A 92,392-nucleotide genomic window follows, 5' to 3' on the forward strand; every position below is an offset into this window, starting at 1 on the left:
TTCTGGCAAAAAGACCGACTATCAGACCAATAAACAGAAAAAGACAAACGCCTCTTAAGTGTTTGTCTTCAGTCTGAGACTTGCTTCTGGCAAGTCTATTGTTGTCTTTAGTTCTTCTGATAAAACTTGTTATGCTGGTAGATAGGGTCAAAGGTTAGATTGATGCCTAATTTACGAAGGACACTCTTGTCTTCATCGGATAGGATAACGGTTGAGTGGGCTTCGCTACCATTTAATTGGCCCAATTCTTTCATTGCTTGTGTAGCGACAGGGCTGTCTTGTGCAGTGATGGCAAGGGCGTTAAGAATCTCACTTGCATCGAGTCGTGTATTGGTTTTATCCAGATAATCTGCCTTCAATTCTTGGATTGGTCGGATGTAGTTTGGTTCGATGAGAAGGGTTTCGTCATCGATTTTAGCAATTTGCTTGATGGCATTGAGAAGGACAGTTGCAGTTGGCTTGAGGAGGTCAGATGTCTTACCTGTTACCATCTCACCATTTGGCAACTGAATGGCTAGGGCAGGGCTAGTTGTCAGCTCTGCTTTTTCGCGCGCAGCGATAACAACCTTACGATCTGCTGGTGTCACACCGACTTCATTCATGAGGAGTTCAATCTTTTTAACTGCTTGCTCACCAACCCGCTCTGCCTTGAAATCAACCAAGGTTTGGTAGTAGCGACGGATGATTTCTTGCTTGGATGCTTCGATCGCAGCCTCTTCGTCCACGATGGAATAGCCCACCATGTTAACGCCCATGTCTGTCGGTGAGGCGTATGGTGATTTGTTCAAAATACGTTCAAAGGTACGGTTGAGGACAGGGAAGACCTCGATATCACGGTTGTAGTTGACCGCAGTTTTGCCGTAGGTTTGCAGGTGGAAGGGGTCAATCATGTTGAGGTCGTCCAGGTCGGCAGTTGCTGCTTCATAGGCCAAGTTAACGGGATGGTGGAGTGGTAAGTTCCACACTGGGAAGGTTTCAAACTTGGCATAGCCTGATGTTACTCCATGCAATTGGTCGTGGTAAAGTTGGGAGATACAGGTCGCCAATTTACCTGAACCAGGTCCAGGTGCGGTGACAACGACGAGATTGCGACTGGTTTCAATGTAGTCATTTTTGCCCATCCCCTCTGGAGAAATGATGTGGTCGATATCAGAAGGATAGCCCTTGATTGGGTAGTGGAGATAGGACTTGATACCATGTTTTTCCAACTGTTTGCGGAAGGCGTCTGCGGCTGGTTGGTTGCGGTACTGGGTAATGACCACAGAACCAACATAAATATCAATATCATTGAAGGTGTCAATCAAGCGGAAGACTTCTTGGTCATAGGAAATACCCAAGTCACCACGTGCCTTAGAATGCTCGATATTGCTGGCATTGATGGCGATGACAATTTCTACTTGGTCTTTTAACTCTTGGAGGAGTTTGATTTTGTTATCTGGTTCATAGCCAGGCAAAACACGGGCTGCGTGGAAATCTTCCAACATTTTCCCACCAAATTCCATATAGAGCTTGCCTTCAAACTGAGCAATTCGTTCTAAAATATGGTCACGTTGCAAATTCAAGTATTTAGTTGAATCAAATGCGATTTTTTTCATAAATATGTCCTCCAAATGTGTATTAATCTCTGGGAAAACAAAAAATAGCTCCCTAAAACTAGGGAGCCTTTTCTCCGACCTCTCAAAAGAGGTGCCCGAACAATACTATAACAAACTGTGCTAATCTTGTCAAGAAAAAGCCAGATAGAATGAAATTAAATAAGTGTTTAAAAAAACTTTAACTTTTATGAAATTAAGTGTTGACTTTATTAAAATAAAGTATAAAATATTATTAAACAAGTGTTTAATTTTGATTTAAGGAGATGTTTATGAAAAAGCTGTTCAACAATAAATTGTTCTTATCAAGCTATCTGGCAGATGTTATTTCCAACTTTGGAGACACGCTTTACTATCTAGCTCTGATGAACTATGTCCTGTTTCTACCAGATACCAAGTTTGCTCTGGCTATGATTACGGTTTCTGAAACTCTGCCAATCTTGTCGGGACTTTTTATGGGAATCTGGGCTGATCGGACAAAAAACAAATTGGATACCATTCTAGCAACCTTAGTTGTCCGTTTCGGTTTATATGCACTTGTTGGCTTCCTAATGGGATTTACACCAGCACTCTGGATTGTAGCAGTCGTTTGTATGGTGAATTTCCTGTCTGACTTGGCTGGCCAATATGAAAATGGTCTTTATATGCCACTTAGCCTGCGGGTTGTAGCGGCAGAGGACCGTGAAACAGCCATGGCTTTTAAGAACACCGTGGGCGGCATCTTGATGATTGTCTTTCGATCCAGCGGTGCCATTCTCATCGGTTATATGTCTTACCAGCATCTTGCCTTTTTCAATGCTGGAACCTTCTTGGTCAGCCTTGCGATTTTGGTAGGTTTGCGTCCAGCTTTTGCCAAGTTGTTGAAAGAAAATCCTATCCAAGAAGTTGAACAAACCGAAACAGAAGCAGGACTTATCAAAGGAATCGGTCAGAGCCTCAAAGAATCTTATCAAGCCATTCAAAACATCCCTGTACTAAAGACTTCTATTCTGACCATTGCGGGTATCAATACGGTTGGCAGTGCCGTACCTCCCTTGGTTATCCTGGCTATGAAGGAGTTTTCAGACTTCATGATTGTCAATTCTGGCATAACTCTTGCCTTGGTCTTTAATCTCTTTTCTGTCGGCTACATCCTTGGCTCTAGTTTAGGCATGGCTTTCTTCAAACATGTCAGCTTATCCAACCTGCTCAAATTTTGTACAGGTTTGTCGGTTCTCCTATTTATTGGTTTCTATCTTCATAATATTTACATTGTAATGGCCGTTATTTTACTCAATACCATGACGGCTGGTATTATCAATCCAAAATTGTATGCCTTGATAATGAATGAACTACCAGAGGATAAATTGGCGACTATCAATGCAGGAATGGGGACCATATTTAATATTGGGATGCTTGCAGGTCAAGCCTTGGTAGCTCTGATGGTGACACTTTTGTCTGTCACAAGCATCTCCCTTATCTTCCTCTTGCTTTCTGTGGGACTCTTGGGCTATACTGTTATTAAACCAAAAAAGAGTTCGTTCAAGTTTAGAAAGAAGCAATATGAAATTAGATTACCGAGATTATAGAAGCGAGATTGTTGAAAAGTTCTTTATTCCTTTAATTGTCACGGAACGTGAGGAACCGATTGAGGCGGATTTGTCACAGAAAGAAAGAGACATTCTCAAAGATGCCTTGGATATTCGTGATGAGATGGAAGAAAAGTTGGCAGATTTTCGTCAGGAAGTCAACGAGGTCTTTGTTTGGGGTCATATCTTTAACATTTTGCATAGTCTTTATTTCTATCTCTTGAATGATGGGCAGGATCCAAAGACAGTCGAGGAAGCTTGTCAGTTGATTTTAAAGCTGTCTCAAGAAGAAGTAGAAGAGACTATGCGGACCATGTTGGCATCAGAAAATGAAGGTCATCGCGAGAAGGACCTCAGCCTCATGGAACTCTTGGAGAATACGGGCAAAAAACCAGCTGATAAATGGTACTGGTCGCTGGCAATCCGCAATCCACTAGAAACTGTTGAGCGGTCTGTCCATCTCTTGGATAAGATGCTTCCAATCTATCAACCCTATTTTGAGCAGGCAAGAGCGGAGCGGGAAGAATTTGCTCAGGAATTTGACATTGAAAAACTTTATCGAGACTCCAAACAGTTGTCCATGACTGGCTTGGATACTTTAGGAGTGGAAACTGCCCAATTCTTCGTTCTCAGTCCTTGGAATTATTGGTTTGCTTATTATGGCAACGAAGAATTTGACTATATGAAAGTCGCTCTTTTAGCTTCCTGTCGAATTGACCAGATTATGCTCTCAAATGACGAGCTGGATCTGGATGATTTGACAACGGCTCTTAAAGTCATCAGTGATAGCACGCGTTATCAGGTCTTGGTGGAGTTGACCAAGCCCCATGCCAAGAGCAAGGATATTGCAGAACGTCTGGCTATTACAGGGGCAGCGGTATCTTTCCACACCCAAAAGCTGATTAACGGCGACCTCCTCCTCTTTAATACCAAGGACAGTGATGTCAAATACAGTGTCAATCGGGATTTACTCCAACAGGTGATTGATAAGTTGAAAGAGGATTTTGATTTGTAAAAAAGCCTTGTAAGTTAAGTCTTACAAGGTTCTTTTGTGCTTATACTCTTCGAAAATCGAAATCAGACGTTGTTGACTTGATTTGAAGAACTTCAGTTCTATCCGCATCTGCGTCGCCTAGTCTGTTTTTGATTTTCATTGAGTATTAATGATTAACCAGCTGAGCAGTTGGCAAGTGATGATGGTGATAAGGAAGACTAACCAACCTTGATGTATTTTGGTCAGGGAACTAGTTTCTAGGAAGAAAAAGCTGATTTCGACTGGGATAACATGGATAAAATAATAATAGCTGGCGTATTCTTTTAGAAATTGGAATTTTTTCTCGCGGAAGAGGTCTGTGGTTAGGGTCCAGGCGACTAGATAGGCTGTGAATGGAATCAGGCTAAATAGAAAGTTCTTGTCGTAGCCCTGATTGAGATAGATGATAGTGGTTTCAAAGGCTAAAAGGGCTGTGCAGACAAGTAGTTTGTTTTTTTGTCGGTATTGGAAAATGGGGTGATTGAATTTGTCGGCTAGATAAAAGCCTGTCAGGACAAAAATCGGTGCGTAGAAGAGGCCGTTGCGGCTGGTGAAAAAGAAGGTTTTGTAGCTGTCAAATGCGGTCAGGAAAATCGATTCTGCCAGGTAGGAGGAGTAGGTTTCGACTGAGCCTAGAAGATAGAGAAGGCAGGCTAGACAAGCTGTGATGCGCCAGCTCCATTTCCTTAAAGAATAGTGGACGAGGACAAGACCTAGCAGGAAGGCGGGCATGTACCAGAGTTGGTAGCTGGTGCCGGTGTAGGTCAGTCCGACTAGGAGTGCGAGGGGATAGTAGGGGAAGGGGATTTCTTGGAGTGTTAGGTAGATGAGGTAGAAGGGCAGGTAGAGGGCGGACCAGGTCAAGTATTGTTTGCTGTAGCGGATGAGGTATTGTTTGGAGAGGCTGGGGTAGTTGCGTCGGAGGAAGAAGCTGGCTGTGACCATGAAGTAGGGAACGACCATGCGACTAAAGATTGATTTTTGGATGAAGTGGAGCTGGTCTGCTTCAAATAACCTGCGGCAATGGAGGGCGATAACGAGAATGGCTCCGATGAACTGGATGAGGGAGAGCAGTGATGTATTGAGTGGTTTCGTCTTATTTTGCATACTAACGTTTTTCTTTTTTTCTTCCATTTTATCGAAATCTGATGAATATGTAAATGTTTGCAAAAAGATGTGGAGAGGTGCTGGCTGAAACTTAGTTGACAAGAGAAGTCCAGTGGAAAATATGGTATAATGTTAGGACGGAGTAAATGTAAACCATCTATTTCGTTTAAGTTAGAAAGGAGCATATAGATGAAAGATTTACATGCAAAATTATTGGCTGATTTTGGGATTGATTTTTCGGATTTGAATTTATTAGAAACGGCTTTTACCCATACTTCTTATGCCAATGAGCATCGCCTTCTAAAAATTTCACATAATGAGCGCTTGGAATTTTTAGGAGACGCTGTTCTCCAGTTGATGATTTCCAAATATCTCTATCAAAAATATCCTGATAGACCCGAAGGTGAGATGTCCAAGTTGCGTTCGACCTTTGTACGTGAGGAGTCTTTAGCTGGTTTTTCACGTGCTTGTGGTTTTGATCGGTTTCTTCGTCTTGGTAAGGGGGAAGAGAAGTCTGGAGGGCGAAATCGCGATACTATTTTAGGAGATGCTTTCGAGGCGTTCTTAGGAGCTCTGCTATTGGACAAAGGGGAAAAGACCGTGGAGGAATTTATCCATAAGGTCATGATTCCTCGTTTAGAAAAAGGGAATTTTGAGCGCGTGACCGACTATAAGACTGCTTTGCAGGAAATTTTGCAGGTCAATGGTGAGATTGCTATTTCGTATCAAGTAATAGCTGAGTCTGGACCTGCCCATGATAAGACCTTTGAAGTGGAGGTATCTGCTGATCAGCGTGTGATTGGTCGTGGTCGTGGTCGCTCTAAGAAATTAGCTGAACAAGCCGCCGCCAAAAATGCTGTGGAGGCTAGAGGATAGGTATGTATCTTAAATCGATTGAAATGCAGGGCTTTAAGTCCTTTGCGGATAAGACTAAGGTAGTCTTTGATCGTGGAGTGACTGCTGTTGTAGGGCCGAATGGTTCTGGCAAGTCTAATATTACAGAAAGTCTACGTTGGGCCTTGGGAGAGTCGTCTGCTAAAAGCCTACGCGGTGGCAAGATGCCGGATGTCATCTTTGCAGGGACGGAAAATCGGAAGCCGCTCAATTACGCATCGGTGACGGTGACACTGGATAATTCTTCTGGCTTTATTGCTGGGAAGGAAAAAGAAATCAAGGTGGAGCGCCAGATTTATCGGTCGGGCGACAGCGAGTATCTGATTGACGGGAAAAAAGTTCGCCTGCGGGATGTGCATGACCTTTTCATGGATACTGGTCTGGGACGGGATTCATTTTCTATTATTTCCCAAGGTCGGGTTGAGGCGATTTTTAATTCCAAGCCGGAAGAACGCAGAGCTATTTTTGAGGAGGCGGCTGGTGTCCTCAAGTACAAGACCAGAAAGAAAGAAACCGAGAGCAAGTTAGCCCAGGCTCAGGGAAATTTGGATCGTTTGGACGATATTATCTATGAGTTGGACAATCAGGTCAAGCCTTTGGAAAAACAAGCGCAGACGGCCAAGAAATTTTTGGAATTGGATGCAGAGCGCAAGGAGCTCTATTTGGATGTCTTGGTGGCCCAGCTCAAAGGGAGCAAGGAAAGATTAACAGCTAAGGAAGCAGAATTGGATCAGGTCAAGGCGGATTTGACCACCTATTACCAACAGCGTGACCAGCTGGAAGAGGAAAATCAGCACCTGAAATCACATCGTCATGCTTTGACCCAGCAAATGGAGCGGGAACAGGCTGTCCTCTTGGACTTGACCAAGTTAATCAGTGACTTGGAACGAAAAATCGAAGTCCATAAGTTGGAGTCCAGCCAGAATGAAACCAGTCGCCAAGAGGCAGAAGTCCGCCTGCAAAGCATGCAGGACAAATTGGCTACGGTAAGAGAAGAAGTGGCGAAAAAGACCGCGGCCATGATAGAGTTGGAAGAAAAATTGTCTGCCTTAAAGGCAGAGATTGCGGTCGTGGACAAGGAAATTTCTTATTTTTCAGAAGATCCAGACCAAGTCTTGGACCATCTGCGGGAGCAATATGTAGCCCTTATGCAGGCGGAGGCGGAGGCGTCCAACCACTTGACTAAATTGCAGCAGGACATTGCCAATCAAATCAGCCTATCAGAAAGCAAGTCGGAGGAATTGACCCGCTTGCAGGCTGAAAAAGAGACAGCAGAGAAAGAGCAGGCAGCCGGTCAGACCAGATTAGCCGAGACCGAACAGCATTTGCGAGACCTCTTGACCGATTACCGTCAGGCAGAAATGCAGGTGAGCCAAGCGGAGCAAGCTTACAAGGAGCAACAGTCGGCTATGTTCGACCTCTTGGATGCGATTAAGTCTAAGCAGGCGCGCCAGTCAAGTTTAGAGGCCATTTTAAAAAATCATTCAAACTTTTATGCAGGTGTCAAGGCGGTCTTGCAGGCAGCACCGACTATCGGTGGCATTATTGGTGCGGTCAGCGAGCAATTGACCTTTGATACACGCTATCAGATGGCACTGGAAATCGCCTTGGGTGGTGCCGGCCAGAACGTCATTGTAGCGGATGAGTCGACTGCCAAGCGGGCAATCGCTTATCTGAAAGACAAGCGTCAGGGTCGGGCGACCTTCCTGCCCTTGACGACCATTAAACCTCGTAGTTTGGCGAATCAGCAGCTGGCAATTTTGCAGGCGACACCCGGTTTTTTGGGCATGGCCAGTGATTTGGTGACCTACCAAGCACATTTGGAAAATATTTTCCAAAATCTACTGGGCACCATTGCCATTTTTGAGACCATTGATCAAGCCAATCAAGCGGCGCGAGCGACAAAGTTTCAGGTGCGGATAGTCACTATGGATGGTTCTGAAATCCGTCCCGGTGGTGCCTTTGCCGGGGGTAGCAACCGCAACAACAATACGACCTTTATCAAGCCGGAATTGGATGCCCTTGTGGGCGAAATAGCAGAGCTGTCTCGTAAGCAGAAGGAGCAGGAAAGCCTTGTTGCCAGCCGAAAAGAAGATTTGGACCAGACAAGATCTACACTTGAAGAAATTAAATCTCAAGGTGAGGAGGCGCGTCTGGCCCAACAATCTGCTCAGATCCATCTGGAACAAGCCGAGCAACACTTGGGTCAGGTAAGAGCGCGCTATGACTTGCAAATCAGCCAAGTCAGTCCAGAAATCCTCTCAGAATTGCAAGAGCAGGCGGACAAGGAAATTACACTGGTTGATAGTTTAAACCAGAAAAAAGCACAATTAGAAGAGCAAATCCAACAGGTGCGGGACGATCGCGACAGCATCCAAGAAAGTTTGGAGCGCCTGCGCAATCAGAAGGGTCAGTTGACCTTGGAACAGACGGAATGGACCAGTCAACTGCGCTTTGAACAGACGGATCTCCGCCGTTTGCAGGACGAACAAGTGGCGATTGAAAAGGAAATCCTGATGTTGCAGGATGTCATTGACCAAAAATTGGTTGCCCTGGAAGATACCAGTCTGGATGTTCTGGTGGAACAATTGCAGGCCGCGACGACCAAGCAGACTGATACCAATCAGATTCTCATCCGCCTCAAGTTTGAATTAGAAGATATTGAGGGGCAATTTGAGGATTTGGAAGGGCATTTGCAACAGGCGCGTACCAAGAATGACGACCTCATTCGCAAGCAGGCCAAGTTGGAGGCCGATGTGGAGCAGGTCGGTGACAGACTGCGTCATTTATTGACCAATCTGACCGAGCAATTCAAACTGACCTTTGAGGCGGCCCAGTCTCAGGCAAGACTTGTTGAGGATTTGCCACTGGCTGAGCAGGCGCTCAAGGATTTGGAACGAGCTATTCGAGCGCTAGGACCTATCAATCTGGATGCTATTGAGCAGTACGATGAAGTCAACAATCGCTTGATTTTCCTTAATGAGCAACGGGCAGATATTTTGTCGGCGCGTGATTTACTGCTGGAGACCATTCATGAGATGGATGACGAGGTCAAGGAACGCTTTAAGGCTACCTTTGAGGCCATTCGCGGTAGTTTCAAGCAGACTTTCAGACAGATGTTTGGCGGAGGTTCTGCGGATTTGATACTGACGGACAATGATATTTTGACTGCGGGGGTGGAAATTTCTGTCCAGCCTCCGGGGAAGAAAATCCAGTCACTCAACCTTATGTCTGGTGGCGAAAAGGCCCTCTCGGCTCTCGCTCTGCTATTTTCCATTATCCGTGTCAAGACCATCCCGTTTGTTATTCTGGACGAGGTGGAGGCGGCTTTGGATGAGGCCAATGTCAAGCGTTTCGGGGATTATCTCAATCGTTTTGATAAGGAGAGCCAGTTTATCGTCGTGACCCACCGTAAGGGGACCATGGCGGCGGCAGATGCCATGTATGGTGTGACCATGCAGGAGTCGGGCGTGTCCAAGATTGTGTCTGTCAAATTGAAAGATGTGGAGAAACTATGATAAAGAAAGTATTTGCCAGTGATATGGATGGGACTTTTTTGCGAGAGGACCATGGCTTTGATAAGGAGCGGTTTGGCCGGCTGTTGGATGTTTTTGAGGATAGGGATTATCTTTTTGTGGCTGCCAGCGGTCGGTCCTACCCCAGCTTGAAGCAAGTTTTTACAGGATTTGAACATCGTATTGCCTTTGTGGCGGAAAATGGGGCGGTTGTGTCCTATCAGGATGAGCTGATTTTTATGGACAATCCCATTCCGAAATCGGTTTATTTGAGGCTGATTGAGGAGCTGGTGGCCAGTGGCATTGTGGAAGCTCACCATGTCACCCTGTCTAGTTTGTCGGGTTCTTATATGCTGGAAGCTGTTGAGGACGATCTTTTGCGTGATTTGTCGGGCTATTATCAAGATATTCGTCTGATAGCTTCTTTTGAACAGGTGACGGAGGAGGTCATCAAGCTCAACGTCTATGTTGCGGAGGAAAAACGCCAGCAGGCCCAGGATTGGATCAACCAGCATTTTGGCAATCTTTCAGCGGTAACGACAGGATTTACCTCTATTGACATTATCCTATCAGGTGTGCATAAGGCGGTCGGTCTCGGTCATCTTTGTCAGCATCTTAGATTGACGGCAGAGGATGTAACAGCTTTCGGGGACAATCAAAATGACCTGGAAATGCTGGAATTTGCTGGCCTGGCCATTGCGACGGAGAATGCTCGCCCTGAAGTCAAGGCAGTCGCAGATAAGATTATCGGTCACTGCAATGACGATGCAGTTTTGACCTATTTGGAGGAGGTAGTATATGGCAATTAAGTTAGTTGCACTCGATTTAGACGGAACCTTGTTGACGTCTGATAAGAGGATTTCAGAGGTAAATAAAAAAGCCCTGCGAGCAGCGCGTGACAAGGGTGTGTACGTCGTTCTGACAACAGGGCGCCCCCTGCAAGCCATAGGAACGTTTTTGGAGGAGTTGGATTTGCTGGGCGAAGGTCAGTACTCCATTACCTTCAACGGTGGTTTGGTACAGGAAAATACAGGCCGCATTTTGGATAAAACAGGCTTTAGCATCGACGATGTTCGTGCCATTCGTCAGGTGACAAATCAGTTGGACCTGCCTTTGGATGTTCTCTATGGTGGGGATGTCTATTCTCTTCCGGCAGCCAATGAATCTCTCTATCTGACTGCCAATCCCTTGCTCAATAAGATTGAAACGACCGATGCGGACTTGCCAACTGATTTGACCTACAACAAGGCGGTTTCAGCAGTGGCGGCGGATTTCTTGGATGAACAGATTCCGAAAATCCCTGCGGAATTGTATGAGCGATTCGAGATTTTCAAATCGCGGGATATTCTCTTAGAATGGAGCCCCAAAGGCGTTCACAAGGCTAATGGGTTAGCAAAATTGATTGGGCATCTGGGCATTGACCAGTCAGAAGTCATGGCCTGTGGTGATGAAGGTAATGACTTGTCTATGATCGCATGGGCAGGTTTGGGTGTTGCCATGGCCAACGGAACTGATGAAATCAAGTCGGCAGCCAAGCTTGTTCTGCCAAAAACCAACGATGAGGATGGGATTGCCTGGGCAATCGAACATTATGTATTAAACGAGGATTAGTATGGGATTATTTGATCGATTATTTGGAAAAGAAAAACTAGAAGAGCAAGTCTCTCCTGTTGAGGAAGTGGAGACGGAACAGTTAGATTCTAGTGAAGATACAGAAGTATCTGAAACTGAATCAGTTGCTCAAGAAACTGCCGTTGCAGAGGAGCCTGAGGAGAATGCAGACCTCACAGCAGAGCAAGAAGCTCAAAAACAACGGACTTTGGATATAATGGCCCAGTATTATGCTGCCAAGGAGGCTGCTGCGGCCCGTGTCAAAGAAGCACAGGAGTTGGGGCTTGACCCAGCTATTCAAACCAAGGCCAAAGAAGAGCCTGTTGAGGAAGTTGCTCCAGTAGAGCAGGAGAGCGAGCAGGACAAGTATCAGCGGACTTTGAAAAAGACCCGCACAGGCTTTGGGGCAAGGCTCAATGAATTCTTTGCCAATTTCCGTTTAGTAGACGAAGAATTTTTCGAAGAGTTAGAAGAAATGCTGATTTTGTCAGACGTAGGGGTGCAAGTTGCCTCTACACTGACAGAGGAGCTTCGATATGAGGCCAAGCTACAGAAGGCCAAAAAGACCGAGGAACTCCGTCGTGTGATCATCGAAAAGTTAGTGGATATCTACGAAAAAGATGGCGAGTTCAGCGAGCAGATCAACTTCCAAGATGATTTGACTGTCATGCTCTTTGTCGGTGTCAACGGTGTTGGGAAGACGACGTCTATCGGTAAGTTAGCCTACAAGTACAAGCAAGCTGGTAAGAAGGTTATGCTGGTTGCGGCGGACACCTTCCGTGCAGGTGCGGTAGCCCAGCTGGTCGAGTGGGGTCGTCGTGTCGATGTGCCAGTGGTCACTGGTCCTGAAAAGTCAGACCCAGCCAGCGTGGTCTTTGATGGGGTAAAACGTGCCGTGGCAGAAGGCGTGGATATTCTCATGATTGACACAGCAGGTCGCTTGCAAAATAAAGAAAACCTCATGGCAGAGCTGGAAAAAATCGGTCGCATCATCAAGCGGACTCTGCCTGATGCACCGCATGAAACCCTCTTAGCGCTAGATGCCTCGACAGGACAAAACGCCCTTAGTCAAGCCAAGGAATTTGCGAAAATTACTCCATTGACAGGTCTTGTTTTGACCAAGCTAGACGGTACTGCAAAAGGTGGCGTCGTTCTGGCTATTCGTCAGGAGTTGGATATTCCTGTTAAACTGATAGGTTTCGGTGAGAAAATCGATGACATTGGAGAATTTAAATCCGAAGAGTTCATGCGTGGACTTTTAGAGGGATTGGTGTAATATTGAAAAAAAGTCGTTAGTTGAAAAACTAGCGACTTTTCTTATCTGTATGCAGTAGGGAGTAAATGGCAATATCCACAAGACCACGATTGTTTCGAGCGGCTTGTCGGAGAGTACCTTCGTAGGTCATGCCGACTTTTTCCATGACGCGACCAGAAGGACGATTTTCACTATCGTGAACAGCCGTAATCCGTAAACAGCCCACTTCCTCCAATAAATAGTGATTAACAGCTTCAAGCGCTTCGGGCATATAATTTTGTCCCCACCATTTACTGCCTAACACCCAGCCCAATTCAGCAGCTTGGACTCTTTCATCAAGGCTGACAACGGAAATATCTCCAATGGGTTGCTGATTTTCTTTGAGCTCAATTACCCACCTGTACGCTTTTTCTTGTGAATAGGATTGAAGACAGAACTGGACATAGTCTTCAGTATCTTGGAGTGTCTGATGAGTTGGCCAGGTCAGATAGGTGGTAACCTTTTCATCTGAAGTCCAGTTTTGGAAAACAGGCTCAACATCGCTTGCTTGAAAAGGGCGTAAGACTAGGCGTTGGGTTTCTAATACTTGAGTTCCTTTATGTTGCATTTTATTTTCTCCTTAATAATGCCTCAATCCAGTCGGGTGCATAGGCAGAAGTACAGCCCTTTGGCACCTTCATATCAGCGTAAACCGCCAGTTCCTTACCAATCGCCAAGCCCTGCTCCAAGTAATCTGGGTAGGTCACAGCAATGTCCACCAAACATTGATTCATGGTCCATTGGACAAGCTCAGGTGCAGTTTGCAAATGCAATTTGATATACTCCAATGTTCCTTCGATTTCAGCTTTTTCAGCCGACTTACTTGCAAAATATTTGGCCCGTAAAAACCAGCCTAGACGTTGAAAAACAGGCTCTTCCTTGTTCAACAATAATTCTTCCCATACCTCGCTGTCTTTCCGTTTGCTCAAGATAATAGAGGCCAATTTATCCAGTACATTGACAGAAACAGCTGCATCCAAACAGGTTTCAAGCTCTGCTGTTTCCAATTGATTTGGCTTAGTCTTGGCAATCTGAATGGCTAAATATTGGGCTTCCAAAACCTTTGTCTGCCAGAGGGGAGTAAAGAGTTCGAGCTGATTTTTGTAATTCTTGGCAATACCAGAAATGGCTCCCATCGGAACGCCGTAATAGGGCTGGATTTCCTGAGTTTTAGCATAGCGCTTGAGGGTCCCAGCGTGACTAGCGTCTTCTAACTTTTCTAAAATTTCTTGAATGATTGTGTTCATAATATCTCCTAAAAAAACTGGATTGCTCCAGTTTTTCTTATCTTACAACAAACCACGCTCACGATACCAAACATCCGGTGTCCAAACCCATTTTCTGCTGTAGCTGTCGAGCAAGTCGAAAGCGGCATCAGGTCCCATAGAACCGGCAGGGTAGGTGTGAAGGGGGACTTGGTTGGTTTTCCAAAGTTCGACCACACGGTCAATCAAAGTCCAGCTGGCCTTGACTTCTTTCCAGTGGCTGAAGTTGGTCGAATCGCCATTCAAGACATCAAAGAAGAGTTTTTCGTAGGCCTCTGGCGAATTGCCAAGTGCTGTCGCATTGTGGCGGAAATTGAGTTTGGCAGGTGTAAGCGCAAAGCTTGAGCCAACTTCCTTACCATTGATGGTCAAGGCAAATCCTTCGGTCGGCTGGATGTAGATGGTCAATACATTGGCCTCAGATGGCTCGCCGAAAATATCTTCCGTATGTTTGAAGGTAATGGTCACACGGGTGCCTTTTTCAGTCAGGCGCTTCCCTGTGCGGAAGAAGAATGGCACGTCGCGGAAACGGTCTGTATCAACAAAGAACACACCGCCTGCAAAGGTTTCAGTTTGCGAGTTTTCAGCAATATTTGGCTCGTCGAGATAAGAAATGTAGTCCTTACCGTCGATGCTACCCGCAGCATATTGTCCGCGAATGAAGTTGCGTTTGAGTTCTTCGTCCGTTTGCTGACGCAAGTTCTGGAAAACCTTGATTTTCTCAGCACGAACGTCTTGTTCCTTAAAACTAGCGGGCTTGTCCATTGCTAGCAAGGAAAGAACTTGAAGAACATGGTTTTGAACCATATCTTTCAAGGCACCTGAATGGTCGTAGTAGCCCCCACGGTCTTCAACGCCGATAGATTCTGCAAAAGTAATCTGCACATTGTCAATATATCGGCGGTTCCATACATGCTCAAAAATAATATTGGCAAAGCGCACGGCAAAGATATTTTGCACCATTTCCTTGCCTAGATAGTGGTCGATACGGTAGATTTGGTCTTCCTCGAAGGCAGCAGCCAATTCATCATTGAGTTTGCTTGCAGTTGCAAGGCTTGTTCCAAAAGGTTTTTCGATAATCAAACGCTCAAAACCTTGTCCGTCAACGATTTTCTCAGACTTGAGGTGTTTGGCAATGGTTCCGAAGAATTCAGGGGCCATGGATAAGAAGAAGACCTTGTTGTGTTGGGTATCGTACTTTTCACGCAAGTCATCTTGTAATTTTCGAAGAGCTACATAATGCTCCGTATCGTTGACATCATGGCTTTGATAGTAGAAATGGTTGGCAAATTCGTGAGCTTGACGTGGTGTATCTGGTAAATCTTCCAAGGATTCGATGACAATCGATTCAAAATATTCCTTGGTCCAAGGACGGCGAGCAGTTCCGATAACGGCGAAATTTTCAGCCAAGTGTCCAGCCTTGTAGAGGCGGAAAAGTGATGGATAGAGTTTGCGTTTGGCGAGGTCGCCACTTGCACCAAAAATAGTAAATAATACGTGTGATGACATAGACAATTTCCAATCTGTTCAGTATAAAGTACATTATAGCATAAATTGTCAGAAAATTCACTTTTTCTTATTATTTTCTTCTTTGGAATCAATTTCTGGCTCTGGAAATTCGACTTTTTCCAGCTGATCAAAGGATGCAAATTCTTCCAGCATCTTATCCAAATCATCTTGTCGTTTGTATGTTATGGCCATACGGCACCTCCATCTTTTTGTCGCTCATTTTATCTTCTTTTGCGTCGTTAAGTCATCTTGCCGTATTCTGTGAATAATACATGCTGTCGCAAGTCTTATTTCAAACCTTGCTCAGCTCACAGGACTATTGAAGCAAATACTAAAAGCAAACTGAATGACTTTGTCCTCATTATACTTTTTTTACCAAAAAATATCAAAATAATGAAAAGTCATCCTGATTCAGAGCTTGCTTTAATGACTGGTAAAGGTCTGTATTTCGGCAATAAATGTGGTAGGTGACGCCCGCCTCGTCGTCAGTAAGAGGAATGACCACCCGTTCCTTATCGGTCTTCACCAGGTTGGTCGTGAAGTGGGGTAGGGAAGAATTGGCGACAAGCTCCTGAAAGGCAAAGTCATTTTCCTGGACTAAAAATTTAGACTGGGGCATCTTGTCATAGCAAAGTTGTCTCCAAAAGCCCAGATTGGTCTTGAGCAGGAAATTGTAGCCGTTTATCTCTACGAAAGTTACAGCTGACCGCTTGGCTAGTTCATGGCCTTTTGGTACAGCTATGGCTAGCTCCTCTCTGGAAAACGGCAGAGTAGGCAAGTTAGAGAGGGACTGGTCAAAAATATCAAAAATCAGTTGCTTAGGTCATTCTTCGATGGCTATTTCAAAGAGGAATTGCCTCAAACTGCAAGTATGTCAAAAAAGAACGCATGGCAGAAAACTTCGCCATTTTCGATTTTGCCTTGACAGAAGACGACATAGCATCCATTCAGGAAATGGACACTGACACCAGTTTATTCATGGATCACAGAACTGTTGAGGCGGTAAAATTGTTCAAAGACTTTGTCGAAAGCAGAGGGATATAAATAGTACTTGAGGTCGGTTTAAATCGGCCTTTTTTCTACAATGTAAATCCTAGTTCATGGTATAATAGGTCTTATGAAGACAAGAATGACAGAATTAGTGGGCCTACTCAATCAGTATGCCAAAGAATATTATCAACTTGACAAACCAAGCGTGTCCGATGCTGAATATGACAAGCTTTATCGTGAATTGGTGGAATTAGAAAGTTCCCACCCAGAACTGGTTTTGCCAGACAGTCCGACCCACCGTGTCGGCGGAAAAATCTTGGACGGTTTTGAAAAATACAGCCACGTTTATCCCCTTTTTAGCTTGCAGGATGCCTTTTCTCGTGAGGAGTTGGACGCCTTTGACCAGCGTGTCCGCAAGGAATTTCCAGGTGCCAGCTATATTTGTGAGTTGAAAATTGATGGTCTATCCATTTCCCTGACCTACGAGGCTGGCCAGCTGGTGGTCGGTGCTACCCGTGGAGACGGCAGTGTCGGTGAAAATATCACGGAAAACCTCAAGCGTGTGGCGGATATTCCGCTGACCCTGGCAGAGCCTATCGACATGACTGTTCGGGGAGAGTGCTACATGCCTAAAACTTCCTTTGAACGGGTCAATGCCCAGAGGCAGGAGGCTGGTGAGGCTGAGTTTGCCAATCCTCGCAATGCTGCTGCAGGAACTCTCCGCCAGCTGGATACAGGTGTCGTTGCCCAGCGTGGACTCGCGACCTTCCTCTACCAGGAGGCCAGCCCGACAGAGGCGACCAGCCAGTCGGAGGTCCTTAACAAGCTGGACAGACTTGGCTTTGTGACCAACCACAACTATCAGTTGGCGGCTGATATGGACGCTATTTGGGCTTTTATTGAAAAAATGGCAGAGCAGCGAGACAGTTTGCCCTATGAGATAGACGGTATTGTTATCAAAGTTAATGACCTAGCTGTCCAGGAAGAATTGGGCTTCACTGTCAAAGCGCCCCGATGGGCGGTGGCTTATAAGTTCCCAGCAGAGGAAAAAGAGGCGGAAATCCTGTCTGTCGACTGGACAGTCGGCCGGACTGGTGTGGTAACACCGACAGCCAACCTCAGCCCAGTTCAATTGGCAGGAACCACTGTTAGCCGCGCCACACTCCACAATGTCGACTATATTGCTGAAAAAGATATCAGAATCGGCGATACGGTTATCGTCTACAAGGCTGGTGACATCATTCCAGCTGTCCTCAAAGTCGTGGACAAATACCGAAATGACCAAGAACCGATGCCAATACCAACTGCTTGTCCAAGCTGTTCAGGTGACCTGCAGCATTATGAGGACGAGGTGGCCCTACGCTGTATCAATCCCCTTTGCCCAAGCCAGCTCATGAGCAAGCTAGAGCATTTTGCCAGCCGAGATGCCATGAATATTGCCGGCTTGGGGACTTCGATTGTAGAAAAACTCTACCAGTCTGGTCTGGTCCATGATGTGGCAGACATCTACAAGCTGACAGTTGAAGATTTGCTGACCTTGGAAGGTTTCAAGGAAAAATCAGCTGAAAAACTCTATCAGGCTATTCAGGCATCGAAAGACAATTCAGCGGAGCGCTTGCTGTTCGGCTTGGGTATTCGCCACGTTGGTAGCAAGGCTAGTAAGATTTTGCTGACGGCCTTGGGTGATTTGGAAAATCTGGCACAGGCTGACTTAGAAACTATTTCTGGCCTAGAAGGTTTGGGACAGGTCATCGCCCAATCGCTGGTAACTTATTTCTCTAGCGAAGGTGCGCAGAAATTGCTGAGCGAACTGAAAGAAGCCGGTGTCAATCTAGCCTATTTAGGTCAACAAGTAGCGACGGATGCAGCTTTATCTGGCATGACGGTTGTCTTGACAGGTAAGTTGGTGCGGATGAAACGCAGTGAGGCAAAGGCCAAACTGGAGGCTTTGGGTGCTAATGTAGCTGGCTCTGTTTCCAAGAGAACCAATCTAGTCGTCGCTGGCGCAGATGCTGGAAGTAAGTTGGCCAAGGCCCAAGAATTAGGAATTGAAATAAGAGACGAGGTCTGGTTAGAGAGCCTCTAAGGAAATCATGGAAGAACAAAAACGTGCAAGATTGATTTATAACCCGACCTCGGGACAAGAAATCATGAAGAAAAATGTAGCAGAAGTGCTGAATGTTTTGGAAGGATTTGGTTATGAAACCTCTGCCTTTCAGACTACTCCAGAAAAAGATTCAGCTAAAAACGAGGCTAGACGGGCAGCCCTGGCTGGATTTGACTTGGTCATTGCTGCTGGTGGTGACGGCACTATTAACGAAGTAGTCAATGGCATTGCTCCGCTTGAAAAACGACCTCGTATGGCGATTATTCCAACGGGAACGACCAATGACTATGCCCGTGCCCTAAAGGTTCCACGGGGGAATCCAGTTGAGGCAGCCAAGTTGATTGGAAAAAATCAGACCATTTTAATGGATATTGGTCTGGCTAAGAACGTGAAGAACGGCTATTCCCAGGAGCATTACTTTATCAATATTGCTGCCCTGGGCACCTTGACTGAATTGACTTACAGTGTGCCTAGCCAGCTCAAGACCATGTTTGGCTACCTGGCCTATGTGGTCAAGGGGGCAGAGCTATTGCCGCAGGTCCAGTTTACACCGGTGCGTGTCCAACATGACAAGGGGATTTTTGAAGGGTCTGTCTCCATGATTTTTGTGGCCCTGACCAATTCTATCGGAGGCTTTGAGCAAATTGTACCGGATGCCAAGCTGGATGACGGCAATTTTACCTTACTCATGGTGAAAACAGGCAATCTCTTTGAAATTCTACATCTGATTCGTCAGGTCTTGGACGGTGGCAAGCATGTAGATAGCAATTTGGTCGAGTATATCAAGACCAGGAGCTTATCTATCAAGCACTTGGACAATTCCAGTCGCCTCTTGCTCAACCTAGATGGAGAGTTTGGTGGAGATGCTCCGGTCCATTTATACAATCTGGCCAATCATATCGAATTCTTTGCGGATACGGACTTGGTTTCAGACCATGCTATTACCCTGGATACTGAACAAATCAATCGTGAAAAAATGGCACAGCGATTTATTGAGGAAACAAATCATTTTGAAGTGTCAATTAAATAGGAAGAAAGGACAAAAGTGTCTTTTCTTTTTGATTAATTAAAGCGAATTAAACGCTTCCAATGACGGTATTTTCTTGACAAATAGATGTTTTAGGAGTATCCTTACATGGTATTAAAATTTTAAAAGGAGAATTCGTTATGAATTTAGGCGCATTGGCTTTAGGTTTAGCCTGTCTTGGTGTAAGTATTGGTGAGGGACTGTTGGTAGCTTCTTACCTTAGTTCGACTGCACGTCAACCAGAAATGCAAAGCAAGTTAATGGCTGGTGTATTCTTGGGTGTTGCCTTTATCGAGGGAACGTTCTTCGTAACCTTGGCTATGATGTTTGTCTTGAAATAGTAGAAAATAGAGAAATAGAAAAGGGGGGAACCTCCATTGGAAGAACATTTAAGTCCAACCCTTACCCTTGGTCCCATAACCTTTGACCTGACCATGGTATTGGTTTCTATTATAACCATTTCCGTTATTTTCTTACTTGTTTTTTGGGCCAGTCGTCGAATGGAACTGAAGCCAAAAGGAAAACAGAATGTTTTGGAGTACGTGTATGAACTAGTTATCAATTTTACTAAGGGAAATTTGGGTGATGAAAATGCAAAACGCTATGCACTTTTCTTCTTTACAGCCTTCACATTTCTTTTGGTTGCCAATAACCTTGGTTTGATGACAAAGATTGAAACCGCTCAAGGACAGAATCTATGGACCTCTCCAACAGCCAATATGGCCTACGACTTTGGTCTTGCTACCGTTGCAACGGTATTTTGTCATGTCGAAGGTATTCGTCGTCGCGGATTTAAGGAGTATTTGAAAGCATTTGTAACGCCATGGGCCATGACTCCAATGAATATTTTGGAAGAAGTGACTAATCTGGCTTCTCTTGCACTCCGTTTATATGGGAATATCTATGCGGGGGAAGTATTGGTTTCTCTCCTCTTGCAATTATCTCAAAAAGGCGCCTTCGTTTATCCTATCGCATTTGGCTTAAACGTCATTTGGACTGCTTTTTCTGTGTTCATCTCCTGCTTGCAATCCTATGTATTTGTCATGCTGGTGTCTATGTATTTGAACAAGAAAATTAGTAGTGTGGCAGAGTAAGAAAGGGAATATGAAAAGATGGTAACACTTATTGCAATGCAATCAAGTACAGTTTTGGGGAACTTTATTCTGGTAACAGCATCTTTTGCTGTTCTGCTCGTCTTAATTCGCCTATTTGCGTGGGACAAGATTACTGGAATTTTTGAAGAACGTGCTGCTAAGATTGCCAATGATATTGATAGTGCGGAAGAAAAATTAACGCAGGCTTCTAACCTTGTACAACAGAGAGAAGATGAGTTGGTTCAAGGCCGTATCGAAGGTCAAAAAATCATTCAAGATGCTGTTGAACGTGCAAAATTAGAGAAGAAGCGCATGTTGGAACAAGCTGATGTTGAAATTCAAGGTTTGAAACAAAAGGCTCAGCTTGAAATCGAGGCAGAAAGACGCGAAGCTCAAGAAAACCTGCATGTACAGGTAGCGGAGTTGGCAGTTGATTTGGCTGGAAAGATTATCTTGGAAGATTTGGACCAGCAGGCCCATAGTCAATTGATTGATCGTTATTTGGATAAACTAGGAGACAAGTAGATGAACGCTAGAGAAAATGCCCTGGTGCAAAAGTATGCTCTATCATTTGCTGAAAAAGTTAGTGATCATGAAGAGATTTGGGAAATGTATGACCAAATTTCAGCCTTGATTTCCATTATTCATGATAGTAAGCTCAATCGTCTCTTGTTGTCAGCGACTGTTTCTAAAGAAGAGAAGGCTGAATTCGTTCGGACTGTGCGTCAGTCCAGTTTTTGGCAAATCAATGACCTTATCGAAGATGTGATTCGAGATGGGCATGCTGATTTGCTCTTGGAAACACTGGAACGTGCTCAGCTACAAATTAGTAAGTTTAAAAATGAATTTGAGGCCCATGTGGTTTCAGTTTATCCGCTGACAGAAGAACAAAAAGAGCGTCTTCGTCGACTGATAGAAACACGTTTTTCTCTTCGTGTTCGTAGTATTGTTGAAGAGCTGAATAGGACTTTGATGGGGGGCTTTATTGTGACGGTCAACCACAAGGTCATTGATGCCAGTGTACGCAGTCAGTTGAATGACGTTAAGAAAAAACTTTAGAAAATAGAAAGTGGTGTTCTTTTGGTGATTAATGCACAAGAAATTAGCGCTTTACTAAAACAACAAATAGAGGGCTTTCAGCCTGATTTTGACTATACTGAGACAGGTGTAGTGACCTATATCGGTGACGGAATTGCTCGTGCTCAGGGTCTAGATAATGCCATGAGTGGCGAGCTTCTGATTTTTGAAAACGATACTATTGGTATGGCTCAAAACTTGGAGACCAATGACGTTGGTATCATCATTCTCGGAGATTTTACAGACATCCGTGAAGGCTCAGTGGTCCGTCGGACTGGTAAAATCATGGAAGTACCAGTTGGTTCAGGCTTGATTGGTCGGGTTATCAATCCGCTCGGTCAACCAGTTGATGGCTTAGGAGAAATCCGTACGACAAAGACACGTCCAGTTGAATACCCAGCTCCCGGTGTTATGCAACGTAAATCTGTTACAGAGCCTTTGCAAACAGGTTTGAAAGCCATTGATGCCTTGGTACCAATCGGTCGTGGCCAGCGGGAGTTGATTATCGGTGACCGCCAGACGGGTAAAACGTCTGTAGCCATTGACGCCATTCTCAACCAAAAAGGCCAAGATATGGTTTGTATCTACGTGGCCATTGGTCAGAAGGAATCAACGGTTCGTACACAGGTAGAAACCCTTCGTCAGTACGGTGCTTTGGACTACACAATTGTTGTAACAGCCTCTGCATCGCAACCTTCTCCGCTCTTGTTCTTGGCCCCTTATGCAGGTGTTGCTATGGCGGAAGAATTTATGTACGAAGGCAAGCACGTTTTGATTGTCTATGATGATTTGTCAAAACAAGCGGTAGCCTACCGTGAATTGTCTCTCTTGCTCCGTCGTCCTCCAGGTCGTGAGGCCTATCCAGGGGATGTATTCTACTTGCACAGTCGCTTACTAGAGCGCTCGGCTAAGGTATCTGATGAGTTGGGTGGAGGCTCGATTACAGCTCTGCCATTTATCGAGACACAGGCGGGAGACATTTCAGCCTATATCGCAACCAACGTGATTTCTATTACCGACGGACAAATTTTCCTCAAGGATGACTTGTTCAACTCAGGTATTCGTCCGGCCATTGATGCAGGTTCTTCTGTATCGCGTGTCGGCGGTTCGGCTCAAATCAAGGCGATGAAGAAGGTGGCTGGTACTCTCCGTATCGACCTTGCTTCTTACCGTGAATTAGAGGCCTTTACGCAATTTGGTTCAGATTTGGATGCGGCTACGCAGGCTAAACTCAACCGTGGTCGTCGTACAGTCGAGGTTCTCAAACAACCATTGCACAAACCATTACCTGTTGAAAAACAAGTCTTGATTTTGTACGCCTTGACTAATGGTTATTTGGATTCAGTGCCGATTGATGATATTTTGACCTTTGAAGAAGAATTGTATGCTTATTTTGATTTGCATTACGATAACCTCTTGGAAGTTATTCGGTCAACCAAGGATCTTCCAGATACAGATGAGTTGAATGCGGCCATTCAAGCCTTCAAAGACCAGTCTGTCTTTAAGTAAAGGAGTGAAATATGGCAGGTTCTCTCAATGAAATCAAGTCAAAAATTACATCAACTAAGAAAACCAGTCAAATCACAGGTGCCATGCAGATGGTTTCGGCCTCAAAATTAGCTAAGTCAGAGCAACTAGCCCAATCCTTCCAGATTTACGCTAGCAAGGTTCGTCAGATTACAACGGACTTGTTGCATGGTGAATTGGTTGCATCTGATACTAGCCACCCTATGTTGCTCCGCCGTCCGATTCAAAAATCAGGCTATATCGTCATTACATCCGATAGCGGCCTCAAAGGATCTTATAATTCTAGTATCCTGAAGGCTGTTATGGGCATGATTGACCAAGACCATGACTCACCGGATGAGTATGCCATTATTGCTATCGGCAGTATGGGTGCGGATTTTTTCCGTGCGCGTGGCATCAATCCTGTCTTTGAATTGCGGGGAATTGCTGATAATCCTAGTTTTGAAGAAGTTCAAAAAATCATTTCCAAGTCTGTTGAAATGTACAAAAATGAACTGTTTGATGAATTGTATGTTTGTTACAACCACCATGTCAATAGCTTGACTAGTCAGGTTCGTGTGCAGCAGATGTTGCCAGTAGAAGATTTGGATTATCATGAAACAGATGGTTACACAGCTACCTTTGAATTAGAGCCAAATCGTGAAGTGATTTTGGAACAGCTCCTGACCCAGTATGCAGAATCAACCATTTATGGTGCTATTTTGGATGCTAAGACGGCTGAGAATGCGGCTGGTATGACAGCCATGCAAACTGCGACAGATAATGCAAAAAATGTCATCAATGATTTGACCATTCAATACAACAGGGCTCGTCAGGCTGCAATCACGCAAGAAATTACAGAGATTGTAGCAGGCGCATCAGCCCTTTAGTAGTTTTACTCGGACAAATCAAATTTCAGTAGACGACTAGATAGGAACCTAGTTTGAGTTTGATTGATTTGGGTAAAGAATAGAAATAGAGGAAATAAGATGAGTTCAGGCAAAATTACTCAGGTTGTCGGACCCGTTGTAGACGTTGCGTTTGCAGCTGAGGACAAACTCCCTGAGATTAACAACGCACTGGTTGTATATAAAAATGATGACTCCAAACAGAAAGTTGTGCTTGAAGTTGCTTTGGAGTTGGGCGATGGTGTTGTTCGGACTATCGCTATGGAGTCGACAGATGGTTTGACTCGTGGTATGGAAGTCTTGGACACTGGTCGTCCCATTTCTGTGCCAGTTGGTAAGGAAACCTTGGGTCGTGTTTTCAACGTTCTTGGTGATACCATTGATTTGGATGAGCCTTTTGCAGAAGATGCAGAACGTGAACCGATTCATAAGAAGGCACCAACCTTTGATGAATTGTCTACTTCCAATGAAATCTTGGAGACAGGTATCAAGGTTATTGACCTCTTGGCTCCTTATTTGAAAGGTGGTAAGGTCGGTCTCTTCGGTGGTGCCGGGGTTGGTAAGACAGTTCTTATCCAAGAATTGATCCACAACATCGCCCAGGAACACGGTGGTATCTCTGTATTTACCGGAGTTGGCGAACGGACCCGTGAGGGAAATGACCTTTACTGGGAAATGAAAGAGTCTGGCGTTATTGAAAAAACAGCCATGGTTTTTGGTCAGATGAATGAGCCACCTGGTGCGCGGATGCGTGTCGCTCTGACTGGTTTGACCATTGCGGAATACTTCCGTGATGTTGAAGGTCAGGATGTTCTCTTGTTCATCGACAACATTTTCCGTTTCACGCAGGCAGGTTCAGAAGTTTCGGCCCTTCTCGGTCGGATGCCGTCTGCCGTTGGTTACCAACCAACTTTGGCGACAGAAATGGGTCAATTGCAGGAACGGATTACGTCAACGAAGAAAGGTTCGGTTACTTCTATCCAGGCGATTTACGTACCAGCTGATGACTATACGGATCCGGCTCCAGCAACAGCCTTTGCCCACTTGGATTCGACAACTAACTTGGAGCGTAAATTGACCCAATTGGGTATCTATCCAGCCGTTGATCCGTTGGCATCGTCATCTCGTGCCCTGGCTCCTGAAGTTGTAGGAGAAGAGCACTATCAGGTAGCAATGGAAGTCAAACGTGTCCTACAACGCTACCAGGAACTGCAAGATATCATTGCCATTCTCGGTATGGATGAATTGTCAGATGAGGAGAAGACCTTGGTTGGTCGCGCTCGTCGTATCCAATTCTTCCTATCACAAAACTTCAACGTTGCCGAGCAGTTTACTGGTATGCCAGGTTCTTATGTACCGGTTGAGGAGACTGTCAAGGGCTTCAAGGAAATCTTGGATGGTAAACATGACCATTTGCCAGAAGACGCCTTCCGAAATGTTGGTTCCATTGAAGATGTCGTTGCCAAGGCTGCTAAAATGAGATTTTAGAGGTGGCTTATGGAACAAATGACTGTTCAAATCGTGACACCTGATGGTATCAAGTATGACCACCATGCAGCTTTTATTCTGGTTAAAACTCCTGAAGGAGAAATGGGTATCTACCCTGGCCACGAAGAACTGATTGCTGTACTGGAAATTGATGAAATCAAGGTTCGTCGTATTGACGATGAAAACCACGTTGACTGGATTGCTGTCAACGGTGGTATTATCGAGGTAAATAAAAACCAGATTACGGTCGTTTCGGATTCTGCTGAGCGGGAGCGGGACATTGATATTAGTCGGGCTGAACGGGCTAAATTGCGGGCCGAGCGTGAATTGCAAGAAGCGCAGACGACCCAAAATGCTGACTTGGAGAAACGGGCGACCGTTGCCCTCCAACGGGCTATCAACCGTATCCGTGTAGGGAAACACTAATAATAACTAGGAGACTGGACTTAAGTTCGGTCTCTTTCCTTTTTTCGTGGTATAATGGAAACATGGTGACATCAATTTTACAATTATTAAGTCATATACTTTTTATCTATTTGGCCCATCATCTTCTGGTGACAACCGTTGATTGGGCACGTTGGCTCAAGGTGACAGGAGACAATCAGCCAAAAATTAACTTGCTGATTTTATTTCTTGCAATTGCCCTGGGCTACCTGGTATCGACCTTCTTCCTGGAGTTAGTAATCATAGGTCGGTCTTTCAGTACGAATTTTGCATAAAGTAGAGGAATTTCATGGATAAAATTATTGTTCGAGGTCAGAAAGCTGCTCTCAAGGGTCAGGTTGAAATCGAAGGGGCTAAAAATGCAGTCTTGCCACTCTTGGCTGCTACTGTTTTAGCAAAAAATGGTCAATCTCGTTTTACCCAGGTACCGATTTTGTCTGATGTTTATACCATGAATAATGTGGTTCGTGGTCTCGGTGTTCGTGTTAAGTTTGATGAGGAGACTAAGACGGTCGATATTGATGCGACCGGTAAGTTGAGCTCAGAAACCCCTTACAAATACGTCAGTCAGATGCGGGCTTCGATTGTTATTTTGGGCCCAATTTTAGCGCGAAATGGCTATGCCAAGGTGTCTATGCCTGGTGGCTGCACCATTGGTAGCCGGCCGATTGACTTGCATCTCAAGGGTTTGCAGGCCATGGGCGCAAAAATCAAGCAACGAGCTGGTTATATCGAGGCGACAGCTGAGCGTTTGCAGGGGACAACGATTTACCTTGATTTCCCAAGTGTCGGCGCTACTCAAAACCTGATGATGGCTGCTACTCTAGCCAATGGAACGACTGTCTTGGAAAATGCTGCGAGAGAGCCAGAAATCGTTGACTTGGCTAACTTCCTCAATAAGATGGGGGCTAAGGTCAAGGGAGCTGGTACGGAAACGGTGACCATTCACGGTGTGGAGGAATTGACTGGTGCAGAGCATCCTGTTGTTCAGGACCGTATTGAGGCAGGTACCTTTATGGTGGCTGCTGCTATGACTGGTGGTGATGTCCTGGTCAAAGACGCCGTCTGGGAGCACAATCGACCCCTTATTTCTAAAATGCTTGAAATGGGTGTGGAAGTGACAGAAGAGGATGCAGGTATTCGTGTGCGTTCGCAGATTGAACAACTCAAGCCTGTGACGGTCAAAACCATGCCACATCCAGGATTTCCTACGGACATGCAGGCTCAATTTACGGCTTTGATGGCCGTTGCCAAAGGTGAGTCAACCATGATTGAGACTGTTTTTGAAAATCGTTTCCAGCACCTGGAAGAAATGCGCCGGATGGACGTTGTTTCAGAAATCTTGCGAGATACAGCGATTATCACTGGTGGTCAGCCAATTCAAGGTGCTGAAGTTATGTCGACTGATTTGCGGGCCAGTGCTGCTCTGATTCTAGCTGGACTTGTTGCTGAAGGTGAAACTATTGTTGGCCGTCTCAGTCATCTGGACAGGGGCTACTATCGTTTCCATGAGAAATTAGCTAGATTGGGAGCAGATATTGAGCGCGTGAGTGGAGAAGTAGAAAATGGATAAAGAACAGTTTGGGTATATCAAAAAACAATTATTGATTGTCTTGCTGGTCATCTTGGCCATGTTCCTTCTGTTTGCAGTGGGCTTGATGATTGGCTATGGCGTCATTGGTGATGGTGACAATATTTGGTCTGTCCTTTCGCCTGAAAAATGGCAGGAATTGATTAATAAATTTACAGGGAAGTAGGGTAGCCTACTTTCTTTTTGGAGAAATGATGAATAATAAAACGAAAAAACAGGCGACTAGTTTGCTGAGCCTGCTGGTGACTATTTTGGTGGTCGGCGGAGGTTACTTTTTTAATCAGCCGTCATCTACAAGTCAGGATTTGTCCTACTATGTCAATCAGTCCAGTGCAAGTCAATCAACACCCGACAAGGAGTTGGCGTCCAGTGTATTGACGGATGAGGCCAAGAAACAACTGGGTGGCTCGATCCAATGGAATGGGGCCGGTGCCTTCATTATCAATAATAATAAAACCAACTTGGATGCGTCAGTTTCCAGTATGCCTTATGCGGATAATAAGACCAAGCGGGTGCAGGGCGAGGAGATTCCAACTGTCGCTAATGCCCTCATGGCTAAATCTACGCGTCAGTACAAGGACCGTGATCAGACAGGCCAAGGGCGAACCTCCTGGACGCCGGCTGGTTGGCATCAGGTTCATGATTTGCCAGGAGAATACGACCATGCGGTGGACCGTGGGCACTTGCTTGGCTATGCCTTGATTGGTGGCTTAGACGGATTTGACGCCTCAACCAGTAATCCCAAGAATATTGCCACTCAAACGGCCTGGTCCAATCAGGCCTATGAGGATTATTCTACTGGGCAAAACTACTATGAAACAAAAGTCCGCCGGGCCTTGGACAAGAACAAACGTGTCCGCTACCGTGTCACACTGATCTATGCGGATGATGATGACCTGATTGCTCTAGGAAGTCACCTGGAGGCTAAATCGTCAGACGGTAGCCTGGAATTCAACGTCTTTGTGCCAAATGTTCAGAGTGGACTCAGTATCAACTACCACAGTGGGGAAATTACTGTTAACGAATAGAATATTATTTGCAAAAATACTGAATCTTTGGTAGAATGAATAGTAATTGAATAGAAGTCTGTGAGACTAGTACACCTATGGAAACTGCCCAGGGAGTTGAGCCGTGACTGCAAGCTCAATCAGTGAAAGTTGGTCGAATTCACTCACGCAAGGACTTAGAATGAAGGTCTGCAGAGGCAGATGAAAACGGATGGTACCGCGTGACAACGCTCCGATGTGGGTGGTGTCATGCTTTTTTTATTGGAGGAAAGATGTCAAATACGATTGAACAACAGCTGGTGGAACTCCGCCAATCTACACTTGAAAAGTTAAAGGCTATTAGCCATGAAAATGAAAAGGCCTTGCAGGATTTGAAGGTCGAAGTTTTGGGTAAAAAAGGTTCTCTGACAGACCTTTTGAAGGGGCTGAAAGACTTGTCTAACGACATGAAACCAATCGTTGGTAAGCAGGTCAATGAAGTACGTGATGTGCTGACAGCTGCCTTTGAAGAGACAGCTCAAAAGGTTGTAGCGGCAAAAATCCAACAACAATTAGCATCAGAAACCATTGATGTGACCCTGCCAGGTCGTCAGGTCAAGGTCGGAAAACGTCATGTCTTGACCCAAACTTCGGAAGAAATCGAAGATATTTTCTTGGGTATGGGCTTCCAAATCGTTGACGGATTTGAAGTGGAAAAAGACTACTACAACTTTGAGCGCATGAATTTGCCAAAAGACCACCCAGCGCGTGATATGCAGGATACTTTCTATATTACCGAAGAAATTCTTATGCGGACTCACACTTCGCCAGTCCAAGCTCGGACCATGGACCAGCATGATTTTTCAAAGGGAGCGCTGAAAATGATTTCTCCGGGGCGTGTATTCCGTCGTGATACGGACGATGCGACCCACAGCCACCAGTTCCACCAGATTGAAGGATTAGTTGTCGGTGAAAATGTATCCATGGGTGACCTCAAGGGTACGCTTGAAATGATCATCAAGAAAATGTTTGGTGAAGAGCGTCAGATTCGCCTACGTCCATCATACTTCCCATTCACTGAGCCTTCTGTTGAGGTGGATGTTTCCTGCTTCAAGTGCGGTGGTGACGGCTGTAATGTATGTAAGAAAACAGGATGGATTGAAATTCTCGGTTCCGGCATGGTCCACCCACAAGTATTGGAAATGAGTGGCATTGACTCAAGCAAGTACTCTGGATTTGCCTTCGGTCTTGGTCAGGAACGCATTGCCATGCTCCGCTACGGAATCAACGATATCCGTGGATTCTATCAAGGCGATGTACGCTTTAGTGAACAATTTTGATTCGGTACTCCTTATTGCTGACGTAGTCAGCTATTAAGGAGACGGGAATCGCTATAATGCGACTTCCCTAGCTTCCTCACTAGTTTTTCAAGCGGAAAGTGTCGTTCCGCTTGAAAGTCGTCGTAATTTAGGTAGTTTGTTAGGTGTTCAGTACGAGAAATGGTAGCTGTTCTAGCGGTTTACCTAGTCCACTTAGATAATGAAAGGCATTGAGATGCAGATAGATTCGATACGTTTGGAAGAGGTTTCCGTTTTGCAGGAGTTGGCCAAGCAGACCTTTGCTGAAACCTTTGCTCATGACAATGATCCAGAGGAGTTGGAAGCATTCTTCGAGGAAGCCTACTCCTTGGAGGTCTTGACTAGTGAGTTATCGGATCCCAATTGCCAGCATTATTTTCTAAGGATTGATGATCAGGTGGCTGGTTATCTCAAGCTCAACCAAGGTCCTGCCCAGACGGAGCAGGAGTTGGAAAATGCCTTTGAAATCCAGCGTATCTATCTCTTGCAGGCCTATCAGGGCCGCGGTCTTGGGAAGGTCTTGTTTGAATTTGCTTTGGAAAAAGCAGAGCAGTCTAGTTGTGACTGGGTCTGGCTGGGAGTCTGGGAACATAATTACAAGGCTCAGAAATTCTATGCAAAATACGGATTTGAAAAATTTGGCCAGCATGAATTTGCGGTCGGTGATAAGATTGATGTGGATTGGCTACTGAAACGGCCTTTGCACGAGAAAGGATAATATGTTAGTAAGTTACAAATGGTTAAAAGAACTCGTTGACTTTGATGCGACAAGCCATGACTTGTCTGAAAAAATGTCAACAACAGGAATTGAAGTAGAAGGGGTTGAGAAAAAGAGTGCTGGCCTTTCTAAGTTGGTTGTCGGTCAGGTTGTGTCTGCTGAGCCAATTCCAGATACCCACCTCAATATCTGCCAGGTCAATGTCGGTGAGGAAATCACGCAAATCGTTTGCGGTGCTCCAAATGTCAAGCCAGGCATCAAGGTGATCGTCGCACTGCCAGGTGCGCGTATCGCTGGCAACTACAAGATCAAGAAAGGAAAAATCCGCGGGGTTGAGTCTTTGGGTATGCTCTGCTCATTGAGCGAAATCGGCGTGTCCGACTCAGTTGTGCCAAAAGTCTATGCGGACGGTATCTACCACCTGCCAGAAGATGCAGTCGTGGGTGAGCCGGTCTTTTCGTACTTGGACCTGGACGACGAGATTATCGAGCTGTCCATCACACCAAACCGTGCTGACGCTCTTTCCATGCGTGGCGTGGCTCACGAAGTCGCAGCCATTTACGACAGCAAGGTCAACTTCAAGCCTGTTGTCTTGGAAGAAAGCGATAAAAAAGCCAGCGATGTGATTGAAGTGGCCATTGAGTCAGAAAAGGTGACTGCCTACACGGCTCGTGTCATTGAAAATGTGACCATCGCACCAAGCCCACAGTGGTTGCAAAACCTGCTCATGAACGCAGGTATTCGCCCGCTCAACAATGTGGTTGACATTACCAACTACATCTTGCTCTACTTCGGTCAGCCAATGCACGCTTTTGACTTTGACAAGTTTGACGGTAAGCAAATCGTGGCTCGCCAGGCAAAAGACGGTGAGAACTTGGTAACTCTTGACGGCGAAGAGCGTGACTTGATTGCCGATGACATCGTCATTTCCGTTGCGGACAAGGCAGTTGCCCTCGGTGGTGTCATGGGTGGTGCTAATACAGAGATTGACAATAGCTCTCAGACCGTTGTGCTGGAAGCTGCCCTCTTTGACGGCAAGTCTATCCGCAAGACCTCAGGTCGCCTCAACCTTCGCTCTGAGTCCTCTTCTCGCTTCGAAAAAGGCATCAACGTAGCAACTTTGACGGAGGCTATGGACACAGCCGCTGCTATGATTGCGGAACTGGCTGGCGGTCAGGTCTTGTCTGGTATTGTTGCTGCGGGTAGCGTGGACACTTCGGACATCCCAGTCACTGCAACTATTGATTACGTTAACCGCTCGCTCGGGACCAATCTTGACTATGCTCAGATCGCAGATATTTTCCGTCGTTTAGGTATGGAAACAACTGGCGATGCAAGTCAGTTCACTGTAGCAGTACCGCGTCGCCGTTGGGACATTCGCATTCCTGCAGACTTGGTAGAGGAAATCGCACGTATCTATGGCTATAATAATCTGCCGACCACTCTTCCGAAAGAGGACGGAACAGCAGGTGAGCTAACCCTGACTCAGAACATCCGTCGCCAAGTACGTAGCCTGGCAGAAGGTGCAGGCCTGACAGAAATCATTTCCTACGCCTTGACAACACCTGAAAAGGCTGTGGAGTTTGCAGCACGTCCAACCACAGTCACCGAACTCATGTGGCCAATGACTGTTGACCGCTCTGCCCTTCGTCAGAACATGGTGTCTGGTATGCTGGAAACAGTGGCCTACAACGTGGCTCGTAAGAACAAGAACTTGGCTCTCTACGAAATCGGTAAAATCTTTGAACAGTCTGGCAATCCAAAAGAAGACCTGCCGCAAGAAATTAATAAGTTTGCCCTTGTTTTGACTGGTTTGGTGGTTGAGAAAGACTTCCAGACACCAGCTGTACCAGTTGATTTCTTCCATGCTAAAGGTATCTTGGAAGCTATCTTTGCTCATTACAAGGTGGCTGTTGACTTTGTGGCGACTAGTGAGATTGCTGCTCTGCATCCAGGTCGTACAGCTGAAATCCATTTGAATGGGGCGGTTATCGGCTTTGTCGGTCAGGTACACCCTCAAACGGCTAAGGACTACGGTATTCCTGAAACCTATGTGGCTGAAATCAATCTGGATGCGATTGAAGAAGCTCTCCAGCCAGCTCAGCCATTTACCGAAATCTCCAAATTCCCAGCGGTTAGCCGTGATATTGCCCTGCTCTTGAGCAGTGATGTCAAACATCAGGATGTCCTGGATGCCATTGCGGCTGCGGGCGTGAAACGCTTGACCAAGGTGACCCTCTTTGACGTCTATGCTGGCAGCAATATTGAGGCTGGTAAGAAGTCTATGGCTTATAACCTGACCTTCCAGAATCCTGCGGATAGCCTGACAGATGAGGAAGTGGCTAAGTATATGGAGAAAATTAGTAAGTCGCTCGAAGCGCTTGGTGCTGAAATTCGTTAACATGTAAATCTTGTGAAATCCTAGTCAGCGGGCTAGGATTTTTTGGAGGGAAGTATGAACACTCAAGATATTCAAGAAAAATTTTTCCGAGATGGAAAGTTGCTTGTCATTCCGAAGAAATTAAAAAGTAAGCAGGTCTTGTTTGCCTACTTGCAGGAGGAATTGGCTAAGAAGGGCTCGACATTTACAGAAAAAGATGTCAATGCCTTTCTAGCTGAGATCTATGACGATTATGCTATTTTAAGACGTTACTTGGTAGATTATGGCTACCTATCGCGTGATCAGTATGGTTTGGAATACAGAATAGAAGAAAAGAGATGATTGCGGTCATCTCTTTTGTCTTACAAAATAAAGGGTTCAATCTTCAATTCGACTACATCACCATACTTGGCTAGCAAATCATCTGCTAGGGGATGATAGAGTGTTCGTAGTTGTTCAATCTTGTCAGGGAATTGTTTGCCGATGTAGTCAAACTTGCATTCGATTGTTAAGAAAAGTTGGTGGAAGAGTTCGTTAATCTCATTCAAGCGGGCAATCATTTCTTCATCCTCTTTGAGAAAATCAGGGATTTTTGAGCGGTTGTCGACAAAACCATCAATCAATTTTACAGGGAAGGACCCGTATTCTAAGACAAATTCGTACATAGTTGTTCTCCTTGAGTTTTCCATATTTTAGCATAATCCTCACAAAATGGGTAGAAAGTTGATTGTTGATATAGTAAGTATTTGCAAGAAAGGATTTTTTCCCGTAAAATGGAGAAAAAAACACGAGGAGTAAACATGGATAAATATCATATTCCACCGGTTTTGGTGTTTGAAAATTATGAGTTGGTTGAGGTCTCAAATGGTCGAGTGGTCATTGAGACAAGAGTAGTTGAGTCTTCTTTGAATATTTATGGCATGACCCACGGAGGTTATCTGTTTACCTTTTGTGATAATGTTGCTGGACTGGCTGTTTTCTCTCAGGGATACAAGTGTGTGACCCTCCAGTCCAATGTTCATTTTACAAGGGCGGGCCATCTGGGAGACAAGTTGACTATCACGGCAGAAATTGTTCACGATGGTCGTTCAACCAAGTTGGTAGAAGCAGTTGTTACCAATGAAAAAGGTCAAAAATTAGTCAGAGCTAGCTTCACCATGTTTGTGACGGGAACCTTTGAAGAAGAATCTTAAAATTTTTGTGATTTTATGAGCATTATTTTTGAAATCGGTAACAGTCATGTGTATAATGGATAGTGTAAAAAAATATATTTTCGAAAGTGAGATTTTCCATTATGGCTAAAATCGTCGTTGTGGGTACAAACCACGCTGGTACTGCATGTATCAAAACAATGTTGTCAAACTACGGTGCTGAAAATGAAATCGTAACATTTGACCAAAACTCAAACATTTCTTTCTTGGGTTGTGGTATGGCACTTTGGATCGGTGAACAAATCGATGGTCCAGAAGGTCTTTTCTACTCAGATAAAGAGCAATTGGAAAGCATGGGCGCAACCGTTCACATGCAATCACCAGTTGTAGACATTGACTTCGAGAAAAAAGAAGTGACTGCAATTGTTGACGGTAAAGAGCACGTAGAATCATACGAAAAATTGATTCTTGCGACTGGTTCACAACCAATCATCCCACCAATCAAAGGTGTGGAAATCAAAGAAGGTTCAACTGACTTTGAAGCAACTCTTGAAAACCTTCAATTTGTTAAATTGTACCAAAACGCTGAAGACGTAATCAACAAGCTTGAAAAGCCAGACATCAACCGCGTAGCTGTTGTTGGTGGTGGTTACATCGGTGTTGAGCTTGCAGAAAGCTTCAAACGTAAAGGTAAAGAAGTTGTTCTTGTTGATATCGCTCCAACAGTTATGGGTGCATACTATGACCGCGACTTTACTGAAATGATGAACAAAAATCTTGAAGAAAACGGTGTGAAATTAGCTCTTGGTCAAGCTGTTCAAGCTGTTGAAGGTGACGGTAAAGTTGAGCGTCTTGTGACTGATAAAGAAACATTTGACGTTGACATGGTTATCATGTGTGTAGGCTTCCGTCCTAACACAGGTCTTGCTAAAGGTCAATTGGAAACCTTCCGTAACGGTGCATGGATCGTTGACAAGAAACAAGAAACAAGCATGAAAGACGTTTATGCAATCGGTGACTGTGCAACTATCTACGACAACGCTCGTCAAGATACAAGCTACATCGCTCTTGCTTCAAACGCTGTTCGTACAGGTATCGTAGCAGCACACAACGCAACTGGTCATGAGTTGGAAGGTGTTGGTGTTCAAGGTTCAAATGGTATCTCAATCTTCGGTCTTAACATGGTTTCAACTGGTTTGACAGAAGAGCGCGCGAAAGATGCTGGTTTCAACGCAGCAGTAGCGTCATTCACAGACCTTCAAAAACCTGAATTTATTAAACATAATAACCACGAAGTAGCAATCAAGATTGTCTTTGACAAAGATACACGTGTTGTTCTTGGTTGCCAAATGGTATCACGCGAAGATATGTCAATGGGTATCCACATGTTCTCACTTGCTATCATGAAACAAGTGACAATCGAAGAGTTGGCATTGATGGATCTCTTCTTCTTGCCACACTTCAACAAGCCATACAACTACATAACAATGGCAGCACTTGGTGCGGAATAAGCTTAATTGATAAAATAAGGTCCAGAGTTTTCTCTGGGCTTTTTTACTGGTCTGACATTTCGTAAATGAAGTATATTTTGGTATAATGGAGAGTAATTACATTTTGAGAAAGTATGAGAATATGAACCCTTTATTAAATGGAATGAACGATAGACAGGCGGAGGCTGTTCAGACAACGGAAGGTCCGCTCTTAATTATGGCAGGTGCGGGCTCAGGCAAGACTCGTGTTCTAACCCACCGCATTGCTTATCTGATTGATGAAAAAATGGTTAATCCTTGGAATATTTTGGCCATTACCTTTACCAATAAGGCTGCGCGGGAGATGAAGGAGCGGGCCTATGCGCTCAATCCTGCTACACAAGACTGCTTGATTGCCACTTTCCACTCCATGTGTGTACGGATTTTACGTCGGGATGCGGATCACATTGGCTATAACCGTAACTTTACCATCGTAGATCCGGGTGAGCAACGCACGCTGATGAAACGGATTTTGAAAGCTCTAAATCTGGACCCGAAAAAGTGGAGTGAGCGGACTATTTTGGCAACCATTTCCAATGCCAAGAATGATTTGATTGATGATGTGGCTTATGAGGTGCAGGCAGGCGATCTCTATACGCAGATTGTTGCCAAATGCTACAAGGCTTATCAGAAAGAACTCCGTCAGTCAGAGGCAGTCGATTTTGATGACCTAATCATGTTGACGCTCCGCCTATTTGACCAAAATCCTGACGTCCTGACCTACTACCAGCAGAAATTTCAATATATCCATGTCGATGAGTACCAAGATACCAACCACGCCCAGTATCAGCTGGTCAAACTCTTAGCGTCACGCTTTAAGAATATCTGTGTGGTCGGTGATGCGGACCAGTCCATCTATGGCTGGCGTGGGGCGGATATGCAAAATATCTTGGATTTTGAGAAGGATTATCCAGAAAGCAAGGTGGTTTTGCTGGAGGAAAATTACCGCTCGACCAAGACAGTCCTTCAGGCAGCCAATGAGGTTATTGAGAACAATCGCAACCGCCGTCCGAAGAAGTTGTGGACGCAAAATGCTCAGGGAGATTTGATTACCTACTATCGTGCGCGCGATGAGGGCGATGAGGCGATTTATGTTGCCAGTCAAATTGACCAACACCATCGTGAAGGCAAGCCTTATAAGGACTTCGCCGTTCTTTACCGGACCAATGCCCAGTCTCGTACCATTGAGGAGGCCCTGCTCAAGGCCAATATTCCTTACACTATGGTGGGCGGGACCAAGTTCTATAGCCGTAAGGAAATCCGTGATGTGATTTCCTATCTGAATATTATTGCCAACCCTGCAGACAATATTTCTTACGAGCGCATTGTCAATGAACCCAAACGCGGAGTAGGACCGGGAACAGTCGATAAGATTAGGGACTTTGCGACGACGCATGCCATGTCCTTGCTTGAAGCATCACAGGATATTATGCTGTCTGGTGTCAAGGGTAAGGCTGCTCAAGCCGTTTTTGACCTTGCAACCCTGCTATACAATCTCCGCAATCGACTGGATGAGATGACAGTGACCGAATTGGCCGAGGTGGTCTTAGATAAGACTGGCTACCTCAATGCCTTGGCTGTACAAGGAACGATTGAGGCCAATGCCCGCATTGAAAACATTCAGGAATTTCTTTCGGTGACCAAAAATTTCGATGATAAAGAGGTAGAGGAAGAAGAGACAGGGCTGGATAGGCTCAGCCGATTCTTGCTGGATTTGGCCCTGATTGCTGATACAGACGACGGAGACAAGGAAACGTCGGAAGTCACGCTCATGACCCTTCATGCGGCCAAGGGCTTGGAATTTCCAGTGGTCTTTCTCATTGGTATGGAGGAAAATGTCTTTCCTCTCAGTCGTGCAGCGGAAGAAGAAGCTGAGTTAGAAGAAGAGCGCCGTCTGGCTTACGTTGGCATCACCCGTGCCGAGCATATTCTTTATTTGACCAATGCCAATTCCCGCCTCTTGTTCGGTCGGAGCAATTACAACCAGCCTAGTCGTTTTATTCGTGAGATTTCAAGTGATCTCTTGGATTATCAAGGTCTGGCCCGTCCATCTAATACCAGCTTTAAGGCTTCTTATGTCAATGGCAAAGCGACCCAGTTTGGACAAGGGATGAGTTTGCAGCAGGCTCTCCAAAGTCGGAAATCTTCTGTGCAACAGTCCACTCGATTTGGGGGGACCATGCCTTTTGCTAGCTCCAATCAATCTAGTTCAGCCACAACATGGTCCGTTGGTGACATTGCTGTCCATCGAAAATGGGGTCGCGGTACTGTACTTGAAGTTTCAGGATCGGGCAGCAACCAAGAACTCAAAATCAATTTTCCAGAGATGGGTCTGAAAAAAGTTTTGGCCAGCCTAGCTCCGATTAGCAAGGAGGACTAGTGTGGAGCCGACTATTTGTTTGGATTGTACTGGCTGTTACCATAGTTTTATTAAGTCTATCCCCCATTCTCATCTATGTATTTTACTACCTTAGCAAGCGGAAAAAAGAACTCTGTACTGCAAAGGTGACAGGCTGTGTTGAAGACTACTCATTCATGTCCTACAATGGCCTTAGCCTGCCTGTCGTGGGCTACTGGGTGAGACAAAGCTATTATTGGGCTGTTGGTCCACATTTCCAATCCTGTCGATACGTCACGGTTTTAACACCCTTATCATGCTTGGTAACGGGACAGCATTATAATTTGCTAGATAGAAAACATTTACCAGATTCTTTAATTATCTATCGAAATAAGAATAGTCTGTTCAGTCTAACGTCCAGTTCCTTGCTGGACTTTTTCCATTGGTTCTAGCGTCGATGTTTACTACAATCCACTTAAGCCAAAGCAGTCCTACGTCCAGCGACATATTACGATTTTGTCCAAAGGTTTAGTGTATTTGCTGATAGGATTGCATTGTCTATATATGGTGGTCTGTTTGGGTCTGTGACTGGCGCTGGTCTAGGTTTGACAAATAGGAGGAGGTGACAAGGGTGACAAATCTCAAGTACTTTCAGAAGAGATGGCAAGAGAGAAATATCTGGTCATGGCTCACTCTCAGCATCACTATAATGCCTTGCGTCAGCTTTTTAAGGGAAATGTTTGGTCAGTTGACAAAGGACTTGAATTTGAACGTATGCTAGCGGAGGCTTTAGCTCACAATCCTAGTATAAAGACATTTCGCACTGCCTCTCAGCATATTTGGGGTTATTTTAAAAAGTGTGCAAGTGATGAAGAAAGGGAACGCTTCAAGGAATTGGACCTGTTTCTGGAGAGCCAAGCCCAGGAAATGCACGAGTTTTTGAAGTGTATGACTGACAAGTACCGGCCGCCCTACCTGCTCCAGAGTCGGATAATGCAAGTGGACAAAATACAATAAGGCAGTCATGACTTGTTTTGGGTCATTTCTGTCTTTTTTGAATGGTGATAAGCACAAGTCGAAATCGTATGACAATTTACTCAGTCTAGTGTGAAATTTTCAGCAGATTGATTGTAAATTTAGCACATTCCAGCTTTTCATTCAGGAAATTTGTGGTATAATTATGAAATAACAAATTTTTAGAAAATTTTGAAGAATTAACCTAAAGGAGATTTCTATGGCTTATGTAGTAGCTGTTGTTGGTGCAACTGGTGCAGTTGGTGCCCAAATGATAAAAATGTTGGAAGAGTCAACACTTCCAATCGAGAAAGTGCGTTTCCTTGCTTCTGCCCGTTCAGCAGGCAAGACCTTGCAGTTTAAGGGACAGGACATTGTCATTGAAGAAACAACAGAAACAGCCTTTGAAGGAGTGGATATTGCCCTCTTCTCAGCTGGTGGTTCTACATCTGCCAAGTACGCTCCTTACGCAGTAAAAGCAGGAGCTGTAGTGGTTGACAATACCTCTTACTTCCGTCAAAATCCAGATGTACCGTTGGTTGTTCCTGAAGTTAATGCACACGCGCTTGATGCCCACAATGGTATCATTGCTTGTCCAAACTGCTCAACTATTCAGATGATGGTTGCATTGGAGCCTATTCGTCAGAAATGGGGCTTGGAGCGGATCATCGTATCTACTTATCAGGCAGTTTCTGGTGCTGGTATGGGAGCTATCTTAGAAACTCAGGCTCAGCTTCGTTCTGTCCTGAATGACGGTGTAGAGCCAAAAGCGGTAGAAGCAAACATTCTTCCTTCAGGTGGCGATAAGAAGCATTACCCAATCGGTTTCAATGCGATTCCGCAAATCGACCTCTTCACAGACAATGACTACACTTACGAAGAGATGAAGATGACCAAAGAAACCAAGAAAATCATGGAAGATGACAGCATTGCTGTTTCTGCAACCTGCGTCCGTATTCCAGTCTTGTCAGCTCACTCTGAGTCTGTTTACATTGAAACCAAAGAAATTGCACCGATTGATGAAGTGAAAGCGGCTATCGCAGCCTTCCCAGGTGCTGTTTTAGAAGATGATGTAGCCAACCAAATTTATCCGCAAGCAGTCAATGCAGTTGGTAGCCGTGATACCTTTGTAGGTCGTATCCGTAAGGACTTGGACAAGGAAAACGGTATTCACATGTGGGTTGTCTCTGACAACTTGCTCAAAGGTGCTGCATGGAACTCTGTTCAAATCGCTGAAACCCTTCATGAGCGTGGTCTAGTTCGTCCAACCACAGACTTGAAATTTGAATTGAAATAAAATCATCTATTACCTCTTATCCAACTTACAAGTTTGTCAAATCAAACAGCTGGATTCTTGCTATTATAGAAAGTAGATATTAACAATTGAAACTTAAAATTATTAAAGGTAATTTTTCAGTTTGTAAACTCGAAGATTATACAAAGATTAACTTGACTAGTTCTTATATTTTTATCGGTAAAACGGATGAAGAAAACTCACTGGTTTGTCTGAGTCAAGAAGTTCCTGATAATGTTATAGAAGAGGACAAAGATTGGATAGCTTTTCGTGTTGTAGGGGTACTTGATTTTTCATTAGTAGGTATCCTTTCACAGATTAGTCAAATATTAGCAGAAGCAAAAATCAGTATCTTTGCAGTATCTACTTTCAATACTGATTACATACTTACTAAAGCTAATAATTTCCCAGCAGCTATTGAAGTTCTTCAGAAAGCTGGATACGAATTTATTGATTAGGAGGTTCTATGTCTATTCAAGATTTACGAGATGTAAAAATCATTACGGCTATGATTACGCCCTTTAAAGAAGATGGTGCCATTAACTATGATGTATTGCCAGAATTGGTCGAACATTTGTTGGCTCATCATACGGAAGGGATTTTGTTGGCAGGAACAACTGCCGAAAGTCCAACTCTAACACACGCTGAGGAGTTAGAATTATTTGCGGCAGTACAAAAGATTGTCGATGGACGCGTGCCATTGATTGCAGGTATCGGTACCAATGATACCCGTGACTCCATCGAGTTTGCCAAGGAAGTTGCGGCCTTTGGTGGCTTTGCGGCAGGTCTTGCCATCGTACCTTATTACAACAAGCCTTCTCAAGAAGGTATGTACCAGCACTTCAAGGCTATTGCGGATGCTTCTGATTTGCCAATCATTATCTACAATATCCCAGGTCGTGTTGTCGTTGAAATGACGCCAGAAACCATGTTGCGTTTGGCGGAGCATCCAAATATCATTGGTGTAAAAGAGTGTACCAGCCTTGCCAACATGGCTTACTTGATTGAGAATAAGCCAGAGGATTTCTTGATTTATACTGGTGAAGATGGCGATGCCTTCCATGCTATGAACTTGGGTGCAGATGGTGTGATTTCGGTCGCATCTCATACCAATGGTGATGAGATGCATGAGATGTTTACTGCCATTGAGCAGCAAGATATCCGAACAGCCGCAGCCATTCAACGCAAGTTTATTCCGAAAGTTAATGCTCTATTCTCTTATCCTAGTCCTGCACCAGTCAAGGCAGTTCTCAATTACATGGGATTTGAAGTTGGACCACTCCGCTTACCATTGGTACCTTGTCCAGAAGAAGACGCCAAACGCATTATCAAAGTCGTCGTTGACGGCGACTACGAAGCAACCAAAGCAACTGTGACTGGTGTGGTTAGACCGGATTATTAAAAATGTCCGGGGGATATTTTTAACCCGAGCAAAGATAATTAGGGCATCAACTGCCATTTTCGACCTTTTATTTAAATTTATTCAAGCACATCATAAAATAGGTGTGCTTTTTTGTTTGGATGTGTAAACCTTTTCAATAAGAATTTGCCTTGTCAATGCTATAATGGAGGAGAAGGGAGGAAGCGGGATGAATATTTTGATCATTGGTGCTTCATTCGCTGGTTTGACAGCTGCAATGGAATGCCAGAAACGCTATCCACAAGCGATTATTTATGTGATTGACAAGGAAGAAAGTACAGGCTACTTTCCCAATGCACTCAATTGGAAAGTAAAAGGGGAAATTTCAAGCTGGGAAGAAGCGAGGGTTGGCTATTTTGAAGGGCTAGAGCAGTCGGCCGTTCATTTCTTACTTGGATGGGAATGCATTTCTATAGAAGCTGTATCTAAAAGAATAAGGCTAAAAAAAGAAGAAAGCATACGGGAATTATCCTACGACTATCTCATTTTAGCTATGGGTGCTCAACAAGTTTGGGGACACCAGTCGGTTGATCTATCGGAAAAGATTTTGACAAGTAAATCTATTGGAGAAGCTAAAAAGAGTTTCGAAAAGATTGAAGGGGCCGGAAGGGTAACAGTCATAGGAGCTGGTCAAATTGGTCTTGAAAGTTTGGAGGCTCTCAGTCGTTCATCCATTAAGATCAGGTTGATTGAATCACAAGAATGGCCCTTAGCCAAATATTTCGATCAAGAAATGGTCGATTTTATCTGGGGAGAGTTTGACCGAATTGGACTCGACTATCATTTTTCGGAAACAGTTAATGAAGTTAACTTGGATGAGATAGGTCAAGTCCAGTTACGCAGTTTGCAGGGAACATATCATTCGGACTTGGTGCTTTTGGGTACCAACTTTAGACCCCATACAGATTTGGTGGAAGGACTAGTGGACCTGCATACAGATGGTAGTATTCTGGTGGATGAGTATCTTGAAACCAGCCAAGCTGGAATTTTTGCGGTAGGGGATTTAATTCGGATGCCTGTTACCATGTTTGGGCAGGCCTACCTGCCCATGATCAACCACGCTATGTTGACAGGGCGTCTGGTTGCTGAAAATCTACTGGTTAAGCAGAAGAGCTTAAAGCCTGTTCAACGCATTGTCTCCACCCATGTGTTTGGCTATAATCTGACTAGCGTAGGACTGACAGAAAGGGAAGCAAACCTGTGGTTAGACACAGACACTGTTCGCATCCGTCATCCATTCAGTCAATGGGATAAACATGAAATAGACTTCAAAATGGTGGTCAGTCGAGGGGATGGACGTATTCTTGGTGGTCAATTGGTATCTTCCTCTGACCACATGGCACAGATGAATGTATTGGCACTAGCTATTTCAAAAAATATGACAGTTGAGGACTTGTTACAAGAATCCTGGCTTTGTTTGCCTGGTAGAACCGATCTGCAACCATTCATTATGGAAGCAGCCAATCAGTATTTGTGGCAAAAAACTGACCAAGAATAGGTGGTGATTGTGTGCATATTCTAGATTTATTAGAAAAACGTGAGCGCGCTATTTACCAGCTCTTTCTTCTCTTGCGCAAGTCCGTTACACCTATTGGAATAAAGGAAGTTGCCCAGGAGCTCCATCTGTCTAAATCTACCTTGTTACGCTATATAGAAAGTTTCTCTGAAGAGGTTGAAGAGGGCCAGTTTGGTCTAGTTTTTCAAATTAGAGAAGAAGAAATTGTCTTACAACGCGGAGCTAATTTATCCAGACAAGACCTGTTTGCCTATCTCTTTAGAACTAGTATCAAGTACCAGATTTTACTTTATTTTTTTGATAAAAATGAATGCTCCATCCCCATGCTAGCTCAAGATTTATTGCTGAGTGAAGCTACTTTGAACAGACACCTTTCGACATTAAACAAAGTCCTGAAAGAGTTTCAGGTGAGCATACGGAACGGTCGTTTGCGGGGTAGTGAGTTGCAAATTCGCTATTTTTATTATCAATTATTCTGGCTGACCAGGCCTTTCAAGGAATTAGAACAAGATCGGGTCTTTAGGGAGCAACTTGCTCATCTGCCGATTTTTGAACGCTTTTATCAATCCCAGTTTAATCCTCGACAGGCCCATCAGTTGGCTCTCTGGTTGATGATTGTCCAGAAAAGAATGCGATTGAAGGATTTGGATTTCCAGACAGTTTATCAATTAATGGCTCCCTATGAGCAACATAAATTTTACCGTCACCTCCGTCAGATCTTTTTAACCTTACGCCAGCAAGCATCTGCTTCCTTTCAAGAGGGTGACACAATGTCCGTTTTTGCCTTCTTGTTTAGTCAAGGGATAGTGGCAGCCCATCAACTAGAACAGGTCTTAGGATTCGGAGGCCCCATTATGGAAGCGACTAGTTGGGCCTTTCAACGTGTAAAAATACTCTTGAAGACAGATTTGACAGTGGAAGAAGGAGAACTCTATCATCTCAATCAGGTCTTTAGTCAGCTCTATTTTTTTACTTCCTGCATCGATAGTGGCTTGGATGAGTTGGCTGACTATGATCCCTTCATGCAAGAGGCTGCTTCTAGTATCTTGCACCATGTATCTGAGGAGATTTTTGGGAGAAGGCAAGCCCCAGCCACCAGTCATTTGCTATCTTTGACGCAATTATTTTCATATTTTATGCAGGTGGAGCCAACCATGGTGAAAATTGGGTGGGCATCCAGTTATCCATCTGTCATCAGTTCTCCCATTTTACATGTCTTATGTCAGTCCTTAGAACGCAATCGGTCAATTCAAATCGAGCCTGTCCAATCAGACCAATCCTATGATCTGGTTATTTGCCATGATTATCCTTGGCAGCAAGATCCATCTTATCATATCTATGGATTGCCAACTGATCAGGAGTTGAAGGATGTAAAGAGCCTTATCCAGACCATTCAACAGCGCAAGTTGGAGCAGTCTAAACGGTTGGTCGAACGAAAGCAGTTTCGGATTGAACGTCGGTGATAAACTTTCTAGTTCCCTAGGAAGTTTTTCTTTTGTCGCAAAAAGACAACTTTATCAGATTTTTTTGAAATTATAAAAAAATTGATAAGATTATTTTCGAAAAATAGATTACAATAAAATCACAAGGGAGTCGGAAACGCTTTCAAAAGTAATGATAAATCTACAAGGAGGACAGGAAATGTCAACTGAAAAATACATTATGGCCATCGACCAAGGCACAACAAGCTCACGCGCCATCATCTTTAACAAAAAAGGTGAAAAAGTTGGTAGCTACCAAAAAGAATTTACACAAATTTTCCCTAAACCGGGTTGGGTAGAACATAATGCCAATGAAATCTGGAATTCCGTTCAGTCTGTTATTGCGGGATCCTTTATTGAAAGTGGTGTTCGTCCAGACCAGATTGAAGGGATTGGTATCACTAACCAACGTGAAACGACAGTTGTTTGGGACAAAGAAACAGGACTTCCAATCTACAATGCCATTGTCTGGCAATCTCGTCAAACATCACATATTGCTGATCAGTTAAAAGCGGATGGACATGCGGATTTGATTCATAAAAAGACTGGTCTTGTAGTAGATGCCTATTTCTCAGCAACAAAAGTTCGGTGGATTTTGGACCAAGTTCCAGGTGCACAAGAACGTGCTGAAAAAGGTGAAATTCTCTTTGGAACTATCGATACTTGGTTGGTTTGGAAATTGACCAATGGTAAGTGCCATGTAACAGATTACTCAAACGCTGCCCGCACCATGCTTTACAATATCAAGGAACTCAAGTGGGATGATGAAATCCTTGAGCTCCTCAATATTCCAAAAGCTATGTTGCCAGAAGTTCGTTCCAATTCAGAAATCTACGGAACAACAGCGCCATTCCACTTCTACGGTGCAGAAGTTCCTATTTCTGGTATGGCAGGTGACCAACAAGCAGCCCTATTTGGACAATTGGCATTTGAGCCAGGTATGGTGAAAAATACCTATGGAACAGGTTCCTTCATCGTTATGAACACTGGTGAGGAAATGCAGCTATCTGAGAATAGTCTTCTCACCACTATCGGTTATGGCATTAACGGAAAAGTTTACTATGCACTAGAAGGTTCAATCTTTATCGCTGGTTCTGCAGTTCAATGGCTGCGTGATAGTATGCGAATGGTGGAAACATCGCCTGAGTCTGAAGAACTTGCTCGTAAGTCTACTAGCAACGATGAGGTCTATGTTGTACCAGCCTTTACGGGACTAGGAGCTCCATATTGGAATTCAGATGCGCGTGGATCTGTCTTTGGCTTAACTCGTGGTACAAGCAAGGAAGATTTTGTGAAAGCTACTCTACAATCTATTGCCTATCAAGTTCGTGATGTTATTGATACCATGCAATTGGATACAGGAATTGATATTTCTGTCTTGAAAGTAGACGGTGGTGCTGCCATGAACAGCCTTCTCATGCAATTCCAGGCAGATATCCTTGGTATTGAGATTGCCCGTGCGAAAAACTTGGAAACAACTGCACTTGGTGCAGCCTTCTTAGCAGGTTTAGCAGTTGGTTTCTGGAAGGACTTGGATGAATTGAAGGAATTGAATGCAGTTGGTCAATCCTTCAAGCCAGCAATGAATGAAGCACGCAAAGAACAGCTCTATAAAGGCTGGAAAAAAGCAGTTGCTGCAACGCAGTTATTTGCACAATTGGATGAAGAGTAAAAAGTTAGAAAGTGTGAAAACATGGAATTTTCAAAAGAAACACGTCGCTTAGCGATTGAAAAAATGCAAGATAGACAGTTGGATCTCTTGATTATTGGTGGTGGTATTACGGGGGCGGGTGTTGCCCTCCAAGCCGCTGCTAGTGGTATGGAAACTGGCTTGATTGAAATGCAGGACTTTGCCGAAGGGACATCCAGTCGTTCAACCAAGTTGGTTCACGGTGGGCTTCGTTACCTCAAACAGTTTGATGTAGAAGTAGTATCTGATACAGTTTCAGAACGTGCAGTAGTGCAAAATATTGCACCTCACATTCCCAAACCAGACCCAATGTTGCTTCCAGTTTACGATGAAGAAGGATCTACCTTTAGCCTCTTCCGCTTGAAAGTGGCCATGGATCTCTATGATTTGTTGGCTGGCGTCAACAATACTGACCTTGCCAATAAGGTGTTGACAAGAGAAGAAGTGCTGGAACGAGCACCGCATTTGAAAAAAGAAGGCTTGCTTGGTGGTGGAGTTTATCTGGACTTCCGTAATAACGATGCCCGCTTGGTAATTGAAAATATCAAACGTGCTGCCAAAGACGGAGCCTTGATTGCCAGCCGTGTCAAAGCGGAAAAATTCATCAAGGATGAGTCTGGAAAAGTTGTCGGTATCGTCGCTCGTGATTTGCTGACAGACAGCACCTTTGAAATCCGTGCTCGTTTGGTCATCAATACAACAGGACCTTGGAGTGACGAAGTGCGTAATCTTGGTGGAGAAGGTTCAGGCGTCCTTCAAATGCGTCCAACCAAGGGTGTGCACCTAGTTGTCGATAGTTCTCGCTTGTCTGTGCCACAACCAACTTACTTTGACACTGGACACGCTGACGGCCGTATGGTCTTTGTCCTTCCGCGTGAAAACAAAACCTATTTTGGTACGACAGATACGGACTATACAGGTGATTTGGCGAATCCAACGATTACACAAGAAGATGTCGATTATCTATTGGATATTGTTAACAATCGTTTCCCAGAAGCAAACTTGACCTTGGATGATATTGAAAGTGGCTGGGCTGGTCTTCGTCCACTCTTGTCAGGAAATGGAGCTTCTGACTACAATGGTGGCAATAATGGAAAACTCAGCGACGATAGTTTCAACAGCTTGATTGAAACCGTCAAAGGTTATTTGAACAATGAAAAGACTCGTGATGATGTGGAACACGATTTGACTCATCTGGAAGGTAGTGTTTCTGAAAAACACTTGGATCCGTCTGCTGTATCGCGTGGTTCTGCCCTTGACCGTGATGACAATGGTTTGCTCACACTTGCCGGTGGTAAAATCACTGACTTCCGTAAGATGGCAGAAGGTGCACTTGAAAAAGTGGCAAGTATTCTCAAAGAAGAACATGGGCGTAGCTTTAAACTCATCAATTCTAAGACCTATCCTGTTTCTGGTGGAGAATTGAACCCTGCAAACGTAGCAGAAGAAATTGAACACTTGGCACAATTAGGGGTGAAAAAAGGTTTGGACTACGAGGATGCCCTCTACCTTGCTAACTTGTACGGTTCAAATGCACCTAAAGTTTTTGCCTTGAACCATAAAGTAGAGGCTGTGTCTGACCTTAATCAACGGGATTTGCTTTCTCTTCATTATGCCATGAAAGAAGAAATGGCTTTGACAGTAGTGGATTATCTACTTCGTAGAACAAACTATATGCTCTTCATGAGGGAACAATTGGATGCAGTAGCACCTGAAATCATCAAGGAAATGACAGCATACTATAGTTGGACAGCAGATGAAGTTGCACAGCAAGAAGCTTTGCTTATAGCTACTCTTAATAAGAATGATTTGACCTATCTAAAGAAGGTGTAATACAATTTATGAAAAGGCTTACCAAGCTGAACAATATAAAAGAACCCAAGGAGGCTTTATGAAATTTTTACGTTCTACCATCGGCTATATGATTGCCGGTATGCTTGTTATGAGTGTCTGGGGGGCATTTGCGGATGCCTACGGCATTATTGGAGGCTACTTTGCTGCCTTTATTATCATCGGTCCAATGTGGTTTATGAACCATTATCTGGGGCTAATCAAACACGATGATGACTCAGCTTTTGTCGATATGGGGCTGGGAATCGGTCTGTGTGGTATTTTCCGTGATGCCTTTATAAATGGATTTGGTACTGTGGTTGAATCACTTCCGACCATCGTCTTGGTTGTCATCGGCGCAACCATCGCTGGACTGGTTGCAGCCAAGATTGAAGAAGATATGGAAAAAGATTAAGGAGGGTATCACATGACAGTTCAACAAGCAATTGCTACTTTGGTTGGTGCGTTTCTCTTCCCCTTCATCATTCGGATGGCCTGGGGACAGATGGTTGAAAAATTTGGTCCGATTGGTGGTTGGATCGCTGCGTCAATGATTGTCGGGACGGCCTGGACCATTAACCACGGTGTGGGGCTTATCACCCAATCAGGGTCTGCCTGGGTTGATATGGGACTTGCTGCGGGTATCGGTGTATTTGTCGCATCAGTTGCGCGTGGTGGTAAGGCTGGCAAAGCCAAAACCAATCTCCTAGCAGCCCTGGTCGGAGGAATTTTAGGCGGTCTAATCCTATCATTTATCCTTTAAAAGCAAAGTTTCAAGTCGGGATGAAATGTCCCGACTTTTTATGATAGTGAATGAACCCCAGCAAGTCCTAGGCTTAACCAAGTACAGAGTCTTTTCAAAGTGAATGATGCTTGTCGTGACAATATGATCTTTCAAGAATATGAGCAAAATGTTTTACATTATCACTAATTATTGATAAAATAATACCAAATCAGAAACGAGGTAGTTTACATGAACAATACAGGTATTCATCACATTTCGACTTTGGTGGGCAACATCCACCAGGCTTATCATTTTTATCACCATATTCTTGGCTTGAAATTGACCCTGAAGACAGTGAATCAGGATGATTCGTCCATGTATCACCTCTTTTTCGGGGATGAAGATGGCCGGTTCGGTACAGAATTCACGATTTTTGACATGCCAAACTTCCAGATGGAACGCAAGGGAACCAATCGCCTAGAAAGAACGATTTTTCTAGTCAAGGATAAGTCAGCTCTGGAGTTCTGGGCACAACGTTTGACGGATTTTGAGGTCGAACATGGTGGAGTAGAAGTGATGGGAGACAGACATATTCTCAATTTCCAAGATGAGGATGGTCAAGATTTGGCCTTGACCTATCATGATACTATTGGTCCTATGTACCCAATGGAGACTGCCGAGATTCCTGAATCGGTTGCGATTTTAGGAATTGCTGGGATTCAGATGCGGGTGCTGGAGGAGAAAGTCCTGCTGGACATGCTGACAGAGAGATTTGGTTTTGAAGAGGAAAGCCGTTTTGATTATCAGGGACAGCAAGTCATTTCGCTCAAATTCGACAATGACTTCCAGCATCGCGTGCAGGTTATCGTCGATCAGGTTTCAAAAATATCCGTCATTGGGGTTGGTGCCATTCACCACGTAGCCTTTGGTGTCTTGGATACATTAGATTTAGAGGATATGGTTCATACACTTGACCTGCTCAACCGTCCGCACTCAGGCATTATCAATCGGGACTTTATGCACTCCCTCTATTTCCGCGCGCCGAACTACCTTATGTTTGAAGTGGCGACAATGGAAGGTCAGCACGAGGCCAAGAAAGCTGAGCAACATGATAAACTCGATGATGTTGAACTCTTCTTGCCAACCTTCTTTGAGGAGGACCGGGCTGAGATTGAAGAAGTTCTGAGAAATCGTTATTAGGAGACAGTCATGAACTATCATTTTGTGGAGGGGACTGCGCCCTGTCTCCTGGTCTTTTTTCACGGAACAGGTGGCGATGAGCAGTCCATGCTCTTTCTGAGGGAAAAATTGGATCCTGAAGCAGCTGTACTATCTTTTCGGGGCAATGTTGGTCAGGGGAAATCCCGTCGCTTTTTTGCTCCGCTGGTTGACGGGCAGCTGGATTTGCTTGATTTTGAGCAACGTTTGACCGATTTTATAGACCAGTGGCCACAAATTGCAGTAGCAGATTACCAGCAAATTACCTTTGTCGGCTTTTCAAACGGGGCTAATTTTATAGCAGGGCTCCTGACCAAGCGGGCTGATTTGGCTGACTGCTATCTCTTGCTCCATCCATCAGCTCTTGATTTTTCAGTGCCTTTGGAAAATAGCAGAGCGGACATTCTTGTGACGGCTGGCTTGCAGGACCAGTTGGTTGACCCAGTCGCAGTTCAAGAACTCTACCAAAATTGGCAGGAAACTGCCTTTCCCAAACTTCAATTAGCCATTTTTGACCAGGGCCACTTTTTAACGACTGATGAAATTGACCGCATCATCAACTGGTATCAGACAAAATAAAGACCTGAACTCTTGTGTGAACCGCACCCCAAAAGTTAGAGAGAAAAATCTAGCTTTTGGGGTGCTATTTTTATGAAATTGAGCTATGAAGACAAAATCAAAATCTATGAACTACGTCAAAGTGGTCAGTCTATCAAGAACTTATCAAAACAGTTTACTATTGCAGAATCTGTTATCCAATATATGCTTCGACTGATCGATAGGTATGGCATAAACATTGTCAAGAAAGGTAAGAACACCTATTATCCTCCAGAACTCAAGCAGGAAATGATTGATAAAGTACTTCTTGATAAGCAGTCAGTCCTCTCCGTCTCGCTTGATTACGCCCTGCCAAATCGTGGAACTCTTCCAAACTGGATAGCACAATACAAGAAAAACGGGTATACTATTGTTGAGAAAACAAGAGGGAGGCCACCAAAGATGGGGCGTAAACCAAAGAAAACCTGGGAAGAGATGACGGAGCTAGAGCGATTGCAGGAAGAAAATGAGCGTCTTAGAACGGAGAATGTCTACCTAAAAAAGTTGAGAGAGCTTCGTTTAAGGGACGAAGCCAGAGAGCAAGAAAGGCTCAAACAGTTAGAGAGATGGTCACAGAAGGATTCAGACTAAATATACTGCTGATTATTTCCCAATTAGTTCCTTCTACCTATTACTATCAAGTCAAACGATTGAATAAACCAGATAGAGATAAGGACTTAAAAGTTGAAATTCAAGCCATTTATGATGAACATAAGGGAAACTATGGCTACCGTCGCATTCACCTTGAGCTAAGAAATCGTGGATTTTCTGTCAACCACAAGAAAGTACAACGGCTGATGAAAGAGTTAGGTTTGACTGCTCGTATTCGTCGACGCAAGAGATACAAGTCTTACAAGGGTGATGTGGGCAAGAAAGCTCCTAATCTCATTGAGAGAGCCTTTGAAGGGGTTAAGCCTTTTGAGAAGTGCTATACAGATGTGACTGAGTTCGCTCTGCCAAATTGTGCTGAAAAACTCTATCTTTCTCCTGTTCTGGATGGCTATAATAGCGAAATTATTGATTTTACCTTATCCCGCTCTCCAAACCTCATACAAGTCAAGACCCTGCTTGAGAAGGTCTTCCCTGAGGAAACTTACCCAAATACCATTCTCCATAGTGACCAAGGTTGGCAATACCAACATGAAGTCTATCACAGTTTTCTTGCAAGTAAAGGCATATGTCCTTCCATGTCTCGCAAGGGAACCAGCACAGATAATGGCATGATGGAGTCTTTCTTTGGCATCTTGAAAACAGAAATGTTTTACGGATTTGAGAAAAATTTCAAGTCTCTGGATCAACTGGAGCAAGCTATTACCGAGTATATTTTTTACTACAACAATAAACGCATTAAAACAAAACTAAAAGGACTTAGTCCTGTTCAGTATAGAACTAAATCCTTTCAATAATATTTTTGGTCTAACTTTTTGGGGTCAGTACATGTGTTCAAGTCTTTTTTGCTATTAGACCAATGTTTCCAACTTGTCGACCAAGGAACCAACGTAAGCGATTGTTTCTTTAAGTGGTTGGTCTGTTGATACATCAACGCCTGCGTGTTTAGCCAGGTCTTGGGCAGAAAGACTTGCACCGAGTGACAAGGTTTCCAACCATTTTTCAACAACTTCTTCAGGATTTTCTTCCAATTGCTTAGCCATAGCCGTACCGATGGTCAAGCCAGCTGAGTAAGTGTATGGATAGAGGCCAATGTAGTAGTGAGGCTGGCGCATCCAGATAAGACCAGCATCGTCGCCGATTTCAAAGTCCTCACCCCAGAATTCTTTGATGACATCCAGCTTGATTTGGCAGAGAATGTCGCCGTTGAGGTATTCGTCATTGTCCAGACGAGTGTAAACCTCACGCTGGAAGGCTGCCTCAAGCAGGTGAGTGACCATGTTGTGGAAGTAAGTACGACTGATTAACTCACTAATCAGGTAAGCCTGGAAACCAGGGTCTTGGTTGTTTTTCAAGAGAGTATTACAAGTCAAAACTTCGTTGGCAGTTGATGGTGCCTCGATAAAATAGAGCGATGGGTCATAGCTGAGAATGCTTTGTTTCTTAGCCAATTGGAAATGCCCTGCATGCCCCAGTTCGTGAGCCAATACCAGGACTTCATTCATGAGACCAGTCCAAGAAAGCAGGATATAAGACGGTCCGTCATAGAGAGTCGCACAGAAACCACCAGTCGCCTTGCCCTCATTTTGCGCAAAGTCAATCCAGCGCTCATCGAAGGAACGTTCAATCATCTTGACATAATCGTCGCCAAGGATGCCCAAACAGTCAATCAAGAATTGTTTAGACTCTTCTGGCGTAATGCGTTGGTTAAATTCGGACGGTAGGCTGATTTTCAGGTCGGCGTGGGTAATTTTCTCCAAGCCATGAGCCTTAGCAACCAGCTTGACATAGCGACGCATGTGCGGTGCCAATTCTTTCATGATGACGTCAATCTGACGGTCGAAGAGGTCGCGGGAAACATTTTGGCGGTGAAGAAGGTAGTCAATGGTCGTGTCAAAACCGCGGAGGCGCGCCTCAATCTGCTCATTCTTAATGTGCGATAGATAGGTTGCAGCTGTTGTGTTCTTGTATTTTTTCAAGGTATTGTAGAAACCAGCAGCGGAATTACGACGAATTTCCGTGTCGTGGCTGATTTCGTAGTCATTTTCAAACAAAACATAACTGTTTCCGTAGGTTTGGCCATTTGCTTCAAAGCTGTCAAAGGTCATATCCTCAAACTTGGTAACCCCGTAGTTGTTGTAGGGTTGGCCAAAGGTTGGTGCAAAATTGGCCAAGAGTTCTTCTTGAAGAGGGTGGAGTTGGTGAGGTTTTTGGCGAATAATTGCCTCGAAAAACGCCTTCCATTGTGGCTGTTCAGCAATCAAGTCGTTCAAGACTGCCTCGTCAAGTAAGCCCAGTTCGGTGTCCAGGAAGGACAATTTTGGAATGGCAAAGGCACGCACTAATTCGTATTCATTGGCGAGGCTGGCCAATTCTGTATTCATCTTGTCGACTTCAAGTGGCAAGAAGGCATAGTGGTCCAGCTTGCCGAGGAGGATAGACAGGTCTTCGTATTCTTTCAGTGCAGCGACAATACTTGCTTTTTCGGTCAATTGACCTTTATAGGTTTTCTCAAATTTCTCAACTTGTTCCTTGTAGCTTGCAAGGGCATCCTTGTAGGCCTGGTTGTCTGGGAAAATCAGGTTGGTATCCCAGGTGAGTTGCACGTCAATTTCATGGCGTTTTGGCATTGCTTGTGACATAGAATTCTCCTTTATTTTCAGAATTTTAAGTATATTATATCATAGAATGAAAATTATAACTTGACAAAACCGTGAAAAACCTAGATAATAGAAGTATGAAAGGGTTTACTGAAAACCAGAAAGGAGCTTAATATGCAAGTCATTAAACGTAGTGGAGAGATTGTTGAATTTGACCCAGAAAAGATTTATCAAGCCATTTTAAAGGCTGCGCAGACAGTTTATGTGATTGATGATACCTGGCGGAAAAACCTTGCCCAGGTGACTAAGAAGGTCGTACTTGACTTGGAAGAGGCTCATACAGAACGCCCAACCATCAGCATGGTACAATCCCAGGTGGAGCACCGTTTGCTGGATGCCGGCTATATCTCAATCGCAGAGCATTATATTTCTTATCGCCTGCAGCGTGATTTGGAACGCAATGGCTACGCGGATAAGATTGTCGTTCATCTGCGATTTGAGCAAGTACGTTAAAAGTAGTTATAGTTTATAGCTATAGGTTCATGTAACTAAAAACTATTGGTAATTTATGACATAATATGCTAGAATAAATGAAATCCATCCTTTTTGATAATCTGGATTTTATAACTAGTCATTCCCTAAGTTCGTGCCTTAGGGATTTTTTATTTCCTCTTATCTTTTTTGAAAATCCAGCCTAAAATTTTATTTTTAAATCGGTTTTAGCTGGACGAATTCTCCAAAATATTTTATTATAATAATAGATAGAAAACTGAGAGGAGGTAAGGTAGAGAGGTTGGGAAGCTGACTCTATCCTATATCAAAATCGGAGGTTATCAAATGAATAGAGAATTTAAGGCTATGGTTGTTGAGCAAGCAGGCGACGAGATTGTATTTGCTCCAAAAACCATTACAGTGGATGATTTGCATGAAGGTCAAGTCCTTATCAAAGTTGCCTACAGTTCGGTCAACTACAAGGACATGCTGGCTGTGCAGAAAAATTCCGGTGTCATCCGGAATTATCCCATGATTCCAGGTATAGACTTGGCTGGTACTGTAGTTTCGTCGGAGACAGATGAATTTACTCTTGGTCAGGAAGTGCTGGTGACCGGCTATGAAATGGGCATGTCCCATACAGGCGGATTCTCTGAATATGCCCGCGTTCCCAAAGATTGGGTTGTGCCATTGCCAGAAGGGTTGACAATGAAAGATGCCATGATCCTTGGCACGGCGGGACTCACAGCTGGTTTGTCTGTCCTGGCGCTTGAGAAAGCTGGAATGACAGTGGACAAGCAACCACAGATTCTCGTGACAGGTGCTAGTGGTGGCGTAGGCTCGGTTGGGCTTGCCATTCTCAAATCTCAGGGCTATGAGCATATTAGCGCTCTGACCCGAAAGAACAATCAGGATGAGCTGGTTTGCCGGCTGGGTGCTAGCAAGATTATCAAGCCAGATCAAGTCTTTATCAAGGAGAATCCACTCCTGCTCAAAGGGATTTACAATTATGTGCTGGACACAGTAGGTGGTGATGTGGTCGCTCATCTGATTCCACAGATTGACTATGACGGTGCTGTTTCGCTTTGTGGAAATGCCGGAGGTGTCAAGATGTTGACCAATGTTCTGCCATTTATTCTCCGTGGTGTACAGGCTTTGGGAATTGATTCTGTCCAAATTAGCCATGAAAAACGGACAGCAGTCTGGGAAAAATTCGCCAAGGAATGGAAGATTGTAGACCAGCTGGCTTATGATGAAATCAGCTTGGAAGAACTGCCTGAGACCATGACTCTTTTGAAAGAAGGGCGGCATTTGGGTAGAACCATTGTCAAAATTGGATAAACTGGACTGCTGAGATTTGATGTACAATAAAATCTATCAGTGGCGGAAGTCTGTTGCACACCAAAGGACCAACAAACGATAAGATAATTTTGAATAGTATGAAACGGCTAGGGATTACTTTAGTCGTTTCTTTGGTATAATGATAAGTATGAATCTGATTGTGACAACGAGTTTGAGGATGGATAGTCAGCTAGTTTCCCTTGCAGAGTCCATTGCCAAAGAACTACCTGCTATTTATCTGCCGCGTAATAAGCAAGCCCCTCTCGGTTTTTCTTGGACAACCTTCTTCTTCACGATGTGGGTAGCTGTTTTCCGCCAGGACTGGAAGTGGGCAGGTATTATGTTTGCAGCCAATGCCCTTATCGGTACCTTGGCTAACCAGTTTGACCTAGGTTACTTGGTCTTTGCGATCAATATCGTTATGGGATTTCTCTATAACAAATTACACCTTAAAGAACTACTTGCAAAAGGTTGGAAACCGGCGACTGACTCAGATGCAGAGCTCATTCGTACCAAAGGTCAAATCTAATAGACAAAAGATGACTTCGCAAGAGGTCGTCTTTTTGATATAATAGATTGGTAATTATAATTATTAGAATCGGCAAGGTAAATAAGGGAATAAAATGAAAATAGAAAAAATGACAGTAGAAGAGTTCTTACAACTGAAGAAGGATGCTCAGATTTCCTTGATTTTACTGATTATTTTTGGACTTGTCTTGTTTTCAAGTATGTTTTATATTACAGCGATTGGTGCAAGAACACAAATGTACAATTCTATAGGGATTACAGTGTTTTTATCTGTGGCCATGACAGCTTTTAGACCCTATTTTTTACCCAAAAATATCTTAGAGCAAAAACAACCTGAGCTGAAGCAGTATTCGACAGAGGGCTACTCAGTTTCTAGTGACTTTCTAAAAAGGGCTTTTCTAGTCTATTCGGTTGCGATTATTGTGGTTGTTTTCGGTTTTGCCTCTGCCTACGCAACTCGGGTTGAGACCATCCTTCCCGATGATACCTTACCAAGTCTGGAACAAAAGTCAATTATCGAGCAAGAGCTTGAGAACATCAGTGATGAGTAAAATTGTTTGAGATGGTTAAGTGACAAAAGGTTGGATCTTAGTAAGGGGGATATTTAGAGTGTCTGAGAAACAAAACTCCTCTCTAACATTGGAGGAATATTTACAACTTCGTAATGAATCAAGGTTTGCGACGATATTATTTGGAATTTACACTATTTTATTTGCAGCAGGTGGGTTTTATTTGGTTTCACAAGATGGCCGTGCTTATCTTTATATCTCGATAGGAATGACTATTTACCTGGCATTGGGAATGAGAGTGTTTATTCCTCCTTTCCATAAAAAAGCCTATCTTGAGTTGGCACAGCCACAATTAAAGACCTACCCATCTCAAAAATGTTTGATCTCCTCTCGTTTTATCTTTAGCCAATTAGGAGCTTACGGACTGGGCTGTATCGTCCTTCTAATTTTACTGGTGCAATCCTTATCTGCGATTCAACCGAAGGTGGAGATGATTGATTTACCGAGTATAGAAACCTCAACAACTGAATCAAGTACTACCCCTCCAAGCTTGAAGATCGATAATGAATAAGGTGATATTCACTTTCAAATAAGGTAAGAAGTGAAGATATGACCCACAGTCCAACTCAACGCTCGTCAGGGTCAGGATTTTGTGGACATACAAACGGTCGAGTTTGGTAAAATCGCCAGCAAGGTCGAGAATAACATCACGATCAAGATGACGGTTGATGGCGTGGAGCAGAAAATCCGAGTGGATGCGATTGGCTTTGATGAGGCAGGAAATATCCGCATTCAGGAATACACAACTGCCCAGAATGGTCTGAAAATCAGCCGTCAGAACCTCTTGGAAGACCTGTCCAAGTACGGCGGCACCATTGTCGGAGCAGGCAAGGGTGACTTTGTCGGCGGTGTTGAGATACCTAAGGGCACACGGATTGATGTCGTGTCGCAGTGGACTTCAAACTATAGCTTAGATGGGAATGGCAATAAATTTGAGGTAATCACCTTAGAAAATGGGGAAACTGCCTATCTGTCTAAATCAACAGACTTTAACGGGAACTCCGTTCCTGTTAGGTCGCTGGATTATTTGAAAGCAGACGGAACCATTAATTGGCCAAATGAGGATGGATTTGTACTTAAAGCCGATGGCAGTGCTGATAAGACAGAAGCCGTTTTAAGGGCGGGTGAGGTAATTGACCGCTTTGGTAGTCCATATGGCGCATTTACTAGTCCTGTGAAGGATGGAGTCGTTCTTGAGTACGATACTAGGGGATTGCCTTATCCTGAAAGTTATCAGGAATACCACCAATATGAAATTACAACAGATATTACAATGGAAAATATACAGAAAGCGTATGATAATCTACCTGGTTCTAGTAAAATAGAGTTTGATACTCAACTTGCTAGAAGAAGAAAGGAATTGTCCAATCTTGCGAGTAACTACATCGGGACTATTGATACAGTATTTGGAACAGGTGGAGGAACTCAGATTCAATTCGGGGGAGCCTTGCAATTTTACATTGATTTAGGTCTTGTGAGGGAGATATTGCCATGATAGATAAATTTTCAGCAGAAAAAGCTGCAATACAAAAAATTATTGACGAAAGAGGCTGGGAAACAATTCGTGTGGTTCTCTTTGATACAACTAATCGTGTTCCGTTTGCGATACATCTATTTGAAAAAGATGGTAAGTTTTTGATTCAGACTAGTGGGGAGCGAGGTAGTCTTGATGGAAATCCGGGGGTATTTGATAATTTCGAGTTAGCTAAAGAAGAATTTATTAAACAAATAGAGTTAGAAATTCGAGCTTCAAGACATGATGTAGAGCAACGAGGATTTTCTTACTACCCGTCTCCCCTTTGGGATAAGTACGCTATCCAATTGGTTACCGATACTATCGATGCAATAGGAGTTGTGGATGGTGCTTTAGAGTTGCTTCTTGCAGATCCTAATCATTGGTTTGTCAAAGATGAACAAGACCATCTTCTCAAACTCCAAGAAAAGTTGAACAACTACATTCACTTCATCGAAAGCAAGCAGTATGTGGACAGCTACGGGGATGACTTTACAGAAAAAGTTATCAATCTTACTTTCCAGTATGCTCCGTCAGATAACGGTCTTGCTTTCCTTGTGCAAGTTCAAAAAGTACTACAGCCAACAGATATTCGTTTGAAGGTTGTTGTGCCAGAGTAGAGTTTCTGAGTCCAGACAGGATTACCTTGTCTGGATTTTTTGGTATAATGGGAGGGTAGAAATATTCTTCATTGATACATAAGAAGCTAGGCTAGACTTGGTTTAAAGCGGAGCCTAGGAGTGGGAATGAAATTGGAGTTGTTATCTCTCGCATCCATTTTGAAACAAGTTGAGTAGCTCTGCTATTAACCACCCCGCAGACCGACCAACTAACGGATAAACAAATCAAAGAGTTGGAGTCAAAGAGTGATGCGGAGGTGGTTCAGGAGTTCTATCCGACTCTGGAGTCGGACTATAGTCAAATCAAAAATAGCACTTGGCAGGAGGAGAACAAGGAAGCCTTAGGCTTGGTTGATACTGGTCTCAAAATTTTGGCGGCCGTTGCCCTAGCAGCAGGAACGGTTATGACAGGAGGTGCTGCCCTTCTTTTTATTGACTCGCCATGGAATATTGAGGGGGTTGAAGTTTTGGATTCATGGTATATCAATCCATAGTATTCTCAAGGTTTAATGTATTAAGAGGTACAAATTTTATGATAGAAGAAGTAATTGATGCAATTAATGGACTTATTTATTTAATTGAAAAGTTTAAAATAAATGGTTTACAAGTTCAAGTAGATTATTTAAAACATCTAGAGCAGGAATTAAGAGAAAATTCTGTTCCTAAGCTGACTACAAGACAAAGAATGACTATCTATAATCAATTGTTTCCGCCAAGAGGAGGTCTTTCTGATATAAATTATTGGACAAATGATTTTGAGTCAAGAAAACAGATTAATGAACAACTTAATACTTTGAAAACGGTGATTTCGGACTATCTACTATTGGATTAGTATCAAATAATAACTTAGGGCTTGATGTCGCAAAAGATATTGCTAAAAGTCGAGGTGGTCTTACACTGGAGTCAACAATTGAAGATACCAATATAATTATGAAAGATTGGAATATAGAAGATACATCTACCATTGTTGCTTGGGAAAGAGCATCAGATGTTTATGCAGAGCAAGTAACTGGGGAAGTTAGAGCCGTTGTGGGTAGTGAGTTACGAGAAGGAAATATTTGGGAAATATTGAGTTGCCAAGATTAAAAAACAATCCAAAGGTAACTAAAATTACAACAATTGATCCTAAGACTGGTTTAGAAACAGTAATATTTGAAAGAGGTCAATAAAAATGGAAATTACAGGAACAAATTCAAAAATTAAATTTGTATTAGATGATGGGATGATAGTTACTGCTGATGGAGAATTATTAACAGGTAGGAAATTCTATGTTTATACCTCTACAATGGTTTATGAGAGTAATAATCAAAAACTCACCAATGTCGAGAAAAGAAAGATTATTGTTGAAGCCCAACAAAGAACGTCGGAATCAGCTATGACGCTTGTGTTTGATGAAATCATACCCGAAAAAAAATAATTTCTATGATTTGAATACAGCAACCATCGACTCTATCGGTGTTGTGGACGGCCATCTGGAACTATTATTGGCAGATGGGAACGAGTGGCTCCCTGACACTGAGCAAGACCACTTGCTCAAACTCCAAGAAAAGCTGAACAACTACATTCACTTTATCGAAAGCAAGCAGTATGTGGACAGCTACGGGGATGACTTTACAGAAAAAGTTATCAACCTGACTTTCCAGTATGCCCCATCAGATAATGGTCTTGCTTTCCTTGTGCAAGTTCAAAAAGTACTACAGCCGACAGATATTCGTTTGAAGGTTGTTGTGCCAGAGTAGAGTCATTTCTACAAAATGAAGACTACATTTTCAGTATTTCTGGTACAATAGACTTATGAAAACAATCGTCACAACAAGTCTTCGGATGAATCAGACCTTGGTTTTAAGGGCTCAGAAAATAGCAACGCTTCTAAGTTTAGACTATCAAGACCGTCGTAAGAGGTCAGTCCAGTCCATCCTAGCAAAAACAGAAGCTGACGCGGTGCTTGTGGTATATCAGGGTCATCTAGTTTTGGAAGAAATAAATGGACAACGCTTCTTTTTCCACCCTGACACAGCTATCTTGCGTATCAAATCTGGAAGAGATCCGCTTTTGGAATTGCTCGGACCTAATAAACAAACCGTCCTGGACTGTACCATGGGGCTGGCTTCTGATAGTATTGTCCTAGCTAGTGCGGGACATCAGGTGACAGCCTTGGAGAGTTCTCTGCTTATTCATTTTATGGTGAGCCGAGGTCTGAAAGAGTTTGATAGTGGCAATGAAGCGGTTAATCAAGCCATGCGGTCTATTCAGACGATTTGGACGGACAGTTTGACTTATTTGAAAGATCTGGCCGATCTATCAGTTGATGTCATTTACCTGGACCCCATGTTTTCGCAGGAGATTACGGAATCGGATAATCTTGATGGACTAAAACCCTTTGCCAATTACTCAGCTCTTTCTGAAGAAATTTTGGTCGAAGCCAAACGAGTGGCTAGAAGAAAAATTATTATTAAGGCACATTTTAGAGATCAGTCATTTGAAAAATTAGGTTTTAGACGCCATATCAGATCCAATCAAAAATTTCACTACGGAGAAATTATTTTGGAGGAGATTGAATGAAAATATTAGTAACAGGCTTTGATCCATTTGGAGGTGAGTCTATCAATCCTGCACTGGAGGTCATTAAATCTTTACCAAAGCAGATTGCAGGCGCAGAGATTCTTCTTGAGGAGATTCCAACTGTTTTTTATCAAGCTGCAAGTGTTCTTGAAGAAGCTATGGCTAAGTATGCACCAGATATTGTGCTATGTATTGGACAGGCTGGTGGAAGGACGGAATTAACACCAGAGCGTGTTGCCATTAATCAAGACGATGCTCGCATTCCAGATAATTTAGGACAACAACCAATTGACACTATGATTCGTGAAGATGGGCAACCTGCTTATTTTTCAACCTTACCCATCAAAGCAATGGTTGAAGCCATTCGTGCAGCAGGACTTCCAGCCTCTGTTTCTAATACCGCAGGGACCTTTGTCTGCAACCATCTCATGTACCAAGCTCTCTACTTAGCTGATAAACAATTTCCAAAGACTAAGGCTGGTTTTCTTCATATTCCGTTTCTACCGGAACAGGTTCTTGACAAACCAGGCTTTGCCTCTATGTCTCTAGCCGATATTGTTAGAGGAGTTGAAGCAGCCATTGGAGCAATAGTTGCATTTAAAGACAAAGAGGATGTGAAGAACGTTGGAGGTACGACACATTGATGGAGGATTGTATGGAAGCTAGGAAACGTGTCGAGGAGATGGAAAAAATATTTAATATGCATCTGGAGATGAACAAGTCCCTTGCTGATAGTGTTACCCAACTCAATCAGGCACAATCAAGTTATTTACGGTTGCTAGATTATTATCAAAGCCAGACCTATATGGAAGATCTTGATTTATCCAATAAGGGTTATTTTGATGGTATTCCTTGTGGTGTATTGAGTGAAGATGGAGTCTATAATTTGCTTTTTGACCGCTCGAATTTAGCAAGTCAACTGAGAGAACTAGCAGATCTGCTTGAGCAATAAAAATGGCAATAAAATTTTTAAAAAGTGTCAAGTTTTTTTCTTGACACCAGATGAAAGTGTGTTATAATAGAACATGTGCTAAATAGCTCTGCTATTTCACCAACCAAAAAACATATAAGAAAAGAGAAGATAAAAAATGGCAGTAAAAATCCGTTTGACTCGTATGGGTTCTAAAAAGAAACCTTTCTACCGTATTAACGTTGCAGACTCACGCGCTCCACGCGATGGTCGTTTCATCGAAACAGTTGGTACTTACAACCCACTTGTGGCTGAAAACTCAGTAACTCTTAAAGAAGAGCGTGTACTTGAGTGGTTGGCAAAAGGTGCACAACCATCTGACACAGTTCGTGCCCTTCTTTCTAACGCTGGCGTTATGAAGAAATTCCACGAATCAAAATTCTCTAAATAAGAACAGTAAGCGAGACTACTTATGGACATGATTGAAAATCTCATTATTGCGATTGTGAAACCCTTGATTTCACAGCCTGACAGCTTGACGATTAAAATCGTTGATACACCTGAATTTTTGGAATATCATTTGGATTTGGAACAATCGGATATTGGCCGTGTTATCGGTAGAAAAGGACGAACGATTTCTGCAATTCGTACGATTGTCTATTCTGTCCCAACAAGTGGTAAAAAAGTTCGTTTAGTGATTGACGAGAAAGAATAAGAAGGTCACCATTTGGTGGCTTTTTACTTACTTCAAGATAAAAAACTAGAAAGGGAATTATGAAACTTATTTGGAACTATCTGAAACACTATCCAAAATGGTTGATATTAGACCTGTTTGCCGGAATTTTGTTCGTAGCGGTCAACCTTGGTTTGCCAACCTTCTTGGCTCGGATGATTGACCAGGGGCTCACGCAAAATAATCCTGACCAAGTCTATTTCTGGGCTTGGATGATGTTGATAATCGTTGTGTTGGGTATTGTCGGTCGTGTCCTTTTGGCCTATGCTGCTGGACAGTTGACGACCAATATTGTCAAGGATATCCGCAATGATTTGTATGAAAAAATCCAAGATTATTCCCATCATGAATACGAGCAGATTGGTGTTTCTTCGCTTGTGACACGGATTACCAATGATGCCTTTGTCCTCATGCAGTTTGCGGAGCAGGTTCTGCGACTGGGTGTTATCACGCCTATGATGATGATTGCCTCGGTCATCATGACCCTGGTGACCAGTCCTGGACTGGCTTGGACAGTAGCAGTGGCTATGCCTTTCTTGGTCTGGGTCGTCTATTATGTGGCCATCAAGACCCGTCCTTTGTCTGAAATGCAGCAGCAAAAGTTGGATACGATTAACCAGTACGTCCGTGAAAATCTCATGGGGTTGCGGGTCATCCGGGCTTTTGCGCGCGAAGAATTTCAAGAAGAACGATTTGAGCAGGTCAACGAGGATTACACCGGCATTTCTAAGAAACTCTTCATTTTGACAGGTTTGACGGAGCCACTTTTTGTACAAATCATTATTGCCATGATTGTGGCCATTGTCTGGTTTGCCCTCGCTCCGCTCAAAGAAGGTAGCTTGCAAATCGGTGACCTGGTTGCCTTTATTGAGTATGGTTTTCATGCCCTTTTCTCCTTCTTGCTCTTTGCCAATCTCTTTACCATGTATCCCCGGACAGCAGTTTCAGCCAAGCGGATTCAGGAAGTTCTGGACATGCCGATTTCGATTTCTAAAAATGAAGACGGGATTACAGAGACAGAAACCCGCGGTTACCTGGAATTTGCCAATGTGACCTTTGCCTATCCAGGTGAGACCGAGTCGCCTGTTCTCCACAATATCTCCTTTAAGGCAGAACCTGGTCAGACCATTGCCTTTATTGGCTCAACGGGTTCTGGTAAGTCTACTCTGGTCCAGCTCATTCCGCGATTTTTCGATGTGACCCTGGGCCGGATCTTGGTAGATGGTGTGGATGTTAGACGCTACAATTTGAAAGCCCTCCGCAGCAAGATTGGCTTTATTCCGCAGAAAGCTCTGCTATTTACCGGAACAATCGCCGAAAACCTCAAGTATGGAAAGCTGGATGCCAGCATGACGGAGCTGGATGCGGCGGCTGATGTGGCTCAGGCCAAGGATTTTATCGAAAGCAAGGAAGACCGGTTTGAGACCCATTTGGCAGAAGGCGGTAGCAATCTGTCTGGCGGGCAAAAACAGCGACTGTCTATCGCACGTGCCATTGTCAAGGAACCAGAAATCTATATCTTTGATGATTCCTTCTCTGCCTTGGACTATCGGACAGATGCGATTTTACGCAAGCGCCTCAAGGAAGTGACGGAAAATGCGACTGTCCTTATCGTTGCCCAGCGTGTGGGAACCATTATGGATGCGGACCAGATTATTGTCCTCAACGAAGGGGAAATTGTCGGTCGTGGTAAGCACGATGAGTTAATGGAAAGCAATGAATTCTACCGTGAAATTGCCAATTCTCAACTCAATCGTCAGTCCTTGACAGAAGAAGAATAGGAGGGTGATATGAAGAATACAAATGTTTTTAAGCGTGTTTGGACCTATTTGCGGACCTACAAAAGCTCTATCATTATTGCTATCCTTATGAAGATTCTCAGTGCCATTATGAATACCTTAGAGCCCCTGGTGCTGGGTATGGTTATCACCGAACTAACAGCAAACTTATTGGATATGGCCAAGGGTGTTGAAGGAGCCGGTATCAACGTGCCTTATGTCGCAACCCTCCTAGCAATTTACGCCTTCCGTGCCCTCATGTACGAAGTTGGAGCTTATTTTTCTAACTATTTCATGACCAAGGGTGTTCAACATGCTGTCCGTGATATGCGCCAGGACTTGAGTCAAAAAATCAATCGAATCCCGGTTTCCTATTTTGACAAGGAGCAGTATGGTGACCTCCTGAGCCGCTTTACCAATGACGTTGAGACGGTTTCCAATGCCCTACAGCAGAGTTTCCTGCAAATTGTCAATGCGGCCTTGATTTTGACCTTTGCGATTGGCATGACCTTCTACCTCAATGTTTCCCTGGCCTTGGTCGTTCTGCTCTTGGTACCCCTGACTTACTTTAGTTCCAGCTATATCATCAAGCGCTCCCAGCCTTATTTCAAGGAACAGGCTGCTATCCTGGGTCGCCTCAATGGCTTTATCCAGGAAAATCTGACCGGTTTCCATGTTTTGAAACTCTACGGACGGGAAGAGCAGTCTAAACTTGAATTTCGCCAAATTACTACGGACCTGCAGGAGGTTGGTTTCAAGGCTAGCTTTACCTCTGGCATGATGATGCCGGTGGTTCAGGGCTTGTCAAACCTGACCTATGTTATCATTGCCCTCTTGGCTGGTCTCCAGGTTTTGGCGGGGCGTCTGACAGTTGGTAATTTGCAGGCCTTCGTCCAATATGTCTTCCAAATTTCTCAGCCGGTGCAAACCCTGACCCAGCTAGCTCCCCAGTTGCAGTCTGCTAAATCTTCCCTGGAGCGCATTTTTTCAGTCCTAGATGAGGTGGATGAGGTCAACGCCAATGAGCAAGCCTTAACAGACAATCTGACCGGCCAAGTCAGCTTTGAAAATGTTGAATTTGGCTATTCTGAGGACAAGCCTCTCATTCGCAATTTCAATCTGGAAGTCAAGCCAGGTGAAATGGTGGCCATCGTTGGACCAACGGGTGCCGGAAAAACTACACTCATTAACCTGCTGATGCGATTTTACGATGTAACATCTGGAACCATTAAGGTCGACGGTCACGATATTCGTCAATTATCACGCCAGTCCTACCGTAGTCAATTTGGTATGGTTCTGCAGGATGCCTGGCTTTATGAAGGAACTATCAAGGAAAACCTTCGTTTTGGTCGTCTAGATGCCACTGATGAGGAAATTGTTGAGGCAGCCAAGATTGCCAATGTGGACCACTTTATCCGTACCCTACCTGGCGGTTATAATATGGAGATGAACCAGGAATCCAGCAATATTTCGCAGGGGCAGAAACAGCTTTTGACCATTGCGCGTGCCTTGCTAGCTGATCCCTCCATTCTCATTCTTGATGAGGCGACCTCATCCGTTGATACCCGCTTGGAATTGCTGATTCAGAAGGCTATGAAACGGCTCATGCAGGGCAGAACCAGTTTTGTCATCGCCCATCGACTGTCAACCATTCAAGAGGCGGATAAGATTCTGGTCCTCAAAGACGGCCAAATCATTGAACAGGGCAATCATGAAAGCTTGCTAGCCCAGGAAGGATTCTACTATAATCTCTATCAAAGCCAGTTTAGCAGCAGTCAGTAAGGTTTTCACAGTGATATTTTCCGAAATTGGCTAGATTTGTTATGCTAATACTAGAAATAACAGGGAGTATGAGTACATGAATTAATCTCAACTGGTTTTAACAATCCTATCGCTCATCATCCTGGCTGTCTATCTGGGCTTTCGAAAGACAAGCATCGACCTTTCAGAGGCGGACAGAATTGTTATCCGAAACGAAGACTGTCAGCAAATTGCTGTTCTAGAAGGAAAGGACGTTGCGCGTCTTCATTCAGATGTGACATATATTCGCCCCTATTTCTTTGATAATCCTAGCAAGCAGGACGCCCCCGCAGGTAGATAAGTTCTACTTTTTGGAATTTTTGCCCAGCGGTAAAAACGCCTACCTCTACAAATCCAAAGGAGCAACCTACCTGGAATTACCCTATGAAAAATGGTCAAAACCAAGAAAGATATTGAGGAGATTCTCCCAAGATAAGTCGGCGCTAGCCGGCTTTTTCAATCCCTTGAGAAATCTCTGCTCCCATGTTAAAATAGATGAATAGAAAAACAAACGGAGAACACATGAATTATTTTAACGTAGGAAAAATTGTCAATACCCAAGGCTTGCAAGGAGAAATGCGAGTCCTGTCTGTGACGGACTTCGCTGAGGAACGTTTTAAAAAAGGCGCAGTCTTGGCGCTTTTTGATGACAAGGATCAGTTTGTCATGGAAGCGGAAATTGCCTCCCACCGCAAGGCCAAGAACTTCGATATTATCAAGTTCAGAGGGCTCTATCATATCAACGACATTGAGAAATACAAGGGCTTTAGCCTCAAGATTGCGGAGGAAAATCTGACAGACTTGGACGAAGGCGAGTTTTACTACCATGAAATCATCGGGCTGGATGTCTATGAAAATGACCAGTTCATTGGACAAATCAAGGAAATCCTGCAACCGGGTGCCAATGATGTTTGGGTGGTCAAACGAAAAGGCAAGAAAGATTTGCTTTTGCCTTATATTCCGCCAGTTGTTCTTAATATTGACATTGACAACAAGCGCGTCGATGTAGAATTGCTCGAGGGGCTGGATGATGAAGATTGATATTTTGACTCTCTTTCCAGAAATGTTTGCACCACTGGAACATTCTATTGTCGGCAAGGCGCGGGACAAGGGGTTGCTTGAAATCAATTATCATAATTTCCGTGAAAAGGCAGAGAAGTCACGCCATGTGGATGATGAGCCCTACGGTGGTGGTCAAGGTATGCTCTTGCGGGCTCAACCGATTTTTGACACTATGGATGCCATTCACCAAACCAATCCGCGCGTGATTTTGCTGGACCCAGCCGGTCGGACTTTTAATCAAGCTTACGCTGAGGAATTGGCTCAGGAGGAGCAGTTGATTTTCATCTGTGGTCACTATGAAGGCTACGATGAGCGGATTAAGACCTTGGTGACAGACGAGATTTCTCTTGGTGATTATGTATTGACTGGTGGCGAGCTGGCTGCCATGACCATGATTGATGCGACGGTGCGCTTGATTCCAGAGGTGATTGGCAAGGAAGCTAGCCACACGGATGACAGTTTTTCATCTGGTTTGTTGGAATACCCCCAGTACACGCGCCCTTATGAATACCGTGGCATGGTCGTCCCAGATGTGCTTATGAGTGGTCACCATGAAAATATCCGGAAATGGCGCTTGGAGCAAAGCCTACGCAAGACTTATGAGCGTCGTCCTGACTTGTTAGAGAAATATGACATGACGGCAGAAGAGGAAGATATTTTCCAGAAAATCAAAGCAGAAGTATCACCAGAAGATTAGGGACAATCCTTGTTCCTTTTCTTTTTTATTAGATTGACAAAATTTTCTGAATTTTTCTTGAAATTCATCATCAAAAGTAGTAGAATAGTAAAAAATAAGGAGCTGTATCCAGTAATTTTGCTGGAACTTTGACCGTGTCTCAAGAAAACGAAGGCTGAGTGGCAGAAAACCAACCTTCGTTAGAGGCGTTGAGCTGTAAATCCAGCTTCTAACAAGGAGTGAACACTATGACTGTAAATCTTGATTGGGAAAATCTAGGCTTTTCCTATATGAAATTACCCTACCGTTTTATTGCGCATTTTAAAGATGGCCAATGGAGCGAGGGAGAGTTGACAGATGATGCAAATTTGCACATTTCAGAAAGTTCTCCAGCCCTCCATTACGGCCAACAAGCTTTTGAAGGGCTAAAAGCTTATCGCACCAAGGAAGGAAAGCTCCAGCTCTTCCGTCCCGACCAAAATGCGGAGCGTTTGCAACGCACTGCTGACCGCCTTCTCATGGAGCCCGTACCAACGGAACTCTTTGTCGAGGCTTGTAAGCAGGTCGTAAAAGCCAATGCCGACTATGTGCCACCTTACGGCACGGGAGGTACCCTCTACCTTCGACCTCTCCTTATCGGTGTGGGGGATATCATCGGTGTTAAGCCAGCTGATGAGTATATCTTCACTGTATTCGCGATGCCAGTTGGTGCTTACTTCAAGGGTGGATTGGCGCCGACCAACTTCCTCATTCAGGACAAGTACGACCGCGCGGCACCAAATGGTACAGGGGCAGCCAAGGTTGGTGGTAACTATGCAGCTTCCCTCCTGCCTGGCCAATATGCCAAAAAACAAGGCTTCTCAGATGTCATTTACCTTGACCCTGCGACCCACACTAAGATTGAAGAAGTGGGATCAGCCAATTTCTTCGGTATTACGGCGGACAATGAATTTGTCACCCCAGTTTCGCCTTCAATTCTACCTTCCATTACCAAATATTCTCTCCTCTATCTGGCAGAGCATCGTCTGGGAATGAAGGCTGTGGAACGTGAAGTCCTTGTCGAAGAATTAGACCAGTTTATTGAAGCTGGTGCCTGCGGAACAGCAGCTGTTATCTCTCCAATCGGCGGAGTGCAGCATGGCGATAAATTCCATGTCTTCTACAGTGAGACTGAGGTAGGACCTGTTACTCGTAAGCTCTATGAAGAATTAACAGGAATCCAATTCGGTGACGTTGAAGCACCTGCAGGCTGGATTGTTGAAGTGGAATAAAAATAATACTCTATTTTTGCATGTTTATGTGCAGAGGTAGGGTATTTTATTTTTTAGGCACCAAAATGCTTTTTTTTTTTTTTTTTTTAAGCAAGATACTCTTTGCATTTTGAATATTTATGGTATCTCAATTTGTAAAATTAAGCAAGACAGAAAAAGCCATCTATATTAGGCTCAGATAAACTACCACATTTGTCTGAAAGGAACTAACATAAATGACCTATACCCATGAACCACAAATGAACTCGTAATGATAGAAGCTTATTACCAAGAAGGTACAAAAGTTACAGATATTATGAAGGCTCTTGGAAGATCAAAGCAGACCGTCAATCATGTTATCAACTTTCTCAAAAATGGACGTTCTGCCTACGACTATTATGAACACTACAAAGCCAATAAGAAACGCTGTGGTCGGAGAAAAACGAGCCTTTCGCAGAGATTTACGTGAAAGAGCTGAACTCTATCTTGATTTTTATACAGAGTTCGGACACCTATAAGGAAATACCATTGTTGGCGAGAAACATAAAAGTGCGGTCATTACCTTAGTAGAATGCCTCTCAAAAGCCATCTTTACACTGAAAACTAAGGGACGAAAAGCAAGTGATATTGAGGAAGCCATCAATCAATGACTGTCTCAATTCCCCAGTCATCTCTTTAAGTCGATTACTTTTGATTATGGGAAAGAGTTTTCCAATTGGAAGTCTATTTCGAATGGACATGATATCGATATTTTCTTTGCCGATCTAGGTTGTCCCAGTCAACGAGGTCTCAATGAATACTCGAATGGTTTACTAAGACGAAACGGATTGCCTAAACAGATGGACTTTGCCGATATTTCTCAGCAGTTTTTATCAGCTATAGCTGATAAAAGGAATAGAATTCCTAGAAAGTCTTTGAATTATCAAACACCCTACCAAGTTTTTCTGAGTTTATTGAAAAAGTCTAGCTTAATTTGACAAATTGGGAAATATAAAAACGAATAAGAGGAAAATAATATGACATACCAAAAGCAAACAACTTGGAAAGAAATCATGAAGAAGTTACCAGCAGATTACCAGTTTACAGATACCTATCAGCCAGTGGAAGAATGGTGGGACTATAAGGGCATCGCCTGCATTTGGACACGTTTAGAAATCCAGAAGCCCCTGCTAAGATTATTGCCTTTAACGGCGTAGGTACCACTGGGAGACAGATTTCAATGATTTTGGGTAGCCCACAAGCTAAGAATGGTTACTCTTTTTATAGATGAAATATCTCAGGGCCATGCTTTTCTTGACTTTCTATCCTATTTTGAATACAATGTATTATAAAGGAGGTCGGGTGATGACTACTATGACGTTACGGATTAACGATGAGGATTCTAAACTGATTAAGAACTATATCCAGTTGCATGGGCTGACGATTTCAGAGTTTGCGCGGCAGGCTATGTTGGAACGTATCGAGGATGAATATGATTTGGCTGTTCTTCGTCAGGCTATGGCAGAGGATGACGGAGTTCGCATTTCGCATGAGGAGTTAATGGCGGAGTTTGGGCTATGACCTATAAGTTAACCTATACTTCAAAGGCCGTAAAACAACTGAAGAAATTAGATGCTTTTACTCGAAAATCAATCTTGACTTGGATTGATAATAACATTGCACATACCGACAATCCACGTCTACATGGCAAGGGATTGACAGCTAATCGTTCAGGAGCATGGCGTTATCGTGTAGGAAATTATCGGATTTTGGCAAATATTTACGATGATGAAATTGTCATTGAAGTGTTCGCCATCGGTCACCGCAGAGATAGTTATTAGCATCCGAGTCAAAGGATGTTTTTCTTGACTTCAAACCAATCAACCCAAAACAAATTTAGGAGCAAGCATGACAGTATTTAGAGATGATTTACAAGATTTAGAACCCTATAAATTACCGGGGCAGGCAATTCACAATCTGGGCGACAATGAAAACCGCCTGATTGACTGGACTTTTTTGTTGGAGGAAAGTTTGGAGCAATTGAAAGCGGGTGAATTGTCCTTTTACGGTGACAATCGCTACGCAGAATTAATTGAAATCTATGCCAATTATCTCGGTGTCCAGTCCCAACAAGTGACAGCAGGAGTCGGGTCGGATTTTCTGGTGCATATGATTATTATCGGCGCCCTCAAGCGCGATGAGGTCTTTTTGACCATCAATCCAGACTTTTTTATGTACGAGGTCTACAATCAGATACATGGCAGTCGGTTTGTCTCTTACGACCTGCCACAAGACAAGCAAACCTTTGTTCTCAAGGCGGATGATTTGCTGGCCTATGCCAAATCAGTCAAGGCCAAGATGATCATGTTTTCCAATCCTAACAATCCCTCTTCAGTCGCTTTTGATTCAGTCCAAGTCGAGAAAATTATCGCCCAATTCGATGGTCTGGTCGTCATTGATGAGGCCTATATCGAGTTTGCGGATAGCAGTAGTTTTATAGAGAAAATCAACCAGTATGACAATCTGATTGTCCTGCGCACCCTGTCCAAGGCCTTTGGACTAGCTGGCATCCGGCTCGGATTTGCGGTGGCTCAGGAGCAACTGATTGTTGAGCTGGACAAGATTATTCCGCCCTATAGTTTGTCCAATGTCACGGCGAAAATTGGCACACTAGCCTTAGCTCATAGGGATTTGGTTGTTGAAAAAATAGCAGAGCTGAAAGCTATACGCACTGCGTTTATCGAATTCTTGCAGGCCATTCCTGATTGCCGTGTTTTACCTAGCCAAGCGAATTTTGTGACCTTTTCTGCGCCTTGGAGCAAGGATTTGTACGAATTTGCCCTTACCAAAGACTGGAATTTCAAATATTATTCCCAAGGCGTCCTTGCCAATCACATTCGTATGGCTATTGGACGACCAGAAGAAATGGATACAATGAAGAAAATGATAAAAGAAGTGGCAGGAATTTAAATTTCCTGCTGTTTTTAGATATTTTTTGAAAGAATTTGATAGAAAATGATTGACAATGAGATATTTTTGTGTATAATAGAATTTGTAAACGATTTCAGGAGGTGGTGACATGCTCAAATCGGAACGCAAACAAGTGATTCTTGAGAAGATAAAGGAAGAACAGTTTGTCCGTCTGGAAGAATTGGTCGACATCTTGAATACTTCAGAATCAACGGTGCGTAGGGATTTGGATGATTTAGAGGCAGCAGGAAAACTTCGTCGTGTCCACGGTGGTGCAGAGGCACCAGCCAATCTGCAACTGGAAGAAAGCATACGTGAAAAATCTGTCAAAAACGTTCAAGAAAAACGACAGGTTGCTGAAAAAGCAGCAGAGCAGATTGTTTCAGGGGATGTGATTTTCCTGGATGCAGGCACCACGACAGGGCTTTTGATTGATTTGCTGGACCAAGAAAACCTGACAGTCGTGACAAACTCCATTCATCACGCCGTTCGACTGGTTGAAAAGCAGATTAAAACCATTATCATTGGTGGAAATGTCAAAAGTTCGACCGATGCATCAATTGGTGCGGTGGCTTTAGAACAACTGCGACAACTTAATTTTGACAAGGCCTTTTTGGGAATGAACGGGATTGACAAGGATTTCTTGACAACGCCTGACATCGAAGAGGCGACCATAAAACGGACAGTCTTGGACAATGCCAAGGAAAGTTTTGTCCTGGCTGATGCCTCCAAAATTGGTCAATTTTCCTTTGTCAAGGTTGCTGCAGTCGAAAAAGCCTCCATTATCTGTCAATCCAGCGACAGCCATGTGTTTGATATTATCAAAGAAAAAACGAGGGTAATAGAAGTATGATATATACGGTTACGCTCAACCCAGCCATTGACTATATCGTTCGTCTTGACCATGTCGAGACAGGTAGTGTCAATCGTATGGAGAGCGATGATAAGTATGCTGGTGGTAAGGGAATTAACGTCAGTCGCATCTTGAAGCGATTGGGACATTCCAACACCGCTACTGGTTTTCTCGGTGGTTTTACTGGCCAATTCATCAAGGATGGCTTGATAGCCGAGGGTATTGATACGGATTTTGTTCAAGTTGACCAAGATACCCGCATAAATGTGAAAATCAAGGCCGACCAAGAAACGGAAATCAACGGTTTGGGTCCAATTGTGACAGATATTCAATTGGCAGAACTAGAAATGGTTTTGGCTGGCTTAACAAAAGATGATACCGTTGTCTTTGCTGGTTCAGCTCCGGCTAGTCTTGGAAATGAAATCTACAATAGACTGATTCCTGTGGCGAAAAAAGCGGGTGCTCAGGTAGTTTGTGACTTTGAAGGGCAAACGCTTCTGGATTCACTTGCTCACCAACCACTCCTGGTCAAGCCGAACAATCATGAATTGGAAGCTATTTTCAATGTTGAATTGAATGGCATGGCAGATATCGAGACCTATGCTAAGAAAATCTTAGATATGGGAGCTCAGAATGTTATCATTTCCATGGCAGGGGACGGAGCCTTATTGGTCACTCCAAAGGCAACTTACTTTGCCAAACCCATCAAGGGTACAGTGAAAAACTCTGTCGGAGCTGGAGATTCCATGGTGGCAGGTTTTACAGGTGAATACGTTTGCTCACAAGACCCAATCGAAGCCCTCAAATGGGGAGTTGCTTGCGGTACGGCAACAGCCTTTTCAGATGATTTGGCAAGTATCGAATTTATTAAGGAAATTTATGAAAAAGTTGAGGTAGAAACTCTATGAAAATTCAAGACGTTTTGAAAAAAGATGTCATGTTGCTTGATTTGCAAGCAACAAGCAAGGAAGCAGTTATCGATGAAATGATTGCTAGTTTGGTTGATAAAGGCTATGTAACGGATTTTGACGTATTCAAAACAGGTATTATGAACCGTGAAGCACAAACTACTACAGGTCTCGGTGATGGAATTGCTATGCCACATGCTAAGAATGCGGCTGTAAAAGAAGCGACTGTTCTCTTTGCAAAATCAAACAAGGGTGTTGACTATGCAAGTCTTGATGGTCAACCAACTGACTTGTTCTTCATGATTGCAGCTCCAGAAGGTGCTAACGATACACACTTGGCTGCCCTTGCGGAATTGTCTAAATACTTGATGAAAGCTGGATTTGCTGATAGACTTCGTGCGGCAACAAATCCTGAAGAAGTGATTGCAGTCTTCGATACAGCTGAAGCAGCAGACAAGGCAGTAGAAGAAGTGGTTGCAGCTCCTAGTGGTGACCGTCCATTTATCGTTGCTGTGACAGCATGTACAACTGGTATTGCTCACACTTACATGGCAGAAGAAGCTCTTAAGAAGCAAGCTGCTGAGATGGGTGTTGACATCAAGGTTGAAACAAACGGTGCATCTGGGGTTGGTAACAAACTAACTGCTGAAGACATCAAGAATGCAGCAGGTGTTATCATCGCTGCAGATAAGGCTGTTGATATGCCTCGTTTCAATGGTAAGCCATTGGTATCTCGTCCAGTTGCAGCTGGTATCAAACAAGCAGAAGAATTGATTAACATCATCTTGGATGGTAAAGCATCAGCCAATCGCTTAATTGGAGCCGTTCTTATGGACCTACATGATGAATGGATTTATTCTTCAAGAAAATACATCAATTTTGATAAGTAGAAATGGTAAAAACATTGTATAGCATTTTACACAGGAGTCTGGACTTGACTGAGTTTTTTTTTATGGAAGAAGTTTTAATTGATGATAATATGGTTTTTGATATTGATAATTTAAAAGGATTTCTTAATGATACCAGTTCATTTGGGTTTATAGCTAAAGAAAATAATAAAATTATAGGATTTGCATATTGCTATACACTTTTAAGACCTGATGGAAAAACAATGTTTTATTTACACTCAATAGGAATGTTACCTAACTATCAAGACAAAGGTTATGGTTCAAAATTATTATCTTTTATTAAGGAATATTCTAAAGAGATTGGTTGTTCTGAAATGTTTTTAATAACTGATAAAGGTAATCCTAGAGCTTGCCATGTATATGAAAAATTAGGTGGTAAAAATGATTATAAAGATGAAATAGTATATGTATATGATTATGAAAAAGGTGATAAATAAATGAATATAGTTGAAAATGAAATATGTATAAGAACTTTAATAGATGATGATTTTCCTTTGATGTTAAAATGGTTAACTGATGAAAGAGTATTAGAATTTTATGGTGGTAGAGATAAAAAATATACATTAGAATCATTAAAAAAACATTATACAGAGCCTTGGGAAGATGAAGTTTTTAGAGTAATTATTGAATATAACAATGTTCCTATTGGATATGGACAAATATATAAAATGTATGATGAGTTATATACTGATTATCATTATCCAAAAACTGATGAGATAGTCTATGGTATGGATCAATTTATAGGAGAGCCAAATTATTGGAGTAAAGGAATTGGTACAAGATATATTAAATTGATTTTTGAATTTTTGAAAAAAGAAAGAAATGCTAATGCAGTTATTTTAGACCCTCATAAAAATAATCCAAGAGCAATAAGGGCATACCAAAAATCTGGTTTTAGAATTATTGAAGATTTGCCAGAACATGAATTACACGAGGGCAAAAAAGAAGATTGTTATTTAATGGAATATAGATATGATGATAATGCCACAAATATTAAGGCAATGAAATATTTAATTGAGCATTACTTTGATAATTTCAAAGTAGATAGTATTGAAATAATCGGTAGTGGTTATGATAGTGTGGCATATTTAGTTAATAATGAATACATTTTTAAAACAAAATTTAGTACTAATAAGAAAAAAGGTTATGCAAAAGAAAAAGCAATATATAATTTTTTAAATACAAATTTAGAAACTAATGTAAAAATTCCTAATATTGAATATTCGTATATTAGTGATGAATTATCTATACTAGGTTATAAAGAAATTAAAGGAACTTTTTTAACACCAGAAATTTATTCTACTATGTCAGAAGAAGAACAAAATTTGTTAAAACGAGATATTGCCAGTTTTTTAAGACAAATGCACGGTTTAGATTATACAGATATTAGTGAATGTACTATTGATAATAAACAAAATGTATTAGAAGAGTATATATTGTTGCGTGAAACTATTTATAATGATTTAACTGATATAGAAAAAGATTATATAGAAAGTTTTATGGAAAGACTAAATGCAACAACAGTTTTTGAGGGTAAAAAGTGTTTATGCCATAATGATTTTAGTTGTAATCATCTATTGTTAGATGGCAATAATAGATTAACTGGAATAATTGATTTTGGAGATTCTGGAATTATAGATGAATATTGTGATTTTATATACTTACTTGAAGATAGTGAAGAAGAAATAGGAACAAATTTTGGAGAAGATATATTAAGAATGTATGGAAATATAGATATTGAGAAAGCAAAAGAATATCAAGATATAGTTGAAGAATATTATCCTATTGAAACTATTGTTTATGGAATTAAAAATATTAAACAGGAATTTATCGAAAATGGTAGAAAAGAAATTTATAAAAGGACTTATAAAGATTGATTATATAATATATGAAAAGCTATTATAAAAGACATTAGTATTAAATAGTTTAAAAAAATGAAAAATAATAAAGGCAAGAAGAGCGTAACTCAGGTTTGACAAACATCGTTATGGGTCTTTCATTCATCACTGAAGGTGCGATTCCGTTTGGCGCTGCTGACCCAGCTCGTGCAATCCCAAGCTTTATCGCTGGTTCTGCCCTTGCAGGTGCCTTGGTTGGTTTGTCAGGCATCCAATTGATGGCTCCTCACGGTGGTATCTTCGTTATCGCTTTGACATCTAATCCATTGCTTTACATCGCCTATGTTTTGATCGGTGCGATTGTATCAGGTGTCCTTTACGGAGCACTTCGTAAAGCTAAATAATTTTGATTGAAACCTTGCTTCTGGCAAGGTTTTTTAGCTATTTCACAAGGTTTATGGTATAATGTGAGTATTATTGTTTAAGAGGAGTCTTGAAAATGAAAATCATTCGCGATAAAGAATTTGTCAACCAGTATCACTTTGATGCTCGCAACAAAGAATGGGAAAAAGAGCATGGTGAGCCAAAAACTGGCTTGAAAGTTGATTTTCAATTGGTCAATAGGGACGAAGAAGCACAGCGGACAACCATGGTTGTTATCTTGCGCTTTATGATTGTCTTGAATCATCATGTGATTTCTGGTGCCTTTAGCCAAGGTGTCCATGTGGACGCTCGCATTATCAATGAACCAACCGAATTTACTGAAGATGAGAAAAAAGAGTTGGTATCTCCTCTCTTGGACATGCTGAAACGCATGACCTACGATGTTACTGAAATAGCCTACGATGCCCCAGGTATCAATTTGGAGTTCTAAATGAAATTAGCAGTTATTACGGATTCGTCGGCCGTCTTGCAGCCGACGACGCTTGCAAACAAAGATGTATTTGTTTTGCCTATTCCGGTCACCATTGATGAGGAATCCTTTGTCGAAGGACAAAATCTGACTGCCGAAGAATTTTATCAAAAGATGGCAGCCTCCGAGGATTTGCCAAAAACCAGCCAACCCAGTCTCTTAGAGTTGGAAGAAATTTTGACAGCCCTGCAAGCCAACGGCTACACGCATGCAGTCGGTCTCTTTCTCTCATCAGGGATTTCTGGATTTTACCAAAATATCCAATATCTGGCAGATGAATTTGAGGGGCTGACAATCGCCTTTCCAGATAGCAAAATCACGTCAGCTCCACTGGGTATGATGGTGGAAAATGTATTGAAATGGGCAGCAGCTGGTCAGTCTTTTGAGGAAATCTGTGCCAAACTGGATCAACAAATTGCCCAAACGTCTGCCTTTATCATGGTGGACGACCTGGATCATTTGGTCAAGGGTGGTCGCTTGTCCAATGCAGCAGCCATTCTCGGCAACCTTCTCAGTATCAAGCCGATTTTGTATTTTACGGATGAAGGGAAAATCGAAGTATACGAGAAAGTTCGGACGGAGAAAAAGGCTGTCAAACGTCTCTTGGAAATTCTTCAAGAAAAAACATCCGACGGCAATTACCAGCTGGCCATTATTCATGCGAACTGCCCAGAAAAGGCAGATAGATTCAAAGAACAGTTGGAGCAGGTTGGTGTGACTAGTCAGTTGCCAATCGTGTCATTTGGTTCCGTTATCGGGACGCATTTGGGTGAAGGGGCCATTGCTTTCGGGATTTCGCCCATTATCGAATAGGAGTTTACATGACAATTAAGGTAATTATTGCAGGTTTTAAGGGAAAAATGGGCTCAACAGCGGTTGAGATGGTCAAGGGAGATGCAGACCTTAGTCTAGCTGCCTTGGTAGACCCATTTGCCACTGAGACAGAAGTGGACGGCGTGCCAGTTTTTAAGACAAAAGAAGAAGTTGCAGAGCTAGATGCTGATGTCTGGGTGGATTTCACCACGCCAAAATTTGCCTATGAAAACACACGCTTTGCTTTGGAGAATGGCTTTGCCCCAGTAGTTGGAACGACTGGATTTACACCGAAAGAAATCGACGAACTGACTGTACTTTCGGCTGAAAAAGGCTTGGGTGGCTTGATTGCGCCAAACTTTGCTATCGGAGCTATCTTGCTCATGCAATTCGCAGCACAGGCTGCCAAGTATTTCCCTAATCTGGAAATCATCGAATTGCACCATGACAAGAAAAAGGATGCTCCAAGTGGAACAGCTATTAAGACTGCCGAGTTGATTTCGCAAGTCCGTCAGGCGCAGCCACAGGGTGCAGCCGATGAAGAAGAGTTGATTGCCGGAGCTCGTGGTGCAGAATTTGATGGATTCCGTATTCATTCTGTTCGCTTGCCAGGTCTGGTGGCCCACCAAGAAGTGATTTTCGGTGCCCAGGGAGAAGGATTGACTATTCGTCATGATTCTTATGACCGTGTCTCCTTCATGAGCGGTGTCAATCTCGGTATCAAAGAGGTTGTCAAACGCCAGCAACTTGTATATGGTTTGGAACATTTACTATGAAATTAACACATCTGCCTTCTGAATTTCAGGAGGCTTTGCCGATTTTAGAGAAAATTAAGGCAGCAGGTTTTGAGGCCTATTTTGTGGGCGGATCGGTCCGCGATGCCATTTTGAGAAGAACCATTCACGATGTGGACATTGCAACATCCAGCTATCCGCAGGAGACCAAAGCAATCTTCCCACGGACCATTGATGTGGGGATTGAACATGGAACGGTCTTGGTTCTGGAAGGGAATAAGGAGTACGAAATTACGACCTTTCGGACGGAGGAGGATTACGTGGACTTCCGCCGGCCTAGCCAGGTTTCTTTTGTGCGTTCACTAGAAGAAGACCTCAGACGCCGTGATTTTACAGTCAATGCCTTTGCCTTGGATGAACATGCTCAGGTCATCGACTTGTTTTCTGGACTAGAAGATTTGGAGCAGAAGCGTTTGCGAGCGGTAGGAATCCCTGCAGAGCGATTCAATGAAGATGCCCTGCGAATCATGCGTGGCTTTCGATTTGCGGCTAGTCTGAACTTCGAGATTGAACCAGAAACATTTGAGGCCATGCAGGCAACAGCACCGCTCTTGGACAAAATCTCTGTTGAGCGTATTTTTATCGAATTTGATAAATTGCTGACGGCACCCCATTGGCGCAAGGGGCTGCAGGCTATGATTGATTCCAAAGCCTTTGATTTTTTACCAGATTTGGCTGGAAAAGGGCAGGAATTGGAGAAAATGCTATATAGCTTGCAGGCAGATTTCATCTTTGAAACTTCTGAACAGGCCTGGGCCATGCTTTTTGTCTGTCTGAAAGTGGACAACATCAAGTCCTTCCTCAAAAAATGGAAAACCAGCAATGACTTTCAACGGACGGTCGTGCAATTGGTGAAAATTTATCAGCACCGCCAGACAGGACCAGCGACCAAGCAGATGGCCTACGAATATGGCAGGACACTGATTGAACTGGTCGAAAAACTGCGTCAGGCTCAGGGGCTCTCGGTTGATTTTGAAGAGATTGCTCAACTCGATAAGGACTTGATTATCCATGAACGACATGAGATTGTTGTGAATGGTGGCATGATTATGAAGAATCTAGCTGTCAAGCCTGGTCCTCTCTTGGGTCAGGTCCTAAATGCAGTGGAGTATGAGATTGTCGAGGGGAATTTGGCCAACAGAGAAGAGGACATCATGGCTTTTGTAAAGGAGTTTTTAAGTAATGAGTGATTTTATCGTTGAAAATTTGACCAAGTCTGTCGGCGACAAGACCGTCTTTTCAAAGATTTCCTTTATCATCCACCCAGGCGACCGCATTGGGATTATAGGGGTCAATGGCACTGGTAAAACAACGCTCTTGGATGTGATTTCAGGCAAGCTTGGTTTCGATGGAGATATTTCACCCTTTACCAGTAAGAATGATTTTCAGATGGCCTATCTGACCCAGGAGCCTGATTTTGATGAGAGCAATACCGTTCTGGACACGGTATTGTCATCCGATTTGCGAGAAATCCAGCTTATTCGCCAATACGAGCAGCTCATGGCAAATTATGACGATAAGAGTCAGGCTCAACTTGAAAAAGTCATGGCAGAGATGGATGCCCTCAATGCTTGGGAAATTGAAAGCCAAGTCAAGACGGTTCTGTCAAAATTAGGATTACAGGATGTGACCAGCAAGGTGGCGGATTTATCTGGTGGCCTGCGTCGCCGTGTACAGCTGGCTCAGGTTCTTCTGGGCAATGACGACCTCCTACTTTTGGATGAGCCGACCAACCACCTGGATATTGAGACCATTGAGTGGTTGACGACCTTTTTGAAAAACACCAAAAAGTCTGTCCTCTTTATCACCCATGACCGCTATTTCTTGGACAATATTGCAACACGCATCTTTGAATTGGACAAGGCCGGTTTGACCGAGTATCAGGGGAATTACCAGGACTATGTTCGATTAAAAGCGGAGCAGGACGAGCGGGATGCAGCTCTCCGTCACAAGAAAGAACAGCTCTATAAGCAGGAGTTGACCTGGATGCGGAGACAGCCCCAGGCTCGTGCCACCAAGCAACAAGCCCGTATCAATCGTTTCCATGACCTCAAGAACCAGGTTCATCAAGCTATTGATGACTCAAGTCTTGAAATCAATTTTGAAACCAGCCGAATCGGTAAAAAGGTTATTCAGTTTGAGCAGGTCAGCTTTTCTTATCCTGGAAAGCCGATTTTACAGGATTTTAGCCTGCTAATCCAAAACAAGGACCGTATCGGCATCGTCGGTGATAATGGTAAGGGCAAATCCACCCTACTCAATCTGATTGCAGGCGACTTGCAGGCTGATGCAGGAAAGGTAGACATCGGAGAAACGGTTCGTATCGGTTATTTTTCTCAAGATATTCGTGGATTAGACGAGAGCAAGCGGGTCATCAATTTCTTGCAGGAAGTGGCAGAAGAAGCCAAGACCACATCGGGCATGGTGTCTATTGCTGAACTTTTGGAGCAGTTCCTCTTTCCGCGTAATACCCATGGTACACTGATTGAAAAATTGTCGGGTGGGGAGAAAAAGCGGCTCTATCTGCTGAAAATCCTTCTGGAACGGCCTAATGTCTTGCTTCTGGACGAGCCGACAAACGACTTAGACATAGCGACTTTGACAGTCTTGGAGCATTTCTTGCAAGGTTTTGCTGGTCCTGTCATCACCGTCAGCCACGATCGTTATTTCTTGGACAAGGTTGCTAATAAAATCCTTGCTTTTGAAGACGGTGGTATCCAGACCTTCTTTGGAAACTACACGGACTATCTGGATGAAAAGGCCTTTTTGGCTTCCAGCTCTGCTATTTCTTTGGAAAAACCAAAGGAGAAAATCGAGAAGGTCAGAGAGAACAAGAAGCGGATGTCCTATTTTGAGAAGCAGGAGTGGGCAACCATTGAGGATGAGATTGCTGGTTTGGAGGAGCGGATCGAAGCCATTGAGGCGGAAATGTTGACCTGTGGCAGTGATTTTACCAAATTGTCGGACCTGCAGAAGGAGCTGGACCAGAAAAATGAGCAGCTCTTGGAGAAGTACGAGCGCTTTGAGTATTTGAGTGAGATGGAGGGCTAGGATGAAAACTCTTATCATAGGCTACATGGCCCTTTACCTACTGGTCACATTGGTTTCAGCCCTTTATAGCTTTCTGAAAACCAAAAAGATGAACCTGCTGCGGCTGAGTTTGACATTTTTGGCAATGCTTGTGCTGGCAGTAACCCTTTATTATTACAGTCAAAGCTACCATGCCTTCCAGATGATTGGTTTTGCCCTTGGTTTTACCTTTATTTCTACGCTTTTTCTCTTCAATGGGACCAAGGAAGGAACTAATTTTATAGCTGCTATGTTGCTGAGTGTTGGGCGCTTTGTTCTCCATATTCAATTTCTAGTTCTGATTTATCTTTTTAGATAAATTGTCCGTACAAGTTGTTTGAAAGGGCTTTACGAAAAGGTTTGCATTGTGGTATAATAGAGAAAATGAAGTGAGGTAATGATTATGTCAAAGAAAATTATCGGTATTGACCTTGGCGGTACATCTGTCAAATTGGCTATTTTAACGACTGCTGGCGAAATCCAGGAAAAATGGTCCATCAAGACCAACATTTTGGATGAGGGCAGCCATATCATTCCGGATATTATCGAGAGTATCAAAGATCATTTTGAGAGCCACAATCTGACCAAGGATGATTTCTTGGGAATTGGTATGGGTTCTCCTGGCGTGGTCGATAGCAAAGCTGGTACTGTGATTGGTGCCTATAACCTCAACTGGAAGACCTTGCAGCTGGTCCGTGAACAGTTTGAGACCGCACTTGGTTTGCCTTTCTTTATTGACAATGATGCCAACGTAGCAGCTCTGGGTGAGCAGTGGGTCGGTGCCGGCGAGAATAATCCTGACGTGGTCTTCATGACGCTGGGAACTGGTGTCGGTGGTGGTGTTGTTGCTGCTGGAAATCTGATTCGCGGATCACGCGGTGCAGGTGGCGAACTTGGCCATTTGACGGTTGATTTTGAAGACCCTATCATGTGTACATGTGGTAAGCCAGGTTGCCTGGAGACGGTTGCCTCAGCGACAGGTATTGTCAATTTGACTCGCCGTTATGCAGCCCAGTATGCTGGTGATTCTGAGTTGAAGAAACTCATTGATGATGGTCAAGATGTGACAGCTAAGGATGTCTTTGACTTAGCAAAAACAGGTGATGACCTAGCTCAGATTGTCTACCGCAACTTTGCTCGCTATCTAGGAACAGCTTGCTCCAACATTGCAGCGACGCTAAATCCAGCCTACATTGTCATCGGTGGTGGTGTATCAGCTGCAGGCGACTTCCTCTTGGACGGTGTTCGCAAGGTCTTTGAAGAGACAGTCTTCCCACCGATTAAGGAATCAACTAAGTTGGCTCTTGCAACACTTGGCAATGATGCCGGGGTTATTGGTGCAGCGTCATTGGTTTTGAAATAAGTAAATCAGGCAGAGGAAACTCTGTCTTTTTTAGAAGAAAGGTTCTAATATGAATTTTAAAAAAACAAGCTCAACAGCTAAAAAAAGATTTGCCAGCCCTATTTTTATCAATCAGGGACAGGGAGACCCCTCTTGTCGCTAAATTTTTTGCAGGCTTAACCTTAATCTACGCCTTGTCGCCCATTGATTTAGTGCCAGATTTTATCCCAGTTTTGGGCTGTTTGGATGACATTATTCTATTGCCCTTATTGGTGGCCTTGACCATTCGATTTATACCCAAGGAAATACTTGACAATCACCGATTGGCCGCTGAGGACCTTTGGAAAGATGGCAAACCCAAGAAGTGGTACTATGGTCTTCCAATCATTTTTCTATGGGCCTTGATTATCTACGTCCTAGTAAAAGTTTTTAAGTAGCCTATCCGCTGTCACAGTTTTTAATTGTTTTGTCTTTCAAAACAAATCAGAATCATATATAATGAAAATGTAGAAATATTGATATTGCAAATTATCGGAGAAGGCGTTCTTTATTCGTGGCTATAGATGGCTGAAAGGTTCGAGGAGGTCTATCATGTCAAAAGATCATATCGTCCGCTATCAAGGCTATGTGCTGGTTTTGGGATTTTTACTCTATGCGACAATCTTCTTTCCTGCCCTAAATTTTCAATGGTTTAATACATTTGGTGTGTTTTTTGTTGGAGCAGTAGTATTGCCTTGGGCCATCTACACCAAGCAGATTCCCCACATGCTTATCTGTCTCTTTCTGATCATTAGCCCATTTTTAACATTTTACATTGGATTGTTATCGATGCTCTTTGGTCCTTAAAAATTGGAGGTAAATCATGAAAAAATGGAATCTACACCAAGTTTCCCACTATCTACTTATAGCGGGGACCCTCTTTTGGTTATCAGGATTCTTTCTAGATAACTGGATTCGTCATTGGTTCTTCCCTTCTAGCTGGGGTTCTGTAGTTGTTTTTTACATCCTGCCACCGATTGGACTTGTAACGCTGATTTTGTCCTTCTTCACAAAGAAGGTGTGGCAGGCAGCTCTCTCCATTGCCTTTATCCTATCCTTTTTCATCACCATGTTCGTTGGTTACTTCTTGTTTGGTCCCTAAGAAAGGAGTAGCAGTATGCTAAAGAAAAGTTTGGATTTGTTTAGCTGTTTCATTATCGGCCTGGGATGTCTGATTTGGCTCAGTATATGGTTACCCATGGAAAATTGGTTTCATCTGGAAAAGTGGGCCTATACCGCATGTTTTAAAATTGTCCCCTTGCTGGGAATGGCTCTGCTACCAGTAGCTATCTATCATAAAAAGCCTAGACATACCATTATTGCCCTACTCTTCATCGTTTGCTATTTTCTGACCGCAACATTGGCCATGTATATGGGTAACACTTACCTCTTCACTCCATAGAACTCTAGCTTGCTTCTGGAATTTTTGGGTCAAAAAAAGTATAATAGTTGCATGACAAAAGCAGATATTATTTTTAAAGAAAACATTCGTAAGATTATGGAAGAGGGCGTTTCTTCAGAAAATGCTCGTCCACGATACAAGAATGGAGACATTGCTAACTCCAAGTATATTACTGGTTCCTTTGCTGAGTACGATTTGGCCAAGGGGGAGTTTCCCATTACCACACTAAGACCAATTCCGATTAAATCCGCCATTAAAGAAATTCTCTGGATTTACCAAGACCAAACCAATGACCTGTCTGTCTTGCAGGAAAAATACGGTGTTCAATATTGGAATGACTGGGAAGTAGATGGAACAGGGACCATCGGTGAACGCTATGGTGCAATTGTTAAGAAGCACGATATTATTTCAAAGATTTTGAAACAGCTGGAAGATAATCCTTGGAATCGCCGCAATGTGATTTCCCTTTGGGATTATGAGGCCTTTGACCAATCGCCAGGCCTATTGCCTTGTGCCTTTCAGACCATGTTCGATGTTCGCCGAGTGGACGGAGAGATTTATCTTGATGCAACTCTAACTCAACGGTCAAATGATATGTTGGTAGCCCATCATATCAACGCTATGCAGTATGTAGCCCTTCAGATGATGATTGCTAAACATTTTGGCTGGAAGGTTGGAAAGTTTTTCTATTTCATCAACAATCTTCACATCTATGACAATCAGTTTGAACAGGCTGAAGAATTACTCCGTCGTACACCATCTGAAGTTGAGCCACGTTTGGTCTTAAATGTTCCTGACGGTACCAATTTCTTTGATATTCGGGCAGAAGATTTTGAATTGGTGGACTACAATCCAGTTAAACCGCAGTTAAAATTCGATTTAGCAATTTAACTGGATTAGCAGTGAAGAACTTCGTTCTTTTACCTCGCTTCTTTATTTTTAGGCTCGGGCTGAAACAGTTCCCCGAACTGTTTCACTTCCAACCTTCAACAGTCTATACTCAGACTTTCGAAGCCAGTTAAAACGCAACTCAAATTTGACTTAGCGATTTAAGATGAGGGGGGCTTTCCAGTACCAGCGAGATTCACATTCTACGAATCTCGGTATCTTCCCTATCTCTGAGGAAGGAGTCGGTGATAGTTTCAACATGATAAAAATTTGCGCTTGGCCTACTTGGTAAGTGCATTTTTCATGTTTTTTTGATAGAATGATAGGACGGAAAGTGAGAGAAAATGACTAAAAAGATTGTTGCCATTTGGGCTCAAGATGAAAATGGATTGATTGGAAAAGGTGATAGACTTCCTTGGTCATTGCCAGCTGACTTTGCTCATTTCAAAGAAACGACAACAGGTCACACGATGGTGATGGGACGTATAACCTTCGACGGCATGGGTAAACGTGCTCTTCCCAATCGTCACACCATCGTTTTGACTACAGATAAAACCTATCAACTAGAGAATGAACATGTTACCATTTTACACAGTGTGGAAGATGTCCTAGATTGGTATAACAAACAGGAGCATACTCTATTTGTGCTTGGTGGGGGACAAATTTTTACTGCTTTTGCACCTTACATTGAAGCTTTAATAGTGACAGATATTCACGGTCAATTTAATGGCGATGTGTATTTTCCGAAAGCATTTCCTATGGAGAAATTTCAGCTACAAAGCGCCAATTTACGTCCAAAAGACGAGAAAAACCCGTATGATTTTACAATAAAAACCTATGAAAGAAGAGATGGTTAGGCATGGAGAGAAGTTTATTCGGTTTATTTACAGCATTTCTCTGTGGGATTTGTGTTCTTTGTGCGATTCAAGCCTTTCGGAAGAAACGTTTTGGTTTAGCAATTTTATTTTTACTGAATGCTTTTACCAATCTGGTCAATAGTATTCACGCCATTTATGGATTTTTATTTAGATAAGAGATATGAAAGAGGAAACACATGGCTGTTAAGCATACACATGAGCTAATCTATTGCTCATTTTGCGGAAAAAATCAAGAAGAAGTTAAAAAAATTATCGCAGGGAACAATGTCTTCATTTGTAATGAGTGCGTGGAACTAGCACAGGAAATCATTCGTGAGGAACTGGCAGAAGAAGTTTTGACAGACTTGGCCGATACGCCAAAGCCACAAGAATTACTCAATATCCTGAACAACTACGTCATCGGACAGGATCGTGCAAAACGTGCTTTAGCAGTAGCCGTTTACAACCACTACAAACGTATCAATTTCCAAGATAGCCGTGATGAGAACGATGTTGATTTGCAAAAATCAAATATCCTCATGATTGGCCCGACTGGTTCAGGAAAAACCTTCCTAGCTCAGACCTTGGCTAAAAGTTTGAATGTCCCGTTTGCTATTGCCGATGCGACCGCTCTTACTGAGGCGGGTTATGTTGGTGAAGACGTAGAAAATATCCTCCTCAAACTCTTGCAGGCGGCGGATTTCAATATTGACCGTGCAGAAAGAGGGATTATCTATGTGGATGAAATTGATAAAATTGCCAAAAAAGGTGAAAATGTGTCCATCACCCGCGATGTATCCGGCGAAGGGGTCCAGCAAGCTCTCCTGAAAATCATAGAGGGAACGGTTGCCAGCGTGCCACCTCAGGGCGGACGCAAACATCCAAACCAAGAGATGATTCACGTCGATACCAAGAACATTCTCTTTATCGTTGGCGGTGCCTTTGACGGCATTGAAGAAATTGTTAAACAGCGTCTGGGTGAGAAAATCATTGGTTTCGGTCAAAACAACCGTGCTATTGAAGAAAAAGATTCTTACATGCAGCACATTATCGCGGATGATATTCAGAAATTCGGTATCATTCCAGAATTGATTGGTCGCTTGCCTGTTTTTGCAGCTCTGGACCAATTGACTGAGGATGACCTAGTACGTATCCTGACAGAGCCTCGAAATGCTCTTGTTAAGCAGTACCAGACCTTGCTTTCTTATGATGATGTCGAGTTGGAATTTGAAGAAGATGCTTTGCAGGAAATTGCCAAAAAAGCCATCGAGCGTAAAACTGGTGCACGTGGACTTCGTTCTATCATCGAAGAGACCATGTTGGATGTGATGTTTGAAGTGCCGAGTCAGGACGATGTCAAGAAGGTTCGCGTGACAAAAGCAGCAGTAGACGGTGAAGGAAAACCTGAGCTAGAAACTGCCTAAAATTCATCAGGAGGTGTCAATTGACCGCCTCCTTTTTCAGAGAAAGGGGAAAATATGGAAATCAATACCCATAATGCAGAGATTTTACTGAGTGCAGTTTCAAAGGCCCAGTACCCAGATGATAATATTCCAGAGATTGCCCTGGCTGGACGGTCCAATGTTGGAAAATCGTCCTTTATCAATACCTTGCTGGGGCGTAAAAACCTGGCTCGGACGTCAGGCAAACCTGGTAAAACCCAGCAACTGAATTTTTATAATATCGATGATAAAATCCGTTTTGTTGATGTGCCGGGCTACGGTTATGCCAAGGTTTCCAAGACTGAGCGCGCCAAGTGGGGCAAGATGATTGAGGAATATCTGACCAGTCGAGATAATCTCCGTGTGGTGGTTAGTCTGGTAGATATGCGTCATGAGCCATCTGCCGATGATGTTCAGATGTACGAATTTCTAAAATATTATGAAATCCCAGTCATTGTCGTTGCTACCAAAGCCGACAAAATTCCACGTGGCAAGTGGAACAAGCATGAATCCATTATCAAAAAGAAATTGGATTTTGATAAGAATGACCAGTTTGTCGTCTTTTCATCTGAAACTCGACATGGCTATGACCAGGCCTGGGATGCTATTCTGAGTGAAATCTAACAAAAAAATAAAAAAATAGAGATATTTTTCTTGCATTCTAAACTAGACTATGTTATCATAATTGAGGTTTGAAAAAACTGACCTAAGACAGTAGGGGAGCTAGACTCATAAACATCCTACCGAGGCACAAAACGATTATGGATATAAACGTGTTTGTACTTTCGTGTCTAGGTTTAGGTGCGATTTTTTTGTGCCTAGCCCAAAATAAAAACGGAGGTAAACGAAATGTCAGAAGCTATTATCGCTAAAAAAGCGGAATTAGTGAATGCCGTTGCTGAGCAAATGAAAGCTGCAACATCTATCGTTGTGGTTGATGCGCGTGGTTTGACTGTAGAGCAAGATACTGTTCTTCGTCGTAACTTGCGTGGTGCAGAAGTTGAGTACAAAGTTATCAAAAACTCAATCTTGCGTCGTGCTGCTGAGCAAGCTGGTCTTGAAGGTCTTGCAGAATTGTTTGTAGGTCCATCTGCAGTAGCGTTCTCAAACGATGCTGTTGCTCCAGCTAAAACAATTTACGATTTCGCGAAAACTGCTGATGCTCTTGAAATCAAAGGTGGAGCTGTAGAAGGTAAAGTTTCTTCTAAAGAAGAAATCGAAGCACTTGCTACATTGCCAAACCGCGAAGGCATGCTTTCTATGTTGCTTTCTGTACTTCAAGCGCCAGTTCGCAACGTTGCATACGCTGTCAAAGCTGTTGCAGAAAAAGAAGACGCAGCTTAATGCGTCAGAGCGTAGCTGCTTAGTGCTACAAACTATTTAAAAACCTAAATTGGAGGAAAATCACAATGGCATTGAACATTGAAAACATTATTGCTGAAATTAAAGAAGCTACTATCCTTGAGCTTAACGATCTTGTAAAAGCTATCGAAGAAGAATTTGGTGTAACTGCGGCTGCTCCTGTAGCTGTTGCTGCAGCTGGTGGTGCTGCTGAAGAAGCTAAAGATTCATTCGACGTAGAATTGACATCTGCTGGCGACAAAAAAGTTGGCGTTATCAAAGTTGTACGTGAAATCACAGGTCTTGGCCTTAAAGAAGCTAAAGAACTTGTTGACGGTGCACCAGCTCTTGTTAAAGAAGGCGTTGCAACTGCAGAAGCTGAAGAAATCAAAGCTAAATTGGAAGAAGCTGGCGCTTCAGTTACTCTTAAATAAGAGTCACATCATAATTAGATTGCGGAATCCCTATTTACCAGTCTTTGAGAGCGATAAGCGATTGATAGAAACTGATAAATTGATTTGGTTTCCTGCCAAAAATCCTGCCAAAATTTCTTTGGCAGGATTTTTGTTTTAATAAATTATCGGGGGGTAGACATTAAATTGTCTACCCCTTTTTTGCGTTTTGGAGGAATTCATGCAAAAGAAAGAACAATCATCACGTCAAATGGTGATGTGTCATCTCGTGACTATCTTGGGAGTTGATATTGAGAAAGCAACGCAGCTAATTGATGAAATGGAACAAGTAGGTTTAGTCCGATTTGATGAATTTGGAAATGTTGGAATATTAGTCTTGGAGGGACAATCATGAAACGTATTACCGCTAATCAATATCAGACATCAGAGCGATATTATAAACTCCCCAAAGTTTTGTTTGAGAGTGAACGTTATAAGGATATGAAGCTGGAGGTTAAGGTAGCCTACGCGGTTTTAAAAGATCGTTTGGAGTTATCTTTGAGTAAAGGCTGGATTGATGAGGATGGGGCAATTTACTTGATTTATTCCAATTCAAATCTGATGGCACTTTTAGGTTGTTCAAAGTCTAAATTACTTTCTATTAAGAAAACCTTACGTGAATATGGCTTGATTGATGAAGTCCAACAATCATCCAGTGAAAAAGGTCGAATGGCAAATAAGATTTACTTGGGAGAATTAGAACATGAACCTACCCCAGCCTCCGATTCAAACGGGGCTAGTGTTAAAAAAACACCAGGGGGGTCTCAAAGAAAGACGGGGCCAGTCTTAAATTCAGCCCCTAGTGAGACTAAATATAGTGAAACTGAAGGGAGTGATTTCCTTATTGAGGACGAGGAGGAGAGGCAGCTAGTAGATGAAAAACAAGAAGAAAACTTTACTCCAAAAGTAGATGATGTGACCAAGTACGATCGAGACTATATTTGGGCTTTGGTTCATGACCAATTAAGACAATCAGGTCTATCTCAGTCGGCTAGTGACTATGCCATGATCTATTTCGGTGATCGTTATCAGTACGCATTGGAACATATGCGATTTGCTCGGTCAGCGGAAGTGATAGCTGAATACGTGTTTAATGGTGTGCTGTCAGAATGGACTAAGCAACTGAGACGACAAGAAGTAAAGGGAGGTGATTAAGATGATTGGGTGGATACTAGGTGGAATCTATTTGATTTCTATCATCATTTTGATTGTTGAAATCATCCGTGCACCAGAAATGGATGTTCATGTATAGGCAAGAGTTTTACAAGTGTAAGGCTCTTTTTTATTTGGAAAGAGAGAAAAAATGAAATTTTTAGATTTATTTGCTGGGATAGGTGGTTTTAGACTAGGAATGGAATCACAGGGTCATAAATGCCTAGGCTTTTGTGAAATTGATAAATTCGCTAGAACATCCTACAAAGCCATGTTTAACACAGAAGGAGAAATAGAATACCATGACATTAAAGAGGTCACAGACCATGACTTTAGACAATTTAGAGGGCAAGTGGAGGTTATCTGCGGGGGATTTCCTTGCCAAGCATTTTCACTCGCAGGCAGACGATTGGGATTTGAAGATACTCGAGGGACTCTCTTTTTTGAAATTGCTCGAGCGGCCAAACAAATCCAACCACGTTTTCTATTTTTGGAAAACGTCAAAGGCCTACTCAATCACGACAA

At 43.3% G+C, this 92,392-nt stretch carries 100 protein-coding genes, 4 pseudogenes and 1 other annotated feature; of the genes and pseudogenes, 95 read left to right on the top strand and 9 right to left on the bottom strand.

Translation table 11 applies throughout. The features are described 5' to 3' along the window. Window positions 1-107 precede the first annotated feature (107 nt). Window positions 108-1,595 (bottom strand): DUF1846 domain-containing protein, encoded by a 1,488-nt coding sequence (locus ACHBIE_RS05705; protein WP_105144409.1) that lies wholly within the window; start codon window positions 1,593-1,595, stop codon window positions 108-110. Window positions 1,596-1,864: 269 nt separating this feature from the next. Here ACHBIE_RS05705 and ACHBIE_RS05710 point away from each other — a divergent pair, with 269 nt between their 5' ends. Both ACHBIE_RS05710 and ACHBIE_RS05715 read left to right on the top strand, forming a co-directional pair. Further along, window positions 1,865-3,160, top strand: coding sequence for an MFS transporter (locus ACHBIE_RS05710; protein ID WP_394732920.1), 1,296 nt, complete (start codon window positions 1,865-1,867; stop codon window positions 3,158-3,160). Then, entirely contained in the window at window positions 3,135-4,175 is a 1,041-nt protein-coding gene (locus ACHBIE_RS05715; protein WP_394732921.1) for an ArsR/SmtB family transcription factor, read from the top strand. The genes ACHBIE_RS05710 and ACHBIE_RS05715 overlap by 26 nt, the downstream gene beginning before the upstream one ends. A gap of 135 nt (window positions 4,176-4,310) precedes the next feature. Here the strand turns inward: ACHBIE_RS05715 and ACHBIE_RS05720 are convergent, their stop codons facing one another. After that, window positions 4,311-5,300: an acyltransferase family protein gene (locus tag ACHBIE_RS05720; protein WP_105122194.1), complete on the bottom strand. Its 990-nt coding sequence runs from the start codon at window positions 5,298-5,300 to the stop codon at window positions 4,311-4,313. Between the two features lie 189 nt (window positions 5,301-5,489). On the opposite strand from ACHBIE_RS05720, the gene rnc reads away from it, so the two are divergent. The 5 genes from rnc to ftsY are packed head-to-tail and all read left to right on the top strand — an operon-like array spanning window position 5,490 to window position 12,596. Continuing rightward, window positions 5,490-6,176, top strand: coding sequence for a ribonuclease III (gene rnc / locus ACHBIE_RS05725; RefSeq protein WP_012028264.1), 687 nt, complete (start codon window positions 5,490-5,492; stop codon window positions 6,174-6,176). A 2-nt stretch (window positions 6,177-6,178) separates the two neighbouring features. Beyond that, window positions 6,179-9,712, top strand: coding sequence for a chromosome segregation protein SMC (smc, locus tag ACHBIE_RS05730; RefSeq protein ID WP_394732923.1), 3,534 nt, complete (start codon window positions 6,179-6,181; stop codon window positions 9,710-9,712). Continuing rightward, window positions 9,709-10,518 carry a Cof-type HAD-IIB family hydrolase gene (locus ACHBIE_RS05735; protein WP_394732924.1) on the top strand — a complete coding sequence of 270 codons (810 nt, stop codon included), beginning with the start codon at window positions 9,709-9,711 and terminating at the stop codon, window positions 10,516-10,518. The genes smc and ACHBIE_RS05735 overlap by 4 nt, the downstream gene beginning before the upstream one ends. Further along, window positions 10,508-11,320, top strand: a complete 813-nt coding sequence (locus ACHBIE_RS05740; RefSeq protein WP_394732925.1) for a Cof-type HAD-IIB family hydrolase — start codon at window positions 10,508-10,510, stop codon at window positions 11,318-11,320. The genes ACHBIE_RS05735 and ACHBIE_RS05740 overlap by 11 nt, the downstream gene beginning before the upstream one ends. Window position 11,321: 1 nt before the next feature. Beyond that, window positions 11,322-12,596, top strand: a complete 1,275-nt coding sequence (gene ftsY, locus ACHBIE_RS05745) for a signal recognition particle-docking protein FtsY (protein WP_394732926.1) — start codon at window positions 11,322-11,324, stop codon at window positions 12,594-12,596. A 28-nt stretch (window positions 12,597-12,624) separates the two neighbouring features. On the opposite strand, the gene ACHBIE_RS05750 is transcribed toward ftsY, so the two are convergent. From ACHBIE_RS05750 to ACHBIE_RS05770, 5 genes are all read right to left on the bottom strand, one after another. After that, window positions 12,625-13,182: a GNAT family N-acetyltransferase gene (locus ACHBIE_RS05750; protein WP_394732927.1), complete on the bottom strand. Its 558-nt coding sequence runs from the start codon at window positions 13,180-13,182 to the stop codon at window positions 12,625-12,627. A gap of 1 nt (window position 13,183) precedes the next feature. Then, the gene (locus tag ACHBIE_RS05755; protein WP_394732928.1) at window positions 13,184-13,861 is read right to left on the bottom strand and encodes a DNA alkylation repair protein; all 678 of its coding nucleotides are present in this window, start codon (window positions 13,859-13,861) and stop codon (window positions 13,184-13,186) included. A gap of 42 nt (window positions 13,862-13,903) precedes the next feature. Further along, entirely contained in the window at window positions 13,904-15,388 is a 1,485-nt protein-coding gene (gene zwf / locus ACHBIE_RS05760; RefSeq protein ID WP_394732929.1) for a glucose-6-phosphate dehydrogenase, read from the bottom strand. 57 nt (window positions 15,389-15,445) lie between these two features. Continuing rightward, complete coding sequence (locus ACHBIE_RS05765; RefSeq protein WP_394732930.1) at window positions 15,446-15,580, bottom strand: SPJ_0845 family protein; 135 nt, start codon at window positions 15,578-15,580, stop codon at window positions 15,446-15,448. 193 nt (window positions 15,581-15,773) lie between these two features. Continuing rightward, window positions 15,774-16,166, bottom strand: coding sequence for a hypothetical protein (locus ACHBIE_RS05770; RefSeq protein WP_394732931.1), 393 nt, complete (start codon window positions 16,164-16,166; stop codon window positions 15,774-15,776). A 110-nt stretch (window positions 16,167-16,276) separates the two neighbouring features. Here ACHBIE_RS05770 and ACHBIE_RS05775 point away from each other — a divergent pair, with 110 nt between their 5' ends. The 19 genes from ACHBIE_RS05775 to ACHBIE_RS05865 all read left to right on the top strand — a co-directional run bounded on the left by ACHBIE_RS05775 (window position 16,277) and on the right by ACHBIE_RS05865 (window position 33,404). Then, entirely contained in the window at window positions 16,277-16,432 is a 156-nt protein-coding gene (locus ACHBIE_RS05775) for a hypothetical protein (protein ID WP_172009132.1), read from the top strand. A gap of 73 nt (window positions 16,433-16,505) precedes the next feature. Beyond that, window positions 16,506-18,464, top strand: coding sequence for an NAD-dependent DNA ligase LigA (ligA, locus tag ACHBIE_RS05780; protein ID WP_394732933.1), 1,959 nt, complete (start codon window positions 16,506-16,508; stop codon window positions 18,462-18,464). 7 nt (window positions 18,465-18,471) lie between these two features. Then, window positions 18,472-19,515 carry a diacylglycerol kinase family lipid kinase gene (locus ACHBIE_RS05785; protein WP_105111673.1) on the top strand — a complete coding sequence of 348 codons (1,044 nt, stop codon included), beginning with the start codon at window positions 18,472-18,474 and terminating at the stop codon, window positions 19,513-19,515. A gap of 137 nt (window positions 19,516-19,652) precedes the next feature. Then, the gene (locus ACHBIE_RS05790) at window positions 19,653-19,853 is read left to right on the top strand and encodes a F0F1 ATP synthase subunit C (RefSeq protein ID WP_105109681.1); all 201 of its coding nucleotides are present in this window, start codon (window positions 19,653-19,655) and stop codon (window positions 19,851-19,853) included. Window positions 19,854-19,889: 36 nt separating this feature from the next. Further along, window positions 19,890-20,606: a F0F1 ATP synthase subunit A gene (atpB, locus tag ACHBIE_RS05795; protein WP_125265502.1), complete on the top strand. Its 717-nt coding sequence runs from the start codon at window positions 19,890-19,892 to the stop codon at window positions 20,604-20,606. Window positions 20,607-20,624: 18 nt separating this feature from the next. Beyond that, window positions 20,625-21,131, top strand: a complete 507-nt coding sequence (gene atpF / locus ACHBIE_RS05800; RefSeq protein ID WP_172021336.1) for a F0F1 ATP synthase subunit B — start codon at window positions 20,625-20,627, stop codon at window positions 21,129-21,131. Continuing rightward, window positions 21,132-21,665, top strand: coding sequence for a F0F1 ATP synthase subunit delta (locus tag ACHBIE_RS05805; RefSeq protein ID WP_105111676.1), 534 nt, complete (start codon window positions 21,132-21,134; stop codon window positions 21,663-21,665). A gap of 21 nt (window positions 21,666-21,686) precedes the next feature. After that, a complete protein-coding gene (gene atpA / locus ACHBIE_RS05810) occupies window positions 21,687-23,192 on the top strand; it encodes a F0F1 ATP synthase subunit alpha (protein WP_394719020.1) in 1,506 nt (501 codons plus the stop codon). Between the two features lie 11 nt (window positions 23,193-23,203). After that, window positions 23,204-24,079 (top strand): F0F1 ATP synthase subunit gamma, encoded by an 876-nt coding sequence (locus tag ACHBIE_RS05815; RefSeq protein WP_105111678.1) that lies wholly within the window; start codon window positions 23,204-23,206, stop codon window positions 24,077-24,079. A gap of 99 nt (window positions 24,080-24,178) precedes the next feature. Beyond that, window positions 24,179-25,585, top strand: coding sequence for a F0F1 ATP synthase subunit beta (gene atpD, locus ACHBIE_RS05820; protein WP_105111679.1), 1,407 nt, complete (start codon window positions 24,179-24,181; stop codon window positions 25,583-25,585). 9 nt (window positions 25,586-25,594) lie between these two features. After that, entirely contained in the window at window positions 25,595-26,011 is a 417-nt protein-coding gene (locus ACHBIE_RS05825) for a F0F1 ATP synthase subunit epsilon (RefSeq protein WP_105111680.1), read from the top strand. Window positions 26,012-26,073: 62 nt separating this feature from the next. Then, window positions 26,074-26,304: a DUF1146 family protein gene (locus ACHBIE_RS05830; protein ID WP_105111681.1), complete on the top strand. Its 231-nt coding sequence runs from the start codon at window positions 26,074-26,076 to the stop codon at window positions 26,302-26,304. Window positions 26,305-26,318: 14 nt separating this feature from the next. Then, complete coding sequence (murA, locus tag ACHBIE_RS05835) at window positions 26,319-27,602, top strand: UDP-N-acetylglucosamine 1-carboxyvinyltransferase (RefSeq protein ID WP_105122207.1); 1,284 nt, start codon at window positions 26,319-26,321, stop codon at window positions 27,600-27,602. Then, entirely contained in the window at window positions 27,595-27,786 is a 192-nt protein-coding gene (locus tag ACHBIE_RS05840; protein ID WP_105111683.1) for a DNA-directed RNA polymerase subunit beta, read from the top strand. The genes murA and ACHBIE_RS05840 overlap by 8 nt, the downstream gene beginning before the upstream one ends. A gap of 28 nt (window positions 27,787-27,814) precedes the next feature. Next, window positions 27,815-28,648 (top strand): DNA/RNA non-specific endonuclease, encoded by an 834-nt coding sequence (locus tag ACHBIE_RS05845; RefSeq protein WP_105111684.1) that lies wholly within the window; start codon window positions 27,815-27,817, stop codon window positions 28,646-28,648. Between the two features lie 251 nt (window positions 28,649-28,899). Continuing rightward, the gene (gene pheS, locus ACHBIE_RS05850) at window positions 28,900-29,946 is read left to right on the top strand and encodes a phenylalanine--tRNA ligase subunit alpha (RefSeq protein WP_105122208.1); all 1,047 of its coding nucleotides are present in this window, start codon (window positions 28,900-28,902) and stop codon (window positions 29,944-29,946) included. Between the two features lie 214 nt (window positions 29,947-30,160). Further along, window positions 30,161-30,682, top strand: a complete 522-nt coding sequence (locus tag ACHBIE_RS05855; RefSeq protein ID WP_394732966.1) for a GNAT family N-acetyltransferase — start codon at window positions 30,161-30,163, stop codon at window positions 30,680-30,682. A gap of 1 nt (window position 30,683) precedes the next feature. Then, a complete protein-coding gene (gene pheT, locus ACHBIE_RS05860; protein ID WP_394732934.1) occupies window positions 30,684-33,083 on the top strand; it encodes a phenylalanine--tRNA ligase subunit beta in 2,400 nt (799 codons plus the stop codon). Window positions 33,084-33,137: 54 nt separating this feature from the next. Continuing rightward, entirely contained in the window at window positions 33,138-33,404 is a 267-nt protein-coding gene (locus ACHBIE_RS05865) for a DUF2087 domain-containing protein (protein WP_105122210.1), read from the top strand. A 20-nt stretch (window positions 33,405-33,424) separates the two neighbouring features. Here the strand turns inward: ACHBIE_RS05865 and ACHBIE_RS05870 are convergent, their stop codons facing one another. After that, window positions 33,425-33,727 carry a hypothetical protein gene (locus ACHBIE_RS05870; RefSeq protein WP_394732935.1) on the bottom strand — a complete coding sequence of 101 codons (303 nt, stop codon included), beginning with the start codon at window positions 33,725-33,727 and terminating at the stop codon, window positions 33,425-33,427. A gap of 135 nt (window positions 33,728-33,862) precedes the next feature. On the opposite strand from ACHBIE_RS05870, the gene ACHBIE_RS05875 reads away from it, so the two are divergent. From ACHBIE_RS05875 to ACHBIE_RS05950, 16 genes are all read left to right on the top strand, one after another. After that, window positions 33,863-34,255, top strand: a complete 393-nt coding sequence (locus ACHBIE_RS05875) for a PaaI family thioesterase (protein ID WP_105112007.1) — start codon at window positions 33,863-33,865, stop codon at window positions 34,253-34,255. A 101-nt stretch (window positions 34,256-34,356) separates the two neighbouring features. Continuing rightward, on the top strand, window positions 34,357-35,724 hold the full coding sequence (gene nox, locus ACHBIE_RS05880; protein WP_105122213.1) for a H2O-forming NADH oxidase: 1,368 nt from the start codon (window positions 34,357-34,359) through the stop codon (window positions 35,722-35,724). Between the two features lie 121 nt (window positions 35,725-35,845). After that, a complete protein-coding gene (gene pcrA, locus ACHBIE_RS05885) occupies window positions 35,846-38,122 on the top strand; it encodes a DNA helicase PcrA (RefSeq protein ID WP_105122214.1) in 2,277 nt (758 codons plus the stop codon). A 618-nt stretch (window positions 38,123-38,740) separates the two neighbouring features. After that, window positions 38,741-39,097 carry a YbgA family protein gene (locus tag ACHBIE_RS05890; protein ID WP_394732936.1) on the top strand — a complete coding sequence of 119 codons (357 nt, stop codon included), beginning with the start codon at window positions 38,741-38,743 and terminating at the stop codon, window positions 39,095-39,097. A 217-nt stretch (window positions 39,098-39,314) separates the two neighbouring features. After that, on the top strand, window positions 39,315-40,391 hold the full coding sequence (locus ACHBIE_RS05895; protein WP_318830362.1) for an aspartate-semialdehyde dehydrogenase: 1,077 nt from the start codon (window positions 39,315-39,317) through the stop codon (window positions 40,389-40,391). Between the two features lie 86 nt (window positions 40,392-40,477). Then, window positions 40,478-40,846, top strand: a complete 369-nt coding sequence (locus tag ACHBIE_RS05900) for an ACT domain-containing protein (RefSeq protein ID WP_172009149.1) — start codon at window positions 40,478-40,480, stop codon at window positions 40,844-40,846. A gap of 8 nt (window positions 40,847-40,854) precedes the next feature. Beyond that, complete coding sequence (gene dapA / locus ACHBIE_RS05905; RefSeq protein ID WP_172067505.1) at window positions 40,855-41,790, top strand: 4-hydroxy-tetrahydrodipicolinate synthase; 936 nt, start codon at window positions 40,855-40,857, stop codon at window positions 41,788-41,790. Window positions 41,791-41,977: 187 nt separating this feature from the next. After that, a complete protein-coding gene (locus ACHBIE_RS05910; RefSeq protein ID WP_172067503.1) occupies window positions 41,978-43,306 on the top strand; it encodes an FAD-dependent oxidoreductase in 1,329 nt (442 codons plus the stop codon). Window positions 43,307-43,317: 11 nt separating this feature from the next. Then, window positions 43,318-44,787 carry a helix-turn-helix domain-containing protein gene (locus ACHBIE_RS05915; RefSeq protein ID WP_172067501.1) on the top strand — a complete coding sequence of 490 codons (1,470 nt, stop codon included), beginning with the start codon at window positions 43,318-43,320 and terminating at the stop codon, window positions 44,785-44,787. Window positions 44,788-44,965: 178 nt separating this feature from the next. After that, window positions 44,966-46,477: a glycerol kinase GlpK gene (glpK, locus tag ACHBIE_RS05920; RefSeq protein WP_172061854.1), complete on the top strand. Its 1,512-nt coding sequence runs from the start codon at window positions 44,966-44,968 to the stop codon at window positions 46,475-46,477. 21 nt (window positions 46,478-46,498) lie between these two features. Continuing rightward, entirely contained in the window at window positions 46,499-48,328 is a 1,830-nt protein-coding gene (gene glpO / locus ACHBIE_RS05925) for a type 1 glycerol-3-phosphate oxidase (protein WP_394732937.1), read from the top strand. 58 nt (window positions 48,329-48,386) lie between these two features. After that, on the top strand, window positions 48,387-48,740 hold the full coding sequence (locus tag ACHBIE_RS05930) for a Lin0368 family putative glycerol transporter subunit (protein ID WP_105137809.1): 354 nt from the start codon (window positions 48,387-48,389) through the stop codon (window positions 48,738-48,740). A gap of 12 nt (window positions 48,741-48,752) precedes the next feature. Next, a complete protein-coding gene (locus ACHBIE_RS05935) occupies window positions 48,753-49,088 on the top strand; it encodes a Lin0368 family putative glycerol transporter subunit (RefSeq protein ID WP_105137810.1) in 336 nt (111 codons plus the stop codon). A 210-nt stretch (window positions 49,089-49,298) separates the two neighbouring features. After that, window positions 49,299-50,249 carry a VOC family protein gene (locus tag ACHBIE_RS05940; RefSeq protein WP_105137811.1) on the top strand — a complete coding sequence of 317 codons (951 nt, stop codon included), beginning with the start codon at window positions 49,299-49,301 and terminating at the stop codon, window positions 50,247-50,249. A 9-nt stretch (window positions 50,250-50,258) separates the two neighbouring features. Further along, the gene (locus ACHBIE_RS05945) at window positions 50,259-50,846 is read left to right on the top strand and encodes a hypothetical protein (RefSeq protein WP_105137812.1); all 588 of its coding nucleotides are present in this window, start codon (window positions 50,259-50,261) and stop codon (window positions 50,844-50,846) included. A gap of 72 nt (window positions 50,847-50,918) precedes the next feature. Further along, window positions 50,919-52,270 (top strand): IS3 family transposase gene (locus ACHBIE_RS05950; RefSeq protein WP_394732938.1). Its coding sequence is split into 2 segments (ribosomal slippage): window positions 50,919-51,360 and window positions 51,360-52,270, totalling 1,353 coding nucleotides; the frame shifts between segments, so codons are not numbered across the junction. A gap of 54 nt (window positions 52,271-52,324) precedes the next feature. Here the strand turns inward: ACHBIE_RS05950 and pepF are convergent. Next, complete coding sequence (pepF, locus tag ACHBIE_RS05955) at window positions 52,325-54,115, bottom strand: oligoendopeptidase F (protein ID WP_105137814.1); 1,791 nt, start codon at window positions 54,113-54,115, stop codon at window positions 52,325-52,327. Between the two features lie 132 nt (window positions 54,116-54,247). On the opposite strand from pepF, the gene ACHBIE_RS05960 reads away from it, so the two are divergent. The 53 genes and pseudogenes from ACHBIE_RS05960 to ACHBIE_RS06220 form a co-directional block, all read left to right on the top strand. Beyond that, window positions 54,248-54,586: an ATP cone domain-containing protein gene (locus ACHBIE_RS05960; protein ID WP_105111991.1), complete on the top strand. Its 339-nt coding sequence runs from the start codon at window positions 54,248-54,250 to the stop codon at window positions 54,584-54,586. 324 nt (window positions 54,587-54,910) lie between these two features. After that, window positions 54,911-55,906 carry a YhdH/YhfP family quinone oxidoreductase gene (locus ACHBIE_RS05965; protein ID WP_394732939.1) on the top strand — a complete coding sequence of 332 codons (996 nt, stop codon included), beginning with the start codon at window positions 54,911-54,913 and terminating at the stop codon, window positions 55,904-55,906. A gap of 148 nt (window positions 55,907-56,054) precedes the next feature. Beyond that, entirely contained in the window at window positions 56,055-56,435 is a 381-nt protein-coding gene (locus tag ACHBIE_RS05970) for a hypothetical protein (RefSeq protein ID WP_394732940.1), read from the top strand. 94 nt (window positions 56,436-56,529) lie between these two features. After that, window positions 56,530-56,985 carry a hypothetical protein gene (locus ACHBIE_RS05975; RefSeq protein ID WP_105137816.1) on the top strand — a complete coding sequence of 152 codons (456 nt, stop codon included), beginning with the start codon at window positions 56,530-56,532 and terminating at the stop codon, window positions 56,983-56,985. Window positions 56,986-57,043: 58 nt separating this feature from the next. Next, window positions 57,044-57,514, top strand: a complete 471-nt coding sequence (locus tag ACHBIE_RS05980; RefSeq protein ID WP_105137817.1) for a hypothetical protein — start codon at window positions 57,044-57,046, stop codon at window positions 57,512-57,514. Window positions 57,515-57,595: 81 nt separating this feature from the next. Then, the gene (locus tag ACHBIE_RS05985) at window positions 57,596-58,498 is read left to right on the top strand and encodes a glycohydrolase toxin TNT-related protein (protein WP_105137818.1); all 903 of its coding nucleotides are present in this window, start codon (window positions 57,596-57,598) and stop codon (window positions 58,496-58,498) included. After that, window positions 58,495-59,136, top strand: a complete 642-nt coding sequence (locus tag ACHBIE_RS05990; RefSeq protein WP_170238971.1) for an Imm59 family immunity protein — start codon at window positions 58,495-58,497, stop codon at window positions 59,134-59,136. The genes ACHBIE_RS05985 and ACHBIE_RS05990 overlap by 4 nt, the downstream gene beginning before the upstream one ends. A gap of 233 nt (window positions 59,137-59,369) precedes the next feature. Continuing rightward, entirely contained in the window at window positions 59,370-59,630 is a 261-nt protein-coding gene (locus ACHBIE_RS05995; protein WP_394732943.1) for a hypothetical protein, read from the top strand. A 38-nt stretch (window positions 59,631-59,668) separates the two neighbouring features. Further along, window positions 59,669-59,968: an ABC transporter gene (locus ACHBIE_RS06000; protein WP_174852991.1), complete on the top strand. Its 300-nt coding sequence runs from the start codon at window positions 59,669-59,671 to the stop codon at window positions 59,966-59,968. A gap of 98 nt (window positions 59,969-60,066) precedes the next feature. Then, window positions 60,067-60,222: a hypothetical protein gene (locus tag ACHBIE_RS06005; protein WP_394732944.1), complete on the top strand. Its 156-nt coding sequence runs from the start codon at window positions 60,067-60,069 to the stop codon at window positions 60,220-60,222. Between the two features lie 85 nt (window positions 60,223-60,307). Further along, window positions 60,308-60,553 carry a hypothetical protein gene (locus ACHBIE_RS06010; RefSeq protein WP_394732946.1) on the top strand — a complete coding sequence of 82 codons (246 nt, stop codon included), beginning with the start codon at window positions 60,308-60,310 and terminating at the stop codon, window positions 60,551-60,553. 10 nt (window positions 60,554-60,563) lie between these two features. Beyond that, window positions 60,564-60,875: pseudogene (locus ACHBIE_RS06015) on the top strand (DUF6572 domain-containing protein); the annotation flags it as partial. Window positions 60,876-60,930: 55 nt separating this feature from the next. Further along, window positions 60,931-61,698, top strand: a complete 768-nt coding sequence (locus tag ACHBIE_RS06020) for a class I SAM-dependent methyltransferase (RefSeq protein WP_394732947.1) — start codon at window positions 60,931-60,933, stop codon at window positions 61,696-61,698. Further along, window positions 61,695-62,342: a pyroglutamyl-peptidase I gene (gene pcp, locus ACHBIE_RS06025; RefSeq protein ID WP_105137823.1), complete on the top strand. Its 648-nt coding sequence runs from the start codon at window positions 61,695-61,697 to the stop codon at window positions 62,340-62,342. The genes ACHBIE_RS06020 and pcp overlap by 4 nt, the downstream gene beginning before the upstream one ends. Window positions 62,343-62,353: 11 nt before the next feature. After that, window positions 62,354-62,650: a DUF4298 domain-containing protein gene (locus tag ACHBIE_RS06030; RefSeq protein ID WP_318830343.1), complete on the top strand. Its 297-nt coding sequence runs from the start codon at window positions 62,354-62,356 to the stop codon at window positions 62,648-62,650. Window positions 62,651-62,786: 136 nt separating this feature from the next. Further along, on the top strand, window positions 62,787-63,059 hold the full coding sequence (gene rpsP / locus ACHBIE_RS06035) for a 30S ribosomal protein S16 (protein ID WP_105137824.1): 273 nt from the start codon (window positions 62,787-62,789) through the stop codon (window positions 63,057-63,059). A 21-nt stretch (window positions 63,060-63,080) separates the two neighbouring features. Continuing rightward, window positions 63,081-63,323 (top strand): KH domain-containing protein, encoded by a 243-nt coding sequence (locus tag ACHBIE_RS06040; protein WP_105137825.1) that lies wholly within the window; start codon window positions 63,081-63,083, stop codon window positions 63,321-63,323. 59 nt (window positions 63,324-63,382) lie between these two features. After that, window positions 63,383-65,122 carry an ABC transporter ATP-binding protein gene (locus tag ACHBIE_RS06045; RefSeq protein WP_394732949.1) on the top strand — a complete coding sequence of 580 codons (1,740 nt, stop codon included), beginning with the start codon at window positions 63,383-63,385 and terminating at the stop codon, window positions 65,120-65,122. Between the two features lie 9 nt (window positions 65,123-65,131). Beyond that, complete coding sequence (locus ACHBIE_RS06050) at window positions 65,132-66,901, top strand: ABC transporter ATP-binding protein (RefSeq protein WP_394732951.1); 1,770 nt, start codon at window positions 65,132-65,134, stop codon at window positions 66,899-66,901. Between the two features lie 540 nt (window positions 66,902-67,441). Further along, entirely contained in the window at window positions 67,442-67,960 is a 519-nt protein-coding gene (gene rimM / locus ACHBIE_RS06055) for a ribosome maturation factor RimM (RefSeq protein ID WP_394732952.1), read from the top strand. Further along, window positions 67,950-68,678, top strand: a complete 729-nt coding sequence (trmD, locus tag ACHBIE_RS06060; RefSeq protein ID WP_394731939.1) for a tRNA (guanosine(37)-N1)-methyltransferase TrmD — start codon at window positions 67,950-67,952, stop codon at window positions 68,676-68,678. Before rimM ends, trmD begins: the two co-directional genes overlap by 11 nt. Before the next feature lie 227 nt (window positions 68,679-68,905). Continuing rightward, window positions 68,906-69,928, top strand: coding sequence for a branched-chain amino acid aminotransferase (locus tag ACHBIE_RS06065; protein WP_394732954.1), 1,023 nt, complete (start codon window positions 68,906-68,908; stop codon window positions 69,926-69,928). A gap of 215 nt (window positions 69,929-70,143) precedes the next feature. Further along, window positions 70,144-70,884, top strand: a pseudogene (locus ACHBIE_RS06070) (IS30 family transposase). A gap of 39 nt (window positions 70,885-70,923) precedes the next feature. Further along, a complete protein-coding gene (locus ACHBIE_RS06075) occupies window positions 70,924-71,103 on the top strand; it encodes a hypothetical protein (RefSeq protein WP_394732955.1) in 180 nt (59 codons plus the stop codon). 148 nt (window positions 71,104-71,251) lie between these two features. Next, window positions 71,252-71,467, top strand: coding sequence for a type II toxin-antitoxin system RelB family antitoxin (relB, locus tag ACHBIE_RS06080; RefSeq protein ID WP_105111980.1), 216 nt, complete (start codon window positions 71,252-71,254; stop codon window positions 71,465-71,467). Then, on the top strand, window positions 71,464-71,727 hold the full coding sequence (locus tag ACHBIE_RS06085; RefSeq protein ID WP_394732957.1) for a type II toxin-antitoxin system RelE/ParE family toxin: 264 nt from the start codon (window positions 71,464-71,466) through the stop codon (window positions 71,725-71,727). Before relB ends, ACHBIE_RS06085 begins: the two co-directional genes overlap by 4 nt. Window positions 71,728-71,794: 67 nt before the next feature. Further along, window positions 71,795-72,856, top strand: a complete 1,062-nt coding sequence (locus tag ACHBIE_RS06090; RefSeq protein ID WP_394732958.1) for an aminotransferase class I/II-fold pyridoxal phosphate-dependent enzyme — start codon at window positions 71,795-71,797, stop codon at window positions 72,854-72,856. Between the two features lie 109 nt (window positions 72,857-72,965). Beyond that, window positions 72,966-73,709, top strand: coding sequence for a DeoR/GlpR family DNA-binding transcription regulator (locus tag ACHBIE_RS06095; RefSeq protein ID WP_105111977.1), 744 nt, complete (start codon window positions 72,966-72,968; stop codon window positions 73,707-73,709). Next, the gene (pfkB, locus tag ACHBIE_RS06100; protein ID WP_105123276.1) at window positions 73,706-74,617 is read left to right on the top strand and encodes a 1-phosphofructokinase; all 912 of its coding nucleotides are present in this window, start codon (window positions 73,706-73,708) and stop codon (window positions 74,615-74,617) included. Before ACHBIE_RS06095 ends, pfkB begins: the two co-directional genes overlap by 4 nt. Continuing rightward, window positions 74,614-75,417, top strand: a pseudogene (locus ACHBIE_RS06105) (fructose PTS transporter subunit IIA); the annotation flags it as partial. The gene pfkB and the pseudogene ACHBIE_RS06105, both read left to right, overlap by 4 nt. A 152-nt stretch (window positions 75,418-75,569) precedes the next feature. Next, entirely contained in the window at window positions 75,570-75,962 is a 393-nt protein-coding gene (locus ACHBIE_RS06110) for a GNAT family N-acetyltransferase (protein ID WP_000393259.1), read from the top strand. Further along, window positions 75,963-77,402, top strand: a complete 1,440-nt coding sequence (gene aph(2'')-Ia / locus ACHBIE_RS06115) for an aminoglycoside O-phosphotransferase APH(2'')-Ia (protein ID WP_394732959.1) — start codon at window positions 75,963-75,965, stop codon at window positions 77,400-77,402. It begins immediately after the preceding gene. A gap of 74 nt (window positions 77,403-77,476) precedes the next feature. Continuing rightward, a pseudogene (locus tag ACHBIE_RS06120) lies at window positions 77,477-77,767 on the top strand (PTS fructose transporter subunit IIC); the annotation flags it as partial. A 95-nt stretch (window positions 77,768-77,862) separates the two neighbouring features. After that, window positions 77,863-78,237: a DUF1149 family protein gene (locus ACHBIE_RS06125; protein WP_394732960.1), complete on the top strand. Its 375-nt coding sequence runs from the start codon at window positions 77,863-77,865 to the stop codon at window positions 78,235-78,237. Beyond that, window positions 78,238-79,089, top strand: coding sequence for a DegV family protein (locus ACHBIE_RS06130; protein ID WP_172021385.1), 852 nt, complete (start codon window positions 78,238-78,240; stop codon window positions 79,087-79,089). Between the two features lie 8 nt (window positions 79,090-79,097). Then, entirely contained in the window at window positions 79,098-79,865 is a 768-nt protein-coding gene (gene dapB, locus ACHBIE_RS06135) for a 4-hydroxy-tetrahydrodipicolinate reductase (RefSeq protein WP_170239280.1), read from the top strand. Next, entirely contained in the window at window positions 79,862-81,073 is a 1,212-nt protein-coding gene (locus ACHBIE_RS06140) for a CCA tRNA nucleotidyltransferase (RefSeq protein ID WP_394732961.1), read from the top strand. Before dapB ends, ACHBIE_RS06140 begins: the two co-directional genes overlap by 4 nt. Beyond that, entirely contained in the window at window positions 81,066-82,934 is a 1,869-nt protein-coding gene (locus ACHBIE_RS06145) for an ABC-F family ATP-binding cassette domain-containing protein (protein WP_394732962.1), read from the top strand. Before ACHBIE_RS06140 ends, ACHBIE_RS06145 begins: the two co-directional genes overlap by 8 nt. Window position 82,935: 1 nt before the next feature. Then, complete coding sequence (locus ACHBIE_RS06150) at window positions 82,936-83,271, top strand: hypothetical protein (RefSeq protein WP_170239277.1); 336 nt, start codon at window positions 82,936-82,938, stop codon at window positions 83,269-83,271. 84 nt (window positions 83,272-83,355) lie between these two features. After that, window positions 83,356-84,315 carry an ROK family glucokinase gene (locus tag ACHBIE_RS06155; RefSeq protein ID WP_394732963.1) on the top strand — a complete coding sequence of 320 codons (960 nt, stop codon included), beginning with the start codon at window positions 83,356-83,358 and terminating at the stop codon, window positions 84,313-84,315. An 89-nt stretch (window positions 84,316-84,404) separates the two neighbouring features. Beyond that, entirely contained in the window at window positions 84,405-84,731 is a 327-nt protein-coding gene (locus ACHBIE_RS06160) for a YkvA family protein (RefSeq protein WP_238140778.1), read from the top strand. Window positions 84,732-84,885: 154 nt separating this feature from the next. Then, on the top strand, window positions 84,886-85,140 hold the full coding sequence (locus tag ACHBIE_RS06165) for a hypothetical protein (protein WP_105123283.1): 255 nt from the start codon (window positions 84,886-84,888) through the stop codon (window positions 85,138-85,140). A gap of 16 nt (window positions 85,141-85,156) precedes the next feature. Then, window positions 85,157-85,435, top strand: coding sequence for a hypothetical protein (locus tag ACHBIE_RS06170; protein WP_105123284.1), 279 nt, complete (start codon window positions 85,157-85,159; stop codon window positions 85,433-85,435). A gap of 15 nt (window positions 85,436-85,450) precedes the next feature. Further along, a complete protein-coding gene (locus ACHBIE_RS06175; RefSeq protein WP_394731913.1) occupies window positions 85,451-85,735 on the top strand; it encodes a hypothetical protein in 285 nt (94 codons plus the stop codon). 51 nt (window positions 85,736-85,786) lie between these two features. Next, the gene (locus ACHBIE_RS06180; protein WP_105123380.1) at window positions 85,787-86,626 is read left to right on the top strand and encodes a thymidylate synthase; all 840 of its coding nucleotides are present in this window, start codon (window positions 85,787-85,789) and stop codon (window positions 86,624-86,626) included. A gap of 341 nt (window positions 86,627-86,967) precedes the next feature. Further along, the gene (locus ACHBIE_RS06185; protein ID WP_024378658.1) at window positions 86,968-87,480 is read left to right on the top strand and encodes a dihydrofolate reductase; all 513 of its coding nucleotides are present in this window, start codon (window positions 86,968-86,970) and stop codon (window positions 87,478-87,480) included. Window positions 87,481-87,677: 197 nt separating this feature from the next. Next, the gene (gene clpX / locus ACHBIE_RS06190) at window positions 87,678-88,904 is read left to right on the top strand and encodes an ATP-dependent Clp protease ATP-binding subunit ClpX (RefSeq protein WP_105123286.1); all 1,227 of its coding nucleotides are present in this window, start codon (window positions 87,678-87,680) and stop codon (window positions 88,902-88,904) included. A 54-nt stretch (window positions 88,905-88,958) separates the two neighbouring features. Next, entirely contained in the window at window positions 88,959-89,546 is a 588-nt protein-coding gene (gene yihA, locus ACHBIE_RS06195) for a ribosome biogenesis GTP-binding protein YihA/YsxC (RefSeq protein WP_394732964.1), read from the top strand. A gap of 63 nt (window positions 89,547-89,609) precedes the next feature. After that, window positions 89,610-89,744, top strand: a sequence feature (ribosomal protein L10 leader region). 27 nt (window positions 89,745-89,771) lie between these two features. Continuing rightward, window positions 89,772-90,266, top strand: a complete 495-nt coding sequence (rplJ, locus tag ACHBIE_RS06200) for a 50S ribosomal protein L10 (protein ID WP_002936486.1) — start codon at window positions 89,772-89,774, stop codon at window positions 90,264-90,266. A gap of 65 nt (window positions 90,267-90,331) precedes the next feature. Further along, entirely contained in the window at window positions 90,332-90,697 is a 366-nt protein-coding gene (rplL, locus tag ACHBIE_RS06205; protein WP_105138695.1) for a 50S ribosomal protein L7/L12, read from the top strand. A gap of 199 nt (window positions 90,698-90,896) precedes the next feature. Continuing rightward, window positions 90,897-91,070 carry a hypothetical protein gene (locus ACHBIE_RS06210; RefSeq protein ID WP_208563098.1) on the top strand — a complete coding sequence of 58 codons (174 nt, stop codon included), beginning with the start codon at window positions 90,897-90,899 and terminating at the stop codon, window positions 91,068-91,070. Then, the gene (locus ACHBIE_RS06215; protein WP_234521541.1) at window positions 91,067-91,870 is read left to right on the top strand and encodes a replication initiator protein A; all 804 of its coding nucleotides are present in this window, start codon (window positions 91,067-91,069) and stop codon (window positions 91,868-91,870) included. The genes ACHBIE_RS06210 and ACHBIE_RS06215 overlap by 4 nt, the downstream gene beginning before the upstream one ends. Window positions 91,871-92,018: 148 nt before the next feature. Beyond that, window positions 92,019-92,392, top strand: a 374-nt coding sequence (locus tag ACHBIE_RS06220) for a DNA cytosine methyltransferase (protein ID WP_394732965.1), incomplete at its 3' end; no start/stop codon positions are given.

Source organism: Streptococcus sp. A23 (assembly GCF_043674155.1).
Classification (GTDB): domain Bacteria; phylum Bacillota; class Bacilli; order Lactobacillales; family Streptococcaceae; genus Streptococcus; species Streptococcus suis_V.

Excerpts from the sequence above, each read along its gene's own strand:
- rplJ (WP_002936486.1), top strand. The coding sequence starts at position 89,772 with ATGTCAGAAGCTATTATCGCTAAAAAAGCGGAATTAGTGAATGCCGTT.
- trmD (WP_394731939.1), top strand. The coding sequence starts at position 67,950 with ATGAAGATTGATATTTTGACTCTCTTTCCAGAAATGTTTGCACCACTG.
- rplL (WP_105138695.1), top strand. The coding sequence starts at position 90,332 with ATGGCATTGAACATTGAAAACATTATTGCTGAAATTAAAGAAGCTACT.
- glpK (WP_172061854.1), top strand. The coding sequence starts at position 44,966 with ATGTCAACTGAAAAATACATTATGGCCATCGACCAAGGCACAACAAGC.
- yihA (WP_394732964.1), top strand. The coding sequence starts at position 88,959 with ATGGAAATCAATACCCATAATGCAGAGATTTTACTGAGTGCAGTTTCA.
- rnc (WP_012028264.1), top strand. The coding sequence starts at position 5,490 with ATGAAAGATTTACATGCAAAATTATTGGCTGATTTTGGGATTGATTTT.
- ACHBIE_RS05890 (WP_394732936.1), top strand. The coding sequence starts at position 38,741 with ATGGCAAGAGAGAAATATCTGGTCATGGCTCACTCTCAGCATCACTAT.
- ACHBIE_RS05830 (WP_105111681.1), top strand. The coding sequence starts at position 26,074 with ATGGTGACATCAATTTTACAATTATTAAGTCATATACTTTTTATCTAT.
- ACHBIE_RS06005 (WP_394732944.1), top strand. The coding sequence starts at position 60,067 with ATGAAAGATTGGAATATAGAAGATACATCTACCATTGTTGCTTGGGAA.
- ACHBIE_RS05750 (WP_394732927.1), bottom strand. The coding sequence starts at position 13,182 with ATGCAACATAAAGGAACTCAAGTATTAGAAACCCAACGCCTAGTCTTA.
- ACHBIE_RS06125 (WP_394732960.1), top strand. The coding sequence starts at position 77,863 with ATGAAAATCATTCGCGATAAAGAATTTGTCAACCAGTATCACTTTGAT.
- ACHBIE_RS05870 (WP_394732935.1), bottom strand. The coding sequence starts at position 33,727 with ATGTACGAATTTGTCTTAGAATACGGGTCCTTCCCTGTAAAATTGATT.
- ACHBIE_RS05990 (WP_170238971.1), top strand. The coding sequence starts at position 58,495 with ATGATAGATAAATTTTCAGCAGAAAAAGCTGCAATACAAAAAATTATT.
- ACHBIE_RS06145 (WP_394732962.1), top strand. The coding sequence starts at position 81,066 with ATGAGTGATTTTATCGTTGAAAATTTGACCAAGTCTGTCGGCGACAAG.
- ACHBIE_RS05865 (WP_105122210.1), top strand. The coding sequence starts at position 33,138 with ATGAACACTCAAGATATTCAAGAAAAATTTTTCCGAGATGGAAAGTTG.
- ACHBIE_RS05965 (WP_394732939.1), top strand. The coding sequence starts at position 54,911 with ATGAATAGAGAATTTAAGGCTATGGTTGTTGAGCAAGCAGGCGACGAG.
- pcp (WP_105137823.1), top strand. The coding sequence starts at position 61,695 with ATGAAAATATTAGTAACAGGCTTTGATCCATTTGGAGGTGAGTCTATC.
- nox (WP_105122213.1), top strand. The coding sequence starts at position 34,357 with ATGGCTAAAATCGTCGTTGTGGGTACAAACCACGCTGGTACTGCATGT.
- zwf (WP_394732929.1), bottom strand. The coding sequence starts at position 15,388 with ATGTCATCACACGTATTATTTACTATTTTTGGTGCAAGTGGCGACCTC.
- ligA (WP_394732933.1), top strand. The coding sequence starts at position 16,506 with ATGAAGACAAGAATGACAGAATTAGTGGGCCTACTCAATCAGTATGCC.
- ACHBIE_RS05875 (WP_105112007.1), top strand. The coding sequence starts at position 33,863 with ATGGATAAATATCATATTCCACCGGTTTTGGTGTTTGAAAATTATGAG.
- ACHBIE_RS06165 (WP_105123283.1), top strand. The coding sequence starts at position 84,886 with ATGTCAAAAGATCATATCGTCCGCTATCAAGGCTATGTGCTGGTTTTG.
- ACHBIE_RS05945 (WP_105137812.1), top strand. The coding sequence starts at position 50,259 with ATGAACTATCATTTTGTGGAGGGGACTGCGCCCTGTCTCCTGGTCTTT.
- ACHBIE_RS05720 (WP_105122194.1), bottom strand. The coding sequence starts at position 5,300 with ATGCAAAATAAGACGAAACCACTCAATACATCACTGCTCTCCCTCATC.
- ACHBIE_RS06000 (WP_174852991.1), top strand. The coding sequence starts at position 59,669 with ATGATAGAAGAAGTAATTGATGCAATTAATGGACTTATTTATTTAATT.
- glpO (WP_394732937.1), top strand. The coding sequence starts at position 46,499 with ATGGAATTTTCAAAAGAAACACGTCGCTTAGCGATTGAAAAAATGCAA.
- ACHBIE_RS06130 (WP_172021385.1), top strand. The coding sequence starts at position 78,238 with ATGAAATTAGCAGTTATTACGGATTCGTCGGCCGTCTTGCAGCCGACG.
- ACHBIE_RS05940 (WP_105137811.1), top strand. The coding sequence starts at position 49,299 with ATGAACAATACAGGTATTCATCACATTTCGACTTTGGTGGGCAACATC.
- ACHBIE_RS05790 (WP_105109681.1), top strand. The coding sequence starts at position 19,653 with ATGAATTTAGGCGCATTGGCTTTAGGTTTAGCCTGTCTTGGTGTAAGT.
- ACHBIE_RS05775 (WP_172009132.1), top strand. The coding sequence starts at position 16,277 with ATGGCAGAAAACTTCGCCATTTTCGATTTTGCCTTGACAGAAGACGAC.
- pheS (WP_105122208.1), top strand. The coding sequence starts at position 28,900 with ATGTCAAATACGATTGAACAACAGCTGGTGGAACTCCGCCAATCTACA.
- ACHBIE_RS06155 (WP_394732963.1), top strand. The coding sequence starts at position 83,356 with ATGTCAAAGAAAATTATCGGTATTGACCTTGGCGGTACATCTGTCAAA.
- ftsY (WP_394732926.1), top strand. The coding sequence starts at position 11,322 with ATGGGATTATTTGATCGATTATTTGGAAAAGAAAAACTAGAAGAGCAA.
- ACHBIE_RS05930 (WP_105137809.1), top strand. The coding sequence starts at position 48,387 with ATGAAATTTTTACGTTCTACCATCGGCTATATGATTGCCGGTATGCTT.
- ACHBIE_RS06215 (WP_234521541.1), top strand. The coding sequence starts at position 91,067 with ATGAAACGTATTACCGCTAATCAATATCAGACATCAGAGCGATATTAT.
- ACHBIE_RS06140 (WP_394732961.1), top strand. The coding sequence starts at position 79,862 with ATGAAATTAACACATCTGCCTTCTGAATTTCAGGAGGCTTTGCCGATT.
- ACHBIE_RS05895 (WP_318830362.1), top strand. The coding sequence starts at position 39,315 with ATGGCTTATGTAGTAGCTGTTGTTGGTGCAACTGGTGCAGTTGGTGCC.
- ACHBIE_RS06185 (WP_024378658.1), top strand. The coding sequence starts at position 86,968 with ATGACTAAAAAGATTGTTGCCATTTGGGCTCAAGATGAAAATGGATTG.
- dapB (WP_170239280.1), top strand. The coding sequence starts at position 79,098 with ATGACAATTAAGGTAATTATTGCAGGTTTTAAGGGAAAAATGGGCTCA.
- ACHBIE_RS06110 (WP_000393259.1), top strand. The coding sequence starts at position 75,570 with ATGGAAGAAGTTTTAATTGATGATAATATGGTTTTTGATATTGATAAT.
- ACHBIE_RS06085 (WP_394732957.1), top strand. The coding sequence starts at position 71,464 with ATGACCTATAAGTTAACCTATACTTCAAAGGCCGTAAAACAACTGAAG.
- pfkB (WP_105123276.1), top strand. The coding sequence starts at position 73,706 with ATGATATATACGGTTACGCTCAACCCAGCCATTGACTATATCGTTCGT.
- clpX (WP_105123286.1), top strand. The coding sequence starts at position 87,678 with ATGGCTGTTAAGCATACACATGAGCTAATCTATTGCTCATTTTGCGGA.
- ACHBIE_RS06210 (WP_208563098.1), top strand. The coding sequence starts at position 90,897 with ATGCAAAAGAAAGAACAATCATCACGTCAAATGGTGATGTGTCATCTC.
- dapA (WP_172067505.1), top strand. The coding sequence starts at position 40,855 with ATGTCTATTCAAGATTTACGAGATGTAAAAATCATTACGGCTATGATT.
- ACHBIE_RS06180 (WP_105123380.1), top strand. The coding sequence starts at position 85,787 with ATGACAAAAGCAGATATTATTTTTAAAGAAAACATTCGTAAGATTATG.
- ACHBIE_RS06030 (WP_318830343.1), top strand. The coding sequence starts at position 62,354 with ATGGAAGCTAGGAAACGTGTCGAGGAGATGGAAAAAATATTTAATATG.
- ACHBIE_RS06150 (WP_170239277.1), top strand. The coding sequence starts at position 82,936 with ATGAAAACTCTTATCATAGGCTACATGGCCCTTTACCTACTGGTCACA.
- ACHBIE_RS05740 (WP_394732925.1), top strand. The coding sequence starts at position 10,508 with ATGGCAATTAAGTTAGTTGCACTCGATTTAGACGGAACCTTGTTGACG.
- ACHBIE_RS06175 (WP_394731913.1), top strand. The coding sequence starts at position 85,451 with ATGCTAAAGAAAAGTTTGGATTTGTTTAGCTGTTTCATTATCGGCCTG.
- ACHBIE_RS05805 (WP_105111676.1), top strand. The coding sequence starts at position 21,132 with ATGAACGCTAGAGAAAATGCCCTGGTGCAAAAGTATGCTCTATCATTT.
- ACHBIE_RS05765 (WP_394732930.1), bottom strand. The coding sequence starts at position 15,580 with ATGGCCATAACATACAAACGACAAGATGATTTGGATAAGATGCTGGAA.
- relB (WP_105111980.1), top strand. The coding sequence starts at position 71,252 with ATGACTACTATGACGTTACGGATTAACGATGAGGATTCTAAACTGATT.
- ACHBIE_RS06010 (WP_394732946.1), top strand. The coding sequence starts at position 60,308 with ATGGAAATTACAGGAACAAATTCAAAAATTAAATTTGTATTAGATGAT.
- ACHBIE_RS05815 (WP_105111678.1), top strand. The coding sequence starts at position 23,204 with ATGGCAGGTTCTCTCAATGAAATCAAGTCAAAAATTACATCAACTAAG.
- pepF (WP_105137814.1), bottom strand. The coding sequence starts at position 54,115 with ATGTCACAAGCAATGCCAAAACGCCATGAAATTGACGTGCAACTCACC.
- ACHBIE_RS06090 (WP_394732958.1), top strand. The coding sequence starts at position 71,795 with ATGACAGTATTTAGAGATGATTTACAAGATTTAGAACCCTATAAATTA.
- ACHBIE_RS06075 (WP_394732955.1), top strand. The coding sequence starts at position 70,924 with ATGACATACCAAAAGCAAACAACTTGGAAAGAAATCATGAAGAAGTTA.
- ACHBIE_RS06095 (WP_105111977.1), top strand. The coding sequence starts at position 72,966 with ATGCTCAAATCGGAACGCAAACAAGTGATTCTTGAGAAGATAAAGGAA.
- smc (WP_394732923.1), top strand. The coding sequence starts at position 6,179 with ATGTATCTTAAATCGATTGAAATGCAGGGCTTTAAGTCCTTTGCGGAT.
- ACHBIE_RS05970 (WP_394732940.1), top strand. The coding sequence starts at position 56,055 with ATGAATCTGATTGTGACAACGAGTTTGAGGATGGATAGTCAGCTAGTT.
- ACHBIE_RS05845 (WP_105111684.1), top strand. The coding sequence starts at position 27,815 with ATGAATAATAAAACGAAAAAACAGGCGACTAGTTTGCTGAGCCTGCTG.
- rimM (WP_394732952.1), top strand. The coding sequence starts at position 67,442 with ATGAATTATTTTAACGTAGGAAAAATTGTCAATACCCAAGGCTTGCAA.
- ACHBIE_RS06170 (WP_105123284.1), top strand. The coding sequence starts at position 85,157 with ATGAAAAAATGGAATCTACACCAAGTTTCCCACTATCTACTTATAGCG.
- pcrA (WP_105122214.1), top strand. The coding sequence starts at position 35,846 with ATGAACCCTTTATTAAATGGAATGAACGATAGACAGGCGGAGGCTGTT.
- ACHBIE_RS06040 (WP_105137825.1), top strand. The coding sequence starts at position 63,081 with ATGGACATGATTGAAAATCTCATTATTGCGATTGTGAAACCCTTGATT.
- ACHBIE_RS05710 (WP_394732920.1), top strand. The coding sequence starts at position 1,865 with ATGAAAAAGCTGTTCAACAATAAATTGTTCTTATCAAGCTATCTGGCA.
- ACHBIE_RS05705 (WP_105144409.1), bottom strand. The coding sequence starts at position 1,595 with ATGAAAAAAATCGCATTTGATTCAACTAAATACTTGAATTTGCAACGT.
- ACHBIE_RS05755 (WP_394732928.1), bottom strand. The coding sequence starts at position 13,861 with ATGAACACAATCATTCAAGAAATTTTAGAAAAGTTAGAAGACGCTAGT.
- ACHBIE_RS05855 (WP_394732966.1), top strand. The coding sequence starts at position 30,161 with ATGCAGATAGATTCGATACGTTTGGAAGAGGTTTCCGTTTTGCAGGAG.
- ACHBIE_RS05960 (WP_105111991.1), top strand. The coding sequence starts at position 54,248 with ATGCAAGTCATTAAACGTAGTGGAGAGATTGTTGAATTTGACCCAGAA.
- ACHBIE_RS06020 (WP_394732947.1), top strand. The coding sequence starts at position 60,931 with ATGAAAACAATCGTCACAACAAGTCTTCGGATGAATCAGACCTTGGTT.
- rpsP (WP_105137824.1), top strand. The coding sequence starts at position 62,787 with ATGGCAGTAAAAATCCGTTTGACTCGTATGGGTTCTAAAAAGAAACCT.
- ACHBIE_RS06050 (WP_394732951.1), top strand. The coding sequence starts at position 65,132 with ATGAAGAATACAAATGTTTTTAAGCGTGTTTGGACCTATTTGCGGACC.
- ACHBIE_RS06065 (WP_394732954.1), top strand. The coding sequence starts at position 68,906 with ATGACTGTAAATCTTGATTGGGAAAATCTAGGCTTTTCCTATATGAAA.
- atpF (WP_172021336.1), top strand. The coding sequence starts at position 20,625 with ATGGTAACACTTATTGCAATGCAATCAAGTACAGTTTTGGGGAACTTT.
- ACHBIE_RS05935 (WP_105137810.1), top strand. The coding sequence starts at position 48,753 with ATGACAGTTCAACAAGCAATTGCTACTTTGGTTGGTGCGTTTCTCTTC.
- pheT (WP_394732934.1), top strand. The coding sequence starts at position 30,684 with ATGTTAGTAAGTTACAAATGGTTAAAAGAACTCGTTGACTTTGATGCG.
- ACHBIE_RS06045 (WP_394732949.1), top strand. The coding sequence starts at position 63,383 with ATGAAACTTATTTGGAACTATCTGAAACACTATCCAAAATGGTTGATA.
- ACHBIE_RS05910 (WP_172067503.1), top strand. The coding sequence starts at position 41,978 with ATGAATATTTTGATCATTGGTGCTTCATTCGCTGGTTTGACAGCTGCA.
- ACHBIE_RS05975 (WP_105137816.1), top strand. The coding sequence starts at position 56,530 with ATGAAAATAGAAAAAATGACAGTAGAAGAGTTCTTACAACTGAAGAAG.
- ACHBIE_RS05825 (WP_105111680.1), top strand. The coding sequence starts at position 25,595 with ATGGAACAAATGACTGTTCAAATCGTGACACCTGATGGTATCAAGTAT.
- murA (WP_105122207.1), top strand. The coding sequence starts at position 26,319 with ATGGATAAAATTATTGTTCGAGGTCAGAAAGCTGCTCTCAAGGGTCAG.
- ACHBIE_RS05840 (WP_105111683.1), top strand. The coding sequence starts at position 27,595 with ATGGATAAAGAACAGTTTGGGTATATCAAAAAACAATTATTGATTGTC.
- ACHBIE_RS05785 (WP_105111673.1), top strand. The coding sequence starts at position 18,472 with ATGGAAGAACAAAAACGTGCAAGATTGATTTATAACCCGACCTCGGGA.
- ACHBIE_RS05735 (WP_394732924.1), top strand. The coding sequence starts at position 9,709 with ATGATAAAGAAAGTATTTGCCAGTGATATGGATGGGACTTTTTTGCGA.
- ACHBIE_RS05715 (WP_394732921.1), top strand. The coding sequence starts at position 3,135 with ATGAAATTAGATTACCGAGATTATAGAAGCGAGATTGTTGAAAAGTTC.
- atpD (WP_105111679.1), top strand. The coding sequence starts at position 24,179 with ATGAGTTCAGGCAAAATTACTCAGGTTGTCGGACCCGTTGTAGACGTT.